Below are 115,343 nucleotides of genomic sequence, written 5' to 3'. Positions count from 1 at the left end.
TAAGTCGTATAACTTGGTACATAACCATCAGGAATCGAGAATGAACTTGAATTAGTACTTCTGTTATCTACAAATGTAATACCACCACTTATATTTACAGCTTCAGGTAAGTTAAACATATCTGCGTAGTAGGTTACCCACGTACTTGCTGTTACGTAAGGCACACCTTTTTGGCGTGTGTCGTAACTACTGCTGTTAGGATTACTTTTGTCACGTGCATCTTGATAAATACCATTTACGTTTACTTTCCATTTATCGTTCAAGTAAGCATTTAAATCAAGCTCAACACCTTTTGTTTGCTCTTTACCATCATAATAGCTTTCAGGTACATCTGAGCTTGATGTTAAAGCGTCATAAAGCGGGTTTGCGTATTCTAAATTAGTACGAGAGCTTTCAAATATAACAACAGATGCTAGTAGTTGGTCATCAAATGCTTTAAATCTAAAGCCTAGGTCGTTACTTATAGACTCTGAATCTTCTCGGTCAGCTTCGTTACCTGCCACAGAGCCTAATACACTATACGCTGTACGTCCTTTTGAATGATTTACAAATACAGATAAATCTTCAGATGGCTGATACGTTGCACCAAGGTTATACGTTAAGCCAGAATCTGATGTACTCGCTTCAGGTGTTGGCTCTGCACGGCTAGAACTGTAACGCTCATCAACACCAAAGTGCTCATAAGTTTGCTCAATTCGGTTATATGCCACACCAATACGCGTTGTAAGTTCTTCAGTTATGTAACCAACATGTTGAATGCCTAAGCCCCATGCTTGTACTTTTTTATTGTAGTCACTTGTTTTAAGCGGATCGTAATCTTCAAAGTTACCGGTTGGCCAATTTGGTTCTCTTATATCGTAAATATACGGCAAAGAACCTTGGTACGTTACATCACCATCATTGTTTGTGAGTACGTAATCTTGATCCCATATTGAGAATTGTTTAAAACGAATATCTCTATCTTCGTAGTTGGCGTTAACAAGCAATTCGTTATCTACGTCGCCTAGCATAAAGTCGTAACGTAAATCTAAGAAGTACTGCCATGATTTTTCATCTGCTTCTACTTGGCGGTATTCTTGGCGGCGTGCTGCATACGGGTAAAGTACACCGTCTTCAACTAATGGAGCACGAGGGTCGTTATTAATTATTCCATCGCGTGTTGAATAGACGTAGTTATATGCCCCTGTTTGGCGCGCAAAACTTGATGTGTAGTTACGGTACTGTAGCTGCTGGTTTAAAAACAAATCGTCAGTAATGTAATAGTTATGCGTTAATTTAAAACGCAACTCTTCACCTTCGTTAGCATCAGCCATTGGTGAAATAATACCATTTGTGCCAAAGCTATAAGGTGTTAAGCCATCAGATGCTGATAATGAATTAGCAAGTTGGTCGCGTTGTGCATCACTTAACTGTACGCCGCTTCCTGTTGGATCGTTTACTAAATCGGCACCGGTTACTTCACCCGCGCTTAAACCATTTGCAGTTTCTGCATTGTAAATACGAATAGGGTGACCAATAGAATCAACCGCTATTTCATCTTTTATATAGGCTGCAGAAAGCATGATGTTTTGTCTGTCATTAAGCACGTATTTAAGTGAGGTATAAATTTCGTCGCGATCTTCTTTTAAATCGCGAAATCCGTCACTTGACGCTGTTTTAGCCATAACACGATAAGCTAAATCATCTGTTATAGCGTTAGTGCTATCAAACGATAATGAATAGCTATCCCACTGGCCAAGCTCAGCCGATACTTTGTGTTTTTCTTCAAACTCTGGCTTTTTTTCAATTAGGTTTATTACGCCACCTGCGCTACCAATGCCATATAAACCTGTTGCAGGGCCTTTTAAAACCTCAACAGATTCAACATTTGTAAGTGAACGAGTTGGGTTAAATGTATTACCCAGGCCTGCACCACCATACATACCATCGTAGGTGTAGTTTGCATCTAAACCACGAATTACTAAGTTATCACCAATACCGTAATTATTACCTGCTTGTGTTAAGCCACTTACGTTTCTAACTAAATCTTGTAAGCTATCTACACCTTGAGATTCAATCAGTTCTCGGTCAATAATTACAACCGGTGCAGGTGTTTCCATTAAAGACATGTCTGATTTAGTAGCAAGACCAGAGCTCATCACCACGCGGTTTTGCTTTTCGTATACGCTGATGCGTTCAATATCAGCATCAACTTGTGTATTTTGGGCAAATGCCATATTTGCATTTAAACAAGCAAGAGTAATAAGAGAGTACTTAAACGTTTTCATAGAGTGATAACTATTCGCGTTATTGAATTTGCGCGAATGATAATGGTTATTGTTTTTAAAGTGAATAGAAAGTTCATTTTATTTGATTAAATAAAACTGTTCGGATAATTAATAGACAAAAGCGAGTCTAATAGGGGGGCGGTGACCCTTTTATGGCATATTCAATATGGGTGAGAGTTTTATTAAGGCTGAGTAAACTCAGCCTTAATAGCGTGTATTTACAACTGGTTTTTATAAACAACACCTGCTTTCATTACAAAAGGTACTGCCTCTAAGGTTTTAATACTTTTAAGAGGATTTGCTTTTACCGCAATTATATCAGCTGCAAATCCGGTTTTAATTTGTCCTAACTGAGTATCCATTTTTAATAACTTAGCGCTATTAATAGTTGATGCTTGAATGGCTTGTAGTTCTGTCATGCCAAATTCAACCATGCGGCTAAACTGTTTTGCATTATCTCCGTGCGGGTAAATTGCTGCATCGGTACCGAACACCATTTTAACACCCGCTTTTACAGCACGGCTAAAGCTATCACGTTGCCTTTTAGAAACTTGGCGCTCTTTATTTAGGTTTTCTTCGTCTACGCCGTTTTGCTCGCCATAAGTGAGCGTATATTCGGTATTATAAATATCCATAGAAAGCCAAGTTCCATGCTCTTTGGCAAGCGCTATGGCCTCGTCATCTAAAAAGCTGGCGTGCTCTACGCTATCAACACCCGCTTTAATGGCCGTTTTAATCCCGCTTGTGCCGTGTGCATGAGCAGCTACTGGTAAATCTCGCATATGGGCTTCATCAACAATGGCTTTCATTTCTTCAAAAGAATACTGCTGTGCACCTACTTTAGTCCCTTTAGAAAATACTCCACCTGTGGCGCAAAACTTAATAGCATTTGCCCCGTATTTAATATTTTCGCGTACTTTTATACGCGCAGCCCATGGACCGTCTGCGACGCCACTTGAAGTATATTTAAGCTCAGGAGGTAATCGGTTGTTATCACAGTGCCCGCCAGTAATGCCGAGTGATGGGCCTGCAGCCCAAATACGAGGGCCAACTATGTCACCCGCATTTATGCCGTCACGCACGGCTATGACGCTGTAACCTTCTGCACCAACATTACGTACTGTTGTAAATCCAGCTTCTAAGGTTTTTTTAGCAAAATGAGCTGCTTTAATCGCCATTCTAGGAACTGACTGGCCTAAACGTTCACTGCGCGGCACCGTAGGGTCACTCGTTAAATGCACATGCATATCCATTAAACCTGGCATAAGGGTTAAATCAGGGAGTTGAATGTGTTTATCATCTTTAGTCAGCGTTGGTTTTTTATTTTGTTCAATGTTTGTAATTACGCCATCATCAATAGTAATTAAGGGTGATTTAATGAGCTTGCCATCTTTAACATCAACCATGGCTTTAGCCGATAGGTATGTAACTGCATGGGTATTAAAAGCGGTTAAGCAAAGTAAGGCAATAGAGGTGCTGAGTAGTTGTTTTTTCATTTTATTTTTCTTTTAAATCATATTTTAATTAATAGAAATGTAACAAGTTCAGATAAAAGTGCAAATTTAATACGATGAATGCAATCTATCGTAATTTCTTTATTAAGCACGGTTTAATGCGCATAATTAAAAAACGATATTAAAAAGGATTATCATGAAATCAATTAAATTAGCATTAGTTGCCAGTGGCGTTATGTTTGCTTTAAGTGGCTGTATGAATACTGAGCTTAGTACACAGACTAATACCAGTACACAGTTAAACACAGTTAACGCATCAGCAGGTATTGTTTCAGAGCTTTCAACAGAGCAACAACTCGATGTACTTGTTGCACAGTATTACGATGAATCGCTCATATATAGCCCCATCAGCGCAACGTACAATGGTCGTAATGAGTTTAACAATCAATTCACGCCTGTGATTTCAAAAGAAAATAGAGCTAAAAAAGCCGCTTTTTATAAAAAATATCAACAGCGATTAAACTTTATAGATAAAGCACAGTTAACAGGGCAATCGCTTTTAAGTTTTGAAATATTAGAGCGTGACCTTGCACTTAAATTAGAAGGCATGCAGTTTCCTGATTATTTACTACCAATAAATCAAATGGCGGGTGCACATAACACCTTTGCAGGTTTTGGTTCAGGTCAAAGTGCTCAGCCGTTTAATACCGTTGAAGATTACACCGCTTTTATCTCGCGTAGCGAAGGTTTTGTAAAGTGGCTTGCCAGTGTAGAGCGTTCAATGGCGCAAGGCATTAAACTAGGTATTACGTTACCAAAACCACTTGCTGAAAAATTACAGCCACAATTTGCAGCTCATGTAGTTAAAAATGCCGAAGATTCATTATTTTGGGGACCAATTAAAAAATTACCAGAATCGTTTAGCGCACAGCAAAAGCAAAAAATTACAGCGCAGTATCGTCAATTGATTATGCAGCACTTAGTACCGGCTTATAAAAGCATGAGTGACTTTTTAGCTAATCAGTATATTCCTAATAGTCGAGAAAGCGTAGGTTACAGTGACTTACCAAACGGTAAAGAGTGGTACGAATACCAAATTAAGAAAAACACAACGCTTAGCTTATCTGCAGACGAAATTCATGACATTGGTTTAAGTGAAGTGTCGCGCATTTTAAGCGAAATGAAAAAAGTAAAAGAAACCGTAGGCTTTAAAGGTGAGTTATCAGAATTTTTTGATCATTTACGTGATTCAGATGAATTTTACTACGACACGCCTGAGGAGTTAATTGCGGCATATGAAAACGTTAAGAAAAAAATAGATGCGCGTTTGCCTCTACTTTTTAACATAGCACCCAAAGCACCTTACGTTGTAAAAGCAGTTGAAGCCTACAGAGCGCAGTCGGCAGCAGGTGCATCCTATGCATCTCCGGCGCCTGATGGCTCTCGTCCTGGTATTTTTTATATCAATGCTTATAACTTAAAAGCGCAGCCTAAATTTTTACTCGAAACTTTATCGATTCACGAAGCAGCCCCGGGTCATCACTTTCAAATAGCACTTCAGCAAGAAATTGAGGGCTTACCTGATTTTCGTAAATTTGGTGGTTATACCGTGTTTGCAGAAGGTTGGGCGCTTTACGCAGAAAGCTTAGGCAAAGAGCTAGGCTTATTTACCGACCCTTATATGTGGTATGGACGTTTATCGGATGAGCAATTACGCGCAATGCGTTTAGTGCTTGATACCGGTTTTCATGCAAAAGGGTGGACGCGTCAGCAAGGTATAGATTACATGCTTGCAAATTCATCTATGGCCAAGAGTGATGTAATTGCAGAGGTTGAGCGATATATTGCATGGCCAGGACAAGCGCTTTCTTACAAGTTAGGGCAATTTAAAATTCAAGAATTACGTGATTTTTCTAAAAAACAACTGGGTGATAAATTTGATATTAAAGCGTTTCACACGCAAATATTAATTGATGGCGCATTGCCAATGCCAATTCTAGAGGAAAAAATTAAGCGTTGGGTTAAATCTCAAAGCTAATTTGTAGCGCAAAGCCAGTACTTTGAAAGGGTATTGGCTTTGCGCCATTTACAGCAATACGGTAGAATGCGCGCTCTTTAGGGGGCACGAGTAAACTATGTTTGATCAACAATTAGCAAATACACAATTTTGGCTTAAAAAAAGCTTAAGCGACATGAGTCAAAACGAATGGGAAGCCATTTGTGATGGATGCGGAAAATGTTGTTTAAATACGTTTATTGATAGCGAAGATGAAGACGAATTTACCGCCACCGATCAGTTACGCGAAGGTGAGCAATTAATATTTACTAATATTGTATGTCAGTATCTTGATAACAACACCTGTGGTTGTAGCGAATATGAAAACCGCCAAACGCTTGTTCCTTCTTGTGTAAAACTCACAAAAGAAAACCTTAAAGACATCTTTTTTATGCCACAAAGCTGCAGTTACCGTCGTTTACATGAAGGTCGTGGTTTGGCTTCTTGGCATCCGTTATTAAATAATGGTGATAAAACAAAGATGCATGAGCTAGGTATTTCTGTAAAAGACAAAACAGTAAAAGATTGCGATGTAAAGCTCGACGACTTTGATTTGTACATTGCAGAATGGCCAACAAAGGACGTAGATTAATGAGTAAACAACAAGCCGTAATTGGTTTAATCAATCCTAAAAGCCCGACTAATGTTGGCGGTGTATTGCGAGCAGCTGGCTGTTATGACGCTAAACAAGTTTTTTTTACAGGCAATCGCTACTTAAATGCCAAAAAATTCCATACAGATACAAAAAATGTAGTGGAGCGTATTCCTTTAACCGAAACAGATAATTTAGAAGCAATAAAGCCACAAGGCGCAAAGGTTGTGGTTATTGAGCTTATTGAAGGTGCAACACCTTTACCTGAGTTTAAACATCCTGAAAATGCATTTTATGTATTTGGGCCCGAAGATGGTTCTGTATCAAAAGACGTCTTAAAGTGGTGCGATGAGGTTGTTTATATTCCAACTATTGGCTGTATGAATTTAGCGGCAACCTGTAATGTAGTTTTGTATGACCGCTTGGCTAAATTAGGCGGCGTTGAGAGTAGTGACGATACTATTATTAGCTCTCGTGATACAAACAATAAAATGAGGTGGCAAAAAAGCTGATTAGTTAAGGTTTATTTGTGCAAAAGTGTTAGTAGTAGCTAAACTTAAAAACACTATTAATCACAAATAGATACTAAAATGCGCTGGTTTTATTTTATATTATTGCTAACAACTAGTAATAGTTTTGCTGAAACATCGGTTGAGTATTTTCAAAACGGTACTCAACACACTTTAAATGGGCATTCCCATAAATCAGGGGTGCTCTATGAAGCTAAAAACTCCAAACAAACACTTCATCTAGCCACACTCGATTGGCCTCCCTATATTGGTAATAATGTATGTAATAAAGGCTGGGTTTATCAATTTTCAATTGCCTTGTTAAATAGTAAGGGCTACAGCGTATATATTGAATTTTTGCCTTGGGCAAGAGCGGTAAGAAATGTAGAACTAGGCAGGGCTGACATACTAATGCCTGAATACTTTATAGAAGATACAGCCCCCTCCGATTACGTTGATGGTAAAACACGTCGAGAATTACTCGGCTTATCTAATTCGTTTAAAGGTGGCGAAATTGCTTTTTTAAAAAGGAAAGGCGATACAGACCATTTCACAGGAAACTTAAAATCACTTAAAGGGCAAAAAATTGGTGTTGTTCGAGGGTATCAAAATACGCCAGAGTTTGATGCCATGATGGACAATGGCGAGTTTGAAGTTATCACCTCTGTTGATGATTTACAGCTTGTTAAGCTACTGACTGCTAAACGTGTTGATTTGGTTATAGGCGATCCTCAAGCTTTGAAATCATCTGTGGCTTACTCCTCTTTAACTAAACCTGAAAAACAGTCTTTGCTTTCTTCCATTGAGCAAGAAAGCATTCCTTTGCAATATAACTCGTTATATTTTGCCATTAGTAAGCGTGCGCATAATTGGCTTTTAGTATTAGAGGATATAAACGAAGGGCTTTATCAGTTTAATAACAGTGGCGAAATTGACCGAATTATTAGTGCGACCAACACGCAATGTGAATAACGTTACTGGAACGTTCCATAAGTGCGCTGACTAATTTATATTTAAACATGTAAAATCGTTTTCAACTTGTTAATGGAGTGAAAACGACGTGAGTGAAATAAATACAAACCAATCATTCGCGGTCAACGAACAGCCAAATAAAAATTATCTGTTTCCACTGACTGCAATGACGACCCTATTTTTTTTATGGGGTTTTATTACTGTTTTAAACGATGTACTAATACCACGCTTAAAAGGCGTATTTGATTTGAGCTTTTTTGAAGCGATGCTAGTACAGTTTTGCTTTTTTGGGGCTTACTTTATTGTTTCTATTCCTGCGGGGCTTTTAGTTAAGCAATTTGGTTACAAAAAAGGGATTTTAACTGGTTTAATTGTGGCTTCAATGGGGTGTATGTTGTTTTACCCTGCTGTTGTAGTACATGAATATTGGCTATTTTTAGGCGCTTTATTTGTACTTGCTGCAGGCGTAACAGTACTTCAGGTTTCTGCCAATCCTTATGTTGCTGCTCTTGGCAGCGAAAAAACAGCTTCTTCTCGTCTAAATTTAGCACAAGCACTTAATGCGCTTGGTACTACCGTTGGGCCTTATGTTGGTGGTTTATTATTTTTCGGTACGGCAGGTAGTTTAGCCGCATCGGCAGCAACTGCTGAATCTGTAAAAGTGCCTTATTTAATGCTTGCGGGCGCTTTATTACTTATCGCTATTGTATTTGCCTTTATAAAGCTTCCAGAAATTGAAGCCCACAAAGAGGAAAATAATACAGCAATTGAATCTCGTTCGTTATTGCAAGCACCGCACTTAACTATGGGTGTACTTGCTATATTTTGCTACGTAGGCGGGGAAGTTGCCATTGGCAGCTTTTTAGTTAACTACTTTGGTGAGGCGCACATAGCAGGGCTTGAAGAGCATACTGCGGCCGCACTTATTAGTTATTACTGGGGCGGGGCAATGGTAGGGCGTTTTATAGGCTCTGTATTATTACAAAAGATTGCACCTTCTAAAGCTATAGCGTTTAATGCATTTAGTATTATTGCGCTATTATTGATCACTATTTTTACTCAAGGTGACGTAGCTTTATACTCAGTATTGGCTATTGGTTTATTTAACTCAATTATGTTCCCGACTATATTTTCAGTTGCAATCGAGCGACTAGGATCATTGACGAGCAAAGGTTCTGGCTGGTTATGTTTAGCAATTGTTGGTGGTGCACTTGTACCATTACTGCAAGGGTTTATAGCTGATACAGTAAATATACAGCAAAGCTTTTTTGTTCCAATGTTATGTTATGTATTTATTGCATGGTATGGTTTAAATGTTGTTCGCTTAGCAAATAAGTGGAAATAACAGACTATACAAGAGTGACTGAATACGTATTCAGTCACTTATAAAGCTACATTTAATAGGAACGTTCCATAAAAAATAAATCTAGTCATTAATTATTTTAATATTAGCCAGTTACCCACCAAAGCCTCTTGTTTTACAATCCTTTATTCTTATTTTTCATCAATAACCTAACTGTAAGTCTCTTTTACTAGGACATTTAGCTAAATTTTTGCTAAAACAGTAAGGCTAATAACGATAAATAATAAAAAGGATGTATATGCTTAACTCGTTGAAATTTACTTCCAAAGTGACTATTGCAGCCTCCTTAATTTTGGTTTTGGTGCTAGGGTTATTTACTTTTAATAACTACATTGCGATGCGCAAGCAAACCGAGCAGCAGTTAAGCCTGGTATTGCAACAAAATTCCGAATCTGTTTCACAAAATATAGCGAGTTGGTTAAATGCAAAGTTGGCGATTGTTATATCAATTGCTAAAACCCATAAAGCTAATGATTCTAAAGCACTCACCCTTTCACAATTAAATACAGCAGAGCTTGCTGGAAGCTTTAAAAATACGTATATAGGTAAATCCAGCGGCACGTTTATATTAAACGATCAATCAGTCGTTTTACCTCCAGATTTTGATGCGACTTCTCGCCCTTGGTATAAATTAGTCGAAAACAAATCAAATACCGCTTTTACAACTCCTTATATTGATGTAACCACTAACGAGCTTACAATTTCAGCGGTAGTACCCATACTCCAAAATGGTCAGTTTAGCGGCGTTGCAGGTGCCGATATTGATATGCAGACTGTGACAAAAATTATCAACGATATTGACTTTTTAGGACTCGGTTATGGTTTTTTACTCGATAATAAAGGCCAAGTGTTAAGCCATCCAAATGCTCAGTTAAACTTAAAAAATACATCAGACATATTTGGCACGAATACGCCTTTACAAAGTGAGTTTACCCAGTACGAGATAAACGGAGAGTCTAAGCTTATTTCGTTTACAAAAATTAGTGGTATTGAAAACGTAGATTGGTACCTAGGTGTTGTTATAAACAAAGATAAAGCGTATGCCAGTGTCTCTAATTTTGGCCAAACCGCAGCTGTTTTTATGGTGATAGGAATTATCACTATTATAATTATGATGCAGCTTTTATTACGCTATTTAATGCAGCCAATGAATCGTTTAAACGATGCTATTAAAGATATAGCACAAGGTGAGGGCGATTTAACAAGGCGTTTAACCGTTGAAAACGACGATGAATTTGGCGATTTAAGCTATTCATTTAATATTTTCATCGAAAAAATTCAGCATTCAATAGAACAAGTAAAAGAGTCTACAAAGCAATTAGATACAGCTATTGAGAGCTTGGTATCACAAACACATTCTTCGCTGTCTATGTATGATGATCAAAGTAAACGAACCGATAGCGTTGCAGCAGCTATCAACCAGTTTTCTGCCACATCAATGGATATTTCAAGTAATGCAGAGAGTGCATCGCAGCTTGCTAAAAATGCAGATGAACATTCAACACAAAACCAAGAAGCATTAAGCCACAGTGTTGCAACTATCCACCAGCTCTCGGGTAATATGGAAAAAGCTCAGCAAACTATAAACAGTTTAAATTCGCATACAGCCAGTATTGGCCAAGTGCTTGAAGTTATTAAAGGTGTAAGCGAGCAGACTAATTTATTGGCACTTAATGCCGCAATTGAGGCCGCTAGAGCAGGAGAGGCGGGACGCGGTTTTGCCGTTGTAGCAGATGAAGTTCGCCAATTAGCGCACCGCACTCAACAGTCAACGCAAGAGATTGAAGACACGGTTAGTCAGTTGCAAAAAGGCTCAAACCTTGCGGTAGAGCTTATGAAAACAAGCCTTGAAGGCAGTGAAAAAAGCGTGCAACAAGCCGATGCTGTTGGCAATTTAATGAGCCATGTTATACAAGCGATTCAACAAATTAACGATGCAAATCACTCTGTGGCCACTGCAACAGATGAGCAAAACCAAGTTGTTAAGTTATTAGATACAGATATTCAAACAATTAATTCGCTTTGTATACAAGGCAGGGCTAACTTAAATGACACGCTTGACGAATGTACCAAACTAAAACAACAGTTTAGTGCTTTAGAAAATATGGTTCAAAAGTTTAAAGTATAAAATTAATGACTAAAAAAAATGTGAATAAACCAAATTGGCTCAGTCTAATAAATATCGACAGTGTTTATAGCTCAGACATGCAACGCAAAGCGTTTTCTTTATTTACCATGATTGGGATTTCAATTGTGGTGATCGCAGTATTAGTGTTTTTTAATTATAAGCTTTATTCGCCACTACTGACCGCTTCATTAATTATCGTTAACATTACAAATATAAGCTGTTCTATCTATTTTATAAAAACGGGTAATCTGCAAGTTGTGGCATTAATAAGTATGAGCATTGTGTGCATGATGTTTGTTGCACTTGTTTATACCGGCGGTAAAGATAATACCGCGCTATATTGGCTAATGTTTTATCCTGTCGTAACGTTTGCATCTTTAGGGGTTAGATTAGGTGCTTGGTTAGGCTGTACCTTACTGTTTTCTTGTATTGTTATTTTATACGGCCCTGACTTTGGTCAAGTTAGCTATGGCAACGTAGAAAAAACACGTTTTATAGCGTCCTTTTCTATGGTGTTTTTATTCTCATTTATTGGTGAGTATTTTGGCATAAAAGCCACATGGCTATTGCCGATATTACGCTAGAGCAAAAACAAGATGCTTATACCGACCCCCTTACTGGTATAGCAAATAGGCGTTTTATTACCTCTCATTTTTTAAAGCTTGCTCAAACACGCCCAGAGCAGTACTTACCTTTTTCAATTTTGTTAATTGATTTAGATAATTTTAAATCTTTAAACGATACGCATGGCCACGATTTTGGTGATACGGTATTGATAGAATTTACCAAACTTCTTGAGTCTCAATTTTTGGCAACTGCGTTAAAGGCCCGTTATGGCGGTGAGGAATTTGTTGTTATTTTACCGCAGCTCACTGCCTCTGCAGCCACTGTAATTGCGAACAAATTTCGAGAAGCCGTGGCAGGGCATGTTATATTTACTGATGACAAGCAGCGTATTTCAATCACCTGTAGCATTGGTATTTCCCAAGTAAATAAAGTAACTGATTATGATTATTCATTAAAGCAAGCTGATGAAGCTCTTTATAGTGCAAAGGCTTCAGGTCGTAATAGTGTCGTCTCAAACTAGTTGAAGGATTAATATGTCTCAAAGTAAGTTAATATATGTTCATGACCCAATGTGTAGTTGGTGTTGGGGTTACTCACCAACCTGGCTTAAACTAAAATTAGAGCTTGCTGGTAAAGTGGCAATTGAATATAAGGTAGGTGGCCTAGCACCCGATAGCCAAGAGCCAATGCCACAAAATATGAAAGAGATGCTTGAGGGGACTTGGCATAAAATTTCAGCGCAGCTAGGTACGCAGTTTAATTATAACTTTTGGCGCAACTGCCAGCCAAGGCGTTCAACGTATCCCGCATGCAGAGCCGCTCTTATAGCGCGTAAAGCGGGTAAAGAAGCTCCAATGGTGGCTGCTATTCAACACGCTTATTACCTAAACGCACAAAACCCGTCTGATGAAAGTACATTAATTAGTTTGGCTGAAAAAATTGGCTTAAATAAAGATGAGTTTTCGGAGCAGCTAACATCAAGCGAGCTTAATGAGGAGCTCAAAGCGGAGTTATCCTTTGTTCGCACTTTACCAATTCAAGGTTTTCCCTCACTAGTGCTTATTAAAGATAATAAAGCTTACCCTATCGAAATAAATTATACCGATTGGCACTATTCCCTTAATCAAATTAATTCAATTTTGGATTAACCACCTTCTTGCATCTTCTTAATAGGGGTATTTGGCCAGCAAGTACCCTTATTCGCGTTAAAACCTCCTCGTAAGTCTTAATTGTTACCATTGTCATAAAAGCGACTTTTTTGCGCAACATCCTTGTCATGTTTCATCTATAAACTCCTGCTCATTGAATTATTAAGTCATAAATTATTTATATAACAAAGTTTATGACCTAAAAAAACAAACTAGCAAATCCGCTAACTAACGAGTAAAGGTGTATGCGATGAAAGGCGTTAAACCATTAATCTTAGCTGGTATTGTGGCCGCAAGTGCAGCAGTACACGCAAACGATTTAGATAAGGTTATTGATAAAAGCAGTGAAATTAATAAATCAGCTGCGCAATCACAAACAAAAATAGACAAGATTGCAGATTCAATGCAAGGACGTTTACAGCAATTTAAAACCCTCAATAAAGAGATTGATGGTTTAGCTGTATACAACGCCCAGCTAACTAAACAATTAAATAATCAAATAGAAGAGATGGAATCTTTAAACCTGTCAATGGATCAGGTTTCTATTATTGAACGTCAAATTACGCCGCTAATGCTTAGAATGATTGAAGGTCTTGAGCAGTTTGTATCTTTAGATATTCCATTTTTAGCTGATGAGCGCACTAAGCGCGTTACGTCTTTAAAAGAAATGATGAATCGTGCTGATATTAACTCAAGTGAAAAATTTCGTCGTGTACTTGAAGCGTATCAAGTAGAAGTAGACTACGGGCGCACTATTGAAGCTTATACCGCACTTTTAAATGTGGATGACAAAGAGCGTGAAGTTGATTTTTTACGCATTGGCCGTTTAGAGCTTATTTACTTAACACGCGATGGCAAAAAAGCAGGTAGTTGGAATGCAGATACAAAGTCATTTGAAGCATTACCAGACTCTACAATAAGCCAAATTAATAAAGGTTTACGCATTGCGCGTAAACAACTTGCCCCAGATATGTTAACTCTGCCAGTACATGCAGCAGAATAAGAGGTTGAAAATGAAATTGTTTACTCAAATGACAAAAATAGCTCTTTTTGCTGCAAGCCTAAGCATTACTGGTGCAAGTATAGCGGCAGAGCCAATGAACTTAGATTCATTACTTAAAACGCTCGAAAATGGTAAATCAGCTCAAAGCAAGCAAAATAAACAACGTGAACAAGAGTTTGCTGCTCGCCAAAACGAGCAAGTACAAACACTTAAAAATACCCAAGCAAAGCGCAATCAAATGCTGGTGGAATCTGAGCGTCTAGAAACGCAATTTGAAGAAAACGAAGTAAAACTTGCTAACTTAACAGACACGCTTTCTAAACGCATGGGTTCGCTTAAAGAGTTGTTTGGCGTTCTTCAGCAAGTTGCAGGGGATTCTAGTAATAAATTTGCGACATCAATAGTATCTGCTCAGATTGCTGGGCGCAGTACGTTTATGGATGACCTTGCTCAAAAGATGGGCTCAACTTCAAAACTTGCTTCAATAGAAGATATTGAAAAAGTATGGTTTGAATTACAACGCGAAATGACCGAGCAAGGTAAAGTAAGTCGTTTTAACGCAAGTGTTATTGTTGAAGGCGGTACTAAAGCACAGCAAGAAGTTGTGCGAGTCGGCGCATTTAACCTTATATCAAACGGTAAGTATTTAGAGTTTAACTCCTCGACTAATTCTTTGAGTGAATTAACACGCCAACCTGTATCGCGCTTTACTGCAACAGCAGAAGAGCTACAAAGCACTAAAAGTGGCGTGGTGCAATTTGCACTTGACCCAACAGGTGGCTCTATACTTGGTTTGTTAGTACAAGCACCGGATACCCAAGAGCGTGTTCACCAAGGTGGCACAGTGGGTTATGTGATTTTAGGCGTAGGTGTTATTGCACTTCTTATATCACTTGAGCGTTTTTTCTCATTATTGATTATGGGCGGTAAAATTCGTCGCCAGCTTAAAGATACAGTTGCACGTGATGACAATCCGCTTGGACGCGTAATGAAAGTAAAAGATCAATTTCCAAGTGTTTCACACGACACACTGGAGCTTAAATTAAGTGAAGCTATTTTACGTGAAATGCCAAAAGTGACGCGTAATTTAACACTTATCAAAATCATCTCTGTTGTTGCGCCGCTGTTAGGTTTACTAGGTACGGTAACCGGCATGATCAACACATTCCAAGCAATCACCTTATTTGGTACTGGGGATCCTAAGCTTATGGCGGGTGGTATTTCTCAAGCGCTAGTAACAACGGTATTGGGCTTAGTGGTCGCCATACCAACGGTATTTTTATACACCTTACTTAATACGCGCGCTAAAAATATCTTGTTAACTATTCAAGAGCAGAGCGCCGGTATTATTGCAGAGCGAAGCGAGAAGGGAGCATAAACCATGGTGCTATTGATTGACTCAATCAATGCTATCCGTGATTTTCTCGACACTGGTGGCCAAGTTCTCTTGGTCATCGGGGTGTTAATCTTCGCGATGTGGTTATTGATACTCGAGCGATTTATTTACTTTTTTAATGGTTTTAGAATCTATAAACACGCTCTTAAAGCCAATTGGATTAACCGTGCAGAACGAGATAGCTGGAATGCAGAGCAAATACGCGAAGCGATGATATCGCGAGCTGGTATGCGCTTAAACACCAATCTTTCTTTAATTAACGTGATGGTTGCTTTGTGCCCGCTACTTGGTTTGTTAGGCACGGTGACGGGTATGATAGAAGTGTTTGATGTAATGGCAATTACCGGCACAGGGAGTGCGCGTTCAATGGCATCGGGGGTATCTAAAGCAACTATCCCGACAATGGCAGGCATGGTAGGTGCGTTATCTGGGGTATTTGCCTCAACGTACTTACAACGAAAAGCTAAGCGCGAAGTAGAACTACTACAAGACAGCATGGTTTTAGACCATTAAGCAAAATTTTGATGAGCGGCTTATATCAAGCCGCTCATCCTAGGAGAATAAAAATGAGAGCCCCGTTAGGAAACCTATTTCAAGAAGACGAAGCTGAAGAAATAAACATGACCCCAATGCTAGACGTTGTATTTATCATGCTTATTTTCTTTATTGTAACTGCCTCTTTTGTTAAAGAAGCCGGTATTGATGTAAACCGCCCAGAAGCCGCAACAGCGGTTAAAAAAGAGCGTGCTAATATTTTAGTGGCTATTTCTGATACAGGCGAGATATGGATTAATAAACGTCAAATTGATGTACGCGCAGTACAAGCCAATATCGAGCGTTTAAAAGCAGAAAATCCACAAGGTAGCGTTGTGATTCAAGCGGATAAAAAAGCCACTACCGAAATGTTAATTAAGGTGATGGATGCCTCGCGCGCGGCGGGCGCATTTGATGTATCAATTGCCGCACAAGATGCGTCTTAAGGGCTAGTTATGTTGCGATATTTAGTTGCATTAGTGATAGCCGGTGTAGTGACCTTTATGTTGTTTTTAGGCATGCAGGCACTGATCACTGGCGGTGAAGGCGCTGTGACGGATCCGGTAAAGGGTAACGTACTTGATTTTGTTCGCTTGAAAAAAGAAGAAACCGTACAAAAAAAAGAGCGTAAGCCACAAAAGCCACCAACACCAAAAGAGCCGCCACCACCAATGGAATCACCGCAAATGCAAAATAGTGATGCTACAGCAAATGCTAACAACTTTGACTTTGGTGCCAATGTAGATGCGGATGTAAATTTAGCCGGCGGGTTAGCACTTGAAACAAGCGATGGTGAATACTTACCGATTGTTAAGGTGGCCCCTGTTTATCCGCGCCGTGCGTTATCACGTGGCATAGAAGGCTACGTTATTGTTGAATTTACAGTAACTAAACAAGGCACTGTACGCGACCCACAAGTAGTAAAAGCAGAGCCTGAGTCACTTTTTGATAGAGCCGCGATGGATGCAGCCCTTAAATTTAAATATAAACCGCGCGTAGTAAACGGTGAAGCCGTTGAAGTTGCGGGTGTTCAGAACAAAATATCTTTCCAAATTAGCGGTTAATTTAGTAATTAACCACGAGTAAACGGACAGAAATGCGAGGCGATTATGAAATTACTACCTACAGCTAAACTTTTAAAGTTAACACTATTTTGTACCGCTGCGATCAGTACAAGTATTGTTGCACCAAGTGCTCTAAGCCTAGTTCCAGGGCTAAATGTAGCTACGGCACATGCAGAGCAAGAACAAAAAACGAAACGTGTACCAGCACTGCGTGAAAAGGTTTATAGCCAGCTTGCTCGTGCCCAAAAGCTTGCAGACGATGGTGATGTTAAAGGTGGACTTGAAGCGCTTGATAGCATTCAAGAGCGAGCTGCAAGCATGAACTCGTACGAAGTGGCAATGATGCATAACTTTTACGGGTTTATTTATTACAACGAAAACGACTTACCAAAAGCGATTGCCTCGTTTGAAAAAGTGGTAGCAGAGGAAGCAATTCCAGAGTCACTTCGTTTAAGCACTACATTTAGCTTGGCTCAACTGGCTATGGCTAATAGTGATTACACTAAAGTTATCTCTTTTTTAGATGATTGGGACAGTATTAACACTCAGCCTAAAACAGAAGGCTATTACTTGTTAAGAGCCCAAACATACTATCAGTTAAAAGATTATAAAAAAGGGCTTGAGTACATATCTCAAGTGATTGCTTTAAGCGACAGCGAAGGCAAAACACCTAAAGAAAACTGGTTAGTACTACAGCGTGCAATGTATTACTCGCTTAATCAAACTGACAAAGTTGTTGAAGTGCTTGAGCGCATGGTAAAGCTTTATAATAAGCCTGAGTATTGGGTGCAGTTATCGGGTATGTATGGTGAAACAGGTAGGGAAAAACAACAGTTGGCGGTAATTGAAGCCGCTTACCAGCAAGGATTTTTAACCTCTAAATCTGATTTACGCCAATTAGCGCAAGTGTATTTATACAATGGTTTAGCGTTTAAAGCTGCAAAAGTGATGAGCGATGCCATTGATAAAGATATTGCTGAAAAAACAGCAAAAAACTACGCTTTTGTTGCCGAGGCGATGATCCAAGCTAAAGAAGATGAAAAATCTATTACCTACTTTGCAAAAGCTGCTGATTTATCTGAGCACGGTAAATACGATCAACGTTTAGCCGAAGTATTTGTTAATACAGAGCAATACGAAGAAGCCGCCGATGCAGCGCGTAAGGCACTTGATAAAGGTGGCCTTGATTTTGAATCAAATGCATTTGTTGCACTGGGTATGGCGCAGTACAACATGCAAAATTTTGATGCATCAATTTTAGCGTTTGAGCAGGCAGAAAAACATAAAAAATCTCAGCGTTTAGCACAACAGTGGATCAAATATGTAAAGCGCGAAAAAGTGCATGCAGAAACACTTAGAACAGCTTTACTGTAAATTTTATAGCGCTTTACTAATTAACAAGTAACGCGTGTAAAACCAGTTCATAATCGCAATACTAAAACCGCCTCAGGGCGGTTTTTATCGTCTCTAAAAGCATCCAATTGTTTGATTTTAAATAAGTTACTTTTGTCATCTTATGGTTATTAAACTGTAACTACTTTGTCATAAGTCTCCCGTATTGTAACCGCAGCTAAACTCAAGTGACCTTAAAGCATTATTTAAGTGTTTTATGGTGACTTGAGTTTATTTGAGCACCTAAAAAATAATTAAATACTTTAACGGAGTGAACAATGAAATTATCTGACTTATTCAAAGTAAGTTTGATTGCAACTGCAGTATCTTTAGCTGGTTGTGGTGGAGACTTAGTAGTATCTGAAGGCGACACAACTATTAATGAAGGTGATACAGTAACTAACGTTATTGAAGGCGGTGACGATACAAGTGGTGAAACGTCATCACGTGATGATTCACAAAATGCTACCACTGGCTTTCCTACTGATATTGATAATGCACTAACTCAAGGTTTAGCGACTGATGTTTCTAGTGAGTTTACATCTATTACAGATAAGCCCGTTTATCGCTTAGCTGCAGATACTGTGTTCACTACTGATGTATCGTTAACAAACGACGCACACTGGATCTTAAATGGCCGTACTGCGGTTGGTAATGATCGCGCAGATAATGCCAAGCTTTATATTCAGCAAGGTACAACGATTATTGGCGAAACAGGAGATGACTTCCTAGTTGTTCGTCGCGGTTCACAAATTGAATCGGTAGGGACTGTAAGTCAGCCCATTACAATGACCTCAATTCAAGATGTTACAGCTCAAGAAACAACGATTGGTCAGTGGGGCGGTTTAGTATTATTAGGTAACGCGCCAGCAAATTCTTGCGGCGACCAAGAAGGTGAAGCAACAGCTGATGAACTTGCTAATTGTGGTGTGTCGGCTGAAGGTGATGCAGGTCAGTTTGGTGGCGATATCAGTGATGATAATTCAGGTACTTTAAAGTATGTACTTGTAAAGCAAGCCGGTAAAACGTTAGGTAATGGTGATGAGTTAAATGGTATTACGTTTGCCGGTGTTGGCTCTGCAACTACGGTTGATTATATTCAAGTACATGAAAATCTTGATGATGGTATCGAGTTCTTTGGTGGCACAGTTAATGTAAGCAATGTTGTACTTACAAATATTGGCGACGATTCGCTAGATTGGTCTTTTGGTTGGACGGGCTCAGCTACAAACGTTTATATTCAGCAAGCGGCTAACGTAGGCGATAACGCTATCGAAGCTGATAACTCTGAATTTGATTCAAGTGCAACACCACTAACTTTACCTACTATTTCAAACGTTACAATTGTGGGTGCTGAGGGCAATAACGGCATTCGTTTACGTGCGGGTACTGCTGGGGTTCTTAAAAATGTATTTGTAACGGGCCCAGCTACTTATGAAAACTGCTTACGTGTAGGCTCTGATTCAGTACCTCGTGCAGAGGATGGCACACTTACGATTACAAACTCTATAGTTGCTTGTCAAACTGCAGCGAATAACTTTGGCAGCGAAGTTATTAACGGTGGCGATGTACAATCTTGGTTTGAAGGCCAAGACGCTAACCAAACACTTACCCCAGCTGATTTAATGCTAGATGACAACGGTTATACACCTCTTGCTGGCTCGCCACTTATTGCAAATACGCAAATTGGTGCTTTTGATGGCTCAACTAATTGGATGGAAGGTTGGACTGTTGGTATCAATGGTGGCTTCCCTACTGATATTGATAATGCGCTATCACAAGGTTTAGCCTCAGACGTATCTAGCGAATTTCCAGAAATTACAGATAAGCCAGTATATCGCTTAGCTGAAGATACAACGTTTACAGCGGATGTAACACTTACAAATGACGCACATTGGATTTTAAATGGCCGTACTGCAGTAGGTAATGACCGTGCAGACGCTACAACACTTTATGTTCAAGCCGGCACGACATTAATTGGTGAATCAGGTGATGACTTTTTAGTTGTTCGTCGTGGTTCGCAAATTAACGCAAATGGTAATGCAACTGCACCTATTACAATGACATCTATTGAAGATGTAACAGGCGCTGAAACAACAATTGGTCAATGGGGCGGTTTAGTACTTTTAGGTAATGCTCCTGCTAACTCGTGTGGCGATCAAAATGGCGAAACGACTGCTGAAGAACTTGCTAACTGTGGTGTATCAGCTGAAGGTGACGCTGGTCAGTTTGGTGGCGATATTAGCGATGATAACTCAGGTGTTCTTCGTTATATTGTTGTTAAGCACGCAGGTAAAACTCTTGGTAACGGCGATGAGCTTAATGGTATTTCGTTTGCGGGTGTAGGCTCTGCAACAAAAGTAGAATATATCCAAGTTCATCAAAACCTTGATGATGGCGTTGAGTTTTTTGGTGGTACTGTAAATGTTCGTAACATAGTACTTACTGACATTGGTGATGATGCATTTGATTGGTCGTTTGGTTGGACTGGTCGTGCGCAAAATATTTATATTCAACAAAGTGCTGTTGGTGGTGATAACGCTATTGAAGCGGACAACTCAGAATTTGATTCAAATGCTACACCTTTAACAAAGCCACTAATTTCTAACGTAACAATTGTGGGTGCTGATGGCACTAACGGTGTTCGTTTACGTGCAGGTACAGCGGGCGTTCTACGTAATGTAGTAATTACAGGACCTGAAGGTTACTCAAACTGTTTACGTGTGGGTTCTGACTCTGTAGCAAATGCAGAATCTGGAGAGCTTTCTATTGAAAACTCAGTAGTGGCATGTAGTGAAGATAATAACTTTGGTAGTGAAGCAATTGGTGGTGGTAACGTTCAATCTTGGTTTGAAGGCCAAACAGGTAACCAAACGCTGACAGCTGCTGGCCTTAGTTTAGCAACCGATGGCTTTACACCTAAATCTAGCTCACCATTATTAGGTTCGGGTGTTGATTCGTCAGACCTTGATTCGTTCTTTACTAAAACAGATTATATTGGTGCGTTTGATGGCGATAATAACTGGATGGATGGTTGGACAGTCGCTATAACACCAAGTTTTCCTGATGATATTCAAAATGCCTTAGAGCAGGGTTTTGCTACTGATGTATCAGCAAGCTTTCCTGAAATAACAGACAAGCCAGTTTATCAGTTAACTTCTGATGTTGTATTCACTTCAGACGTAACATTAACTAACGATGCCCATTGGATTCTAAAAGGCCGTACAGCCGTAGGTAATGACCGCGCTGATGAAACGACTTTATATGTTCAATTTGGTACTACGCTTATTGGCGAGTCGGGTGATGACTTTTTAGTTGTTCGCCGTGGTTCTAAAATAGAGGCTGTGGGCAGTGCAACTCAGCCAATTACTATGACGTCTATTGAAGATGTTACTGGTGGCGAAACGACTATTGGTCAATGGGGCGGTTTAGTGCTTTTAGGTAATGCACCGGCTAACTCGTGTGGCGATCAAGAAGGCGAAGCTACCGCTGATGAACTTGCAAACTGTGGTGTGTCTGCTGAAGGTGACGCTGGCCAATTTGGTGGTAATGACCCAGAAGATAACTCAGGTACTTTAAAATACGTGGCAGTTAAACAAGCAGGTAAAACGCTTGGTAACGGAGATGAGTTAAACGGCATTACGCTTGCTGGTGTTGGTAGTCAAACAGAGCTTGATTACATTCACGTTCATGAAAATCTGGACGATGGTGTAGAATTTTTCGGTGGTACTGCAAACATCAGTCACCTGGTTTTAACTAATATTGGTGATGACTCACTAGATTGGTCATTTGGTTGGACGGGTAAAGCGCAATACGTACTTATCAAGCAAGCTGACTCAACAGGTGATAATGCAATTGAGGCGGATAACTCTGAGTTTGATTCAAGTGCAACTCCACTCACAATGCCTACAATTTCTAATGTTACTATTATTGGTAATGTTGGGGTTAACGGTATACGTCTACGTGCAGGCACTGCGGGTATGCTTAAGAACGTGGTTGTGACAGGCGGGGCAGATTATTCAAATTGTTTACGTGTGGGTTCAGATTCAGCTCCTCGCGCAGAGGATGGTACATTAACTGTTACTCACTCAGTTGTTGCATGTGAAACGGCAAATAACTTTGGTACGCAAGCAATTGGTACTGGTAATGTTGAGTCTTGGTTCTTAGGTCAAACAGGTAACTCTGTGCAAGCAGCCACAGACCTTGGTTTAGCAGATAATGGATATATGCCTTCGGCTGAGTCATTACTGTTAGGTAATGGTTTTGATTCTTCAAGCCTAGATAGTTACTTTGATTCAGTAGATTACATTGGTGCAATGGATGCACAAACAGACTGGACAGCAGGTTGGGTTAAGGTAGGTCTTTAATCCAAACCACATTATAGCCGAGCGAAAGCTCGGCTAATGTCTTGTTTTGTTTCGGAGTATAAAAATGAAATCTTTTAAACCCTCTTCTCTTGTTCTATGTAAACTAAATTGCGCAGTTATGGCTGCAATTATGGGGCTATCAGTAAACACAGCTATAGCAGCCGAAGCCGAAGAGCAAGAAATAGAAGAAGTAGTTGCTGTTGGCCAGCGACTAAAAGGCAGTGCAGGCGCAGTACTACAAGAGCGTCAAAATCAGGCATTTGTTGCTGATATTATGGGTGCTGATCAAATATCACGCACAGGTGATGGCGATGCAGCTTCAGCGCTTCGTCGTGTGACTGGTTTAACCTTAGTCGATGGTAAATATATTTATGTTCGTGGTTTGGGCGAGCGTTATTCAAGTACCCAACTTAATAGCATGTATGTTCCAAGCCCAGATCCCACTCGATCAGTTGTTCCACTGGATTTATTTCCATCGGATATTATTGAAAGCTTAAGTGTGCAGAAATCGTTTTCTCCTGATATGCCAGCGCACTTTGGTGGTGGTAATGTAAATATACGCACCAAATCTATTCCTTCTGATTTTTTGTTTAAAATACAGTTAGGTACTTCATATAACACCTCTAACAGTGACACCGGTTATTTTTACAGTGGTGGTGATGATGATTGGATGGGGCGCGATGACGGTACACGTGCTTTACCTTCATTAATTTCTACAGCGCTCAAAAGTGATGCAGGACTTGAAGGTGACAGCAGTACTACGCTTGAGCAGCGTCAAGCGCTCCTACAATCTCTAGATTGGCAAGTTGGGCCTACTGAGAAAGACGTTGATCCAGGCATGAACTTTTCAGTAGCACTAGGTGATAGGTTTGAGTCTGAAGTAGGTACTTTTGGCGTTCTTGCAGCTGTTTCCTATGACAATGAATGGGAAGTAGTTAAAGAACAAAGCGGTACAAATTTAGGTAGTTTGGGTTGCGAAGATAAATGTTTTGCACAAACTTATGATGGCATATCTACTGAACAAACCGTTCGTTGGAGTGGCACATTAAATTTAGGTTATGAATTTAATAATAACCATAAATTTGAACTAACGAATATAGCTCTTCATGATATGAGTGACAGAGTGCGTAATCGTGACTTTTTCGATGCTAACGAGTCAGAAGAAGGTGTTACTGAGTTACGCCGTGTTGACGTTATGTATGAAGAGCGTGAAATGTTCTCTACGCAGCTCAAAGGGACGCATAATTTTCCTGAATTAGAAAATTTATTTTTTGATTGGTATGCAGGTACAAGCCGTGCCAACAGAGATGCTCCAGGTGCATTAGATGTTGTTTTTCAAACTAACTTAAATGATGGTGTGTTTGAATCAGAGCAGTTACAAGATGTTGCTGCTACTAACGTAACACGTGATTATCAAACTTTGCATGATGACGTAGATACATATGGTTGGAATATGGGCATCCCGTTTTATGGTGATGGCTATGAGTTAGAACTTAAGGTGGGTGGCGATTTTTCTGAAAAAAAACGTGATGCAAGTAATATTCAATTTGGTATTACGCACCGTGGTATAACAGATGAATATACATTTGGCTCAAACATAGACCAAATTTTTTCTGACGAAAATTTAGCTAATAGTGAGTTTTATACAAGTATTACAGGCTCTGGTATTTTTGATGATGGTACCGCAGATGGTGATAAGTACAGCGCTGCACATAAGTTAGACGCTTATTATTTTATGGCCGACTTTTTCTACGAAAACACATGGCGTATAACCGGTGGTATTCGTTGGGAAGACTTTTCTCAAATATCAGTGCCTTTTCAGGCTCATACTAATTTCTTTGATGGAACAATTGAAGAAGTGAGCGAAGTTGCAATAAAAGAAGATAACTTTTTTCCTTCTTTAGCAATTACTTATATTATGGATGAAGAAATGCAGTTTCGCTTAAACCTAAGTGAAACGACGATTCGCCCAGATATGCGTGATGTAAGCTCAACTTATTATGTTGACCCACTAACAGAGTTTTTAGTGCGAGGCTCGCCTACACTTCAAAGCTCTAAGCTAAAAAATGCTGACTTTAGGTTTGAGTGGTACATGCCTTCAGGAAATAATCTATCAGTTGCTTTGTTTTATAAAGATATTGAAAACCCAATTGAAATGGTTGAGTTAGCGGGTGTTGGTGGAGCCGCTCCGCAATTACTAACAGCAAATGCGCAGTCGGGTGAACTAACAGGTATTGAGGTAGACTTTTTAACTGACTTTAGTTTTATTCATAATGATTTATCTGCCATATTTTTATCAGGTAACGTTACTCTATCGGATTCAAGTGTTGAGCTTGGCATAAACGATGCGGATGGGGTTGATTCATTATTTGAACAACAACTAAAAGAGGCGCTGGAAGCAGACTCTGTTTCTAACATTGTTACTAATAATAAACGTCGTTTAGTTGGTCATTCTGAATGGGTAGCAAACTTACAAATGGGTTATGACTCTGCTGATGGTTTTCATTCTACCTCAGTTGTTTATAACGTGTTTGGGCCGCGCATAATCGTACCAGGTACGCGTGGTAACGAAGACGCAGAAGAAAAGTCATTTCATTCTCTTGATTTAGTTTATTCTTACTTCCCTAACTTTAATACTAAAGTTAATTTTAAAGTTAAAAATATACTTGGCCAAGAAAAAGAAATTGAACAAGAAAACTTAACACTTTGGCGTCAAGAAGAAGGCACTGAGTTTAGTTTAAGCTTTAGCTACGAGTTTTAATTTTCTACCCAAGGAAGGGGGATATAATAAAACCTAATTACCTATTAGCCCTGTATTTAATACAGGGCTTTTTTATGACTATGAAAAATATTTAAGTTCTACTTTATTCACTAGTTTTAGCGCGCTGGTGGTGTTATTTTGACGTTAATGAAAATTAAATCTCACGCAATGAATTTAATTTTTAATGTATTAAGGCATCTTTTATGAATCAAACAGTGGAACAAACAATGAAAAAAGTAGGATTAGTCGGTTGGCGTGGCATGGTAGGCTCTGTGTTATTAGAACGTATGCAGCAGCAAAGTGATTTTGCCCATATCGACACCACCTTTTTCACCACCTCACAAGCGGGTCAACTAGGCCCAGATATAGCAGGCGACGCAAAACCATTGCTAGATGCAAGTGACATTAGCGAACTTGCTAAAATGGATATTATTGTTACTTGTCAAGGCGGTGACTACACCAATGCTGTATATCCAAAACTTCGAGAGTCGGGTTGGGATGGTTACTGGATTGATGCAGCTTCAGCACTGCGTATGAGTGAGGACAGCATAATAGTGCTAGATCCCGTAAACAAAGATGTTATTGAACAAGGCTTAGAGCAAGGCGTTAAAACGTTTGTTGGTGGTAACTGTACAGTATCGCTAATGCTACTTGCATTAGGCGGTTTATTTGAGCAAGACCTAATTGAATGGGTAAGCCCAATGACTTACCAAGCAGCCTCTGGTGCTGGTGCACGAAATATGAAAGAGCTTATTGCACAAATGGGCGCTATTCATGCAAGTGTTGCTGAGCAATTAGATAACCCAAGCTCTGCTATTTTAGAAATTGATAAAATAGTCAGTGAAACAATGGCGTCTAAAGACTTACCACAAGATCAATTTGGTGTGCCATTAGCGGGCAGTTTAATCCCGTGGATTGACGTACCTATGCCAAGCGGTCAGTCTAAAGAAGAATGGAAAGCGCAAGTAGAAGCGAATAAAATTTTAGGCTCTTCTAAGCAACCAGTACCTATTGATGGTTTATGTGTACGTATTGGCGCTATGCGTTGTCATTCACAAGCGATGACCATTAAATTACGTGAAGATATTAGCGTAGAAAAAATTGAAGAAATTTTAGCGTCTCATAATGAGTGGGTTAAGGTAATTCCAAACGAGCGTGAAATTAGTGCCACAGATTTAACACCGGTTAAAGTAACGGGCACTTTAAGCATTCCTGTTGGGCGTATTCGTAAATTAGCGATGGGACCAAAATACATTAGCGCATTTACAGTAGGCGATCAGCTTTTATGGGGCGCGGCAGAGCCACTTCGTCGTATGTTACGCATAATTGTTGATGGTGAGTAATACCAATTCGCAATAATACTTAATTAATTTGAGGGGTTAAATCTGACGTTAACTACGTTAAATATTTCTGATACAGAACAACTAAATAAAGAAATTTTTTCCATGTTATCGACACGATTTTCTTCCCTCAAAATAGATCACTTAATTAAGCGAATTGGTATAATATATAATCAGTATTAACAAAAGGGGTTGGCAATTTGCCAGCCCTTTTTAGTTTAATGGCTTATAAAACCGCTTAAGAGGCTAAAACAATACTTTTTTATGAATGTTCACTTTTGTTTATTATTGAACTTAAGTAAACTGTTTACATTGTGCAACAGCCTATTCAAGTAACATTAATGACCTCTCACACAAATAACTTTGCCAATAAGCGATTAGCATTTGTTAGCTCCTATTTTAGTTCTGCAATTGCTATAAACACGGTTGTTTCTTGTTTTCTTATTTTTAGCAGTATTAACCACAGCGCCTCGCAAGAAAAGCTTTACTGGCTTTTTACGTTATCATTTATTTCATTACTTCGAATAGCAAGCCATGTATTTGTTAACAACACCCATGCTTTTAAATATCACCTGTATTTTATAGGTTTATTATTAACGGCTTTAACATGGGCTGCTTTTCCTATTTTGTTTTATGAAAACATGCAAATGCAGGAAAAATTTGTATCATTGGTTGTTTTTAGCTCCCTCGCTGGTGGCGGTGTAAACGTTTTAGCTTCTGATATTCGTTCCTCCTTGTCGTATATAACCTGTTTACTGGTTCCTTTTAGTATTTTATTACTTTTACAGCCTATTGAAGATGAGAATGTACTAGGTGTTTTAGGGCTCGTTTTATGGTTTATTTTGTGTTTTATAACGGCTTCACGTAGTGCAAAAGATGTAAAGTCATCAATTAATAATGAACTTAAGTTAGATCAATTTATTGAAAACTTAGAAAACGAAGTGCAACTTCGTACCGAACAAATAATTTCTTTAGAGCAAAAAGACAACCTAACTAAATTGTTTAACAGGGGGAGCTTTGTTTCTAATGTTGAACTTGATTTAGCCAATCAAAATGATGATATTAAAGCTGTTTTATTTTTAGATATGGATGACTTTAAAATCATCAACGATAAATACGGTCACGATTTTGGTGATTTTGTGCTGGCCCAAACAGGTAAACGATTAGTTGAAACACAAACCCAAGGCGACTTTATTGCTTGTCGATGGGGAGGTGATGAGTTTATTTTTTATTCTCGCACTAACACCGAAGACGAACTTTTTGACTGTGTTTTTAGATTAGTTAAAACCTTAACTAAAACAGTAAGCATGGATAGCTATCAAGTAAACCCTTCTTTTAAGGTTGGGCTGTATTTTACGCGCGAAAATTTTAATCTTGCAGAGGCGATTAAATACGCTGATGTAGCTATGTATGAAGGTAAGAAAAGCCGTAATGAAATATCGGTATTTGACGAGCGAATGCATGAATCGCTTAAAAGAGAAGAAGTACTTCGCAGCTCAATTAAAGAGTGCGTAGAAAAAGGTGACTTTCACCTGTGCTATCAACCTATTGTTGATATAAGCACAAATGAAATAACCACGTTTGAAGTACTACTTCGTTGGCAGTTTAATGATGAATTTATTCCCCCTTCAGAATTTATAGATATTGCAGAGCGATATGGAAAAATTAATATACTCGGCGAATTTGTACTAGAGCAAGCCATTGCGAGCTTAAGTAAGCTAAATGCCGTCAACAGTAATATTGGATTGTCGATTAATGTGTCGGTGTTGCAACTAGAAAACCATAACTTTTTAGATTTTTTAGTTGCGCTTTTAAATAGATACGCAGTTAAACCATGCAATGTGCATTTAGAAATAACAGAAACAGTCATGATTAAAAATTTACCGTATTTGTCAAAAGTGATTACGGCCATAAAAAATACTGGAGTGCGTATTTCTATTGATGACTTTGGTACTGGGTTTTCTTCTATATCGGTTTTAAAAGAGCTATCAGTTGATTACATTAAAATAGACAAATCTTATATTGATAATATTTGTGAGTGCTCAAAAGATAAAAGTATTGTATCTGCGGTAACTAACATGTCGCATATGATTGGTTGCCAAGTAATAGCGGAGGGCGTAGAAAATCCCGCTCAGTTAACGTTGTTACAAAGCTTAGAAATTGATAAATACCAAGGTTTTATATTCAGTAAACCAGTTAGATTTGATCAAGCACTATCCTTGATATATTAAAGGTACTCGTTGTTTTTATTTAGTTAAGCATTGCTGCATAAACCCAATTTTTTGTAGCAATTTTAAATTGGTATAACCTTTGCTGTTAATACTTAAATTAGCCACTTTAACTTCACTTAGGCTATTAACGATGTATTTTAAATACGATTTACGTAGTGTTGTTACAATTTTGCGTAATTCTTACATGTTTAAAATGCTCATTTGAAAGTATTAGGTAAAGGAAATTACAATGAGCTCGGTTTCTAATGTATTTCATAGCAAATGGTTTAACTCATTTGCGGTTATTTTATTAGTCCTTATTATTGCCAGAATAGCCGCACCTTATGCGCTTCAGCAGTACGTAAATTATCAGCTAAAACATACGCAAGGTGTTACGGGGCATGTTGGTGATGTAGATTTGTTTTTATATCGCGGTGCCTACGCGATTGACGACGTTGAAATTTACGCTGTTGATGCAACTTCAGCTCCTAAGCCTTTACTGAGTATTCAAACTCTCGATTTTTCACTTGCGTGGTCAGCCCTTTTAAAAGGGAATTTAGTCACAAATATGGCTTTTACGCGTCCTGAGATAGTTATTTACGATAAAGACCCCAATGCTTCTGAGCAAAATAAACAAGTAAAAGATGAAACCACTTGGGTGGGGCTGGCTAATGACTTAGTACTGTTTTCTATTGATACCTTAATAATTGAGCAAGGCAAGTTAACCTTAGTTAACTCAACCAATAGCGGTGAAAAACCCACTTTTATATCAAATATTAATGCCAAAATTGAAAATATAACGAATGCGCAAAACCTATCAAAAACACTTGTGACTACTCTAAATGTAGAGGGGGCGTTAATGGGGGAGGCCGCATTAAAGCTTGATGGCAAACTAGACCCTTTTAGTAAACACGCTAATTTTGATTTTAACGCAGAGGTACAGCGCTTCTCAGTTAAAAATCTCGACACTGTATTTAAAGTGTATACACCGTTTGATATTGAAGCGGGGGGCATTGATGGCGCAATGGAACTTGTGGCTAAAGATAATAACTTAAATGGTTATGTAAAAGCGGGTGTTCAAAACCTGAGTGTATTTTCTTGGCGAGAAGATATAGAAAAAGATGATGACGGTATCTTTACTGCTATATTTGAAGGCAGTGTAGATTTACTGGGCTCTATACTTGAAAACGATGAGTCTAAACTGGTTGCTGCACGCATTCCTATAGAGGGGCAATTAGATAATACGGATGTTTCGACTTTTCAAGCTGTTATTTCGGTTTTAAAAAATGCTTTTTTTGATGCGTTTAAAATGAAAGTGGATAATGTTATTTCTTTTGAAGATCCAAAGAGTGATGAATCTTTAAGTTATAAAAGTAATAAAAGTAATTAATGTATTTATATTTCCCAAATTAAACGTTTAACTCAAAGTAACACCAACATCATTGATGTTGGTGTTACTTAGTTTAGATATTTCTATTTGTCTTTACTTAATAGCGCTTTAAGCTCTGCAATTTGAACTTGTAGCTCATTTACCTGACCTTGTGTTGCAGGTAGAGAATCGTTATCCGCAAGCTCTTCTCGGGCATTTCGGTGCTCCTCACTCATTACCTCAAGTATTGCACCTACCATCATGTTTAAAAACACAAATGCAGTTAAGAATATAAACGTAAGGTAATAAATCCAGCTTAATTCGTACACCGCCATTGTTTCGTACATTATGTCGGTCCAATCTTCAAACGTTGCTATTCTAAACAAGGTAAGCATTGATATTGAGACGTCTTGCCAAAGTACGGGGTTTATTTCAGCAAACATCATGCTGCCCATTGCAGCGTATATATAAAAAATAACAAACATTAATAGGGCTATATAACCCATTTGCGGAATTGCTTTAAGCAATGAGTTAACCAATAAGCGCAGCTCTGGGATCATCGAAACCAATCGTAACACTCTAAATATGCGCAACAGCCTAGCAATTAACATTGTAGAGCCAGCAGCAGGGTATAAACTGCCCAATACTATGATAGTGTCAAATATATTCCATCCCTTAGAAAAGAAGTCTTTAATGCCTTTGCTTGCAACAAAGCGGATTATTAGTTCAATTAAAAAGAATGCAGTAATGCCAACGTCCATCCAATTTAGAGCAAGCTCTACGGTAGGATGTAGTGAGTAAGTGTGTGCACCTACTGTAAGGGCAGAAACAATAATTACAGCTATAACAAATGATTGAAATATCTTGCTTTTGTCTATACGCTGAAACAACTTTTGTAACTGCGACATCATAGTAATAGATCCTTTGGATATTAAGATTTTATGGCGCTAATATACAATAGTATCGTAATAATTTAACGCTTTTTCGATATAGAAAGTGTAAGGAAATTTAATGTTTATCAATAAACTAAAAAGCAGCGCATTACTTATTATTGGATCATGTGTTTTGGCTGGCTGCAGCTCTGATGCACGTTTTCATGAATTACAATCGGCGCGCCTTGATGAGTGTAACTATAAAGCTGACAAAGAATATTACGAATGCCTAGATAAACAAGACTCTAACTACGAAGAGTTTAAAAAACAGCAACAAGCTCAGACTAAATAAGTAACCTTTATATTTATGACTAAAACTCAAAAACAGCGCGATAAGCAAATTCGCTTAGCGCTTACTAATGCATGCGAAGCAATAAAAGAAATGGTAATTGGTTTTGATTATCTAACGCATACAGTTGATTTAAATAACGAAGTAAACACGTTAAAAGTACAATGTTACTTTATTGATGAGATAGCCCGTGAAGATGCAAAACCGCAACTTGATGAGTTAACGCAGATTATACTTAGCCAGCTAGCAGCTATTAAGTTGAACGCAAAACCAGCACACATCTCATTTTTAGCCAATTAACAGCGGTTTAGTTGGTATGACATCACATGGACGTTATAATTAGATAAATTATTTTTAGGGTTTAAATTATGGCTGTTCCTTCGCGTTCGCAAATTTCACCAGGTACCACAGTAAATATTGTATTAAAAGAAGATCAACGCAGCGGCACATTAACTGAGGGTGTGGTTGAGCGCCTTTTAACAAAATCACCAAATCACCCACACGGTATTAAAGTACGTTTAGAAGATGGTCAAGTTGGCCGAGTAAAAGAGATTTTATAATGGCAACGTTAACAGAGCAGGCTTTTTGGGATTTGGTAACAACGCCTGATTTAGGGCTCGATCCGCAAAGTGTGAGCGATAACCTAAAAACTAAATTTAATGATTTAAGCGATCAGCACCTTATTGATTTTGATAAACACTTTGGCATACATATGCGTAAATGTTTTACCTGGGATTTGTTTGGTGCCGCTTTTGTGATGGCTGGATGTAACGACGATTACGGTTTTAGCGAGTTTAGATGTTGGTTAATTTCGCGCGGTAAAACAGTATTCGAAAACGCTTTAGAAAATGCTGATTCGTTAGCGCAGTGTACACCTGTTTATTACTTAAACGAGCAGCCTTACCCGTATATTGATGAGTATGATTTAATAGCCGGTTTATTATTTGAAGAACGCAGCGAAGACGAATTACCGTTTATTCCATCAGGCAGTGATGAACCTAAAGGTAAACGTTTTAAAGACAAACCTAAGTTCTTAAAGCAAAGCTACCCTTTATTATTTGCAAAGTACTGGCAATAAAATAAACAGTAATTTGTGCGCTATTTAAACAATTTAATGAGTTCAATTTCCCTACAAGTAAGCGCATTGATATAAATCGTTTTGTTGTTTAAGTACGTATTAACTAAAGTACTTAACAGCAAAATGGTTTGTAATGCAGTATCTAGGATGAATCTTTGTGGATTTAAATGTGTTCAATCTAAGGGATTTATTTGCGGCACGAGGTTTGTAACCTAATGGGCTCGGTAATTGCTCTTGCGTTATCTTACTGGCTTACACACATGTAAGAATCAGTATAGTCGAGCAAAGCTCCCTTAGCTGCTCGTGTCTTGGTTCCTGAATACGACTTCTCTCCTTTTATAGTAAATCTCTGTTATAGTTGTTAAAAGTTATAAAAGCTAAGTGATTAGGCATTTTGCTATTATTTAACACGCTGACTCACGAGGATACACCCACGAAATGAAATATTTAACACTCGCTTTATTAACTGTCGCTTTTACAAGTGCAAATGCTTTTTCTGAGCCGAGTAATAAAACACGATTTATACCGCTTTTAAAGTCAAAATTGGGAGCCTACGAAGTTGTGTCGAGCAACTCAGGGTTATGCGTTAACAGCAATTTGAGTTTGACAGATGAAAGTGATTTAAGTGCTGGTTTTAAACTTGGTGAGCAAATTGTATTTGGATCGCTCCACAATGGTACCCGAACCATTAAAAAACCAAACTTTTGCTTTATAACCAGCACGCTTAAATATAAAAGTGATGGCCTTGAAAACGGCTTAAGAATGAGCCGTTGTGAAAGCCCTGAAAACGAAAAAACAATCAGTCAAAGTATCAAATTTTTAGCTGATAACACACTCAAATATACATTGAGCGAACCCAATGTAGAGTGCACATTTAAAAAAGCAGATGAGAGTAAATAAAGCATCTAGTAAGTAGTAAGTAGCAAATCATTCGCAGTATATTTTAGGGATATCGCGCCAACGCGTAGTGTACTGCGGCGACAAAAAATCACGGTTCATGTGCCACCGGTCATTTAATTTACTACTTGCAAGGCTTAGCATTCCTTTTCCGTATCGATTGTTAATTGTGTCTAAGCATTGCATAAGTTTTGGATTATCAGGGCTTTTATTAAATAAGTCATTTTGCTGAAACTGTTCTGATATTAGCTCTACCGCACCCACACCACACTTATAAAACCGTATACCGGGTTGGTAAATCTTATTAAATACCTCAGATACAGCATTAGCCATCACGCAGGTGTCGTTAGTGGGTGAGGGGAACTTATACACAAACGATTTTTTATAATATTTATTTTCGTGCGCGCCACTGGCTGCAAAAATATAAAGCTGGTGAGTGAGCGAACGTTGCGCTCTTAATTTATTAGCCACTGTGGTTACATGGTTAATTAGCGCTGTTTTAAGTGCTGTTGGCTCACATATGCGCTCTCCAAAACTACGGGTCGAATAAATCTCCCGCTTGTCTTGTCGTACATCATCCCAGTTTAAGCATGTTATCCCGTTAAGCTCGCTTACTGTGCGTTCAACAACCACACTAAATGCACGGCGCATTGCTCTAGGGTTTTGCTGAGCAAGATCCCAGGCGGTGTGTATATTCATTATTTTAAGTTTTTTAGCTAGCCGCCGGCCTATTCCCCAGACATCTTCGCAGCTCATTCTTTGTAAAATAGCTTGGCGAGTTTGTTCGCTATTTATTACTGCAACACCATTAAAACCACTGAGCTTTTTAGCGGCATGGTTAGCGGCTTTTGCTAAAGTAGGGGTCGGGCCAAAACCTACACCTACAGGAAGCTTTGTTTCGCGCCATACTGTGCGCCTTATTGTATGACCGTATTCATGCCAGTCTTTAATTAATGATGTGTAGCCATCAAAGTGCAAAAACGATTCATCAATACTGTATATGTGCTGTGTATCGCAAAAGCGAGCGATGATATTCATCATTTTGTCGCTTAAATCAGCATAAAGCTCGTAATTGCTAGAGCGAATAACAACGTTGTTTTGTTCAAGTAAATGCTTAACTTTAAAGTACGGGCCAAATTTAGGAATATTTAAGCGCCGAGCAATAGGGCAAATAGCGCATACACAGCCATCGTTATTGGTAAGTACAACCACGGGTTTTGATCGAATAGCAGGGTCGAATACTTTTTCGGCACTGGCATAAAACGACACAGCATCAACTAAGGCATACATTTTAGTAACTCTGGGCTTTGCCTGTGCATTCTTATTGATAGCGTTACTACGCCTTCGAGCTGAAACTCGTCTGCAGAGGTGAGTTGTACAGGCTTATGTAAAGAAGACGCTGAAAGCAGCCGCGCATTGGTTTTATCAAGCAGCTTGCATACAAAAAGACCATTTAAGTTAGCAACAATAACGTCACCATTTTCTGCAGGCTCTGCACGGTCAATAACTAATAAGTCCCCTTCAAAAATTCCGACTTCTTGCATAGAGTTACCCGATGCTAGGCCAATAAAGGTAGCATTTGGGTGCTTTATTAAAAGCTCATCAAGGGTTACACCTAGCTCGGTGTACTGCGCTGCGGGCGATTCAAAACCACACACGCCTGCTTCTATATAAATGGGAATGACAAACATAACACAACCTAAAACGCATACACTGTATAAGTGTACAGTATATGCGTTTTGTGTAAGTTATGCCAAGAAATGTATAACCGATCAATCCATATTTTTGATCATTTGCTGTGCGATATCTAAAAAGTCTTTGATTTGCTGAGGGTTTAAGTTTTTACACATTTGATTATTTATTTTCTGCTCTGAGGCTAATAACTTATCAAAAAGAACTTTGCCTTGCTCTGTGAGCGACAAAATAAAGCAGCGCTTATCGTGCTCACTTGCCTGTTTATTTATTAAATTTAAGCCAATAAGATCTTTAATTAAACGTGCTATTTGCGCTTTGTCGCGCTGCGTTTTAGTAACAATATCGTTAGCCGTACAGTTATTTACGTTCGCAATAATATGTATGCAGCGTACGTGCATAGCATTAATACCAAGTTCGCCTGCGTTAATTGCTTCTCGAATTGTTACACGGTAATTTTGCATTAATTCAAACAGCGTATTTGATAAAGGTGTATTCATAGAACTCTCAATATAGTTGACAAAGTCAATTAACTTGTTATAGTTGATTTTATCAACCAATGGGGCGTTGTGCAATGCCTGCTTTTTATAGCAGGTTGGTATTAAAGTCTAAGTTTTGTAAAACGAGGTAATGCATGGGTAAACAAATTCGCAAAGCTAACATATTAAGTACGCAGCAAATCACACCACATCTACAACGCATTGTTGTAGGCTCTGATGATTTTAACGACTTAACCTCACAGCACATTGGTAACTATGTAAAAGTACTGATCCCAAAAAATGGTGAAGTAGATTTTAACTTAAAAACAGCGTGTATGCGATCTTACACAATAAGGCATGTAGATGCACAAACAGGCGCGTTAACACTTGATTTTGTTATAAATATGCACCAAGGTCCAGCAACTGACTGGGCTAAAATTGCAAAAGTAGGTGATGAGGTAGGTATTGCAGGCCCAGGCCCTAAAAAGCTAGATAATTATGGGCATTCGCATTATGTGTTGCTAGGGGATTTAACATCGGTAAATGCAATAAAGGGGTATATACAGCAATTACCTTTATTTTCAAAAATTGATGCCTTTGTACATGTACCCACCGAAAAAGACATTATTGATTTAGAAACAAGCCGCGATGTTAATTGGCTTGTTACCGACAATGCTGACGAAACGCTACTTAGCGCGCTTCAAAATTTGCACATTACAGCAGAGCCTCCCATTGTATTTATGGCATTGGAAGCTGGGCTTGTGCGTAAAGCAAAGACATTGTTAACAGAGCAATTTAATATACCACGCGGTAATATTGTTTCCTCAGGTTATTGGAAAAAAGGCGTGGATTCAGAAGGCTATAAAAAGCTGCGCCAACGTGATGCACAGCTTGCTTGAATACCTTAGAGCAAAATAACATATACCTATTTTGCTTTAATACCACTGTGTAACTTGAATTGACCTAATAGCAGACCCATTTAAGTGTTTTATGCTAATGATGTAATACATTGTTAGCATGCATTTTTAGGAGCTGCTATTTTGTTAAATTCCATTCCTTTTTCGTTATTAGAACTTGCCCCCATGATCAAAGGGGACAGCGTTACTAACACTCTTCATAAAAGTACTAAATACGCCCAACGTGCAGATGAGCTTGGCTTTAACCGTTTTTGGCTTGCTGAGCATCATAATATGCCAGGTATAATTTGTGCGGCCACTTCAATTTTGGTTGGTCACATTGCAGGTAATACCAAAAAGATACGCGTTGGGTCAGGCGGTATTATGCTGCCAAACCACTCCCCATTAGTTGTTGCTGAACAATTTGGTACATTAGAGAGCTTATATCCAGGGCGAATAGATTTAGGACTCGGGCGTGCCCCAGGTAGCGACCCTGTAACGAGTCGTGCATTAAACAACGATATGAGCCGTGCAGAAAACTTCCCAGGTGAGGTAACTGAGCTGCAAACATTGTTAGGTCCTTACAATGGTACACACCCTATACGTGCTATACCGGGTGAGAATACAAACGTTCCGATTTGGTTATTAGGCTCGAGTTTATTTAGCGCGCAACTAGCGGCGCAAAAAGGGTTACCGTACGTATTTGCAGGGCATTTTGCACCGCGCTTTGTGCACGACGCAATAGCGCTGTATAAGCGCGAATTTAAAGCATCAAGCGTACTTGATAAGCCATACGTAATGCTTGCACTGCCTTTAGTGGCAGCAGACACCGACGATGAAGCGCAATACTTGTCGACTACTTCTAAGCAACGTGTGCTCGAACTTATACGCGGTAACGAGCTGTGGCTAAAACCACCTGTTGAAAGCATGGACGGGTTATGGAGCGAACAAGAACGCGCTCATGTAGAGAACTTTTTAAGTCTAAGCGTAGTAGGCGGACATGTAAGTATTAAACACAAGTTAGAGATGATAGCTAAACAGCTAGAAGTTGATGAGTTTATATTTACCAATGATGTATTCGATAGTGAAAAACGCCACCGTGCACTCGAAATTTTAATGGAAATAAAGCACTAAAATATAGTTAGTTAAGCAAGCGTACACTCTGGGCTTGTTAACATATAGACATCATCAAAAGTTAAACTTTTTTAACTCATTTTATTAACTTTAAGTGATGTCTGTATTTGTTATTTAAATATTCAAAGTAAATTTGATTGCTATTTTTAGTACATATTTTGCTTTATATACCGTTCTGTTTTTTCAATTGAACTGATTTAAACAATCAATTTTAAGATATCACTTTTGTTTTTTATAATGTAGCTATTAAACCAGACATCATAAAATTAAAGGCAGGTACACCGTGAACTCTCTAAACACCGCAACAGCTAATTCAGTTAACAAAACAGCGCAGCCAAAAGTTGCTCTGATTGCTGAAGGTGGCGGGCAGCGAGGGATATTCACAGCTGGCGTACTTGATGCGTGGTTAGAGCAAAGCTATGACCCTTTTGATTTATTCATTGGTACTTCAGCGGGTTCGCAAAACTTAACTAGCTACTTAGCGCGTCAAAAAGGCTACGCTAAACGCCTGATTAGAGGACTTTCGCGTAATAAGCGTTTTTTTCAGCTTGGTCGCGGATTAGTGGGTAAGCATATAGTTGATTTAGATTGGTACTTTGACAAAACCACTGAAGTAAACAGAGCTATAGATTTCAAAACAGCGAAAACTAGTTTAGGTGAGCGTGAACTACTTATAACAGCTACAAATGCACGAGACAGAAAAGCTTATTACTTATCGCCTACAGGTGATAGCGGTCAATGGCGTGATTTGTTAAAGGCTTCTAGCGCACTTCCGTTTTTATACAAACAAGGTGTAAAGTTAACACCTTGGTTAAACGCAAAAGCAGCGAATGAGACACATCTTGTTGAAGAACAAGCACAGAGCGATTTTTATCTAGATGGCGGTTTAGCAGCACCACTTCCCGTGCGTGAAGCTTACAACCGAGGTGCTCGTAAAATTGTTGTAATAAGAACGGTTGACGCTAATTTTCAAGCGCAATCTGCATGGGTACAAAAGCTAAGAACATTTGCTATAGCATCAGGCTATTGTCCAAAAACATTGGACTACTTAATACAGCACGAAAAAGCGTATTTAGATGAGCTTGAGTTTATTGCAAATCCACCAAGTGATGTGGAAATAATACAAATTTTTGCAGACGAAAAACTGCATAGCAAATTATTAGGTAGTTCAAATAACGATTTACGTTTTGATCATAAATTAGGCTTAGCTGCAGGTCGGTCTTATTTAGCGCAGCAAAGCCAATTTGAGATCAGCAATACGCATAACTACTCACAAAGCGAGTATCGTTACAATTAAGCAAATTGGATACCCAAATCATGAATAATACTGCGACTTAAAGTTGCAGTATTATTCATTTAAATGCCTTTTATTTAAATGACACCCATCCTAATTTTCACGTTTATTGCCTTTATTTAAATGACACCCATCTTAATTTGTGTATTTACTAACCTTGTCTATACTTTATAAAATTTTAAAGTGAGCATGATGCCTGTGGCTACTGCACGAAAAAGACAAATAAGCCTCTCCAATACACGTTACTATCACTGTATTTCTCGGTGTGTGAGACGTGCTTACCTATGTGGAATTGATACACAAACAGGCAAAAGCTATGAGCATCGTAGAGATTGGGTAGAGGAGCGTTTATTATTTTTGGCGAAGGTATTTTGTATTGATATTTGTGCTTACGCGGTAATGAGTAACCATACACATTTAGTACTTTATATAGATGATAAAAAAGCAAATAGGCTTACAGATAGAGCTGTTTGTATAAGGTGGCATAAAGCATTTAAAGGGACGAATATATCAAAGCGTTACCTTGAAGGTGAATCGCTATCAGATATAGAAAAAATGTTACTAAAACATAGTATAGTGAAATTTAGAAATCGTTTAAAAGATATTTCTTGGTTTATGCGTTCGTTAAACGAGAATATAGCAAGGCAAGCTAATAAAGAAGACGATTGTACAGGCCGTTTTTGGGAGGGGCGCTTTAAATCTCAAGCTTTACTGGATGAGCCTGCACTATTAGCTTGCATGGCGTATGTTGACTTAAATCCTATAAGGGCAAAAGTTTCACAGAGCATTCAAACATCATCATTTACCAGTATTAAAACACGAATTGAACATGCAATAGCAGGTAATCAACCAAAGTTTTTAGCTAAATTTGTAGGAAAGCTCTCACAAAAGATAAGTAAAGGTTTACCATTTGAGTTTAAAAACTATCTAGAATTAGTAGAGCAAACAGGAAAGTGCATAAGGGCAGACAAACCAGGTTATATAAATCAAAGTACAACGCCTATATTAAAAACATTAAACATAACCGAAAAAAACTGGCTTAAACTAACAACCCGCTTTACTAAGATGTTTCATGGTGCTGTTGGTAAAGCCGAAAAAATAGAAATCTACTGCAATAATCAACATTTCAAACGACGACCCAATATCAAAAATAGCCAAGCTTTAACTGCTTAGTTTTACTATTTAATACAACTTATCAAAGTTTAGACTGAATTGTAGTGGTCAACTAATTTTGGCCACAGTTTTAGAATCTTGGTATCTAACCTCAGATGTACTAGCTCAGACTTGATCTGACAGTTACCCGTTTTTTAATCGGTGACTGTCAGTCTAAATTTGAGCTAAATTTTTCTCAGCCCAGATCAATTTTCCATCTAATAAAGTTTCTAATGGCGTTCTGCCACAGCATATTTTTCCTTGATGAGTTCGGTCATTATTGTAATAAATCATCCATTCGTCCAGATCCTTTTGCAATTCCGCTAATGAGCTATATAGCTTTTTACGGAATGTAACTTGATAGAATTCATTGAGTATCGTTTTGTGGAAGCGTTCGCAGATACCATTTGTTTGCGGTGACATAGCTTTGGTTTTTGTATGATCGATATCATTAATAGCCAGATATAACTGGTAATCATGATGTTCGACTTTGCCACAATATTCAGTGCCTCTATCGGTTAGAATACGTAGCATGGGAAGCTCGTACTGTTCGAAGTACGGCAGTACTTTGTCGTTGAGTATGTCAGCCGCAGTAATTGGCGTTTTCGTGGTGTAGAGCTTAGCGAACGCTACTTTGCTGTATGTATCAACGAAGGTTTGTTGGTAGATACGCCCAACGCCTTTGAGATTACCCACGTAAAATGTATCTTGAGAGCCTAGATAACCTGGGTGAGCCGTTTCAATTTCACCACACGCTTCGTCATCATGTTTTTTCTTTTCAAGCGCAGCTACTTGAGCGTCGGTGAGAATGATACCTTCGTTAGCAACTTTATTTTCTAGTGCCTTGAGACGCTTTTTGAAGTTCTCTAGGTCATGACGTAGCCATATTGAACGAACACCGCTGCCAGAAACGAATACGCCTTGTTTTCTGAGTTCATTACTCGTTCTGTGTTGGCCATGAGCTGGATAATCGACAGCGTATTTAATGACGGCTTGTTCAGTTGCTTCATCAACTCTATTTTTTAAGTTTGGCGCTCTACGACTTTTATCAATTAACGCATCAAGTCCACCGTCTTCGACGAGTTCTTGATATCGATAAAATGTATCACGGGATACGCCCATCACTTTGCAGGCTCTTGATACGTTGCCAAGTTCTTCTGCAAGATTAAGTAAACCCGCTTTGTGTTTAATAATTGGATTGTTAGTATGTAGCATGAGAGTTACCTCTTATATGTTTTGATTTAAAGATTCGACACCTTTTATCAAAACGGGTAACTCTCACTTTTTCAAGTTGATGTGTCAGATCTTGTCTGAACTAATACACCTCAGATTCATTTGGTGCTAAACCTGCATTATAATGATGTGGTCTAACATTGTTGTAATATCCGTTGATATAATCACTCACACTATATTTAGCTTCTTCAAAGTTTTCATATCCAACTTTTGGCATCCACTCCGTTTTAAAGCTTCTAAAAAATCGTTCCATTGGCGCATTATCCCAACAATTTTCGCGCCGACTCATACTTTGTTTGATTTTATAGCGCCATAAACGTTGGCGATACTTCAAGCTTGTATAGTGGCTTCCTTGGTCTGAGTGAAACATCAGTCCTGTCGGTTTTCCTCTGCTTTCATACGCGAGTTCAAGCGCTTTTAGCGTTAAGTTAGTATCTGGCGACAATGACATTGCCCAACCAACGACTTTGCGTGCAAATAAATCAACAACGACCGCTAAATAAGCCCAGCGATTACCTGTCCAAATATACGTCACATCACCGCACCACACCGTATCCGGCTCAACAACATCAAACTGCCTATCTAGAAAATTCGGGATTTCAAGGTGCTCATTACCACCTCAAGGTGCTCATTACCACCGCGTTTATATTGATGTTGTGGTACTTGGCAGCTCTCTAGTTTTAGTTTAACCATCAGCTTAGCGGCGCGATAACGGCTTAATTCAAAACCGTTATTCGTTGCAATTGCTGCGATTGTCCGTGCCCCAGCCGAACCGCCACTCATTGCATGTATAACTTTAACTTCCGCTTCTAACCTTACTTGCTCTGGTGTCGATGTTGTATCCCGTATGGCCCAATATTTATAGCTGCTGCGATGCACATTGAATACGCTACACAACACGCTGATTGGGTAACGCTCTCGTTGATTTAATTTCTCAATTAACGAGAATTGCTCAGGGAGTCGGACATCAAGAGAGCGGTAGCCTTTTTTAATATATCCTTTTCTAATTCAATGCGTTGGATTTGCTTTTTAAGTTCGCGGATTTCAATTTGTTCAGGCGTCATTGGTGAAGCCAATGGGGACTGGCCATTCCGTTCTTGCTTTAATTGAGTTACCCACTTACTTACAGTTGATTTACCAACCCCCATAGCTTTAGCTGCATCTTCTTGCGTGTAGCCTTGATCAACTACAAGCTGAGCTGTTTCTAATTTGATTGCAACAGAATACGTTGCGCGTTTTAATTTCGTCATTTTTTCACCCAAATTTGTATGCTTATTAGCATAACATTTCTTTCTTAATGGGTGGCCAAATTAACTATGCCACTACAAATGTACTCAGGGTTTTAATTCATCTGCGATTTAGATAAATAGAAGCTTCTAATCAATCAGTTGATGTAGCTAAGGGAATTAACCGCATATAAAGACACAATAAATAATTTTTAAGTGTTAAGTCCCTCAGTTTTAAAAAATTTAAATGGGTGTCATTCTAAATTTGTGAATACTTAAAACATTATAAATGGGTGTCATTTAAATATTCTTTTAAATATTAAAAATAACTTAAGTTGATGAAAGCAATATGCTTGTTTCACTATTTAAAATACCGTCAATTTCACGTACTTGCCTTAGCACTCCATCAAACTCACTTAAATTTGCAGCTTGAAGCTCTGCAACTAAATCCCATGCACCATTGGTGGTGTGTAATTTTATAAGCTCGGGTATTCCGCGCATTGTTTTAATTACTTGTGAGGTAGATTTACCAACGACTTCTATCATCATAATTGCGCGCACGGCTTCTGTTTCTATGTGTTCGTGAACGCGTACAGTAAACCCTAATATTGCGCCTGAGCTAACTAATCTGTCTAACCTATTTTGCACTGTCCCGCGTGATACATTTAAAGAACTGGCTAAAGCTGAAATAGAAGCGCGGCCGTCTTTTCGTAATTCAGCTATTAAAGCATTATCAAGAGAGTCATAAATATAGGGAGTCATAAATCAAACCTTTAAAAGAAGTTACTGACCAAAATACATAAATTGTATATAACTGCATAGCAAAATGATAAAAACTAGTACTATTTGTGTAATTAATTACCATATTAAATAGCACGTAGCCTCGCTAAACTTGTTTTAAATTAACTAATACATTTATTCAAGAGGTTTCAGCATGAGTCATTTTATAGCACAGCCAAAACAAGGCGTTCCATTTGTTAGCGTTCAGGCAATGGCTAAGCTTATAAATAGCTTAGGGGTCGAAAACGTTCTGCTAGATCTAACAAATAAATTAGAAACCGACTTTGCCCGTTGGACAGAGTTTGATAAGTCACCTCGCTATGCAGCACACTCACCAGAGGGTGTAATAGAGCTAATGCCAGTGAGTGATGGCCAAATGTTCAGCTGTAAATATGTAAATGGTCACCCAAAAAACACCTTTAGAGAACTTCAAACAGTCGCTGCATTTGGTATTTTAGCCGATGTAGATAGTGGCTATCCGGTTATGATAAGCGAAATGTGTTTACTAACAGCACTACGTACAGCCGCAACTTCTGCAATGGTAGCTAAATATTTAGCACCTAAAAACTCAACAACCCTTACTTTAATAGGCAATGGCGCTCAATCAGAGTTTCAGGCACTCGCTTTTAAAGCGGTACTAGGTATTACGCATATTCGTTTATACGATATAGATAAAAGCGCCTCTAAAAAAGCATTTGCTAATTTAAGTGCATGCGGGTTAAACGTGACTATTTGTAATAGTGTACAAGAGGCAGTAAAAGGGGCAGATATTATCACTACCTGTACTGCTGATAAAACTAACGCCACTATTTTAACAAATGACATGATCCCACAAGGTGTGCACATTAATGCCATAGGTGGTGATTGCCCAGGTAAAACAGAGTTAGATGCTAGATTGCTTGAGCGTGCTAACGTATTTGTTGAGTACGAGCCGCAAACTCGAATAGAGGGCGAAATTCAACAAATGAGTCCAAGCTTTACAGTAACTGAGTTTCATAACGTTATTAATAAGCAGTCGCTTGGGCGTACTAGCCAAGATGAATTAACCATTTTTGACGGCGTTGGCTTTGCGAGCGAAGACTTTACAGCACTGGTATTTATACGCGATGAGTTAATTAAAACGGGCGAGTTTGCTTTGCTTGATTTAATTACACAACAAGCGGACCCTCGTAATTTATTTTCAGTGCTTAGTGATCAACCATTAGTAAAAGAGCACGTGGCATGAGCGAAGTAAACCAAGCCCCCAGAGCTGTAGTGATGGTAAGGCCGCATCACTTTACATCTAACCCACATACAATGCTCGATAACGCATTTCAAAGTGAATGTTTAGCACAAAACCAAAGTGAACAAGCATTTAAAGAAGTGACTAATGCCGTACAAATATTAAAAAATGAAGGGGTAACAGTTCACCTTTTTGAAGATGAGCAAACACACACTCCCGATTCAGTTTTTCCTAACAATTGGTTTTCAACTCATCAAAGTGGCCAATTAATAATCTATCCAATGTTTGTAGAAAATAGAAGGTTAGAATATCGAAAAGATATTATTGATTTTTTAACGGATCACTATAAAGTGTCTTCAGTGACTGATTATTCATTTTTATCGAAAGAAAATTCATTTCTTGAAGGCACTGGTTCACTGGTTATCGATCATCAAAATAAACTCGCTTACGCGGTAGAATCAAAAAGAACTACCAAGTCGGTGGTTAATACAATATGTGAGCAATTAAAACTATCACCCATAGTGTTTAACGCATATGACGAACAGGGAACTGCGGTTTATCACACTAATGTTTTAATGTGTATTGCTACAAAATTTGTAATGATCAGTTTAAATATGGTGCCAATTGAACAACGTGCACAGTTAGCTAAACATTTTTTAAAAAGCCATCATCAAGTTATCGATTTAACGCTTGAGCAAATTAATAACTTTTGTGGCAATGCTATTGAGCTACAAGGTAAAAATGGTCGTATTTTAGCCTTATCGCAAACTGCGCTTAATGCACTTACACCTGAACAAATAACAGTTATACAAAAAACGGCTAAGCTTGTGCCATTACCAATACCAACTATTGAGTCGGCTGGTGGCTCAGTTAGGTGCATGATTGCAGGAGTTCATTTGCAAAATAAATAATGTATAGTTTTAAGGCAGCTTAGCTGCCTTATTTGCATTAAATTTTTAGTCGATGTCGCAAGCAAATGCCGTTATACCCAAAAAAGGGTATTAATATAAAAAATATAAGAAGGAATTAGCAATGTTCGATACCGTCGTCAAAAGCGTAAACAACCTTTTATGGGGAGAAGGGCAGGTACTTATTTATATACTCTTGTTTACGGGGGTATGGTTTTCAGTACGATTAAAAGCAATTCAAATACTTAAATTTAAACATATGTTTAGCCTTTTAAAAGGCAGTAGCAAATGTAAGAAAAACGATATTTCCTCATTCCAAGCGTTGTGTACAGGGCTTTGTGCACGAGTAGGTACCGGTAATTTAGCCGGTGTAGCGGTTGCAATTTCACTTGGCGGCAGCGGCGCTATATTTTGGATGTGGGTAATAGCCATATTGGGCATGGCTACAGGCTTTGCTGAAAGCGTACTTGGGCAAGTATATAAAGTGCGCGATAGTGGTGGCGAGTTTAGAGGCGGGCCTGCGTATTATATTCAACAAGGTTTGGGTAGCCGGGCATTTGCCATTGTGTTTGCCGCATGTTTATTTTTAGGTTACGGCTTTACGTTTAGTGCAATGCAAACGAACACAATTACCGATGCACTTAATTACGCGTTTGAAGTTCCTACATTTTATTCAGGTCTGGTTATTACCGTACTAGCAGGCTCAATTATACTCGGTGGCTTTAAGGCAATTGCCCGATTTGCAGAGCGTGTTGTGCCAATAATGGGCATTGTGTTTGTACTTGCCGCCGTTATTATTACGATTATAAATTTCACGCAAGTACCCGCCATGCTTAAAGATATATTTTTATCAGCGTTTGGTTTACAAGAAGCAGGCGCCGGTGCAATGGGCGCAGCCATTAAAAACGGTATACAACGTGGTTTATATTCTAACGAAGCGGGCGCAGGTAGCGTGCCGCATGCATCAGCAAGTGCCAGCCCAATACCTAATCACCCTGTAACGCAAGGTTACATACAAATGCTCGGCGTATTTTTCGATACAATCGTACTGTGTAGCTGTACCGCTGTGATCATTTTATTAGCCGATATAGACATAAGCGGTGAAATGGAAGGCATTCGTTTAACACAAAGTGCGATGACCGCTCATTTAGCACAAGGTGGTGTTTATTTTGTAGCAGCCGCTATTACCTTATTTGCTTTTACATCGGTAGTGGCAAACTACGCCTATGCAGAGAGCAACTTGCACTTATTTAAGCTCGACAACAAAGTAGGGCGCGGCATTTACACTTTGCTTTATTTATCAATGATGTTGTGGGGCGCATCGGCCACCTTAAAAGAAGTCTGGGATTTAGCCGATATTGCCTTAGGGTTAATGACAGTGGTTAACGTTATCGCTATTATACTGTTAACGCCGACTATATTGTCTGTTACGAGCGATTACCACGCACAAAGAGACAAAGGTTTAGAGCCCGAATTTAAAGTAAAAGATGTAAAAGTACAGGGCAAATGCGAAGACGGCATTTGGGACTAACTCAGCACACTTAACTATAAAAAGCGGTTTTATGGCAACATAAAACCGCTTTTTACTTTGCATAAATATTCACTTTCAGTATTGTAAAAATAACAGAAGCAACCAAAATAAAAGGCACAATTTTTTAGATGATCGAGATTCACGCAGGGAAAACAGCGGCTAAAATTATTAACGAACAGGGCTTTAAACCTGAACTTTTCACCTCATTTTTAGGCGCAAGTGGTGGGCCAAAGTGGTTTACATTATTTGGGTTGGATAAGTATATTTTTAGTGAATTTTTTAAAAACCGTACCCAACCACTTAATTTAATTGGCTCATCTGCCGGCGCTTTTCGCTCTGCATGTTTTGCACAAAGCGATCCCGTTGCTGCCATTGAGCGATTAGCAAAATCGTATTCGCAAACTAGGTACTCAAGTAATAAACCAACACCAAATGAAATAACAATAAAAGCGCGCGCATTGCTTGAAGATGTTTTTGGCGATAACGGCGTAACCGAAATTATAAATAACCCAATATTTAAAGCGCACTTTATAGTAGCAAAATCGAATGGCTTTATTGCCAGCGAAAATAAATTAATACAGTTAATGGGTTTATCAAAAAGTTATATGTTAAATCGCGTTAACCGAAAATTATTAGGTTCGCAGTATGAGCGTTTTATATTTGGCCCAGCAACAAGTGACTTATCAATTACCGACAGCTACAATTTTAAAACGCAAAACATAACGCTTACTCAAAATAATTTAAAAGATGCATTACTTGCATCGGGTTCAATACCACTTGTTATGCAAGGCATAAAAAATATTGCAGGCTCACCGCAAGGAATATATCGCGACGGCGGAATTATCGATTACCACTTTGATTTAAAAATTAATAACCCAGGGCTTATTTTATATCCGCATTTTAATAGCGAGCCAAAAGCAGGGTGGTTCGATAAAAATTTAAAACGTAAAGTGTCACCACTTAATTACGACAATGTAGTGATGATCACCCCATCAAAAGAATTTGTAGCAAGCTTACCGTACGGAAAAATTCCAGACAGAAATGACTTTACCGATCTTGATGCAGATACACGCATTAAATATTGGAATACTGTTTTTAGTGAGACGGAAAAGTTAGCCGAAGCGTTTGAAGAGATATTAATTCAAGCGAAGAAAATGACAATAATGGTATAAGAATAATATTATAGGGAAGTTAAAATATGAATTTATATTCGAAAAGACAAAAGCAATTTAGAGAAGAAATAAACGACGTTTATAGTTACGAAAATATACCAAATAAATTGTTAGTGCAAATTATTCATATTTGGAATCGAGTCTTAGGTAATCAAAATAATTATGAACAATATGGATCCCAAGTTCCTGGATGCTATAAATATATTTATGATATTTTATGTGAAGAATATGGAGTATTTGATTTATTTCCTAATATACAGCGAAGCAGTGGAATTCATTATTATCATGAATTATGTAAATATTTACTGGCATTAGATGATGAAGAAAAAATAATAGATATCATTGAATTAACTTTTACACTTATAGACACGATAACAAGAGAAAATACTTACTTAGGAAAAACTGATCCAAGTAAAGAAGCTGATGAAGCTATAGTACTTTTAAATTCAAGATTTAAGGAAAATGGAATTGGCTTCCAGTTTATTGATGGGCATATAATAAAAGTAGATTCTGAATTTTTACATACAAATACAATAAAGCCAGTTTTAAAGTTATTGAATGATAAAAATTACGGCGGTGCTCAAGATGAATTTTTAAAAGCATATGAACACTATAGACATAATGAAAATAAAGAAGCTCTAAACAACTGTTTAAAATCTTTAGAGAGTACAATGAAAACAATATGTGATAAACATAGTTGGGACTATGGGAAATCGCCGAATGCTAGCCACTTGATTAATATATGCTTCAAAAATAATTTAATACCTGAGTTTTGGCAGCAACAATTTACCTCATTAAGAAGTACACTAGAAAGTGGTGTACCAACAGGTAGGAACAAATTAAGTGGGCATGGTCAAGGAGAAGAAATAATAAAAGTTCCAGAATATATAGTTTCGTACATGCTAAATCTGACTGGAGCTGCCATTATACTCTTAATAAACTCAGAAAAAGAACTAGCTAATAGATGAATATGGTTTCATCAAACAAAATTAGTGACAACCCATAAATTACGTTATGTTAAATTGGGTGAGGTTTAATAAAGCGAGCGTGATTATACAAACCAGCTCGCTTTTAGGAGAGTAATTTGGGGGTTAATTAAGCTCTGAATCAACCCAAAACTTGGTACCTTTTAATACAGCTTGTAGTGCAAGGCCATTTTCGGTTACAGAATATACAGTCACTTGATCTGCAATCGCTTCGGCAACCAGTGCACCGCCTTTATCTTCATATTTAGCTGCCGCATCAGCGTTTCCGCCAAAAGCCCAACCATGTTCAATAAATCTATTTAGTGCAGCTTGATTATGAAAAACCATTACAACGTTAAAATCTTTTACACCTAAACCAAGCCCTAAACCGGCTTCACCCATATTCATGTAAGTCGATTTACCAGTAAGGTTATTTTTAACTACGCCGTAACCGCCACCAAAACTGGCTAAAACAACATTTACGTTCGCGTTATCAAAAACAGCGTAACCAGCCGAATTAGCAATTTGTTTTTTAACGTCAGGTTTTTCAGCGTATAATTTATCTAATGTATTTGTTTTCATACTTTGTACAAGTGAACGTTTTTCGCTCGGTGATGCACTACCTGTAGTAGCACACCCAGTTAACGAAACAGTTAAAGCAAGTACGCTTAGTATAATTAGTTTTTTCATGATTTTTTCCTTAATAAGATATAGCAACCAACAACCATAGAATAATCACGGCATTAAAATAATTAGAGCTTTACTATGTCCAATACTAGACAGTATCGGACTTTAACGTTATTCTGTAAGCCTATTATTTAATTGAATATTTATACATTATGCTTGTTGCTTTGGTTGATACGTTAAAACAATTAAGATATCAAATTGCCCATCTAGATGACGGTACTCTCAATTCAGAATACCCAGAACTTGCATCCTTTATACAGGAAGTTGGCTTGACTGTAACTGAATCAAAAGCCGATCTGACATTCTTATATCAGTTTTTATATGTTTATGGCCGCAAGTCAGAAGCTACTTATAGCCGTTTTCGAAATGAACTTGAACGCTTTTATTTATGGTCGTGGTTAATAGCAGAAAAATCAGTATTCGATTTAAAACGTGAAGATATTGAAGCTTACGTTGATTTTATGGTTGAACCTGATAAAGAATGGGCTGCAACTTCAGTGCAATGGCGTTATAAAGATGAGCAAGGAATTCGTAGATTAAATCAAAATTGGCGCCCTTTTATGCTAAAAGAATCAACTGCCAGCCAACAAACTTTATCGGCCATGTTTACTGCCTTAAATGTATTTTATAAGTTTGCCCTACTCGAAGAAAAAACATTCGCGAACTTTGTCCCTGTTGTTAAAAAAAATAGCCCGTATTTAGTTGTTCAGTCACAAATTCAAATTCCTGATACATTAAGTGATATTCAATGGGAATACGTTTTTGGTGTAACGCGTGATTTATGCGAACATAACCCTGATTTAGAGCGCAATTTGTTTACGCTTGCCTGCTTAAAAGGTCTTTATTTACGAATTTCAGAATTATCTGAGCGCCCACAATGGTCGCCGGTGATGTCTCATTTTTGGCAAGATAATGATGGATTTTGGTTTTTACGTATAATGGGTAAAGGTAATAAATTACGAGATGTAACCTTAAGTGATGATTTTGTTGAATATTTAAAACGATACAGATTATATCGAGGTCTACCTGCCCTTCCTCGGGTTGATGAATCTGAGCCGTTAGTTCATAAAATTCGCGGTCAAGGTGGTATGACCGTAAGGCAAATTAGGCGTTTAGTTCAACAAAGTTTTGATTATGCTCAGCAATCATTACTTGATGATGGTTTTAAAGATGACGCTGAACAACTTGGCGCTGCAACTGCACATTGGCTTCGTCATACTGGTGCTACACATGATGCGCAAACAAGACCGCTTAAACATTTATCAGAAGATTTAGGCCATTCTAAAATTGCGACTACCGATCAAATTTATATTCAAACAAATATTAAAGAGCGAGCAAAGTCAGGACTTAAAAGGAAAATTTAATGGAGTATTTAGTAATAGCATTTATAGGCGGACTATTTTTAATTTATTCTTTAACACTTCGCCAGTTAGAAAAAACAGAAGTAACAGGTCCAATGTTTTTTGTTGTGGGCGGAATATGTTTAGCTTTTATGCTACCCAACGAAGGACATAAAATAAAAGAAGGCGTTGATCTTTTATTACCATTTATAGAGCTTACGCTAAGTATATTTTTATTTTCAGATGCAGCTAAATCAAAGTTAAGTGTTTTAAGGCATAGTTTTCAGTATCCTAGTTTACTATTGTTTGTTGCCCTACCCTTAACATTATTACTCGGTATTGCTGTTGCTTTATTTTTCTTTGCTGAGCTTTCACTTATTCAAGCGGCGTTGCTCGCAATTATTTTAACGCCTACCGATGCAGCTTTAAGTAAAGGGCTATTAGCAAGTACACAAGTGCCTGAAAAAATACGCGAAGGAATAAATACTGAAAGTGGTTTGAACGATGGATTATGTGTGCCCATATTTTTAATATTTATATTACTCGCTAAAAATCCTGATTCAGCTATTACCGCAAAACAAACATTAAGTGTGTTTGGCCGAGAGCTTGGCCTGGCTCTATTAATAGCTATTACAAGTATCGCTGTATTTATACCGAGTTTAAACTTTGCAATGAAACGTCATTACTTTGCACAAAATACCAGTCCATTTTTATTACTCGGTTTTGCTATGGCTGTTTTTTCTGTCACTCAGTATTTTCACGGCAGTGGATTTATTGCGGTGTTTATTGCAGGTTTATTATTTGATAAATTTTCGACAGAAGAAGTTAGAACAGAATTAATTGAAGACTCAGAGCACATCGCAGATTTTACATCGCTAATGATTTGGTGCTTGTTCGGGTTTGTTTGTGCTTACTTAGTTATTCCTAAATTAAATACTGAAATTATAATTTACGCTTTATTGAGTACAACATTAATTAGAATAATTCCAGTTATGTTGTCACTGCAGTTTACGGCATTGAATATTAAAGAGCGTTTTACATTTGCGTGGTTTGGACCAAGAGGATTAGCATCAATTGTTTTTACATTGATGGTGATTGATACGCAAATAGAAAACAAATATCAAATTGCGACAATAGCAATGACGACTATTTTGTTTAGTGTATTTATTCACGGTATAAGTACAAAGCCAATTGCAGACAGTTTCGCTAAAAAATCTAAATAGCTTTTATAAAAATTAGTGAATTTTTTGCCGAGGTATCAAGGCGTTTTTCCAGCCTCAAAAACGATCATTTAATTAAGCGAATGGGTATTAATAAAAAAAGGCGTAACTTATTTTTAAGTTACGCCTTTTTTTAACTTTTATTAGCTAAGTACCTGTGCGAGTAATTCAATTGGGTGTTTTGGTTTAAATTTCTCAAAACGTTTAACTTGGCTACGACAAGAAAAGCCCGTAGATAAAAGTTGCTCTGGTTTATTTTTATCTACAATTGGTTTCCAACTCATTTCGTAAAGTGCACGTGAGTTATCCTGATTTTGTGCTTCATGGCCATAAGTTCCCGCCATTCCACAGCAACCTGTATTTGTTGTTTTTAATGTTAAACCAATATCACTGAAAATTGCTTGCCAAACATTTGCCGCTTTTGGCAGTGCAGTTGTTTCAGTACAGTGACTCAATAATGTAAATTCGGTATCTGTATTTTGCTTTGCGCTTAGTGATTTAAACGATTGTGTTTCGAGCCACTCATGAGCAAGTTGCACATTAAATACACCGCGGTTATTTTCTAAAATTGTATTATATTCATCGCGGTAACACATAACGAGTGAAGCATCTAAACCGACTAGGGGGGCATTAATATCATTTAATTTATTTAAAAACTCAGCTGCATTTTTAGCTGTAATTTTAAATTCATGCAAAAAACCTTTTACGTGTTGCGGTTTACCATTTGGTTTAAAAGGTAATAGCATTGGTTTTTTGCCAAGTTGGGTTATTAAAGTAATAAAACTTTCTACTAGTTCGGCTTCGTAAAAGCTCGTAAATGGGTCTTGTACTATTAATACATATTCACTTTGTTGCTCTGCATTTAATTTATTTAATAAATCAAAATCAAATTTTTGTGTTTTAGTAATACGCTTTGAAAGTGCAGGAATACTTAACTGTGGTGTATCAACATAGCCAACTGTTTTTTTAATAACATTGCTTACTAATGATGTTTTAACAATTGGGTTTATAACTTTTGCAAACTTTGCCATTAATGGCGCGCTGCTTTCTATGTTACCAACAAGGTAATCTTTTAGCGGACGCGCATAATAACTATGATAATAATTTAAAAAGCGCGAACGAAAAGTAGGAACATCTACTTTAATAGGGCAAGCAGTTGTACATGCTTTACATGCTAAACATTCATCCATTGACGCTTTTACTTCGTGAGAAAAGTCGTAAATACCTTTTCGTTTTTCGCGGCTGTGAACGAAACGTTCCCACCAGGTGATTACTTCACCTTTGTTAAGCTGCTTTTCTACTTCGAGTAAATCTACATTTTTTGACTCTTGTAATCGAAGCCATTCGCGCATTAAACTTGCGCGACCTTTTGGTGAATTACGACGATCGCCAGTTACTTTATACGATGGACACATAGGTGAATTTTCATCGTAATTAAAGCATATGCCATTACCATTACAGGTCATTGCATTGTTAAAACTGGTTTTAACTTCTATTGATATTTGCTTATCGAAGTGCGATCTCTTTTGTCCATCAACACTAACTAGTGAGTCTTCACTATCGATAGGAGTGCATATTTTACCGGGGTTAATACGGTTGTTAGGATCGAAAGCTGTTTTTATTTTACGAAGTTGCGTATATAAATGCTCACCAAAAAATTCAGGACTATATTCACTTCGGTAACCTTTACCGTGTTCGCCCCACATTAAACCACCGTACTTAGCGGTTAGTTTTACTACCTGATCTGAAATAGTTCTAAGTAGTTTTTCTTGTTCTGGGTCGCACATATCAAGTGCTGGGCGTACGTGTAAAACGCCTGCATCAACATGGCCAAACATACCATATTGTAAATTATGGCTGTCGAGTAATGCTCTAAATTCAACAATATAATCTGCTAAATTTTCAGGGGGTACTGCAGTGTCTTCTGCAAAGGCGAGTGGTTTTTGACTGCCTTTTACATTACCTAATAAACCCACTGATTTTTTACGCATTGCGTAAATTTTTAGTATATCGCTTTTATCACTGGTTAACTGATAACCAATAACGCCATTAGTTTGATTTGCTACGCATTCATCTAGAAGCTTACAAAGCGTGTCTACTTTGTCTTTTATATCATCATTTGATACTGCATTAAACTCGACCATGTTAAGGCCTTGCATATCTTTATTTGGTACGTCGGTTATTAAGTCCGATACTAAATTCCAAATGATGTCTTCACGCGCTAAGTTTAAAACTTTGCTATCTACGGTTTCTACCGATGTTGCGCGTGCATCAACTAAAAACGGTGAATGACGAAGTGCTGAGTCAAAACTATCGTACTTGATATTTATAAGGGTTTTAAATTCAGCAATCGGTGTTAGGTTTAATTTAGCTTCAGTTACTATACCTAATGAGCCTTCTGAACCCGTTATTAGTCGGCTCATGTCAAAAGTAAGTAAGTCATCACTTAGCACATGTTCTAGGTCGTAGCCGGTTAAAAACCTATTTAACCGTGGAAACTTAGCTAAAATAGCTGCGCGTTCATTAACTGAAATATCTAAAACTGTTTTATATAAACTACCAATTAGAGAGTCTTGCTCGGCTATAATTTTTGCTTTGTCGATGTCTATTGGTGAGGTGCACATAGGTGTACCATCGACTAAATAAGTTGTAAGCCCTAAAACATGATCGCTTGTTTTTCCGTAAACTAACGAACCTTGCCCCGATGCGTCAGTACTTATCATGCCACCAATAGTTGCCCTGTTACTGGTAGATAAATCGGGCGAGAAGAAAAAACCATAAGGTTTTAAAAAGTCATTAAGTTGATCTTTTATTACGCCGGTTTGAACGCGTACCCAGCCTTCTTCTACATTTATTTCGAGGATTTCGCGCATATAGCGAGACAAATCTACAACAATACCTGGTGTTAACGATTGACCGTTAGTACCTGTTCCGCCACCACGAGGGCCAAAAGTTAATGATAAAAATGGGTCGCGAGATGCAGTTTGCAGTGCGAGTTGAATATCTTTTTCATTTTTTGGAAAAATAACACCTTGGGGTATTTCCTGATACACACTGTTATCGGTTGAAGCAGTAATACGCGTTGCATAACTTGCATCGGTATCTCCACTAAAACCTTGGCTTGCAATGGTATTTAGGTAATTTGCGACAAGTTCTGTCGCGGCATCTTGCTGTGTAATTGTTGCTATCATGACGGCGATATTTTAGGGCATTTGACTAATTATATCATGGTGATGGCGAATAGAAATTGAAGATTTTACAGTTTGTAACACTCTTTTAGTCGATTTTAATGCAGCTTAAATTATACTCAAGTTAACGAGTAATGAGGTGTGTTATATGAAAAAATTACTATTACAGATCAGTGGCGTGTTATTTATTTTGCTAGGATTATTTTTTGCGATCGTCCCTGGCCCATCGCTTATATTTTTTATGGCGGGTTTATTGTGTTTTTCGTTTTACTATCCTAAAGCGCGACATTACTTATCACTTTGTCAAAAGGCGCTAACTAAATCATGTGCTTATTTAGATAAAAAATTAGCCCGTTAACTTACTTTTAATTGGGTATAAAAAAAATGCCAGCAATACATTGCTGGCATTTTTTATAGCTTACCTATTTATTACTTTGCTAATTTTTTAGCTAGGTATAACCATGTTTCTATTACTGTGTCTGGATTTAGTGAAACAGAGTCAATGCCCTGCTCTACTAACCATGCTGCAAAGTCTTCGTGATCTGAAGGACCTTGACCACAAATACCTACGTACTTGCCTTTTTCTTTAGCTGTTTTAATTGCCATAGAAAGTAGTTTTTTAATTGCTGGGTTACGCTCATCAAATAAATGTGCGATTAAACCTGAATCACGATCAAGACCAAGCGTTAACTGTGTTAAATCGTTAGAGCCGATAGAAAAACCATCAAACATTTCTAAAAATTCATCAGCAAGTAATGCATTTGAAGGCAGCTCACACATCATGATTACTTTAAGACCATTTTCACCACGTTTAAGGCCATGCTCTTCTAGTAATTCAATTACGCGTTTACCTTCTTCAAGGGTACGTACGAATGGGATCATGATTTCAATGTTTGCCATATCCATGTCGTTTCTTACGCGTTTTATAGCTTCACATTCTAGTGCAAAACAATCGCGGAAGTCTTCAGAGATATAACGTGCGGCGCCACGAAAACCAATCATTGGGTTTTCTTCTTCTGGCTCGTATTGCTGGCCACCAACTAGGTTTGCGTATTCGTTTGATTTAAAATCAGACATACGCACAATTACACGCTCCGGTGCAAAAGCACAACCAAGCGTTGAAATACCTTCAACCAGTTTTGTTATGTAAAACTCTACTGGTGATTCGTAACCGGCAATCATGTCAGTAATTTCTGCTTTTAATGCATCGGTTTGCGCATCAAAATTTAATAACGCTTTAGGGTGAACGCCAATCATACGGTTGATAATAAATTCAACTCGCGCAAGGCCAACACCTGCATGCGGTAAGCGTGCAAAGTCAAAGGCACGATCGGGGTTACCCACGTTCATCATAACTTTCATTGGTAGTTCTGGCATTTTATCAACGCGTGACGTTAGTATTTCAAAATCTAAAATACCTTCGTAAATAAAGCCGGTATCGCCTTCGGCGCACGATACTGTTACTTCTTGGCCCGCTTTAATTAAATCAGTTGCATTACCACAACCAACAACTGCCGGAATACCAAGTTCGCGTGCAATGATTGCAGCGTGACACGTACGGCCACCACGATTTGTAACAATCGCTGCTGCACGTTTCATGATTGGTTCCCAATCAGGGTCGGTCATATCGGTAACTAAAATATCGCCTACTTGTACCTGGTCCATTTCTTTGATTGAATCAAGAACACGTACAACACCGCTACCAATTTTGTGACCAATTGCACGGCCTTCAACAAGTACATTACTTGTGCCATTTAATTGAAAACGTTCCATTACGTTTGAGTCTTCGTTTGAGCGGACAGTTTCTGGACGTGCTTGAACTATATATAGTTTGCCGTCGTTTCCGTCTTTTGCCCATTCGATGTCCATAGGACGACCGTAATGTTTTTCAATGATTACAGCTTGTTTGGCAAGATCTTGCACTTCTTCATCTGTAATCGAAAATTTATTAGAAAGCTCAGGGTCAACATCAACGATGTCTACTTGCTTACCATGTGCTTTATCTTCTGAGTAAATCATTTGTATTGCTTTAGAGCCAATATTACGACGTACTACTGAAGGTTTGTTTTTAAGGAGTGTTGGTTTATGAACATAAAATTCATCAGGGTTAACCGCGCCCTGTACAACCATTTCACCTAAGCCGTAGCTTGATGTAATAAATACAACGTCTTCAAAACCAGACTCTGTATCAATACTAAACATTACGCCAGATGCTGACTTATCTGAACGTACCATGCGCTGTATACCTGCTGATAACGCTACACCACGGTGATCGTAACCTTGGTGAACACGATATGAGATTGCGCGGTCATTAAATAATGAAGCAAATACGTGTTTAATAGCGACCATTACTGAATCGATACCGACCACGTTAAGGAAAGTTTCTTGTTGGCCTGCGAATGATGCATCTGGCATATCTTCAGCGGTAGCTGATGAACGTACTGCAAATGAAACATCTGCTGCAGTATCGCCATGGAGTTGGCTATATGCGTCGCGAATGGCTTGATCTAGGTTTGGTTGGAATGGTGTGTCGATTATCCATTGGCGGATATCGGCACCGACTTTAGCGAGTGTATTTACATCATCAACATCAAGTGTATCTAAGATGTCATGAATTTTGGCGGTGAGTCCTGATTGATCTAGAAACTCATTAAAAGCATCTGCGGTAGTTGCAAAACCACCCGGTACTTGTACACCTGCGTTTGCGAGGTTTGAAATCATTTCGCCAAGTGACGCGTTTTTACCGCCAACTCGAGGAACATCTTGCATACCAAGCTCTTGATACCAGAGAACGTATTCTTGCACGGATCTTTCTCCAAAAAAAACAAATTGTAGGTCTAACTGTGAGAGTTAAGAAAGAAAACCTTTTATAAAGGTCGTCATCATTCTACACTGGCAACAGTCCTCACGTAAACCGTGGGAAACCCATTTTAGGGATTTAAACGCAATAAAAAGGTTAATTATGAGAACTGCTTTTTATATATCAGATGGAACAGCAATTACTTCAGAGGTGTTTGGGCATGCGACTTTGTCGTTGTTTCCTATCGATTTTAATCATAAAACAATTCCATTTGTAGAAACTGAAGAAAAAGCGCACGAAATTAAAGCTTTAATTAATGCAACCGCTGCAAAAACAGGTGAAATGCCTTTCGTGTTTTTTACTTTTGTGAATCACAATTTAAGTGAAATTATAAAATCGGCTAATGCAGTTACGTATGATTTTTTAACTACGTATAGCGAAAAAATAGAAAAAGAACTCAATGTAGCCCCTGTTCCAAAAATGCATCGTACGCATTCTATCCACGAAAAAAGTTATGATTTTAGAATTGATGCGGTTAACTATGCTCTTATGAATGATGATGGCGGAAATATTAAAAACTTTTCCGAAGCAGACATCATTTTAATTGGCGTTAGCAGAAGTGGTAAAACACCGACAAGCTTATACTTAGCACTGCAGTACGGCATTAAAGCAGCTAACTATCCTATTACAGAAGAAGATTTAGATAATGAAGGTTTGCCTAAGTGTTTAGTCCCTTATAAACATAAGTTATTTGGACTGACGATTGACCCTGAGAGGCTTGCGGCTATAAGGCATCGACGTATGGCTAACTCTAAGTATGCTTCAATTAAACAGTGCCGTATTGAGGTGCGCGAAGTGGAAATGTTGTATAAGCGTCATAAAATAGCTTACTTTAATTCTACGCATCATTCTGTTGAAGAAATTTCTGCAAAAATACTGATAGAGACAGACTTGGAGCGACGTAAGTACTAACTTAGTCATCAAATTTGAAATAAAAAAAACCGCAACTAAGCGGTTTTTTAGTATCAACAAATATTATTTACGTGCGTCTTTTAGTAAATCAGCGACTAAAAAGCCTAACTCTAATACTTGGTCGGCGTTAAGGCGTGGATCACACTGTGTTTTGTAACGCTGTGCTAAGTCATCGTCAGATAAACCGTAAGCACCGCCTGTACATTCTGTTACGTGCTGACCTGTCATTTCTAGGTGAACACCACCTGCGTATGAACCTTCAGCTTTGTGTACAGCGAAGAATTGACTGATCTCGCGCATGATATTATCGAAGTTACGCGTTTTGTAACCTGAAGTCGCTTTTTCAGTATTACCGTGCATTGGATCAGAACTCCAAATTACTTTTCGGCCTTCTTGTTGAACTCTTCTTACTAGTGCTGGGAGTTTTTCTGGCAGTACGTCTGCACCCATACGTGTAATTAGCGTTAAACGACCAGGAATGTTATCTGGGTTTAATGCGTCAATTAAACGAATTAAATCGTCTGGGTCCATACCTGGGCCAACTTTAACACCAATTGGGTTTTTAATGCCTTTAAAGAACTCAATATGTGCGTGGTCTAGTTGGCGTGTACGTTCACCAATCCAAACAAAGTGAGCAGAACAATCGTACCAATCACCTGATAAATGGTCGCGACGTGTTAGTGCCTCTTCGTAACCAAGTAGTAAAGCTTCGTGAGAAGTGTATAAATCGGTTTCTTTTAAACTTGGCGCAATTGTAGAGTTAATTCCGCACACTTCCATAAACTCTAGTGCGTCTTGAATTTTATCTGCAAGTTGTTGGTATTTTTCTTTAAGTGGATTTGCAGCAACAAAGCCCATGTTCCAGCGGTTAACCTGATGAAGATCGGCTAGGCCACCTTGTGCAAATGCACGTAATAAGTTTAACGTAGCGGCACTATGATGGTATGCAGTCATTAAACGTTGTGGGTCTGGAATGCGCGCTTCTTCTGTAAACTCAATATTATTAATGATGTCGCCACGGTAAGATGGTAAAGACACGCCATTAATTGTTTCTAAGTCTGCTGAACGAGGTTTAGCGTATTGACCAGCCATACGCGCTATTTTAACTACAGGGCATTTACCGCCATAAGTTAATACAACAGCCATTTGTAAAATTGTTTTGAATGTATCGCGAATATTAGCGGCATTAAAATCGCTAAACGACTCGGCACAGTCACCACCTTGAAGTAAAAATGCACGACCTTCGCACACGTCTTCAAGTTGTTTGAAAAGGCTTCTTGTTTCTTCTGCAAAAACTAGAGGCGGAGCCGTTTTTAATTGGCCTTCAACTGATTTAAGTATTTCTTGATCTGGGTACTGTGGCTGCTGCAGTATTGGCAGCTCTCTCCAGCTATTTGGGTTCCACGATGACATAATTTTTCCTCATTCCTACATTACCTGATAAGAAGAAATTAACGTATGCAGACCCCTATGTTCAAGGACTAAATTCACTATTTTCCAATTATTTAGTTATGAGTTAAGTATAAAAGTAATTTTACTTAACTCAGGTGGTTATATAACAATCACTTTAGTTTTATTTCAAATAAACTAAAGTGATTTAAAACATACAATTAGAGTTAATTAGTTTCAATTTTAACACATTGAGAATAAATAAGGCACAAGGGTATATTATATGTATTTTACTTAAGAACACATCATACTTAAATTGCATTAAATGTAATCTTAACTTTACGTGCAAAATTAATTATTAACTAACAGGGGCTATGTGCAGGTCTAAATATATGATAAGGGATTTTGTGTTGCTCATTTATATGCACTTTAAACCTAGTAGAATAACGCTGTTGATTATTCTCATGCCAGAATATACTTACAACTGACACAAGGTTAATCTGCTGATTCACCACGCATCTTCCCACCCTGCCGCCAGCGTTATTTAGCAACTTGTGATAACTAAAAACTTAACTGCCAGTGATGCCTTAAATGGCTCTCATGTAAAAAGCATGTACGACATGCTGAGCTTTTGGATGATAAACCCATAGTTAAACACGTTATAATATTAATCACTAATTAGAGAAACAACAAAAACCAACACTATTATTTAGAACTTAACCTCACCAAGTTCATTTTACATCCCCATTTATTACACTACATGGGCAATTAAGCTCTAAGCGGGCTAGCTCTTTAATCAATAAAACAGTACTAAATTACAGGAATAGGTAGATCCATTCACTCCAATAAAGAACACATCATACTTATTTTTTTTACATGTTATCTGAACACCGAGCGTAACTTTATTAAACATTTACTCAATGCAAAGTGCATGCAATAATATAGCATTGGTAAGATGTGTTCTTTGAGGTGTGCCGTGGTTACTAAAGTTCAAATTAGGAGTCAGTTTGATTTAATGAACGAATTAACTTTAAGGTTAATTGAGGAATTAAACGAATGTGAGTTTTCCAGAGCAGAGTACTATCAGTTACCTGATGTAAGTAATTTAGATGAAAATAAGGTTCCTGAGTCCATACCTGTCTCTAAAATAACTGGAGCGCCGGCTCAAAAGGCAATTTTAAACTCCTTTTCTGACATTTATAAAAAATCGGGCTTAAGCAGTCGCGTGTTAAAAAGGCACCCTGGTTTACTTGTTATTAAAAATGCAGATAAACAAGCTTTAAATAATCGTATAGCACAAGTTAACAAAGCTAAAGCTAGTTTCAAAGAGTGTATATTGGCAATTGATAACAACGATGCCCGATTTGAGGCTGTTCATAATGCAATACCAAATTTAATAACACTTGCTGCTTATCGTAAGATTCACAGTGAGAGCGAATCACCATTTTCCGTTAGGTTTACTTGGATGCACAAGCACGCAACTAAAACATTGACTAAAAAAATGGCCCTCGAAATGCTCGACAAATCGGCCAGTTATCGAAATCCAAGAATGATAGATCAACAAAAATGGCAATCACTTGTAGCTCAAGAACAATTACGAGTTGCTAGTTTAGGTGAAAAGGAAAAATTAAGAATTCGTCGCCCTACTCGCGTAAGCCCTCAAGTTAATGTGAGATACACAGCACAAAACCGCTATCATGTGAGCGCCGCATTACCATTTATTCTGATTAATCCAGAACCAGACGTTAAACTAGGTATCTTACCTGATTATAAAAAACCCGAAGCTCATCCTCGAAAACGTGAGTATGATTTTTTAGTTGATAGGCTATATTTAGAACAAGTTGACCGATAGCTATTATGTTAAAAAGGCCACAATATGTGGCCTTTTTAGTAAATATGTACAGTATTTAAAATAACGTTTATTATTTTTCTACTATCTCTTCTATTTTATCTTCATCAATTAACACTGCATTTTCAACAATACGTTTACCGCCTTGAATCTCAATGCGTTTGTTGTGTTTGTTCAATGTAAGTATTTCATCGCAAAACTGATCAGAGGGGTGCATTTCGTATGTGTAATCAATAATGTTACCAGTTTTGTCATCTTTGACGTTTGTAATGCTGTATTCTGATATAGCACCTTTTTCAATCAAATCTTTCATTGTGGTGGTCATATCACGACGAAGCGCTTTTAATTTATTTTCCGTAATATCATCAGTTGAATAAATAGATCCGTATTTTTCCATAATAGAAAGTAATCTAAAATGATACGTTTTACCTGGAGCTGCATAACGCCAAAGGTGATACAAACGAAGCATCATCCAACGCGACAATCCCCGTTTTAATTCTTGTGCACTATTAAAGTAATACCCTTTGTATTCAAGGTTATCAATCATGTTATGAACAAACGCATTTAAGCAGGCCACACACTTTACATTACCACCTTGACCTTTTTTGCCACTAAAGTGAAGTGACGATAAAAAGTTCATATTTGACTCGTAAAACGAATCATCTATATCGGAGTTTTTAGTATCGGTTGCTGAATATTTAAATGAAAGTTTAGAACCTTGCAATGCTTCAAGTGACTCTTTAATAGCAGGATATGGCATTGACTGCCCTACCGCTTTGAGCTCTTGCGCTAATTCGTTCATAGAAAAAACAACTGCGTATTGAATACCGGACTTAAAATTAATTTTAACTATTTTGCCTTTAGAAGCTAAACGAATAAGTGCTCGTTCTACTTTTTCTTCTCTGTCCGATGGCCAAACAAGATACTCAATATCTTCGCCATCTTTACGAGTACTGACAACAGCAGGGGTAATTTTTATCTCACCATCGTATAAAATACCATCTACTTTCTCTGATATTTTACGCGTAATGATTGTTTTTTTAGGCGCTTCTTCAAGTGGCAATTTTTTATAGCCAGAGCGAACAAAACGGCCCCACAAATCATAATGATTAAACGTGTTTGAATATGCACGTAAACCATGAGCTGCATTTTCAATAGAAATTCGCACGTCTTTGTTGTCTGTAAATAGTGCTAAACTTTCGTTATCAATTGCACTTTCCACCCCGTGGATTTGGCCCCTGAGTGTATCGGGCAAATTATCTACCGAGATGTTGACCTTTCGGCTCATTGTTCTTATTTCCATTTTTATTGCGACATCTAATAACAACACATTAAACAACAAAAGTTAAATGTTTAAGTTAGTATAAAAGTGATCTGACTTTAAATAAAACGTTTAGATCACTATTATACTAAGTAATGTATATAACTTGCGATTTCAGATCATATTTTTACTAACTGGGTCATCACAAATCTGTTTTTTACTAACTCAGCTGTTATTTTGTCCATCACAATGGCTTTATTTTAAAATTTAGCACGACAAATATATAATAAAATTAATATCCCTGTGGATAAAGGCTTATCGAGTTAGCATAGATCTGATCTGTACCAAGTACAGATCAGATCTATACTAATTAAACGAACCTATTGACGCTAAGGTTAGTGCATAACTTTATAATTTACTTAGTAAAAAATTGATCTCAAGGGCTTTTTTTGTTCATAACCTTATGCGCAACCTGTGCATAACTTGATTTAAAAAAGAAGGCTTAGTAAAAAGGTGATCTGCAGGTAGATAAAGATCTGATCTTAACCAAGTATAACGCTGATCTGCTTTTTTTTATATTGTTTATATTAATCATAATGTTATGTGTTAATTTAAGGCCCTTAACCTTTACTACCTTATATATTTAACCACCTTTAAACTTCTTTATTTATACTAAGCAATATTAAAGGTGTAAAAGTATTTTTAAATGTCTTCTTTTTAAAATGCATGTCGTCTTAAATAGTTGTTTACAGCAATTTGAATGGACATTATACTAACTGCCTAACTTTGAGGAAGAAAGTATGTCTATCAATAATAACGCGTTAAGTACCTACCGGCTTTTAAAAGCAACTGCCGAAGTAGCTGAAAAATCATTAGAAGGTCGTATTCAGCACTATCGTGCTCATCTTAAATCAGAAGAAAAAGAATTAAGAACTTATACGCAAAAAGCAGCTGCCGATTTATTAGGTTGTAATAATCGTACTTTAAAAAGACGTCATGACAATGGTGACTTTGATGATTTAAACATAAAACGCGGTGCCAATGGTCATTATGCTTACACATTAGTAAACATTTTTGCTATGGCTGATATTATGGATATTAAACCAGATCATCGTACTGGTGATGACAAACTGCAAGTTATTGTCATTAATTCTCTCAAAGGTGGCTGTGGCAAAACAACCAGCATGGTCAATATTGCAGCAGCCCTGGCAACTACAAATATTAAGCGCTATCGCATTGGTATAATTGATTTAGATCCTCAAGGTTCTTCTTCAAGCTTTTTTCCTTCAAGCGAGCATGACCCAATTACTGTTGGTGATTTAATGCGTGATTGTATAGATTTAGATGAGGGCGAAACATGGCCTGAATTTGTTTCAAACTCATTTTTATCAACGCACATCCCAAATATTCGTGTACTACCATCAGGTATGGACGATTTTTATTTTGAGCACGAAACTGCAACATTACTCAAAGACACCTCAAATTATGAGCAAACTCGTCATTACCATAAGTTACTTGAAAAAGTAATTGAGCCTGTTAAAGACGAGTTTGATATTATATTAATAGATACAGCTCCAACTCTTAACTTTATGTTTTATAATGCATTAATGGCTTCTACTGCGATGCTTATCCCTGTTCATCCAGAAGCTGTAGACTTTGATGCTAATAATAAATATTTAAAACGACTAGGTGAGATTTACCATACCGTTGCGGCACTTGGCCATGAGGGATGGGACTTTATGCAGTTTTTAGTGACTAACTATGTAAAAGGTAATCACTCACAGCGCGATATTGTTAAAGATGTTCGTAGTGCATTTGGTCGCCAAGTTATGAGTTACCCAATCAACCACAGCTCGGCGATCACTGCTAGCTCTTCGTCTTTCAATACTATTTTTGATCAAAAAGCGTCAGACAGCTTAGCAAGCCGTGAATCACTAATGCGCGCTCAAGAAAATATTAAAGATGTGGTCGATGAGCTAGAAATGCTTATTCGTTCAAATTGGCAGTCAACTCAATCAACACTCAATACCCCTAAGTAAGGATGTTAAATAAAAATGGCTAAAAAACGTAAAAATGACACCCGCTTAGATCCATTTGCAACAGCTGTAGGAAGTAGTAGCCTTGACGCATTACTTGAACAAGCAAATGCTGGTGATGTAATTCGCATGCCAGCACCGAGCGATCCTGAGCGCCAAATTACACTTGTTTGCAAAGTGATCGCACACGCTGACATTGAATCTACAACAGGTGTGTACGGTAAAAATCGCCGTGTACAAGCACTTCTTAACGAAAAGTCAGTATCGGATATTCTACCTGCCATTGCAGAGGATGGCCGTAATCAGCACCCTGCGTTACTTTGGGATCAGGGTGATAAAAGCTTAGTTTTAGCGGGTTCTCGTCGTCGTATGGCCTGTATTTTAGGTAACGCCGATTATTTAGTACTTAGTTCAAGTGACTTTACTGAGCAAGACGCTAAAATTTTAGCTGTATCTTCAGATCAATATATCGCTCCAAGTTTATGGGAGCTAGGACAAGCTTACCAGCAAACTAAAAATGAGCTTATTGAACAAGGTAAAAAAGGATCTTACAGAGAGATTGCTGCAATTGAAGGTGTATCACACACCGCCATTGCTGATGCTGTTAAAGCGTATGAACAAATACCTGCTGAAGTTATTGCACTCTACCCTACTGCGAATCACGTGGGTCGCGAAGTGGCTAAAAAGCTCATGAGCGCAAAGGAGAGAGACCAAGAGGCGTTTAATCAGCTTGTTAGTGACCTAGCTAGCGATGAAGAGCTAAACGCCATTACAAGTGACGACAAGCGTGCAATGGCAATCACCAAATGCCTAACTGCTGAGCCTCAAGTTGCTGTTAAGCGTGAAGCTGTACTTGAAAATAAGTTTGTATCAGTACAACGCAATTTAAAAAGTGGTGATGTGTCTATCAAAATTGACAATAAAGTGATGACAGACAAACGCTTAGAACAATTAACTAAGCTATTAAGTGCTTTTAATTAGTTAGTTAAATAATGATCTGTCAGACATGTCTACTTAGTTAAATACTGATCTGACAGATTGTTTTGTTAGTAAAAATCTGATCTTTACTAGCCTAATCCTACCTTAAATAATCATATTTCCTCTTCAAGATCACTTTTTTACTAACTAATCGCCCCCTTTTAGCTATTTGCTCTTGGTTTATTATCATTGTTAGTAAAATTGTGATCTATAACGTGCCGTTTAATTTTTATATTTGTATGTAATGCCTAATATTTTGTGAAATTTTATACTCATTTTTACCTATAAACCGATTTTTTACTAACCTATCAGCTCCAACCAGTTTATATCTTGTTAATAGTGCTTTAGCTCAGAGCACATAAGGCATATACTGGCAGAATTATTTTTAAAATTTAATGCTTAGAGTGACATGTCTGCTAACTTATCAAAAAATGATTTAATGGCTATTTTTGAAGAAATTAAAAATGAGCAGGCTACCCAGTTTCCTCTTTCTGAACGCTTTATTAAAAAACTTTTCCGCGAAAATGTCTTAGATAAAGGCAAAGAGTACTACAAGAAAGGTCAAATCACCTGGCTAGAGCATACCCCTAATTTTTCTGTTGTAGACTCTACCGTGCAAGTGGATAACGGATCATCGTTTAACCAACGTATTGAGATCAGTAAAGTACCAACTGGTTATTCTGTTGATACACACTGTACGTGTAATGCAAAAACCAAATGCCGACATTTAGCTGCTATTTTGTTTAAGCTCAAAATAGAGCACTCTGGTGAATACGGTGAAGATTACTTCATTAATGATTGGTTTAGTGAATTAAGCGCTCTTAAAAGTGGTGATCAACATACACCGTCGCAAGTATTGTTATTTGTATTAGATATTGAAAATAACAAAGTATTTTTAACACCTAAAATAGCTAATTTTGAGACTAAAAAGAATTACACGTTAGGCCGAAACCTCACTGAGCAACAGTTAAATAGTTTCGTAACGCCAAATGATTTACTCGAAAGTGATTTTAGATTATTTAGTTGGATACGTTCACAAAATGCAGTAGGAAGTATTGAGCTAAAAGGCCAATGGGGCTTTAGTGCCCTACAACAATTGATAGCTACTGAACGCTTGTTTTTTCAGCGCTCTCGCGTACCAATTAAAGCGCAATCTGGCCAAGCATTGAGTTTTAGTTGGGAGCAAGATAAAGATCTATCACAATTAGTTATTAAGCTTGAGCAAACCCAAAACTGGGCTTTATTAAAAACAACACCACCTACTTACCTCGATTTAGATCATTTAAAAGCGGGTCGTCTTCGTACACCATTGAGTGCAGACGAAATAGCGCATTTACAAACTATGCCTGCTTTGCATGACGCTAATTTTGACAGAATATATAAACAGCTTGCCGATAACTTTGGCGCAGGTGTTATACCGCACCCTACTAACTTGCAGCCAACGTTACCTAAGCTATCTAGTAACGCTGTTTTAAAAGTAACAATGGGCGAGCAAGGTTTATCGCTTTCGCTGTTATTTAAGTATAAAAATAAAAACTATTTAGCTGGTTCTGCCCCAGCAAGTACTATAAATAGCGCATTTGAAAACACCGTAACTAACGAGCTAATCAATCTAGGGTTTGAATTTTGTAAAGGGGGTTTACAAAGTGAGCTTGTATTTACAAAGCAATCTCCTATCCATTTGCATTGGCTAATATACGAAGTATTCCCTGGCTTTAAGCAGCGTGGTTGGCAAGTCAGTGTAAGTAAAGTAACAAGCCCTAATCCACAGTGTGAAGTGAGTTTACATGTACACCGTGCAGCAGGGCATCAAATGCACTGTAAAGTATTGTTGTGTGACGCAAAAGCAGCGCTGTTGTTTACTAATGCTGACTCGCTTTATCAGTCATTGAATCGCCAAAGTGAACTGTTTTATTACTACCCGCTTGGTCGTCAATTTGGGGTTATTAATAAGTCTGCCATTAACTTATTAAACGAATTTAAAGAACGCTTTGAATTTGTAAAAACACGTGACGAATTTAATATTCCGCTTTCGTATTTACCTGAACTAGTAAAGCACACAGCTATTAACGTAGAGCTTCACGACGATTCACTTGAGCTATATTTACAAGAGTTAAATAATACCGATAAGGCAATGCCTAAGGTTTCATTACATGGCTTAAATGACTCAGTAACACTTCGTGAGTATCAACAGCAAGGCGTTGATTGGCTTAGCTTTTTAAAACGTCATCAATTAGGTGGTATTTTAGCTGACGACATGGGGTTGGGTAAAACACTCCAAGTTATTGCATTTTTAGCGAGTACATTTAACCGCCCTCAAGCAGGCCCTACACTTATAGTGTGCCCAACTAGCTTAGTGAGTAATTGGAAAAACGAAATTACTAAGTTTGCTAAAAGTTTAAAAGTAACCACTATTTTTGGATCAAACCGTAACGATCCTTTACAACACTTAGCACAAGCACAATGCATTCTTACTACATACCCGCTTTTAAAGCGTGATATTGCATATTACTCGCCATTATATTTTGAAAATATAATCCTCGATGAAGCACAATACATTAAAAACGATACCGCACAGGTCTCACGATTAGTTAAACGCTTAAATGCCGACTTTAAACTTTGTTTAAGTGGTACTCCAATCGAGAATAATTTACTTGAGCTTAAATCGTTACTCGATTTTGCTATGCCATCGTTACTTGGGTCTCAAGCGCACTTTAAGCAGCACTTTCAAACGCCTATTGAGCGTGAAGCTGATATGCAGAGGGCTGAGCAGTTAAAAGCGTTAATTATGCCCTTTATAATGCGCCGCACTAAAGCACAAGTAGCGCAAGAGTTACCTGAAAAAACAGAGCTTACAAAAGAGTTTGAGTTTGAGCCTAAGCAAAAAGAAATGTACCAAGGCATTACACGTTCATTAGAAGAGAAGCTAATAGACTTATTTGCCGAACAAGGCGCACAAAAAAGTAAGCTTGCATTTTTAGAGGCGCTTTTAAAGTTAAGGCAAATTTGTTGCCACCCTAAATTAATAGAACCAGATACTCAAGCAGGCTCTGCTAAGCTTGAATGGTTAACAACACACTTACCGCTTATGCTAAGCCTGGGTCGTAAGATTATTATATTTAGTCAGTTTACATCGGCTCTCGATTTAATAGCCCAACGCCTTGAAGAAATAAACATTAACTTTAGTATGCTTACAGGGCAAACGCGTCAACGAGATAAAGTAATCGACGAGTTTACCAGTGGTAAAACATCCGTGTTTTTAATTAGCTTAAAAGCCGGTGGAACAGGCCTTAACTTAACACAAGCAGATACCGTTATTCATTTTGATCCATGGTGGAATCCCGCAGTAGAAAAGCAAGCGACTGATAGAGCCTACCGTATTGGTCAAACTAATCCTGTATTTGTTTATAAGCTCATAATGAGTAACTCAATAGAGCAAAAAGTATTTAAAATGCAGCAAGACAAGCAAGCCCTTGTTGATGCATTATTTACTGATAAATCAATGAGCTTTACAAAGTTTGATGAGCAGCAAATGTTGTCTTTAATTAAAAACTAAAAAAGATCTAAAAAGTTTTGATCTTTTTATGAACTTAATTAAAAAGCGGACGTCTATCATTATGCTTGTTGATTAATTGCAGTTAACACAAGCATCATGTTGATTTCCCATTTAGTTACTAATTTTAGTAATGATTGAGCCAGCCCATTTTGAGTTGGCTTTTTTTATGTCTAAAATTTAGCGTGCAGCACTTATTTTAAAAGTTTTTATTTTTTTATGAACTTAATTCAAAAAGACGCGTCTACTATTATGCTTGTTGATTAATTGCAGTTAATACAAGTTTTCATGTTGATTCCCTATTTAGTTACTAATTTTAGTAATGATTGAGCCAGCCCATTTTGAGTTGGCTTTTTTTATGTCTAAAATTTAGCGTTCAGCACTTATTTTAAAAGTTTTTTATTTTTTTTGAACTTAATTAAAAAAGACGCGTCTACTATTATGCTTGTTGATTAATTGCAGTTAATACAAGTTTTCATGTTGATTCCCCCTATTTAGTTACTAATTTTAGTAATGATTGAGCCAGTTCATTTTGAACTGGCTTTTTTTATGCCCATAATTTGATTTGTTTAAATCAACCCAAATAAAAACAATTGATCTTCCGCAAATTAATTTGAATTAATTATTTTGTTATCCGGTCTACTCTAATGCCTGTTGTTATATAGCCTCACCTAATAATATTAGTTATTTTGGTAATTATGTATTTAAGTTGCAGCTTGCTCGGGCACATGTTGATTATCCCTTTGATTACTTAACTTAGTAATATTTGACCAGCTTATTTTAAGCTGGTTTTTTTATGTCTGTAATTTCTTAACTCCCCTACTTCTGTTGTTGGTTATTGGTTATGATGGCATGTCTCTAAATTTTATAAGTTTATTTTATGCTCACTCAAGTACTCACTAATATTGATTGGCTAAGCGCTGGTGCTGGTGTTGCTTTAGGCGCCCTATTTTACGGCGCTGTATCAACACGGCTTCGCAAAAAGCTACATCTACAAATAAGCGAACAGCAGCAACAGCTTTCCCTGTTACAAAACCAATTTGATAATAAAGAGCTGCAATACAGCGCCTTGCTAGAAGATCACGAACTGCTAGAACATACCCACCAAGAGCAGCGCGATGAAGCGCAGCATTTTAAAACGCGTTTTAGCGAACAAGAAAAACAAAGCATTCAATACAATCATTTTTGGCGTAAAGCCGAAGGCGAGCTGACAGCGCTTCGTGAACAATATAATCAGCGCGATGTTGAATATAATAATATGCGCACTACCCTTGAGCAAAAACAGCAAAACTTTAGCGAGCAACTCGCGCAAATTGAGCAAAGTAAAAATACGCTCAAAAAAGAGTTTGAAAACCTAGCCAATAAAATTCTAGAAGAAAAATCACAAAGCTTTAAAACCTTAAATCAAGAAAGCATTGAGCAATTATTAAAACCAGTTCAAGGCGAGCTAAAAGGCTTTAGAGAAAAAATGGAATCAATGCACGTTGAAGACATAAAACAACGGACTGCGCTTAAAACCGAGCTACTGCATTTGCAAGCTAAAAGCCAAGCTATAACAGATCAAGCCGACAAGCTCAGTAACGCCCTACAAGGGCAAAAGAAAACCCAAGGTAATTGGGGCGAGCTTATGCTCGAAAACGTATTAGATAGTGCTGGCTTACGTGCAGGCGTTGATTATAAGCGCGAAGTGTCGTTTAACACTGAAGATGGCCGCTTGCGCCCTGATGTAGTTGTGTACTTACCACAAGGTCGCCACTTAGTTATTGATGCTAAAACTTCATTAAATGCCTATACACGCTACGTGAACGCTGAAAATGAGCTAGATGCTAATCAAGCAATTAAAGAGCATGTAAACGCCGTTACAGCGCGTATTAACGAACTTGCGAGTAAATCGTACGACCGTTTGCCTGGTATTAACTCGCCAGAAGTGGTGGTTATGTTTGTACCAATAGAATCAGCTTTCGTAGAAGCACTCAAATATCAAAGCGATATTTACCAACAAGCAATCGAAAAAAATATACTGGTAGCTACACCCACTACCCTGCTTACTAGTTTAAATATTGTTAAACAGCTTTGGCGTTTTGAAGAGCAAACCAAATATTCAAAAGAGCTGGCAAGTCGAGCGGAGCGTTTTTATAACAAGCTCAATGGTTTTTTATTGAGTATGGAAGGCGTAGGTAAGCAGCTTGATAAAGCGAAAGAAAGTTATGATAAAGCATTTTCGCAGCTATACCGTGGTAAAGGTAATTTAATTAAACAAGCATCAGAGTTTAAAGAGCTAGGTGTGTCGGTACAAAAAGAGCTACCTAGTGAGAGCGTAGAACGTGCTCAATTAGAATTAGATTAGGGTCTGTTGATCTTTCAAGGTTAAATTTGCAGCAGTCTGTTTGGTATTTAGGCAAGGCAGAGCCTATGTAGTGTGGTTATTCCCCATAAATGGGCGATAACGTAGCATTAATGCCAAACAGGCGCTGCCCAAAGGGTTCTTTCTAGGGGCTATTTACTCTTTGTTGCTCGGTTTTTACTTAGCCCACTAGGTTACAAACCTCGCGCCGCGATTAAATAGCCCCTAGTTTGAACAAATTTTAATCCGCAAAGATCAACAGACCCTAACCCTGATTTATTTTTATTTAGTTTATGTAAGTTAAACCTTAAGGATATTTATGAATAATAAGATTGTAGGAATTGTTTTAATCGTTATAGGTATCGCTTTAATTATGTGGGGATACGACGTGTATGATGCGGCGGCTTCGCAGCTTAGCCGTGCATTTAGTGGCGACACACCAATAGAAGCATGGGCGGGTATTATTGGCGGTGCTATCTGTGTGTTAATTGGTATTAAAAAGCTCAAGTAACCTGAACTTGAATAATAGATCTATTTAAGCAGCTATTTTCAGCGCTAACTACGTTGAATTTAGTTGTAATAGGCTGCACTGCACAGTGTTACTTGGCAAGATAAAACTCTTACAGGGCTTGCCAGTAATTGCATTGTGAAAGAGACAAATAGGCCGTGTATTGCAAGGCAAACCTTCAATAATAAACGCTTCAGTAATATTTACCCCAATTATTTCAACTACGCTCGGTTAAATTAGCTAAGTGTTGCCGCAATCGCTTTGCTAGTGAGATTATTTGTGCATCTTTAATTTATTACGATTTTGTCTACTTATTTGTACACATCTAATAAATGTAACCATTTTGTGTTGTATAAATGAGTATTAAAGCGTGCACCAATTTGGAAGTATGCTTTTTTATCAAGCTATTAAAATGCACTGTTTTGTACATTTAAAAGGACTATACGAGTAAAGAAAATAATCAGTTTTAAATGTTAATTCAAACGTCTGTTCAGCGTTTGTTAATTTAACTATCTTATTGATAGTATTGATATTTATTGTCTTCTTGTTGCTTGAATTTGGTTGTTATTTATACTAGCTTATAACGTAGATATTTAACCTACTCAAGGAGAATAGTCACATGGTATCTCGCAGAAATTTTATTAAAGCAGGGGCTGCTTTAAGTTTAGGCTCTATTTTTAGTGCTTCAGCTTTGGCTGAGCAATTAAAGGTAAAAATGTCTAACGGCAGTGTTATGCAAACTAAAGGATCAATAGATAAAAGCGCTGCTCTACCCACAAACGATGTTACTAACGCTAAGCATTACCGGCCGGAATCAAGAATGGGCTTGGGTGGCCTTGCCGCTGGGAATGGCTTTAATACTATATCAAGCGATACAGAAATTTTAACAATGCTAAATGCAGCATGGGATTCTGGTATTCGTCATTTTGATACGTCACCTTTTTACGGTTTGAGTTTAAGCGAAAGGCGCTTCGGTGATTTACTTCGAAACAAAAAGCGTGAAGATTATGTTTTATCCTCAAAAGTAGGCCGCCTTCTTACCCCTTCAGCAGAGCCTTTAGAAAATAGTTGGCATTGGGCTGATCACTCACCGTTTCATTATAAGTATGATTATTCAGCATCAGGCACGCGCCGTTCAATAGAAGATACTTTGCATCGTATTGGAGTAGCTTCACTCGATATTGTCTATATTCACGATTTATCACCACAAAATAGTGACATGGGGGATGACTGGCTTAAGTATTTTGATCAAGCGGCTAAAGGTGCTATTCCTGAGCTGACTAAAATGCGTGATGAAGGAATAATTAAAGGCTGGGGTTTTGGAGTAAATACACCTCATGCTGTTTATAAAGCGCTTGATATGTCAGACCCAGATATTTGCTTACTAGCGCTGCAGTATTCAATTTTAGATCACAAGCAGGCACTTGATAAAACCTTTCCTATGCTAGATAAACGAGGTATTTCAGCAGTCATTGGTGCGCCGCTTAATGGTGGTTTTTTAGCCGGTCGTAACCGCTTTAATTATTCTCCTAAAATTCCAGGGCCTATGCAGCAAAAGTTTAATGCAATAAGCGACATTGCATCTAAACATGGGATTGATATTAAAACAGCTGCACTGCAATTCGCAGAGGCGCCTTCAACGGTATCCTCAATTATTCCTGGGGCACGCACGGAGGAGCAAATTAAAGCTAATGTAGCCTCAATGAAAGTTACCATACCAAGCGAATTTTGGAGTGAGTTGAAATCTAAACAGCTTATTGCCCAAAACGCCCCCATACCTGCATAACAAAATAGGTGTGCCATTTGCTTGGCACACTTATTCATAGCTAATATATGGTTTATTTTTAAGCAACGCTTCTCGCGTGAGCAAGCTATACATCTTGTGTCTCGATAAATTATAGACACAAGGCGCAGAGCTAATAGGCAGGAAAAATCTACCGATTACACTACCTCAAGCAGTAAAATATTTTATATAACAGCTCGTAACCTTATAAACCAAATGAACATCTCAGTGAGTATGTTAAAAGAGGATTGTTTAGTTGTGGTTGGCCAAAAGCATTATTACGTGCCTATTACATATTACGCATATCGGTATCATGCTGCGTTTCACCCTGGCGGCCAGAGCGTCTGGAATAAATTAAAAGAGCTAAATGTATAACGCAAAAAGTTACTGTAAACCCCCATTACAGTTAGCCGGTAAACTGTAAAAGAGTAAATTAGCCCTACTTAATAAATTAAGTAGGGCTAATTAGGGCGTGTTGATCTTTGTGGATTGAAATTTGTTCAATCTAGGGGCGATTAAATCGCGGCGCGAGGTTTGTAACCTAGTGGGCTAAGTAAAAACCGAGCAACAAAGAGTTAATCGTCCCTAGAAAGAACCCTTTGGGCAGCGCATGTTTGGTATTTATGCTGCGTTATCGCCTATTCATGGGGAATAACCACACTACATAGGCTCCGCCTTGCCTAAAAACCAAACATACTGCTGCAAATTCACCCACCAAAGATCAACACGCCCTAGTCTGGTTTAATTAAAAACCAAATTTACCGTTGCTGTTCTGCCATTGTGCTTTTGCAGGAATAGTTTCAATAGTGTCCCAGTGTTCTACAATTTTGCCATTTTCTACACGGAATAAATCATAAAACGATACATGCTTATTCATAAATGTACCTTCGTTTACTGCTAAAACAAAGTTACCTTGGCCTAAAATAATATGGTTTTTGCTTACTATCATTGACATGTTTAACTTAGCGAGTTCACCAAGCGCTTTACCTAAGCCGCTTAAATCGTCTGCAATTGCAGAGTTGTGCTGAATATACGCGCCTTTTTCACTGCTAATAAAGTCATTGATTTTAGCCATGTTGCCGTTAATTAAAATGGTATTTACAAAGCCTTTAACTAGCGCTTTATTCGCTTTTGTTTTACTCAAATCGGTAATCGCTGTTGCGCCATCTAACTGCGTACGGCCACTTGGATTTACAGGTGTAATGGCTTGTAAGTTATCCCAGTGTTCTATAATTTTACCGTTTTCAAACTTAAAAATATCAAAGCCAACTTTCGGACCAAAAAAGTTATATTCAGTATGTGTAACTGTGTAGTTACCATCAGAAAAAGCGCGTTTCACTTGCGCTTTTGCGCTGCCTTTAGGTAATTGCTGGAGTACTTCACCAAAACCTGCAAGGCCATCTTTAACGGCTAAATTATGCTGTGTGTATTGAGTTGGGTTTATATGGCTAATGGCTTTGGCATCGCCTGTTTCTATGCTTGAAATAACTGCAACCGCTTTATCGGTATTACTAAGTGTAGTTTGTTCAGATGTGGTTTTTTGTACACTTGCACATGCAGTTAAGCTAATAACTGCAGTCGCTAACACACTGCGAGTAAGTAGTGATAATGGTTTCATTGTAATGCCCTTAATTATTGGTATGCAGGCATTTTATGTAATATTTATAATGTGCAGTAGAGTGTAAGTTGGCGCTAAAATGGTAAAAATCGAACCCCGCCAATCTAAGCTAAGTCGGCTATAAAATAGTGGCACTATGGCGTACTTGAAACTGACTCGGTGTAGCTCCTGTTTGTTTTTTAAAATATTTTACAAAGTTGCTAGCATCTTCAAAACCAAAATCGTAAGCGAGTTTTTGTGTTGTTACATTGCTTATTATTAAGCGGCGTTTTATTTCTATTAAGGTAAACGCGTCAATCATTTGCTTTGCTGTAAGGCCGGTACTTAATTTACAAATACTATTAAGGGTTTTGTAGGTTGTATGCAGCTTGTTTGCATACCAGTTAGCATCGCGAATCGTTAGAAAATGGCTCTGTAGCAACTTATAAAAAGTACCCAGTTTAATGCTTTGCTCTGGGTTGATATTATCATGACGCAGTTCTGGGCGTAGCCTATGCAATCCTAAAGCCAGCGCGCTAAATAAATACATAACAATGAGTGGGTCTGATTGCGGGTGTGCAATTTCTATTTCCATTTCGTTTATGGCATTTATTACCCGCGCTTGGCTATGTTTATTTAGCTTAAGTAATGGCGTATGTTGTTGGTTTAAATGGGTTGGTGTGTAATTTGGTAAGCGCATATTGGTATGCACGCGGTCTAAAAATGTTTGCGTAAACAATACAACATACCCTGTTGGTTGCTTACTAAAGTCGAATGCGTGCACTTGGTCGGGTTGCAAAAAAATAAGTGTGTTTGGCTCAAATGAATATTGTGTAAAATCAACCATGTGCTTTCCATTGCCCTGTTCTATATAAATAATCATATAAAACGAGACTCGATGCGGCATTTGCGGGTCGTGAGAAATTATATCTCGCTCGTACAAATTACTAAGAGGCAATATTTCAAGCTCAGCTTGCGCTGACTTATCATGGTTAAAACCAATGTTAGGAATATCCATTCGGGCTTATTTTTATGTGTTTTATAAAGTGTATGTGAGTTAGCTTTAGCTTATCAAGCACATTGCGATTTATTAACCCACTTTTTGTATGGCTGATGCTTATCGTACAGTACATTAAAGATATACGTGTAAATGAGTATAAATACTAAAAAGCCTGCTTCTAATGCAGCAGCAGCCAGCCATGTAATATTTAAATACCAAGCGAGCACTGGCAGCGTTATTACCACCATACCCAGCTCAAAGCCACATGCATGAGTAACACGAGTTAGTAAGCTGCGATCTTTTCGGTTATGTCCTGCTATTTTATCAAACACTATGTTGTAAATGTAGTTCCACAACATGGCAAAAATTGATAAACCAATGCCTACTATTGCCATTTTTCCTGTTGCAAACCCACCAAAATAAACTGATGCAGGTACAACAAAAAATAATGCAATCATCTCAAATATTAGGGCCTGAAAAATACGTTCTGCTGTGTTCATATACAAATAACTTCTTAAGTTGATGACGATGGCTGTATTTTCATTCATTATAAAGATATGTGTTAGTTACTTAGTATCGGGAAAAGCGATATGTTTAGTATTGAACAACTTCAGGCATTTGTGGCTACCGTTGAAGCTGGATCGTTTTCAGCTGCTGCGCGCGGTTTAAGTAAAGCGCAGTCGGTAATAAGCCAGCATATTATTAATTTAGAAATAGACTGTAATGCGACATTATTTGAGCGCACAGGGCGCTATCCACAATTAACCGAAGCCGGTAAACAGTTACTACCCCAGGCTAAGGCCGTGCTTAATCAACACCAGCGATTAACAAACTCTGCATTAACACTAAACGAAAAAACACCAACCGAAATCACTATAGCACTTGACGAAGGGATCCCGTTTAAAACTATCGCGAGTATTATTAGCAAGCTGCAAAGTAAGTATCCTTACGTATCGCTTGAGTTTTTAAGTGCATCCAGCCATGACATAATTGACATGCTAAACAGCGAAAAGCTTATAACGGGTATTATTTTTAGTGAATTAAATATACCGAGTTACTTAGACTATGAATGTATTGGAACGGTAAAATTTGATTTATATGTTGCTAAGTCGCACCCTTTAGCGGGGATCAGATGTGAGAATATGGATGGTCTTCGGCTACATAGACAACTTCTTCTTCGTTCGCGCAATACACAAACAAGCAGCTTTCAGCTAAAAATTAGCCCAGAGATTTGGTATGCCGATAATTACTTTGTATTACTCGAGCTGGCAATACAAGGTAACGGGTGGTGCTTATTACCAAACCATGTAGCTGTAGATGCAGTACAAAGTGGTGAGCTGGTTAAACTTCCTCTTGAGTTTGAAGAAATGGGTTGGTTGGCTAATGTTGATGTATTACAGCATCAGCGGCATAGTAATCAAAAAGTGTTTAAAGCGCTTCGAAGTGTATTACGAGGGCTGTTATAAAATTTCTATTGTGGAATATTATTTCCATAATGATTGGGTTTTTTACCTCTTTTTTAACTGTGTCAATAAAGCCAAAATAGCGTCATTAACACAGCGTATTAAACGACGAGAGGCAAAACACATGAAAGCAATTGGATATCAACAAAACTTACCTGTTTCAAACGAGCTATCACTTCAAGACATTGAACTTGAAATGCCAACAGCACACGGCCACGATATTTTAGTGGAAGTAAAAGCAGTATCTGTTAATCCGGCTGATTTTAAAATTCGTGAATCAATGCCAGCGCCAGAAGGCGAATACAAAGTACTTGGCTTTGATGCTACAGGCGTTGTTAAATCTGTTGGCGAAAATGTGTCTTTATTTAAACCTGGCGACAAAGTTTGGTATGCCGGCGATGTAACGCGTTCAGGTAGTAATACACAGTTTCAATTAGTTGATGAGCGTATTGTAGGTAAAATGCCAACGACGTTATCTAACTTTGAAGCCGCAGCGCTTCCTCTTACTAGCCTTACCGCATGGGAGTTGTTGTTTGATAGATTAAACGTAGCTGAAGATGATGATTCTAAAAGTATTTTAGTGATTGGTGCTGCCGGCGGTGTAGGCTCAATTATGGTGCAATTGTTAAAGCAGCGCACTAAGCTTAAAATTATTGCTACAGCGTCTCGCGCCGAAACCACGTCGTGGTTAGAGGATTTAGGTGCCGATACTATTATTAATCACCGTAATTTATTAAGTGAAGAGTTTGCAGCTAAAAATTTAGGTGAAGTAGATTATGTCGTTAGTTTAAATAACACTGCTCAACACTTGCCTGAAATAGTTAAAGTGATTAAGCCACAAGGTAAGTTTGCACTGATTGACGACCCTGAAACACTTGATATTGTGCCATTCAAAACCAAATGTGTATCGGTACATTGGGAGCTTATGTTTACTCGTTCATTATTTAAAACAGACGATATGCAAGAGCAACACGTTATTTTAAATAACGTAGCGACGATGATTGACGAAGGCCTGATTAAAACAACATTTGGTGAGCATTTAGGCACTATTAACGCCGTTAATTTACGTAAAGCGCATCAGCATCTTGAAACGCAAACGGCTAAAGGTAAAGTTGTTTTAGAGGGCTTTTAAATAACCACTTTATAAGTATATTTTGAGTACACAAAAAAGCCCCTAACGGGGCTTTTTTATATCTGCTATTTGTATAACTGTTTGTAATTAGGCATATGTTCAACCCAAAATGGCGGTGTACCAATATACTCTTGCACGGTTTTAATAAACTCACTTACCAATGGGGTTTGTTTACGATGAGGGTAAAGCGCGTAAATACCTGTGCCCATAGTTGATAGTTTATAATTAGTTAAAAGCGGCACAAGGCCCATTTTATCAATAGGTTCTTCTAGATTAAATAAATCGAGCATTACATACCCAAGCCCTGCTTTTACTGCATCGACCATAGCGCGTACATCACTCACTTTGTAATTGCCTTTCATTTTATGTATTTTTTGCTCATCACCATGAGGCTCAGTGCTTAACTTAATTTGGTCGAGACTTACATCGCCATTGCCATAAATAATAGCGGGTAAAGCTAATAAATCTTCTGGCGTGCTTGGCATTCCGTGCTTTTTTATAAAATCATGTGATGCAACAAGCGCAAAGTGCATATTAGCAATTTTTCTAGCCATTAAATTAGAGTCGTTTAGTTTGCCTATTCTAAAGGCTAAATCGTAATGATCGGCAATAATATCGTTACGCTTATCGTCAAGCATCAAGGTTATTTTTACCTCAGGATACTTTTGCATAAATATATTAATAGCGGGCTGAATATACTGCTGACCAAAAAACATACCGGAGGTAATGCGCAAAATACCTTTTGGCTTTGCCTGATACGAGTCGGCTATGCTATGGATATCAGAAAGTGTATCGATAAGAATATGCGCTTGCGTTAAAATTTCCTCTCCTGCTGAGGTGAGCGAAAACGAGCGCGTAGAACGATTTAACAATTGCACACCTAAACTGGTTTCGAGTTTTTTAATTTGTTTAGACAGCGACGAATTATCCATATCATGCAGTGCTGCGGCTTTGGCAAATGAGCCTTTTTGCACTACATCTACAAATAACGTTAATTGATTAGTTATCGACATATCACTCTCCTAAATCCCAGTAAGGTGTATCGCCATAATAGCCACTTGCAAAATCAACAAACGCACGTACTTTACTGGGTAAAAACTGTCTGTTTGCATACACCATGTAAAGCCCCATTGGCTCGGGTTCATGGTCTTTTAAAATGCGCACTACTTTACCTTGAGCCAGTGCTTCCCCTGCTATAAATGTTGGCTGCATAGCAATACCACCACCCGCAATGGCTGTATTTAGTAGCAAATCACCATTGTTAGCCACAAAGTTACTTTCAAGCTTTAGCTCGCTTTTTAGCTCATTAACCCCAAATAATCGCTTTGTGGGCTCGCTGTGGGAATAGCGTAAATAATTATGTGATTGTAAATCTAGCAGTGTTTGTGGCGTGCCATGGCGTTTTAAATAGTCGGGTGACGCAAACACCGCTAGGTGTATAGGTGCAATTTTTTTAGCTATGAGCGTTGAGTTTTTTAATACGCCAATGCGTAGAGCAATATCAATACCCTGCTCTACTATATCTACATATTGGTCGGTGAGCCGTAAATCTAACTTTAAATTTGGATACTGCTTTTGAAAATCAACCAGCAAACCTGCTAAATGCTTAGTACCAAATGACATAGGTGCACTAATACTAAGCACACCCGAGACATTCTCGCTTAAGTTATTTAGTGAGTTTTCCATGTCTTCAATATCAATAATCACTTGCTGACAACGCTGATAATATTGATTTCCAGCTTCTGTAACACTTACTTTTCGCGTTGTACGGTGTAATAAACGCGTGCGTAGATTATCTTCCAGCGCAGAAATATATTTGCTGACTAACTGCGGCGAAATATCGAGTTTATCGGCCGCTTTTGAAAACGATCCTTCTTGCACAACGGCTAAAAAGGTCTTCATGGTGGTGAGTTTATCCATTTTTAACAATAGTTTATTGATAATGTATAAATAAATACCATATTTATCGTCAAAATAAAAACTAATATAGTGATTAATAACACATCTATTTGTTTAAGGTTTTAGCATGACTCAGCCCGCTTTATTTATATCTCACGGTTCGCCAATGATGGCTGTTCAGCAATCGGCTACGTCAGATTTTCTTGCATCATTAGGTCAAACGCTTAGTAAACCACGTGCTATTGTGGTTTTTTCTGCCCACTTTGATGAAGCGCACGATATAGTTATTACATCAGGAGATGCGCCGCATACTATTCACGACTTTTATAACTTCCCCAAGCCCCTGTATGAAATTCAATACCCAGCACCAGGAGACCCTAAGCTTGCTAATACTATTAGTGAGTACTTTTACAAAGCGGGTATTAAAACGGTGCAAAGTGCAGATCAAGGATGGGATCATGGTGTGTGGATCCCGCTGCGCTTAATGTACCCCGCAGCTAATATTCCCATTGTTCAGGTGTCTATTAACACGCGTTTGGGCGCTCAGGCGATGTATAAGTACGGGCAGTTACTTGCACCACTGCGCAGCGATAACGTATTAATTATTGGCTCCGGCGGGATTAGTCACAATCTACGTGAAATATTTAAAAGCCCTTCTACACTTAATCGTGTTCAAATGGTTAATGAGTTTACCCATTGGGTTGAGCAAAAATTAATAGCGCAAAACACCCAAGCGTTACTTAACTATTTAAATGAAGCACCCTATGCTTTATTTAATCACCCTACCCAGGAGCACTTTTTACCTCTTTTTGCAGCGCTTGGAAGTAGTGACGGTAAAGCCAAAAAAATACATGAAGGTATAGAAATGGATATTTTAGCACTCGATGCTTATAAGTTTTATTAATTTGAGCGTTCGTTCAAATTAAGTTAAGCTGTAAGCAAGTACTCTAAAACCAACTTAATTTATTTTATTGCGGAGCAAACATGGCAACTACACTTGCATTTGACGTATACGGTACGCTAATAAACACTCACGGCGTACTGTCCTTACTCGACGACATGATTGGCGATAACGCCCAAGCATTTTCAAATACATGGCGCGAAAAGCAATTAGAGTATTCATTTAGACGTGGATTAATGCAAAATTATATTCCTTTCTCGCTATGTACAAAACACGCACTCGATTACGCCTGCTTAGCGCACAAAACCGAGCTAAGTGAAGATCAAAAAGGGCAACTGCTAGAGCTTTATAAAACGCTTCCTGCGTTCGACGATGTAAAAGCAGGCCTTGAGCAATTAAAAGCGAAGGATTACCGTTTGTTTGCATTTTCAAACGGCGCTGCCGACGCAGTTCATACCTTATTAGAAACTGCTGGCATTAGTGAGCTTTTTGAAGGGGTAGTAAGTGCCGACGACGTTAAAACCTTTAAACCAAACCCAGGGGTTTATAGCCACTTTTTACGCGAAACTAATTCAACAGGCGCAAACACGTGGCTTGTATCAAGTAATCCGTTTGATGTAACCGGTGCTATATCGCACGGTATGCGCGCGGCGTGGATTCAACGATCTAAAGAATCTATTTTCGATCCGTGGGAAATACAGCCAAATACAATCGCAACCGACTTACTTGATTTAAAAGCAAAATTAGAAAGCGTTAACTAATTTTCTGTTCCCCCTTTTGCCTATGGTATTAAGTGCCGTGGGTGTAAAGGGGGTTTACGTTTTAACTATTTACTCCCGCCTTTATTAGCTCAATTACTGTATTCATACGTTTTGCCAACGGCCTATTTCGGTGATGGCACACATAAATAGATTCACTAACCGGACATTCTAAATGATGTGTTTTTATAAGTTGTGGCTTATTGAATGCACCTACAGCATGAGCAGGTAAAACCGTAAAACCTAGCCCTAAACTTACCGGCTCCAGTATTAAACTTATCTGGTTAGAAAATCCCGTACGTCTTATTTGGTCAACATGTTCAAACTCACTGTAGTTTTCGCTTAGTAGTAGCTGCGCATGATGGTTTGCATCAGGATGAGCAATAAACCCTAGTTCACACAGGGTTTGCCAATTAGGCATGTTTATACCTGCCGGCGTTACAAGTAGTAGTGGTTCTTGGCTTATTTTATGGCTGGTTAGTTCGCTAAATGTTGGAGCTTGAGTTAAAAACCCGATGTCGGCACTGTGATTTGCTACAGCTTGTTCAACACTTACATTGGGCGCAAAGCGGTAATCAATAACTAGTTCTTTATGCTCAGATTGCAGTGCTAATAATTGATTATAAAATTTTAAACCACAACTGCCCGGAGATTGAATCTTTACCGCTCCGCTGTACGGCGAATCATCTTTTAATTGTTGTTCTAAAAACTGCCAATCTTTAAGAAGTAGGCTGCCCTGCTGATATAAGTTTTGGCCCTGAGGGGTAAGCGAAAACTGCTTACCATGGCGCTCAAGTAAAGCGCAGTTAACTTGTTGCTCTAGCTTTTTAATGTGCTGACTTACGCCAGATTGGGTCATAAAAAGGCGTTCGGCGGTTTGAGTAAAATGATTTACCTCAACCAACGTGCAAAACGTGTTTAACCATGTAGGGTTTATCATTACAAAACGTACTCAAAATGATGATTAATGATAATTTTACTTAATAGCTGCTGATTCGTAAACTAACTCCATCAACTAGTCACAAGATAAGTCACAAGTTAAAGAGGAAGCATTATGAGTCATACATATCCACGTAGTTTTTCGCACATTGGTATTTCGGTTCCGGACGTTGAAAAAGCAGTTGAGTTTTACACTAAGGTGATGGGCTGGTACACCATAATGGAACCCACTTTAATTACCGAAGACAAAAGCCCAATTGGCGAAATGTGCACAGAAGTATTTGGCGAAAAGTGGGAAAAATTTAAAATTGCGCACCTATCTACAGGGGATCGTATTGGCGTCGAAATTTTCGAATTTAAAAACCAAGAAAACCCAAAAGACAATTTTGAATATTGGAAAACAGGCATCTTCCATTTTTGTGTTCAAGACCCTGATGTAGAAGGTTTAGCCGAGCGTATTGTAGAAGCAGGTGGTAAAAAACGTATGGAAGCCCCTCGTTATTACTACCCCGGCGAAAAGCCATACCGCATGATCTACATGGAAGACCCGTTTGGTAACATCCTTGAGATTTACAGCCACAGCTACGAGCTTATTTACAGCGCAGGCGCTTACTAAATAGCACTTAGCTAAAAACAAAGACCGCAGTATTTATTACTGCGGCCTTTTTGTTTCAGTTATAGAGTTTTTAAATACACTTCACCGTCTTCTTATTCTCTATAACTTGTTTTTGCTTAGCTTGTGCAGCATGTTTTGCCCTGAGTTGAAAATATTATCAACCTCCAGAAAAACACTACCAATCGAACTGTGTCCTAGTGAATTTATGAACGACATAATGTATTTGTCAGGAACTTTTGCTCTTATCCACAAACAGGCTACATGTCAGTACCGCTGAGATTAAAAAACAAAACATTACGCTTAATGTAAATAATATAAAGTTTTCATTTTTTGATATAGCTGCTCCTTTAAGGAGTATTTCACCCCTATTAAGTGCATCTACTCCTACATAGATCATCAACGGAATTACAAAAAATGCATTGCTGAGCTTAATAAGTAAGTCCTTTGATGAAAGACTTACTAATTGAGATGCATTATGCTCTTCCTCGTCTCTATTTAATAGTTCGGCTTTTAATAGCTCAAAGCGTTCAGGGTACAAAGCCCTATCAATAGACGTGATAGCTTCTTGCAATTCAGTAATAGAATATTCTGAATAATTTGGTTCCATCTATTAAACCTTCTCCAGTGCCTAACGCTTACATAAGCGGAAAAATATAGTTGACCAAAATGGTTTTAGGAACAAAAAACAGCCAACTATAATTTTTTCATTTGATATTTACGTTAGGTTTTTTAGTTAACTGCATATAAAACAAGTATATAGCTAATGGGCCAAAGTAAGAATATGGAAGCTACTAGTTTAAAGTGTCCATTTTTATATGAATGTGCTTGTGCTGAAAACCAACTTAATAAAGCTCCAATTACACACAAAATCTTAAGAATGTTACCAAACCAGTGTTCATTAAGGAAACTCATAAAACTGGTGTTTTGACTTGCAAATATAAATAACAAAAGAGCTGAGGTACCAAATAAGAGACAGCTTCTCGATTCTGAAAATTTTAGTAAGAATAGGCTAAAACCATCTTCCATGTTTTCACTAAAAAGTGGATGCTTCATAGAACTCCATTTAACATCTAACAATTTTACAGGCCGCGAATCGAGCATACTTCTACCGATGTCACGCTCATGTTTCTACTTTATACAGTTTTAACAAATTACCTAAGACATTGCTATCAAAAGCTATTTAATATTTACAAGCAAAGTTCAGGCATATAAATGCGCGTTTCGCTCATTTCCTTGATTATGTAAGTAAGCAGCAGTTTGGCTGGCTTAATAGGTATTACAAGTATATGATATTGATAATTATTTGCATTAAAGGGTTTTGAAGGTGTGTATGAAAAAGTCTATGTTAACTCTGGCGTTAGTTACGGGTTTGAGTGGTTGTAGCACAACAGTCACGGTGCCTGATAAAAGCTCATCATTATATTACTCAGCGCTTTATAATGCACAAGCAAAGCCTGTTAGCTCTGTATTATTAGAGCCCAAGCTATTAAATGCCGATGTGGTTTTAGTAGGTGAATGGCATACGCACCCGGGTGTGCATTTATTTCAGGCTGAGTTATTTGAGCAATTAAGCAAAAGTAATAAACGCACTGCCCTGTCGCTTGAACAATTTAGCCGCGCCGATCAGCTTACTTTAAACCAGTATGTTAAAGGTGAAATTGGTGAGCAATACTTAATTGACAACACCCAAGCGTGGCCTAACTACAAAAGTGATTACCGTGCGCTGGTAGAGCTGGCAAAAACGAACAATAGCGATGTAATCGCTGCAAATGCCCCTAAAAATATAGTCAGCTGTATTGGCAGGCAAGGCATAAGTTACCTAAATACACTTGATGAAACACAGCAGAGCTATATTGCCAGCACTATTGATACCTCCCCCAGTGACTACAAGCAACGTTTTATGACCTCAATGCATCACGGCTCGCCAAGTCAAAATGAAAACTATTATGCTGCGCAAGTTACCTGGGATGAAACCATGGCAGAATCTATTGTTAACTATTTAAATAATCATAAAGATGCGCAGGTAATGCATATAGCGGGCAATTTTCATGTGAAAAATGGCGAAGGTATAGCGCGCGTTATTAAGCGTTTAGCGCCAGAGCTAAATGTTGTGTGGATATCGCCGGTAACAAGTGTGCAAGCTAATCAAAATGGATATCAGTTGCAGGTTAACCCTTTGCCTCCTCGTTATGTGCAAAAACAGCATCAACAAGCGGGTTTTAAAGCGTTAGGCAAGCGAAGTGAGCGAGGCGAGCAAACAGCTTGCTTATAAAATAACGACATAGTTAGTGAATCTCTTAACCAGGGCTCAGGTTAACTATGTCGTCATGTATTTAGTTTAGTTATTTCGGGCTTGATTGGTTAGCTCAACCAGCGCTTTACGTACCTCTAACTGGCTGTGGCACTGGGTTTTAAAGTTAATAAAGTAGTTACGCTTTTGGCTTTGTATATAAAAGCCAGTGGGTAATAAGCCGCTCATTATTGGGGGGTTATCAGCTACGCCGTAGTGCTGCATTAATATGAGCGACATAGCATCTTGGTGATCTTCATTCATATGGTTAATCATGCTTTGCTGTTGGCTTTCGTCCCAGGCTTTTGCCTCGTTTTGCCACTCGGTTTGTTCAAGCCAAAATATTTTGCCAAACCCGCCAATGTAACGCACTCGCACTACGTCTAATTGCCATAATTGAAAGTCGTGCGCGTTGCGATAGCTAGCGGCTTCGGGATATAGGGCAATATAGTTATTAAGTAAAGTGTGTGCTTGCTCACTTGGCACAACAGAGCCATCGCCTACAAGCGTTACCCGCCCGTGCTCGTTTTGATCGCCGTAGTCGGCGGCATCATATACAGTTAGGCTCATACGAGAGTCGTGCTTTAGATTTTTAGTGTGCTGGGCTATATCGCTAATAAAAAAGTAAACACGGCCTTGTTCGTCGCACATATAGGGGGTTACTGAGCCAAACGGGTAACCGCGTAAATTATTAGAAATGGTCGACATGACACCAGCATTGGTTTTGTAAACCAATGTGCGTGCATCGTTTAACGCTTGCTCTCTCATAAAAACTCCTGACGTTGAGAAAAAACCATGGGTGCATCGTTATAAGGATGAGGGTTTACGTGCAGTTTCATGGCGTACATTTGTTGTAAGTTTTGTTCAGTTAATACGGTGTTTATAGGCCCACTTTGCAGCACTTTTTTGTTGTGCAGTAAAATAGCATCGGTTGCATAAAGGCTGGCCAAGTTTAGATCGTGTATTGCAATAATGGCGCTGTTACCCTGCTCTACAAATGCTTTAACGCAGCTGAGCAAAGCATGTTGATGGCGCATATCAAGTGCTGATGTAGGCTCGTCGAGCAGCATTAGTTTTGGCTCGGCCGATTGTGTAAAGGCGTTTAGTTGTGCCAAAGTGCGCGCCATATGCACACGTTGTTGCTCTCCGCCCGAAAGCGCACTTACGCGGCGAGTTAAATAATGGCTTAAATCCATAATAGCGGCGTATTTATTTACTTTTTCGCTTTGCATTTTTAATGACTCTACATATGGATAGCGGCCCATTGCAATAAGCTCAAATACAGTAAAATCAAACCCTACGTGGTTTGCTTGCATCATCACTGCGCGCTGTGTCGCTAGGCGTTTTTTAGCATGAGCGGCCAGCGGCTTGTTATTAAAAAGTACACTGCCTGTAAAGGAATGCATACCTGCTAAGGTATGCAGCAAGGTAGATTTACCTGCGCCATTTTCACCAAGTAGTGCTACAAGTTGCCCTTGTTTAGCGCTGCCATTAATAGCGTTTAAAACGCTGTGATTATCAAAGCCAACGCTTAGATTGTTAAACGTGATCATGACCAACCTCGCTTATTTTTCACTATTAAATAAATAAACAATGGCGCACCCAATAATGCAGTAATAATGCCAATGGGTAGCTCGGATGGCATGATCACAATGCGTGCTAGCCAGTCAGAAAGTAGCAATACCACTACGCCAATTAGCATACAAAGCGGCAGCATATTACGTAAATGCGGCCCCACCATTAAGCGGGCAATATGCGGGACTACCAAGCCAACAAACCCTATTAAGCCGGTAAGTGCCACAACCGCCCCTACTCCTAGTGCAACAAGTATAATTACATATAGTTTGAGCTTGTTGGTGTCTACCCCTAGGTACTGAGCTTGTGACTCGCCAATAAGGAGCAAGTTCATGGGATTTTTTAATCGCCATAGCCCAACTAGGCTAATAAGCAGTAATGGCAAAGCTTGAATAATCGTGCTCCAGCTTGCTCCGCCTAATGAGCCCATGGTCCAGTAATTTATTAATCGTAATGCACTGTCATCGGCAAAAAAGCTCAGTAGCCCAATAACCGCAAATGCTAATGCGTTAATAGCAACCCCGACTAATATAAGTGTGGTGATATTAATTTGCCCTTGCTGCTTAGCAATAAAATATACCAGCGAGGTAACACCAAGCGCCCCTAAAAACGACGCATAAGGTAAATACAACTGCGCGTTAAAATTAAACTGCGCGCTAAGTGCTATAAACGCCACAGCAACCATAGCCGCACCCGCACTAATGCCAATAATAGATGGATCGGCCAATGGGTTGCGGCACAGCGCTTGCGTTGACGCGCCTGTTTGGGCAAGCACCAACCCTACAAGCACTGCAAGCACAAAGCGTGGCAAACGTATTTGCATTACGACATTTATTTGCAGCGCATCAAACTGATTAAAGCGCTCGGGTGCAAGCCAAGCAATGGCTAAACGCCAATCCCACCCTGCTGGCCCATACCCTATGCTAAGTAGCGCCAAAGCAAAAATACACACAGAGGCTAATAGCATCCATTTATGGGTTTGGCTAAGTGTTACAGGCTTAAAGCGGCTCAATGTTAGGGTGTTCATAAGTGGGCTTTGTACTCGTTAAGCTCATTAATTGCTGTGGCAATACGTGGCGACATGCCAAGCGAAAGTAGGCTATCCATTACAAGTAAGTTACAGGTTTGCGCCGCTTTTAATAAGCGTAGGTTCGGTTGCTCACAAAAAGCCTGCTTACCGCCAAGGCTGTGTACAACATGGGCTGGGGCTACTAAAAAGTCGGGCTGATTTATAGCAAGTACTTCGGTGTTAATTGCTTTAAAGCCTGAATGCGTAGCGCCTATATTGGTAATGCCTGCATAGCTAAATAATAAATTAGGGACGGTTTCTTGCCCGGCGGCAATAAGCCCGCGCTCATTAGCTGAGAGTAAAAATAGCGCGCTTTGTGTTTGCGCTTTTGCTTTTTCAGGTAACGATTTTGTAATGTGTGTAATAAGTGTTTGTGCTTTTTGCTTGGCGTTTAAGTCGGTACCAAGGCGTTTTATAAGCTCAAGTAGCTCGTTAACTGAGGTCGGCTTTTTATAATGAATTAGCTTAACCCCTGTTGCCTCAATTTGCTTAAGTGCTTGGCTTCGCCCTGCGCCTTCAAGCGCTAACAAGGTGGTTGGACGCATTGAAAGTACGCCTTCTGCAGCTAAATCGCGATAATAGCCCACTTGCGGTAATTGCGTGGCTTGGTGCGGGTACATGCTCGATTGATCAACAGCTACAAGGGTATTTTGTTTGCCTAGCGCATAAATTATTTCAGTAAGGGTGCCGCCAGCGCTAATAACGCGCTCTTGTGCAAGTGCAGATTGGGCCATTAAAGCAAACAATATAAATAGGTATTTCATTACACACTCCGGTTTTATTTTTTGGCTATTATAACCAGTTAAATCTAAATGAAAATGATTATCATAATTAATTGATCTTATTTTGACTTAGTTGTAACATCTCCGCCATAAATAATAACTATTATCATTTGGAGTTAAAATGAATCCCTCTGCGTTTAGATTTACTGCTATAGCAACCTTACTACTCGGCTCGGGCACTGCCATTGCCGAAAACATAATTGACGAACATATTGTTGTAAGTGGCTCGCGCTTTGAGCAAAAGCTTAAAGATGTAACAGGCTCAGTCACTGTTATTACCGAGCAAGACATAGAGCGTCAGCTAGCTGTAGATTTACAAACCATGTTTAAGTACGACCCAAGCATTGCAACGACAGGCAGTGGCGCAGGCGCGCAAACACTTACAGTACGTGGTGTTGGTGGTAACCGGGTTGTATTTATAAAAGATGGCCGACGCACCAACGATGGTTATGCAGGTGGAGGGGGCTATTTAGTTGGCCGTAATTATTTTGACGTAGCAGGTGTAAAACAAGTAGAAGTAGCCAAAGGTGCTGCATCGTCATTATATGGCTCTGATGCACTTGGTGGCATTGTAGTTATAACCACTAAAGATCCAAGTGATTATTTAAAAAATAACAGCAGCTTTGTAAAAATGGCGCTTGGGTATCAAGGTCAAAGTAATCAAGTTGCCGCCGATGTTACTGCTGCAAAAGACTTAGGCGACTTTGCAGTAAGCGCCGTGTATAGCCACCGCGATAGCGAAGAAGTACAAAACTATGACGAAAATTTACCCGGTTATGATGCTAAGTCGGACGCTTTATTAGTTAAATTTGAGCAACAGCTTGATGAAAAACGCACAGTTAAATACACCCTTGATTACTTTAACCAAACAACTGAGCAAGTAATAACCCCCGCGGTTCAAGAAACCGAAGAAGATGACACGAGTTGGTCACTGGCGCTAGATTACCATTCAGAAGTAACTACAGCTGCGTTTGATAAATGGTACGGGCAAGTGTCTTATAGTAGTTACGAGCAACAAAGCGATCAAATTAGTGGCGCAAGCACCTACACCGATTATAACGACTATCGTTTTGAGCAAAATATTTTAGGTTTTAAAGCGGTATTTAATAAAGAGTTTAACGCAGAGAGTGCCGATCATGAAGTGGTATACGGGATTGATATAGACTTATACGACACCACCCGCCCACGTTTTAAAACCCGTATTTTAGCCGATGGCACTGTTGATTTTACAGACCAAAAACAAAAAGCATTCCCGGGGGCTGATACCTCTTTAATTGGCGCTTATGTACAAGACAGTATTTCGTTTAATAATAGCGCGTGGTCGGTTATTGCGGGTGTGCGATATGATTACTACACCCTAGAGGCTAAAAATGATGAGCTATACGCCGATGCGCAGCTTGGTGATATTACCGAATCTGCTTTTTCCCCTAAGCTAGGTGCTATATACCAAGTGGATGATAACTTGTCGTTGTACGGGCAATACGTGCGAGGCTTTAAAATACCACCACACGACCAAGCCTATCAAAGCCACGGCGTTGAACCGTTTTATCAAATATTACCAAACGCCGATTTAGACCCTGAAAGCAGTGATTCGTTTGAGCTTGGGCTAAGATACGCCAGCAGCGATATTAGCGTAAATTTAAGCGCTTTTTATGCAGCATACGATGACTTTATAGAAACCGCCGTAGTGGGTGTTGAGCCAACGTACATTCCTGGCGTAAACAAAACGCTGTATCAGTACCAAAATATTAGCGAAACACAAATAAGCGGTGTTGAAGCAGGAATTGCCATGTATGTAGCTGAAAATATACTACTAGAGGCAAACGTGGCTTACGTTGATGGTGAAAATAAAGAAACCGATCAGCCACTAACCAGCATTAGTCCGTTAAATGGCTCAGTATTGTTAAGTACAGAACAGGGTAATATTAACTGGACCGCCGCGTTGCGTTTGGCTAAATCGCAATCGGATGTAGTACTTGATACAAACGGTAATAAAACTACGCAAGGGCATGGCTACGGCGTTGTTGATTTATACGCAAACTACGAATGGCAAGCATTGCAGCTAAATGTAGGTGTACTTAACTTGCTCGATAAAGAATATGTGCCTTTTGAGCTAATTGCAGGTCAATCGCAAAGTGCTGATTTTAGCCAATACACCCAACCTGGGCGTAACTTTTCAGCCAAAATAAGCTATGAGTTTTAATTAGCTCCTAGAAAATTAAATAGCAACAAACGGTGCATGAAGCTGCAGCGTTTGTTGAGTTTATTTTTTGATATTTATAAATGACACCCATATTAATTTTTTAGTAAAGCGAGTTGCCTAGATTCTAATTGGAAGTGCATTAATAGAGGTTGTACAAAGTGGCTAGACGTTGGCATATTTACCAAACTTTGTGATTGATGATTTAGGGCTTAAAAAATTTACTGTAAAGGGGGTTAACAGTCACTACAGCGAAGAGGTAGTAATGATTTACAAACCATCAAAAGCTGATGGCTGGCTTAATAAACTCATGCACACTTTGTAAAGGATTTATCAATTTAAGTTCAATGCAAAATATTACTTAGCTAAGCAGTGGTTAGCTAATATCAGCAACAATGCACTGATTACGGCCATGTTCTTTTGCATGGTAAAGTGCTTTGTCAGCACATTTGTAAACTTGGTCTATGTCGTTACTGTGCTCAGGACTAAAAACATCAAACTAAGTGTATAAAAAAGGCCAGATGCAAACGCTACTGGCCTTTCATTAAAACCGTCATGTGCTTAGAGTTGACGGATGTTATTTAAACTTATTTACTAACGTTTTTGCGACGTCTATTAAACCATACTAATGGAGTAAGTAATAAAGCTATAAAGCCAAAACTACCACCACCGCTAGATTTTGATTCTGTTACAGGCACAGTTGCTACCGCTTCATTTTTTACCATTACAGTACTTTGTTGAGTCACAGTTGTTACACCATCACTTACGGCAACTTCAAAAACAAGCTCTTCATCTGCAGTAATAGCTGCAGGTGTGAAGCTCAAAGTTGCAGTGTCAGTACCTGTGAGCGTAGCAGCACTACCGCTAACCTGAGTCCAAGCATAAGTTAGTGTTTGACCATTGCGATCTGACGCTGTTGCTGTAATTGTTCCTGTAGCAGATTCAGTAATTTCCGCTGATGAACTTTCGACTAAAACAAGTGGGGCTGCGTTATCACATGCTAGCGAATCACCCGCTACAAGCTCAGAAAATACAGGAGATAAAACGTTAGACATAGTTAGGTTATCAATCCACCAACCTAAATCACTTACTGCGCCATCTGATGAAATTCTAAAGCGTACTTTTACTAAGTTGCCGTTTAGGGCATCACCAAAGTTTATAGTTTCATAATTACCATACGCGCCACTATCTTGTACGTTATTACCAGTAAAAGTTTCACGTTCTTGAAGTTCTTGCGAATCGTTTTCGATTAGAACAGCGTCGTAGCCAACATCAAATGTGCCGCCAATTTCAGTAGCATCAACCCAGTCACCGCCATTAACACTAACTTCTACAACACCACCATCCCAGTTTTGCTCAATACTATAGAAATGCCAAAACGAGATTTCAAAGTCGCCTGAGTAACCAACTTCGAATGGCTTACTCTCTATTGCTACATCTGATTGGAAGCCATTATTTACAAGGCGCATTGCCTGTGTGCCTAGCTCAAACCCACCTTGTTCAAAGAAGGCAATATTACCACTATTATCCATAACCTGAGTGCCAACAGCTAAATCACCGCCAAACATTACGTTTTCTTTTAAATCTAATAGTGATGAACTTGCTACTTCCATATCATCTGAAACTACAGCTCCAACAGGCATTTCTGATTTAAAGCCCATATTTACTTCAAACGTGAGTGTTTGATCAAGTGCTTCAACGATATCATCGTCCGTTTCAATTTCAGGGAATGTGACTTCAATTTCTAGTGTTTCAGCTGTACCCGCTTCGTTCAAAGTAACTTTAATATCGTTACTAGTTATTGCTTCGTACGGTTGAACTTCACCAAAAGTAAGTAAACCATCATTTTCAAATGTTACATCATGATCGCTTATAACAGTCAGTTGTGCTGTTGTACCACTAAGTACTTCACTACCACGGTTAGTAATTGTTACGCTAACCGTACTCGTTTCGCCTTTATCTAAAATATTGTCGTTAGTACAAAAACCAAGCTCTGTACCATTGTACATGTTGTTTAAGTCAGCACTTGCAAATGCATAGCTAGAAAGCTGTGTTTTATCCGATTCAACTACACCAGTAAGGTCTTCACTGAAACGATCTGGCGATACTGCGCCAAGACCCATACCACGTTTAGCAAATGCACCTACCATTAATTTGTAATCAGCAGGGTCTACTGCATAGGCAGCAGCTAAAATAGCATCACGTGCTTCAGTGTAGGTTGGTGCTATAGGTGTTAATTTGTAACCTGCAACTAAGTAATCTGCCATTCGAGTTTGTGCTTCATTAAAGCCATGCTCGTTGATAAGCGCTACGTAGTTTTCCCATAATACAGTTGCCCAAATTTCGCCGGCAGCATGAGGAGAAGCCACGCTTGTTGGTGATATACCAATATCAGCACCAGCATTTTCAGTAATATGGCGGAACGACAATGCATTTACATCTGTATCAGTTGAATAAGGAAGACGACGAATACCGAAGTAGAAGTCTTCTACAAATGTGCCGCTACCATATGCTTTTTGGAACTTATCGTTACCTGTAATATTTATATCGCTTTCTTTAGCGATAAACATTAATGAGTGGAAATCGCCCCAGCCTTCGCCCATTGCGCGGCCTTGGAAGTTAATAAGGCCTGATGAATTACCTACTAAGCGGTTACTAATGTAGTGACCCCATTCATGAGCAATAATACCATTATCAAACGTACCATCTTTTAATGTTGCTTTGGTAAACATGTCTACAGTAACAACTTCACCAGCATCAATTAGGTCATACATTGCATGACCATCAGCGTAATTTAAACCCATATTTGGAATGGTTACAGTATCGTCTTCACCGCCCATTGGTGCCGGTTCTGCCGTATCTGGGTCATTATTAACAACGATAGTTGCTATTGCACCTGCATCTTGTGCATTTTTTACTTTAATCGTAAAAGCACATGAGCCACGATCTACAATTGCAATTTTCCCTGCTAGTTCAGCAGCATTTATAGCAGGCTCACAACCATCGTTCACACTTGTTGAATCTACTGTATTTCCATCATCTAAACGAACAACTTCTGCAGCCACGTCACTGAACTGATATTTACCAAAACCAGATTCTTTTGTTGAAGCTAAAAGGCCTAAAGAGTCATGTGAAGTTACTGTAATACCAAAATCTACACCAACAGTGGCATCTTTACTGTTGTACAAGTACATTTGCATACGTGGGCTAGCACCATCAGCTGGTGTAGACATATTTGCATTATTACGACCTGAGTTATCTTGAGCCTGTGCTTCAATCGGGTCACCTTCTACGCCGCCACGACCAAAGTTAGATACCTGCGCTACATTTGATGTTTCATCAAAACCATGATCATAGAAAAAATCATGTAAAAAGTTATTCATATAAAACAAGTTAACAATAGCTGCTTTACGGTTTGCGTAGCTATTTGCAACTTCATCTACTTGATAAGGGTAGTCAAATGTGAAGTCTGCAGTTGTTTCAGCGGTAAAGTCACCTTCACTAAAGTCTTGAGGTGCAATCACATCGGCGTAAGCAAATACGTTATTACCTGATGTTGTCGTTGCATCATCTGCTAACCATGGGTCCATTGTGCTTAGTTTGCTGTAGTAAGATAGAGATACCATTGGCGCGTCTAAAATCTCAGTCTCGTCTACTTGTCCTGGGCCATCTGCAGGAATTACGTCACCGTGCGGGCTTTCCATTGGGTAGCCATCTTGGTTAGCGTAAACACGGTAATTAAAGTCAGCTGCATGAGATTTCAAATCTTTCGCAAAATATACTTTGCTATTATTCGAATCTACTACGTAACTAAAGTAGTCACTTTCTAAAGAGCCAACTTCTGCTACTTCTACTTCAATGTAATAAGCAGATTTAAGCTCGCCTGCCACTTCAAAAAACACTTCTTTTGCACGTGGTGTACCTAAAACAATCTTAGAGTCATCTAATGATTTAGCCTCATATTTTGCATAGCCACCCTCATTACCAATTTTACGAAGTGAGACATCAATATTAGCTAATTCACTAAATGCTTTTTTTATACTTTGCTCAGAGTTTACAAAACCCGTTAATGCAGCAAGTTTATTTTTAGATGACGATGTATCAGCAAAATAACCCGAGCTTGCTACTAAGTTGTACTCTTTATCCATTAACAAGTTGTATTCGCGGTTAAAAACTTCAACACCGTTTACTTGTTGTTTATATTTAGCACTAATAGAACCACGTTTTTGTTCTGATAAATCAACCATAACAGCAGAAGATGCTGTTGCTTTACGATTACTAATACCTGTTAAAGCCTCAATATAAAAGTCAGCAGCATATTGATTACGGTTATCAGCAGCGATTAAAGCCATGTCAGGCTTACGCTGACCTATTGCTTGCCATAAAAACGTTGCTTTACCCATTTGTGCATCGTAAATTGATTTTTGACCCGAGACAGTGGCGCGTTCGGCTAAGGTTTTCTGCTGAACAGCAGCTAAAGAAGTACCCTGAGTAACTGCATTTGTTGCACTTACATCATAAAATCGAGCTTGTTCAGCGGCCGTTAGCTCACCTGTTGCTAATGTAGATGCTACAACCATGGCAATAGTTGTTAATTTAAATTGAGACATGTATCCACCTGTTTGTATTTATTATGTTTAAACACTTAATGTTTTTAAATTGATTATTTTATGTAAACGCCTGGTTAAGTTGTTAATATACAGACTTGAATAAAGCTGAATAGCTTTAAATTTAAAGAAAAGTAAACAAAGGTAAACGAATGCAAAAAATAATTTTTACAAGTGCAGTGTCAATAATCGCAGCTTTATTACTATCTGCATGTAATAACAGTGAAAAAACAGAGGTTAACAACTCTCAGGCGCTACCTAAAACAGCAGAAATCATTATAAAAGAACCATCTAATAACCAGAAAAGTGACACTATTTTCCCTAAAAAAGAAAGTAGTCAAGGTGTTATTAAAAATGCATCTAAAAGCATAAATTCATCGGGTGATAAACTTATCTTTAACTCTGAGCAGTTATTTAAAGGCGACGTTATTTATAATCAGAACTTAAAACAAAAAGGTGTAGTAACAGGTACTCTTACCATTACATTAAATACCGATTCTGTGCCTGATGAGTTAAAAAATAATTATGAATTAATCAAGTCAACAGCTCACAATTACACATTACTTGTTGAAAAGGATGTTGATATTGCAGGATTGTCTAGTGCTCTAAACAGCTATAAATCAGTGACCAATGTGGAAATTGCAATTAACTATTCACCTATCGAAACACACTTTTAATCAGAAACAATGCACTGATTACGGCCATGTTCTTTTGCATGGTAAAGTGCTTTGTCAGCACATTTGTAAACTTGGTCTATGTCGTTACTGTGCTCAGGCCAAGTTGCAATCCCAATTGAAATTGTTATAAAGCCGATAGTTTCCATATTTGTAGACTCAACAGTTTTACGTAGTCGCTCTGCTATTTTGAGCGCACTTTGGCTGTTTTCATTAGGCAAGACAAGTACAAATTCTTCACCACCTATACGTGCTACGATATCGTCTTTTCGAGATAATTTTTTGATAATATCAGTAAGCGATTTAAGAGCTTCATCTCCTTTATCATGGCCAAAGGTATCGTTCACTCGCTTAAAGAAATCGATGTCTATCTCTAAAATAGCAAATGGAGTTTGCTTAAACATCAATTGGTTTAATAAACCGTTTAAACTCCTACGGTTATGAGTATCAGTTAGGGGATCTGTTTGCGCATCATGACGAAGCTGACCTATCTGCATTTGCAAAGTATTAACTCCATTGAGCATTGCAATTTTTAGTCTTTGGCTTTCAAAGTACCAAGATTTAACACTTTTTAGCTCTTCAATACTTGTTGGATCGTCAAGTGTATTTGCTTTGTCTGCTAGTTGTTTTAAAGGCCTGGAAATAAAGTGAGCAAAAAAACCGATTAAAAGAAACGTAATAACAGCCATCGGTAATGTACGTTTTATTACTTCAGTTATGAGTAAATCAAGTGACGAAAGCGTTGCTCTTACAGGGCGCTGAGCGACAATTACCCATTTTGCTTTAGGTACGGAGGAAAAGCCTGCTAGCATTTCTATCTCTTGGCTATTTTTAACAATAGAAGTACCGCTTTGGCCTGTAATCATATTATTAGTGATTGAATTATTTGTGACGACTGTCCCTATTAGAGCCTGATCTGGGTGATAGAGAATTCGCCTACTGGCATCGACCACATAAATATATGTTCCACCCTCATAATAATGCTGCTCTAATAAGCTATTTAAAATATTACGCTCCTTTAGATAAAGAGAGCCACCAATATAACCAAGGTAATCTCCAGTTTGATCAAACAAAGGATGAGAAATAAAAATAATAAAGTTCCCAGCAGCCGACATATAAGGCGCGCTGATTAATGGTCTTTTTTCTTGTAGCGCTTGTACAGCGCCAGGTGAGTGGATTGATTCACCAATAAGTTGCGGAAATTTAGGAGAGGTTGCGACAACAACACTATGCTTATTAATTACAACCGAGTTAAAGCTATTCGTTTGTAAGTGTAAGCGGGTCGCTTCTTGGTTTAATAAATCTTCACCATCAACTCTTTGCTCTATTTTTTTAGCTGAATAGGCCAGTTGTTGCATTGCGGATTCTAAAAAATTATCTGTTGCTGATGCCAGTTTATTGGCATAAGCATAGTTACTTTTTAGCGTGTAAGCTGTTAACTGCTCTTTTTGTACTTGGTAGGTAGAATAAAAGCTACTTACTAAAGTACTAATAGAAGCCGTAATCGCTAAAAGCAAAATAAGAAATCGAAGATTTAAGGCCGTTAATAATTTTTTTCGCAAACGTATGCCATCCTAAGTACAGGTATTCAGTACCCGAACCTATAATTGTATATAAAGCCCGCAATTATACCCTCTTGAAAATTTATTATCTAATATTAACAAAGCCACAAAAAATATAACTAAATATAACTTTTCGCTAATAGCAAAATTATAAATTTTCTTTAACTTTTACAATACGTTATTGGTTCCTCTGCAAAAAATCCTTCTTTTGCAGTTACCTCAAAAAGTAGTTAAGCTGCTTATACTTATCTACTTTTTAGCTTTGGAGTGTGTTTTGCTAAATAAGTGTATTGTATCGTCTATCGTTTTTTTATCTGGGTGCTTAATGCCATTACAATCCTCGCTTGCTAAACCCGTGCTTTCTCTTGAACAACAACTTGGGCAAAAGCTAATACTCGACTTTCGTTACTTCTGCCAGCAAGGAGTAAGTAATAAATGCCGAACTCCAATGACCGAGTTACCTAATGAGCTCGCTACCGCTATTGCAAAATACGATATTGGTGGGGTTATCTTATTTTCTGAAAACACTCAATCGATAGAGCAAACAATTACGCTTAATAGCCAATTGCAAACAGCTGCAAGTAAATCCAGTAGTAAGCTGCCGCTATTTATATCAATAGATCAAGAAGGCGGACGTGTAGCGCGTTTACCACGCGATGTTGCCACCTCATTTACCGGTAATATGTCGATTGGCGCAACCTACAAAAAACACGGTACAAGCTTTGCGACAAAAACAGCAACAGTTATAGCTAAAGAACTAAACTCGCTGGGTATAAATGTAAACTACGCGCCCACGGTTGATGTAAACATGAATCCTGACAACCCAGTTATTAACGTACGCTCGTTTGGTGAAAACCCAGCATTAGTGAGTAAATTGGGCGCCGCACAGGTTGCAGGATTTGAAAGCAATGGAGTGATTACCTCGTTAAAGCACTTTCCGGGTCACGGCGATACAAACGTAGATAGCCATACGGGTTTGCCTAAAGTAAACCATGCAAAAGAAGTTATTTACGAGCAAGACCTAGCACCGTTTAAACACATTATCGCCAAGCAAAACCCAGGAATGATAATGACGGCACATATTCAATACCCAGCGCTTGATAGCACAACGTTTATAAGTGTTAATGGCAAAACTATGATAAAACCGGCAACAATGTCGCGCGCAATCATTACTGACATTTTACGTGGCGAGCTTAATTACCAAGGAGTTGTAGTAACTGATGCGCTCGATATGGCTGGTATTAGTAACTTCTTCACACCAACTCAAGCGGTAATAAATACATTTGCCGCTGGAGCTGACATTGCCCTAATGCCTATTGAAATTAGAACACCAGATGATTTAAATAAGCTCGATGGCCTTATTAAAGATCTTGTTGCAGCGGTTAAATCAAATCAACTTGATGAGCAAGAAATAGCACAATCGGCACAGCGTATAATTACGCTTAAAAATAAATTTAGGTTAAGCACTAATTTTGACCCTATTACCGCGCTCATAAATGCAAAGCAAATAATTGGCAGTGCAGCACATCGTGAAATAGAAGCGCAGCTTGCTGTAGAGGCAATAACGCAGGTTAAAAATAATAACAGTACTTTGCCGCTTAATTTAAAAGCAGGAAGTAATGTTCATATTATTATGCCCGACACGCGTAAATGTATGGCAATGCAGCAAGCGATTGAAGCTACCAGCCAGCAAAAACTTAACTATAGCTGTAGTAGTTTACAAGGGTTTAATCCGGCACATGCAAAAGCACAAATACAGGCTGCTGATGTAGTTCTCGCCGGTAATGCAACGCCTAATCAAAGTGCGGTCGAAATTGGCGGTATGGATGATTTAAAAGATGATTCAAATTTTGCACTTAATAATGCGGAGCAGCCAAAAGCACTTGAGTCATTATTAAAAGTGGCAAAAGAAGAAAACAAAAGCACTGTATTTATAAGCCTAAGAGCACCTTACGACATTGCTAAATTTGGCGATTATGCAAATGCTGTACTTGCATCGTATGCATATAATATTGATGTAGATAAAAACGATATTGTATCTGGCCCTGCTTTTACCGCACTTGCAAAAGTGTTACTAGGAGAAGCACCGGCTAACGGCGTATTACCTGTCACAATAAAACCGCAAAAGGCGCACTAATATGAAACTCAATTGTGATTTAGGCGAAAGCTTTGGCGCGTGGAAAATGGGGCTAGACGATGACGTTATGCCACATATTGATATGGCTAACATTGCGTGTGGGTTTCATGCAGGTGACGCCGATGTAATGGCAAGCACGCTCACTCTTGCCAAGCAACATAACGTACAAATTGGTGCTCACCCAAGCTACCCAGATAAGCAGGGCTTTGGTAGGCGCTCAATGGTTCTTAGCGAAAAAGAGCTTACAAATTGCCTGCATTATCAAATAGCCGCTATCGAGGGTATGGCAAAAGTACAAGGTTTAACACTTAGCTATGTAAAACCCCATGGCGCACTGTATAACGACATGATGGCAAATGATAAAATATTACAAACCGTTATAAATGCAATTGCCAGCTACCCAATAGATTTAAAGCTAATGATTTTAGCGACTAAAAATGCCAATAAGCACATTCAAATAGCTAAAAGCTCAGGAGTTGATCTAATACTCGAGGCATTCGCCGATAGGCAGTACACCGACGACGGGCATTTAGTGTCACGAACACTTGAGGGTAGCGTTCACAACAAAGCTGCATTACTAAAACAAGTAACTCAGCTTTTATCCGATGGCAGCGTGACAACACGAACTGGAAAAAAACTAACGCTCAACGCCGATAGCTTATGCGTACATGGCGACAACGCTGATGGCATAGCGCTTATAAAAGACATAAAAGCCCTGTGTAACTCAGCTAACTAAATACTTTTACACAACCACAAATAGAAGCTGTAAACCCCCTTTACAGCTTTAACTCATAGATTTAAATAAGAGCTTCATCGCATCCCACTGTTAATTTAATAATCCCTAACATATAACTACTTAGCAAATTAAAAAAAGTAACAACAGGGATAAAAATGAAAAAGCTTATAACACTTAGCCTCATTTTAGGCTGTAGCAATTTAGCCTACGCTGAAACAAATACACTACAACTGCAAGACGTGTTTAATTTAGAATATGCTAATCAAATAGATATAACCGAAGACGGTAAAACTGTTTATTTTGTGCGTAACCGCATGGATATAAAAACAGATCGCAAAGTGGGTAATATTTGGTCTGTTGATTACAAAACCAAACAAATGCAGCCGCTAACATCTGGCGTACATATGGATTATTCGCCAGTACTCTCTCCTGATGGTCAACGCCTTGCGTTTATATCAACCCGCGATGGCAGCAGCCAAATATATATTAAATGGCTTAAAACAGGTGCTATGGCAAAAATTAGTAACTTAACGAGTAGTCCACGTTCGATTACATGGAGCCCTGATTCTAACCAATTAATATTTAGCATGTTTGTTCCAAGCGCTAATTCAGCGCCAGTGAGCTTACCAGGTAAACCAAAAGGCGCAACCTGGGCAGAGCCCGCCAAATTTATTGATGATGTGTATTACCGTTCAGATGGTGGCGGGTACACACAAAAAGGTTTTAGTCAGCTATTTACCATAGATGCTAACGGTGGTAATGCTAAACAACTCACTGATGATGAATTTGATAACGCGGGCGATGTAAGTTTTAGTAAAGACGGTAAATCACTTTATTTTTCTGCGAACAGGCACACAAACAACCAGCTAAAACCCACAAATAGTGAAATTTATAAACTCGAGTTAGCCACACAAAATATAACTGAAATTACTCATCGAAATGGTCCTGATGAGCAGCCTAAAGTATCGCCCGATGGTCGTTACTTAGCGTACACTGGTTACGATGATAAACGCACTAACTACGAAAACGCTCAGCTTTATATTCGTGATTTAAAAACAGGTAACACAACTAGCTTAACGCCAAACTTTGATCGTAGCGTAGGTCAAATAAAATGGAGTGCCAATTCAAAAGGTGTGTACTTTAGTTACGCTGATAAAGGCCAAACCGCCCTCGCCTATCAACCACGCAGTGGCAAGCGTAAAATAATAACAACCCAAATTGGCAGTGTTGCCTTTGGTCGCCCTTATTCTGGTGGCGACTTTGATGTAAGCGAAGATGGCGAGGTAGCCTTTACCCTTGCCGATACCCAGCGCCCTGCTGATATAGCAACAATTAAACGCGGTAAAGCGCAGCGTTTAACTACCCTTAATGCAGATGCATTGGGCAACAAAGCTTTGGCTAAAGTGGAAGAAATTTGGGTTAAATCAAGCCACGATGAGCTTCCTATTCAGGGGTGGATTGCCTACCCGCCAGAATTTGATAGCAGCAAAAAATACCCGCTAATACTAGAAATTCACGGCGGCCCTGTCGCTAATTATGGCCCGCATTTTAGCGCTGAAATTCAACTTTTTGCAGCCAAAGGCAATGTCGTTTTATACATGAACCCACGTGGTAGTGATTCATACGGTAAAGAGTTTGCACAAACTATTCATCATAATTACCCAAGTAACGATTTTGACGACTTAATGACGGGCGTTGATGCGCTAATAGGGAAAGGCTTTATTGACGAGTCTAAATTGTTTGTAACCGGTGGTTCTGGCGGTGGCGTGCTAACAGCTTGGATTGTAGGTCATACCGATCGCTTTGCTGCGGCTGTAGTTGCTAAGCCTGTTATTAATTGGATCAGCTTTGTACTAACTGCCGATTTTTACCCGTTCTTTGCTGATTACTGGTTTCCGGGTAAACCATGGGATCACATTGAGCATTACATGAAACGCTCGCCTATTAGCTATGTTGGAAACGTCAAAACTCCTACTATGTTGCTCACTGGGGAATCTGACTACCGTACACCAATTTCAGAAACTGAACAGTTTTATCAAGCATTAAAACTACAAGGCGTTGATACTGCAATGGTGCGAATTCCTGATGCATCGCATGGTATTACAGCTCGCCCATCAAACTTAATGACCAAAGTTGCTTATATTCAATGGTGGTTTGATAAACACACTAAATAACCTAAAATTAGTATAACATTTATAGCTCAAATAAAAGCCACTTTAAATAAGTGGCTTTTGTATTTATCGCCGTAGTATTCAAACTGTAAACCCCCTTTACACTTCTGTGACAGTTAGATATCGGACTTAGCTAAAACTTCAGTTAGTAAAATTTCGGTTTATAGCATTTTTTGTAACTTGAGTTGGTAAAAAATCGGTTTGAGTCACTGTTTATAGCCTCTCAGTTAGTAAAATTTTGTTTTATCGCACGGAGAAGTTAGTAAAAAATCGGTTTATAAATTCGCTAAGTTTGTCTATTAAAGCAAAAATCAGTCACTTACCTGCCTTTTAAAGTTGTTGTAAACGCTTTTTACAGCAAAATCACCCCAAATATGCCCTTTTATGAAAGGTTAGTTAAACTCTGATCTGTAAATTCACTCAGGTAGTTAAATAGTGATCCAACATGATTTGGTTAACCTGAACTCTGGATAATAAATCTATCTCGAGCAGCTATTTTCAGTCCTAACTGCGTTGAATTTACTTGCAATAGGCTAGCTATTGACGCGTAAATTCGCCTTGTTTTGACTGAAAATCTCTGGCTAGAGAAAAAATTCAAATATCACCATGATTCAATACGTTAGTAAATCTCTTAACCAGAGCTCAGGTTAGTTAAAATCTGATCTAAATAAAAATTAAAACAATAAAAAAGGGCCTATTGGCCCTTGAGTAACACTATCTAGTTAGGAATTAAAACTGGTTCATGGTGTTGTCTTCACCACCGGCTTTTAGCGCGTTATCACCAGAGAAGTATTCTTTGTGTGTATCGCCCATGTTAGACCCTGCTAGGTCTTGGTGTTTAACAGAAGCTTGCTCACGGCGAATTTCTTGGCGTTGTACATCACGCACGTAAGCCAGCATACCCATATCGCCAAAGTAACCTTCTGATAAAATATCAGTGCTTAGCGCAGCTGTATGGTACGTAGGCAGAGTAATTAAGTGATGGAAAATACCTGCTTCACGTGCGCCATCGCGCTGGAAGTTTTGCACTAGTAAATCGGCTGCTTGTGCAAGCTCTGTTGCATCCATTTCTGGTGCCATAAGGCCTTTATTATCGCCAAGGCTTGGGTAAGCACTAAGGTCACGGCCTGCTTCTTCCCACTCTTGATACACTTGCTCACGAAACTTAAGCGTCCAGTTAAACGAAGGCGAGTTGTTGTATACCAGTTTTGCATTTGGCACGTGTTCTTTTACACGATTCACCAGTTCTGCAATTTGTTTAACATGTGGTTTTTCTGTTTCAATCCACAGTAAATCAGCGCCCGACTGCAAGCTAGTAATACAATCTAATACTACGCGGTCTTTTTCAGTGCCTTCGCGGAACTGGTATAAACCGTTATCTAGGCGAGTTGGTTTACATAACTGGCCATTAATTTTCATTGCCGTATCGCCTTCATTTAAATCATCAACACCGTTAATTGGCGTAGTTTCTAAAAATGCATTGTATTGGCTTGCTAAGTCACCAGGTGTTTGCGACACAGGTACTTTTTGAGTAAGGCTGGCGCCTAATGAATCTGTACGTGCCACAATAATGCCGTTATCAATACCTAGCTCTAAAAAGGCGTAACGTACTGCGTTAATTTTTGCTAAAAAGTCTTCGTGTGGAACGGTCACTTTACCCGCTTGGTGACCACATTGTTTGGCGTCAGATACTTGGTTTTCTATTTGAATGGCACATGCACCGGCTTCAATCATTTTTTTAGCCAGTAAGTAAGTTGCTTCTTCGTTACCAAAACCGGCATCAATATCAGCAATAATTGGCACAACATGGGTTTCAAAGTTGTCTATTTTATCAATAACAGCTTGAACATCGCCGCCGTTCGCTTTTGCTTCATCTAGGTCGTTAAACAAGTGATCGAGTTCACGTGCATCTGCTTGCTTTAAAAACGTGTAAATTTCTTCAATTAGCGCAGGTACAGATGTTTTTTCATGCATGCTCTGATCTGGCAGCGGACCAAATGCAGAGCGAAGCGCTGCAACCATCCAGCCACTTAAGTATACATAGCTGCGTTTAGTTGTTTTTTGATGGCGCTTAATAGCCATCATCATTTGTTGGGCAGTAAAGCCATGCCAACACCCTAAAGATTGCGTGTATTGGCTCGTGTCGGCGTCATATGCAGCCATATCTTCACGCATTACGTCTGCTGTGTATTGCGCAATTTCAATCCCTGTACGAAAACGGTTTTGTAAACGCATGCGGCTTGCGTATTCAGGGTTAATAGCTTTCCATGCGCTGCCTTGTGTTTGGCAAAGAGTAGAGAGTGTGTCGGTTTCGCGTTGATATGTTGTCATAATAAAATCCTTCGAACGAGTGTGTAAATTATTTTAATGTTGTGAGAGTGGCTAGGAGTGTGTTCCGTAGCGCTTAATTCAACATTAGGCTCCTTTTCTAGATTTAGTAAATTTATAGTTGTTATTGTGGCTATACATTTTGTGAATGGCTAAAAAGCACTCAACATTGCCTTTTTGAGTTATTGTTGCCTTACGCATAAGCACACAACAACATCGCGACCGTTTAAAGGAAGGCAACTATGTCCCACACTCTCACACATTCAGGACTCAGCGTAGACACACAACTCGCTGATTTTGTTAAAAATCAATTGCTACCAGGCACTCACTTAAGTGAGCATCAATTTTGGCAAAGTTTTGCACATATCGTTCAAACACTTACCCCTATTAATAAGGCACTGCTTGAAAAGCGAGAATTGCTTCAACAGCAAATAGACGACTACCATCTTGCTAATAAAACCTGGGATAGCGCTAAATACCAAGCCTTTTTGCAAGATATTGGTTACTTAGTAAAAGAGCCTGCCAACTTTGAAATTGAAACCCAAAATGTAGAGCCCGAAGTGGCCCTTACAGCAGGCCCTCAGTTGGTTGTGCCTGTAAGTAATGCACGCTTTGCACTTAATGCCGCTAACGCTCGCTGGGGCTCGTTATACGACGCCTTATACGGTACTGATGTGTTAAGTGAAGATGATGGGGCTGAAAAAGGTAATACCTACAACCCTGTTCGTGGTTTTAAGGTAATGGCCTACGCTCGCCAGTTTTTAGATAAAGCATTGCCGCTGACCAATGGCTCGCATATAGAAAGCACGAATTACTCAGTAGTAGATGGCGCACTTTTAATAACCTTGCGTGACAGCTCTCAAACCACATTAGCTAACCCATCTCAGCTTATTGGCTATCAAGGAGAAGCACAAAACCCAACTGTAGTGTTATTAAAAAACAATGATTTACACATAGAGCTACATATCGATCACCACCACATTATTGGCCAAGCTGATAAGGCTGGTTTAAAAGATGTAGTGCTAGAGGCCGCGCTTACCACCATTATGGATTGTGAAGATTCAGTAGCTGCGGTAGATGCAGAAGATAAAGTACAAGTTTATAAAAATTGGCTTGGGTTGATGCAAGGTAACTTAGTTGAATCGTTTAAAAAAGGCGATAAAACTGTTGAGCGTACCCTGCAAAGTGATAAAACATACACCGCACTTGATGGCGGCACCGTTACTTTAAAAGGCCGTAGCATGATGTTTGTAAGAAACGTTGGCCATTTAATGACGAACCCTGCTATTACTGATATGTTTAATCAACCGGTGTTTGAAGGCATTATGGATGCGATGTTTACTGCTACTGCTGCCCTGCACGACCTAAATAAAAAAACAGGTATCAAAAACTCAAGCGCGCAAAGTATTAATATAGTTAAACCAAAAATGCATGGCCCTGAAGAGGTAGCATTTACTAACACTTTATTTAGCTTAGTAGAGGAAGCGCTAAGCTTACCTAAAAACACGCTTAAAATGGGGATTATGGATGAAGAACGCCGCACTTCTGTAAATCTTAAAGCGTGTATTTATGCAGCTAAAGAGCGTGTTGTATTTATAAATACTGGATTTTTAGACCGTACCGGCGATGAAATTCATACCTCTATGCAAGCGGGCGTTGTGCTTCCAAAAGCACAAATTAAGCAGCAACCATGGATACAAGCTTATGAGGATCGCAACGTCGATATTGGCCTTGCTTGTGGCTTAAGTCATAAAGCACAAATAGGTAAAGGCATGTGGCCAATGCCAGATAAAATGGCATTAATGATGGAGCAAAAACAAGCTCACCCTGAATCAGGCGCTAATACAGCATGGGTGCCCTCCCCTACAGCCGCTACCCTGCATGCAATGCATTATCACGATATAAACGTATTTACTGAGCAGCAAAGTATAGCTAAACGCACTATTGCGAGCCTTAATGACCTGCTTACACCGCCGCTAATGGCAGACCCTAAAACGCTTTCAAAAGAAGATATTCAAAGTGAGCTAGAAAATAACGCACAAGGCATTTTAGGTTACGTTGTACGTTGGATTGATCAAGGCGTAGGTTGCTCAAAAGTACCTGACATTAACCATATTGGCCTAATGGAAGACAGAGCCACACTGCGTATTTCAAGTCAGCATATGGCTAATTGGTTGCTAAATGGCGTTTGCACTGAGGCGCAAATAAAATCAACCATGGCTAAAATGGCCAAAGTGGTTGATGGCCAAAACGAGCATGACACTGCGTATACACCTATGGCAACAAGCGAAGAAACCCTTAATAACAGCATTGCGTTTCAAGCCGCTACTGCACTGGTTTTAGAGGGCGTAACGCAACCTAGTGGTTACACTGAACCACTACTACATAGCTACCGTATAAAATATAAAGCACAAAAGTCGAATACGCTTTAACTGCTTAATCAAAGTTAAAATTAATTACTAAACCAGCTTTTAAGCTGGTTTTTTATCGCCTAAAATTAGAATAACAGCATTTTTAAGGCATTTTAAAGGTATATAGATAATACACATGAATATCTAACATTTATTCAAACGTAAAAAAGCGTGTTTTGCATACACAAAACACGCTTTTTAAAGCTTTTAACCGTTTACGTTTAATTTTTTACAATGGCATTGTGATAAATATTTTGTACATCGTCACAATCTTCAAGCATATTTATAAACTTATCAAAGTTAGCAATAACTTCTTCGTCTTCAATTTCAATATTAACTTGAGGAATAAACGTAATTTCGTCTACTTCAAAGTTAATGCCTTCAAATGCGTCTTCAAGGGCAGTTTTAGCTTTAAAGTATTCTGTTGGCGGTGCAAATACCGATATTTTACCGTCCTCCGCTTCAACATCGCTTACATCAACATCAGCCATCATTAATGCTTCTAATACGACTTCATCGTCATCGCCTGCAAAGCCAAGTACCGCATAATGATCAAACATATGCGCTACACAGCCAGGAGTACCAATTTTTGAGTCTGTTTTAGTAAATGGTAAACGTACATCTTTGATAGTACGGTTTGGATTATCAGTTAAACAGTCAACAATAACCATGCAGTTACCAGGGCCATAGCCTTCATAACGGGCAACAGAGTAATCTTCTCCTGCGCCACCGGCTGCTTTTTCAATTGCTTTTTCGATAACGTGTGCGGGTACTTGGTCTTTTTTAGCTTTTTCGATTAGACGACGAAGTGTTTGGTTTACTTCGGGATCGGGATCACCACTTTTTGCTGCAACGTAAATCTCTTTGCCGTACTTTGAGTTTACTTTTGTTTTTGCATTGGCTGTTTTGATCATAGAACTTTGACGAACTACAAATGCTCTGCCCATTTTGTGCCCCTAATGAATACGTTACGTTTTGCGGTATTTTACCAATTCAAAACGTATTGGGCTAGCTCCGCAATGGGCAAAACTTGATTAATAAAAACTTTTATAACTACATACTCATTTCAGAATATATTAAATGACATGCTATTTAACATAACTCTATTTTTTCAGAATAACTCTCAACTAATGTCACTAAGTCAGCAAAGTCATGTAAAACATAATCGGCCTGATCGGCGTAAGCTGGCGTTAACTCTGGAGCGTATAAACATGCACGCATATTTGCATTATGCGCAGCTTGAATATCGTAAAGGTAATCGCCTACATAAAGTAAGTTTCTGGCATTAATGTTCCAAAGTGTAGCAATAGCATTTAAAGCGCTGGGATCTGGTTTTGCAGGTGCATCGCTTCTTGTTAAAACTGTGCTAATAGGAAGTGGGTTATTTTGTAATTTAATTGCAGCCGCTTTATCAAAATTGCGAGTAACAATTGCCATCGGTATATTTTTAGACTTTAAAGCATTAATAGCTTCACTCACGCCGGGTAAAATACTGGCATGTTGTGCATCTATTAATTCGTGTTGGTGAACTATATTCATTGCCTCTTCACGCATATACGGTGAGGGCAACTGAGCAATGTAATCAAGCAAGTCTTGCTCGCAAGGGCAACCTATTTGGGCTTTAATTAATGTAAAATCTAGTTCGGATGAAACTAATGTTCCATCTAAATCAAAAATTACTCCAAAAATAGCCTCAACCTGAGTAGTCATATCATTCCCTGAATTTAGTTATTACTAAATAAAATTTAAACATAAAATTCTCTACTGCTTATGCCCAAGCCAGTTATAGCTAAAGGGATAAATGAAACTAACTATATTTAAATTATTTATTTGCACTGCTATCAATCTATTGATAATACAGTAAATATAATTGGTAGTTGTAGCATGCGCAAAAAATGGTAAATATACAAATTGAACTACCATTTTTTACGTAAATTTACATATACCAGATCAAAAATGAACGCAGTTTAAACGTATAAAGAAAACGCGCACATTAACTGCAGTGCGCGTTGGTTGGGGAAGTTTTAACTGTTAATTTTGCTCAAAGCGGGCTTCGAGCCAAGTATCATCTTGTGCAAAGTTTAAAGTTTTAATCTTACCTTTGCCCTCAACGTTTACCATATTTACCTGAGATGGCCATAAATCACGAAGCGCGCCATTGCTCATTTTAATTCCTTCAATGTTTTCAGGAATTGGTGCTTCTTGGTAAACCCAAAAAAACTTACCATCTACTTGCGCCCCTACAAAGCTAAGTGGTAAAGGCTCACCACTTAATGTTTGTAGAGCAACATGCGATTCAACATATTTAGCAAAACGTTGCTGATCGGCTTTATTACTAATAATATCGATTTTGCCTTCAAATAATGTTCCTACGGCATGTTCGGTATCATGTAAATAAAAGCGATGCATTAACTCAACATTATGCGTTCGTTTATTAAAAAGCACGGTTGTAACTGACGATTTTAGTTGATGCGCCATACTCGGCGCAGCAACTAAAAGGCAAACAATAATAAGCAAAAAGCGCATTATTGCGGCTCCTCACCGTTATCTTTTTCGTCTTTCTTCTCATCAGTTTTAAGCTCAGTTTTAATATCTTGCATGATATCGCGACTTACTTTAGCTTTACTCTTTTCCTTTTTAAACACTTCAATACGTGAAGGAATAATACGACGAGGGTAGTTATTATTTTCAATATCTACATCCGCAGTTTCCCAATTAGGATCTACAGTAACTGATACAAGCGGTTTGTTTTTATCGGTAACAATTAGCTTTTGAACATTTTTATAATTACGACGCCAAATTTCAGCAGGAATATAACGCTCTTCGGTTGTGCCATCTTCATATGTTAGCTCAAGTAATATAGGCATTACCAAACCACCAAGGTTTGAAAATTCCATAACGTAGTAGTTTTTATCTTCTTCTAAAGCACGTTCAAGCGTTTTACGCTCCCACGGCTCTAAGCCTTTTAAAAACTTATTGTACGAGTTACGTTCTTTATTGGTTACAGTAAAACGGTCGTTTTCGTCATAAAAATCGGTAACATCAGGGTTTTGCTCAACCCATGTTTTTTTACCTTCGGCGCGGTTACGCTCAACAAATAATGACGTAGGCTTATCTGCTTCAATATCACGTAAACGGCTGTAATCAATATCAGGGTTTTTAGTGTCTAAACGTAGTTGATATACTTTATCTAAAGAGATATCAACATGGTCTGTGGTGTAAAACCAGCCACGCCAAAACCAATCTAAATCAACACCAGAGGCTTCTTCCATTGTGCGGAAAAAATCAGCTGGGGTAGGGCGCTTGTATTTCCAGCGCTGAGCATACTCTTTAAATGCAAAGTCGAATAAGTCACGGCCTAAAATTACTTCACGTAAAATATTAAGGGCTGCGGCAGGTTTAGTATAAGCATTAGGGCCTAAACGTAATACACTGTCTGACTGAGTCATAATTGGTACTTGGACTTCTGACTTCATGTAGCTCACTATATCGCGAGGCTCAACACCCCAAGGAATAGTAGGATCCCATTCACGACCAGCAACACCATCTAAAAAGCTGTTTAGGCCTTCATCCATCCACGTCCATTGGCGCTCATCTGAGTTCACAATCATCGGAAAGTAAATATGACCAACTTCATGAATAACTACGCCAAGTAAAAAGCGCTTTTCAGCCTGAGAATAAGTACGAGTACCGTCATCTTGTAACTTAGTACGCGGACCGTTAAAGGTGATCATTGGGTATTCCATACCACCAACGGGGCCATTAACCGACTGTGCAGTTGGGTACGGGTAATCAAACGAATACTTAGAGTACACTTCCATTGTGTGTACTACCGCTTCAGTTGAGTACTTTTTCCATAAGTCACCACCTTCTTTAGGGAAGAACGACATTGCCATAACTAAAGGCTGAACGTCACCACCTTGCTGATAACCTTTTGCATCCCACATAAACTTACGAGACGACGCCCAAGCAAAGTCACGAACATTCTGTGCTTTAAAGTGCCACGTTTTAGTTTTGTCGGTGCCTTCTTTTTCGTTTTCTAGCGCTTCTTCTGCGTTAACAATAAACACAGGACGCTTAGATGTTTCAGCTTGCTTTAAACGTTTGCGCTGAGTACTTGTAAGTACTTTGCTCGCGTTATCAAGCTTACCTGTTGCCGATACAATGTGATCTGCCGGAACAGTAATCTCAACATCGTAATCACCAAACTCAAGCGTAAACTCACCAGAGCCTAAAAATGGCTTGTTTGTCCATGCTTCGTAATCGGTATAAGCCGCTAAGCGAGGGAACCACTGAGCAATTAAGAATATGTCGTTGCCATCTTCTTCAAAGTGCTCGTAACCAGAACGTGCACCTACAGCATCTTCTTCAACAATGTTGAAGGCAAAGTTCATGCTAAATTCTACTTCTTTACCTGGTTTTAATGGCTCGTTTAAATCAATACGCATTAAAGTATCAACTACAGTTACGCGTAGCTCTTTACCATCGTCATCCTTTACGCCACTGATTGTATAACCCAGTTCGTTGTCGCTCATAAATTGCTGACGGCGTAAGTCACCTAAACTTAATTTAGCAGGCTTTTGAGCTGGTAGACTTTCTAAAGTGCTTTTAAACGTTTTAGTTGTTTCGGCAATAGAATCACTTTTAAAAATATTTTGATCTAACTGTAACCATAAATATTTAAGTGTATGCGGAGAGTTATTTTTATATTCAATGCTTTGGCTACCGGTAATACGGTGCTTTTTTTCATCTAGCTTTACATCAATATCGTAGTTTACACGTTGCTGCCAGTATTTTTCACCTGGTTCGCCAGCGGCACTACGATAAACGTTAGGTGTAGGAAGCGCTTCGTCTAATTGACGAAATTTATCAACAAAAGTACCTTTTGTTTGCTCAACCGAAGACGCCATAACCGCACTAGATATTGCCAAAGGCAATACAAAAGCACTTAGCGTAAGACCTATTTTTTTCATTGTTAGTCCTAATATAATTTTGTGAGCATACTTTGACAAATATACCAGTTAGCTTCAATAAATTAGCGACCAAGTACCGTATTTTTAGGGTGATGTTCACTTAGTTTGTTAGATTGAAAAGTACAATTATTTTGTAACAAAATACGAATAAATAAAAACTGTAAAGGGGGTTTACAAAAATGGGATTTAATAATGGTTTTGAGCTATTAAATACAAGTTTTAGAGCTTGGAAAAAGCACATTA

Annotated in this window: 87 protein-coding genes and 3 pseudogenes (1 of these 90 running past the window's edge); 56 read left to right on the top strand and 34 right to left on the bottom strand. The window is 38.5% G+C overall.

All coding sequences use genetic code 11. From position 1 onward, the window contains the following. On the bottom strand, positions 1-2,267 hold the 5' portion of the coding sequence (locus tag JG479_RS17005) for a TonB-dependent receptor (RefSeq protein WP_138490081.1). It extends 154 nt beyond the left edge of the window; 2,267 of the gene's 2,421 nt are visible here — the first part of the coding sequence; its start codon is at positions 2,265-2,267; the stop codon falls past the left edge of the window. 218 nt (positions 2,268-2,485) lie between these two features. After that, positions 2,486-3,763, bottom strand: coding sequence for a Xaa-Pro dipeptidase (locus JG479_RS17000; protein WP_039487723.1), 1,278 nt, complete (start codon positions 3,761-3,763; stop codon positions 2,486-2,488). 154 nt (positions 3,764-3,917) lie between these two features. Here JG479_RS17000 and JG479_RS16995 point away from each other — a divergent pair, with 154 nt between their 5' ends. The 19 genes and pseudogenes from JG479_RS16995 (at position 3,918) to JG479_RS16905 (ending at position 30,513) form a co-directional block, all read left to right on the top strand. Further along, complete coding sequence (locus JG479_RS16995) at positions 3,918-5,759, top strand: DUF885 domain-containing protein (RefSeq protein ID WP_200220558.1); 1,842 nt, start codon at positions 3,918-3,920, stop codon at positions 5,757-5,759. A 97-nt stretch (positions 5,760-5,856) separates the two neighbouring features. Further along, on the top strand, positions 5,857-6,369 hold the full coding sequence (locus JG479_RS16990) for a YcgN family cysteine cluster protein (protein WP_004334734.1): 513 nt from the start codon (positions 5,857-5,859) through the stop codon (positions 6,367-6,369). Then, positions 6,369-6,881 carry an RNA methyltransferase gene (locus JG479_RS16985; RefSeq protein WP_182196279.1) on the top strand — a complete coding sequence of 171 codons (513 nt, stop codon included), beginning with the start codon at positions 6,369-6,371 and terminating at the stop codon, positions 6,879-6,881. Before JG479_RS16990 ends, JG479_RS16985 begins: the two co-directional genes overlap by 1 nt. Before the next feature lie 78 nt (positions 6,882-6,959). Then, positions 6,960-7,850 (top strand): substrate-binding periplasmic protein, encoded by an 891-nt coding sequence (locus JG479_RS16980; protein ID WP_149603708.1) that lies wholly within the window; start codon positions 6,960-6,962, stop codon positions 7,848-7,850. A gap of 88 nt (positions 7,851-7,938) precedes the next feature. Then, positions 7,939-9,195: a sugar MFS transporter gene (locus JG479_RS16975; protein ID WP_138490084.1), complete on the top strand. Its 1,257-nt coding sequence runs from the start codon at positions 7,939-7,941 to the stop codon at positions 9,193-9,195. Positions 9,196-9,451: 256 nt separating this feature from the next. Further along, positions 9,452-11,341, top strand: a complete 1,890-nt coding sequence (locus tag JG479_RS16970) for a methyl-accepting chemotaxis protein (protein WP_200220557.1) — start codon at positions 9,452-9,454, stop codon at positions 11,339-11,341. A 5-nt stretch (positions 11,342-11,346) separates the two neighbouring features. After that, a pseudogene (locus JG479_RS16965) lies at positions 11,347-12,428 on the top strand (GGDEF domain-containing protein). Between the two features lie 13 nt (positions 12,429-12,441). Further along, positions 12,442-13,056 (top strand): DsbA family protein, encoded by a 615-nt coding sequence (locus JG479_RS16960; RefSeq protein ID WP_200220556.1) that lies wholly within the window; start codon positions 12,442-12,444, stop codon positions 13,054-13,056. A 250-nt stretch (positions 13,057-13,306) separates the two neighbouring features. Beyond that, the gene (locus JG479_RS16955; RefSeq protein ID WP_004334751.1) at positions 13,307-14,059 is read left to right on the top strand and encodes a DUF3450 domain-containing protein; all 753 of its coding nucleotides are present in this window, start codon (positions 13,307-13,309) and stop codon (positions 14,057-14,059) included. A 10-nt stretch (positions 14,060-14,069) separates the two neighbouring features. After that, positions 14,070-15,437 (top strand): MotA/TolQ/ExbB proton channel family protein, encoded by a 1,368-nt coding sequence (locus JG479_RS16950; protein ID WP_200220555.1) that lies wholly within the window; start codon positions 14,070-14,072, stop codon positions 15,435-15,437. A gap of 3 nt (positions 15,438-15,440) precedes the next feature. Next, positions 15,441-15,968 (top strand): MotA/TolQ/ExbB proton channel family protein, encoded by a 528-nt coding sequence (locus JG479_RS16945; RefSeq protein WP_200220554.1) that lies wholly within the window; start codon positions 15,441-15,443, stop codon positions 15,966-15,968. Positions 15,969-16,021: 53 nt separating this feature from the next. Continuing rightward, positions 16,022-16,435 (top strand): ExbD/TolR family protein, encoded by a 414-nt coding sequence (locus JG479_RS16940; RefSeq protein WP_004334764.1) that lies wholly within the window; start codon positions 16,022-16,024, stop codon positions 16,433-16,435. Positions 16,436-16,447: 12 nt separating this feature from the next. Further along, on the top strand, positions 16,448-17,053 hold the full coding sequence (locus JG479_RS16935; protein WP_200220734.1) for an energy transducer TonB: 606 nt from the start codon (positions 16,448-16,450) through the stop codon (positions 17,051-17,053). Positions 17,054-17,098: 45 nt separating this feature from the next. Next, the gene (locus tag JG479_RS16930; RefSeq protein ID WP_200220553.1) at positions 17,099-18,427 is read left to right on the top strand and encodes a tetratricopeptide repeat protein; all 1,329 of its coding nucleotides are present in this window, start codon (positions 17,099-17,101) and stop codon (positions 18,425-18,427) included. Positions 18,428-18,723: 296 nt separating this feature from the next. Continuing rightward, on the top strand, positions 18,724-22,812 hold the full coding sequence (locus tag JG479_RS16925) for a hypothetical protein (protein ID WP_200220552.1): 4,089 nt from the start codon (positions 18,724-18,726) through the stop codon (positions 22,810-22,812). 64 nt (positions 22,813-22,876) lie between these two features. Continuing rightward, positions 22,877-25,573, top strand: coding sequence for a TonB-dependent receptor domain-containing protein (locus JG479_RS16920; RefSeq protein ID WP_138490090.1), 2,697 nt, complete (start codon positions 22,877-22,879; stop codon positions 25,571-25,573). A gap of 203 nt (positions 25,574-25,776) precedes the next feature. After that, positions 25,777-26,916, top strand: a complete 1,140-nt coding sequence (gene asd, locus JG479_RS16915) for an aspartate-semialdehyde dehydrogenase (protein ID WP_004334779.1) — start codon at positions 25,777-25,779, stop codon at positions 26,914-26,916. Between the two features lie 338 nt (positions 26,917-27,254). Further along, positions 27,255-29,144: a putative bifunctional diguanylate cyclase/phosphodiesterase gene (locus JG479_RS16910; RefSeq protein WP_234047911.1), complete on the top strand. Its 1,890-nt coding sequence runs from the start codon at positions 27,255-27,257 to the stop codon at positions 29,142-29,144. 229 nt (positions 29,145-29,373) lie between these two features. Further along, complete coding sequence (locus JG479_RS16905) at positions 29,374-30,513, top strand: DUF748 domain-containing protein (RefSeq protein ID WP_200220550.1); 1,140 nt, start codon at positions 29,374-29,376, stop codon at positions 30,511-30,513. 83 nt (positions 30,514-30,596) lie between these two features. Here the strand turns inward: JG479_RS16905 and JG479_RS16900 are convergent, their stop codons facing one another. Further along, positions 30,597-31,403: an ion transporter gene (locus JG479_RS16900; protein WP_004334787.1), complete on the bottom strand. Its 807-nt coding sequence runs from the start codon at positions 31,401-31,403 to the stop codon at positions 30,597-30,599. 100 nt (positions 31,404-31,503) lie between these two features. On the opposite strand from JG479_RS16900, the gene JG479_RS16895 reads away from it, so the two are divergent. The 5 genes from JG479_RS16895 to JG479_RS16875 all read left to right on the top strand — a co-directional run bounded on the left by JG479_RS16895 (position 31,504) and on the right by JG479_RS16875 (position 33,691). Continuing rightward, positions 31,504-31,716 (top strand): hypothetical protein, encoded by a 213-nt coding sequence (locus tag JG479_RS16895; RefSeq protein ID WP_004334789.1) that lies wholly within the window; start codon positions 31,504-31,506, stop codon positions 31,714-31,716. A 15-nt stretch (positions 31,717-31,731) separates the two neighbouring features. Further along, complete coding sequence (locus JG479_RS16890; protein ID WP_039487752.1) at positions 31,732-32,013, top strand: hypothetical protein; 282 nt, start codon at positions 31,732-31,734, stop codon at positions 32,011-32,013. A 68-nt stretch (positions 32,014-32,081) separates the two neighbouring features. Next, on the top strand, positions 32,082-32,273 hold the full coding sequence (locus JG479_RS16885; RefSeq protein WP_004334795.1) for a YwbE family protein: 192 nt from the start codon (positions 32,082-32,084) through the stop codon (positions 32,271-32,273). Then, complete coding sequence (locus JG479_RS16880) at positions 32,273-32,791, top strand: DUF4240 domain-containing protein (RefSeq protein ID WP_200220549.1); 519 nt, start codon at positions 32,273-32,275, stop codon at positions 32,789-32,791. The genes JG479_RS16885 and JG479_RS16880 overlap by 1 nt, the downstream gene beginning before the upstream one ends. 438 nt (positions 32,792-33,229) lie before the next feature. Next, positions 33,230-33,691: a hypothetical protein gene (locus tag JG479_RS16875; RefSeq protein ID WP_200220548.1), complete on the top strand. Its 462-nt coding sequence runs from the start codon at positions 33,230-33,232 to the stop codon at positions 33,689-33,691. A 27-nt stretch (positions 33,692-33,718) separates the two neighbouring features. Here JG479_RS16875 and JG479_RS16870 read toward each other — a convergent pair whose 3' ends face one another. The 3 genes from JG479_RS16870 to JG479_RS16860 form a co-directional block, all read right to left on the bottom strand. Then, positions 33,719-34,978 carry a Y-family DNA polymerase gene (locus tag JG479_RS16870; RefSeq protein WP_182681936.1) on the bottom strand — a complete coding sequence of 420 codons (1,260 nt, stop codon included), beginning with the start codon at positions 34,976-34,978 and terminating at the stop codon, positions 33,719-33,721. Beyond that, positions 34,966-35,379 carry a S24 family peptidase gene (locus JG479_RS16865; protein ID WP_004334808.1) on the bottom strand — a complete coding sequence of 138 codons (414 nt, stop codon included), beginning with the start codon at positions 35,377-35,379 and terminating at the stop codon, positions 34,966-34,968. Before JG479_RS16865 ends, JG479_RS16870 begins: the two co-directional genes overlap by 13 nt. 81 nt (positions 35,380-35,460) lie before the next feature. Then, positions 35,461-35,880 (bottom strand): MarR family winged helix-turn-helix transcriptional regulator, encoded by a 420-nt coding sequence (locus tag JG479_RS16860; protein ID WP_004334811.1) that lies wholly within the window; start codon positions 35,878-35,880, stop codon positions 35,461-35,463. A gap of 134 nt (positions 35,881-36,014) precedes the next feature. On the opposite strand from JG479_RS16860, the gene JG479_RS16855 reads away from it, so the two are divergent. The 4 genes from JG479_RS16855 (at position 36,015) to JG479_RS16840 (ending at position 40,356) form a co-directional block, all read left to right on the top strand. Next, positions 36,015-36,758 (top strand): siderophore-interacting protein, encoded by a 744-nt coding sequence (locus JG479_RS16855; protein WP_149603721.1) that lies wholly within the window; start codon positions 36,015-36,017, stop codon positions 36,756-36,758. Positions 36,759-36,899: 141 nt separating this feature from the next. Further along, positions 36,900-37,889 (top strand): LLM class flavin-dependent oxidoreductase, encoded by a 990-nt coding sequence (locus JG479_RS16850; protein WP_149603722.1) that lies wholly within the window; start codon positions 36,900-36,902, stop codon positions 37,887-37,889. Positions 37,890-38,172: 283 nt separating this feature from the next. Beyond that, a complete protein-coding gene (locus JG479_RS16845) occupies positions 38,173-39,186 on the top strand; it encodes a patatin-like phospholipase family protein (RefSeq protein WP_024609084.1) in 1,014 nt (337 codons plus the stop codon). A 195-nt stretch (positions 39,187-39,381) separates the two neighbouring features. Then, positions 39,382-40,356, top strand: a complete 975-nt coding sequence (locus tag JG479_RS16840; RefSeq protein WP_149603723.1) for a transposase — start codon at positions 39,382-39,384, stop codon at positions 40,354-40,356. A 153-nt stretch (positions 40,357-40,509) separates the two neighbouring features. Here the strand turns inward: JG479_RS16840 and JG479_RS16835 are convergent, their stop codons facing one another. The 3 genes and pseudogenes from JG479_RS16835 to JG479_RS16825 form a co-directional block, all read right to left on the bottom strand. Further along, entirely contained in the window at positions 40,510-41,550 is a 1,041-nt protein-coding gene (locus JG479_RS16835; protein WP_138488686.1) for an IS481 family transposase, read from the bottom strand. 100 nt (positions 41,551-41,650) lie between these two features. Next, positions 41,651-42,818, bottom strand: a pseudogene (locus JG479_RS16830) (IS3 family transposase). A 306-nt stretch (positions 42,819-43,124) separates the two neighbouring features. Next, positions 43,125-43,556: an Lrp/AsnC family transcriptional regulator gene (locus JG479_RS16825; protein WP_033030858.1), complete on the bottom strand. Its 432-nt coding sequence runs from the start codon at positions 43,554-43,556 to the stop codon at positions 43,125-43,127. A 172-nt stretch (positions 43,557-43,728) separates the two neighbouring features. On the opposite strand from JG479_RS16825, the gene JG479_RS16820 reads away from it, so the two are divergent. From JG479_RS16820 to JG479_RS16800, 5 genes are all read left to right on the top strand, one after another. After that, positions 43,729-44,799 (top strand): ornithine cyclodeaminase, encoded by a 1,071-nt coding sequence (locus JG479_RS16820; RefSeq protein WP_039488935.1) that lies wholly within the window; start codon positions 43,729-43,731, stop codon positions 44,797-44,799. Next, positions 44,796-45,707: a citrulline utilization hydrolase CtlX gene (gene ctlX, locus JG479_RS16815; protein ID WP_200220547.1), complete on the top strand. Its 912-nt coding sequence runs from the start codon at positions 44,796-44,798 to the stop codon at positions 45,705-45,707. Before JG479_RS16820 ends, ctlX begins: the two co-directional genes overlap by 4 nt. Positions 45,708-45,828: 121 nt before the next feature. Further along, the gene (locus tag JG479_RS16810; protein ID WP_024609079.1) at positions 45,829-47,235 is read left to right on the top strand and encodes an alanine/glycine:cation symporter family protein; all 1,407 of its coding nucleotides are present in this window, start codon (positions 45,829-45,831) and stop codon (positions 47,233-47,235) included. Between the two features lie 128 nt (positions 47,236-47,363). After that, positions 47,364-48,407: a patatin-like phospholipase family protein gene (locus tag JG479_RS16805; protein ID WP_200220546.1), complete on the top strand. Its 1,044-nt coding sequence runs from the start codon at positions 47,364-47,366 to the stop codon at positions 48,405-48,407. 26 nt (positions 48,408-48,433) lie between these two features. After that, positions 48,434-49,375 (top strand): STM4504/CBY_0614 family protein, encoded by a 942-nt coding sequence (locus JG479_RS16800; RefSeq protein ID WP_182736501.1) that lies wholly within the window; start codon positions 48,434-48,436, stop codon positions 49,373-49,375. A gap of 123 nt (positions 49,376-49,498) precedes the next feature. Here the strand turns inward: JG479_RS16800 and JG479_RS16795 are convergent, their stop codons facing one another. Then, entirely contained in the window at positions 49,499-50,062 is a 564-nt protein-coding gene (locus tag JG479_RS16795; protein ID WP_007377560.1) for a YSC84-related protein, read from the bottom strand. 149 nt (positions 50,063-50,211) lie between these two features. On the opposite strand from JG479_RS16795, the gene JG479_RS16790 reads away from it, so the two are divergent. Both JG479_RS16790 and JG479_RS16785 read left to right on the top strand, forming a co-directional pair. Continuing rightward, positions 50,212-51,423: a tyrosine-type recombinase/integrase gene (locus JG479_RS16790; RefSeq protein ID WP_007377559.1), complete on the top strand. Its 1,212-nt coding sequence runs from the start codon at positions 50,212-50,214 to the stop codon at positions 51,421-51,423. Further along, positions 51,423-52,622 carry a cation:proton antiporter gene (locus JG479_RS16785; RefSeq protein ID WP_200220545.1) on the top strand — a complete coding sequence of 400 codons (1,200 nt, stop codon included), beginning with the start codon at positions 51,423-51,425 and terminating at the stop codon, positions 52,620-52,622. Before JG479_RS16790 ends, JG479_RS16785 begins: the two co-directional genes overlap by 1 nt. Before the next feature lie 140 nt (positions 52,623-52,762). On the opposite strand, the gene ydiJ is transcribed toward JG479_RS16785, so the two are convergent. Then, the gene (ydiJ, locus tag JG479_RS16780) at positions 52,763-55,810 is read right to left on the bottom strand and encodes a D-2-hydroxyglutarate dehydrogenase YdiJ (protein ID WP_200220544.1); all 3,048 of its coding nucleotides are present in this window, start codon (positions 55,808-55,810) and stop codon (positions 52,763-52,765) included. 145 nt (positions 55,811-55,955) lie between these two features. On the opposite strand from ydiJ, the gene JG479_RS16775 reads away from it, so the two are divergent. Then, positions 55,956-56,165 (top strand): PGPGW domain-containing protein, encoded by a 210-nt coding sequence (locus JG479_RS16775; protein ID WP_039488918.1) that lies wholly within the window; start codon positions 55,956-55,958, stop codon positions 56,163-56,165. Positions 56,166-56,236: 71 nt separating this feature from the next. On the opposite strand, the gene ppsA is transcribed toward JG479_RS16775, so the two are convergent. Beyond that, entirely contained in the window at positions 56,237-58,612 is a 2,376-nt protein-coding gene (gene ppsA / locus JG479_RS16770; protein WP_007378803.1) for a phosphoenolpyruvate synthase, read from the bottom strand. 157 nt (positions 58,613-58,769) lie between these two features. Between ppsA and ppsR the strand changes: the two genes are divergently transcribed. Further along, positions 58,770-59,579: a posphoenolpyruvate synthetase regulatory kinase/phosphorylase PpsR gene (gene ppsR / locus JG479_RS16765; protein WP_200220543.1), complete on the top strand. Its 810-nt coding sequence runs from the start codon at positions 58,770-58,772 to the stop codon at positions 59,577-59,579. 63 nt (positions 59,580-59,642) lie between these two features. Here ppsR and JG479_RS16760 read toward each other — a convergent pair whose 3' ends face one another. Further along, a complete protein-coding gene (locus tag JG479_RS16760; protein ID WP_024596521.1) occupies positions 59,643-60,992 on the bottom strand; it encodes a class II 3-deoxy-7-phosphoheptulonate synthase in 1,350 nt (449 codons plus the stop codon). A gap of 952 nt (positions 60,993-61,944) precedes the next feature. Here JG479_RS16760 and JG479_RS16755 point away from each other — a divergent pair. Beyond that, positions 61,945-62,820 (top strand): DNA replication terminus site-binding protein, encoded by an 876-nt coding sequence (locus JG479_RS16755; protein WP_182672985.1) that lies wholly within the window; start codon positions 61,945-61,947, stop codon positions 62,818-62,820. 70 nt (positions 62,821-62,890) lie between these two features. Here JG479_RS16755 and JG479_RS16750 read toward each other — a convergent pair whose 3' ends face one another. Beyond that, complete coding sequence (locus tag JG479_RS16750) at positions 62,891-64,105, bottom strand: hypothetical protein (RefSeq protein ID WP_024596523.1); 1,215 nt, start codon at positions 64,103-64,105, stop codon at positions 62,891-62,893. Between the two features lie 773 nt (positions 64,106-64,878). Here JG479_RS16750 and JG479_RS16745 point away from each other — a divergent pair. The 6 genes from JG479_RS16745 (at position 64,879) to JG479_RS16720 (ending at position 75,283) form a co-directional block, all read left to right on the top strand. Continuing rightward, a complete protein-coding gene (locus JG479_RS16745; RefSeq protein ID WP_039488911.1) occupies positions 64,879-66,117 on the top strand; it encodes an AAA family ATPase in 1,239 nt (412 codons plus the stop codon). 15 nt (positions 66,118-66,132) lie between these two features. Continuing rightward, complete coding sequence (locus JG479_RS16740) at positions 66,133-67,095, top strand: transcriptional regulator (RefSeq protein WP_193226978.1); 963 nt, start codon at positions 66,133-66,135, stop codon at positions 67,093-67,095. 406 nt (positions 67,096-67,501) lie between these two features. Continuing rightward, complete coding sequence (locus JG479_RS16735; RefSeq protein WP_197121143.1) at positions 67,502-70,648, top strand: DEAD/DEAH box helicase; 3,147 nt, start codon at positions 67,502-67,504, stop codon at positions 70,646-70,648. 877 nt (positions 70,649-71,525) lie between these two features. Continuing rightward, on the top strand, positions 71,526-72,992 hold the full coding sequence (rmuC, locus tag JG479_RS16730; RefSeq protein WP_039488906.1) for a DNA recombination protein RmuC: 1,467 nt from the start codon (positions 71,526-71,528) through the stop codon (positions 72,990-72,992). Between the two features lie 316 nt (positions 72,993-73,308). Further along, on the top strand, positions 73,309-73,500 hold the full coding sequence (locus JG479_RS16725; RefSeq protein ID WP_024596528.1) for a DUF3185 family protein: 192 nt from the start codon (positions 73,309-73,311) through the stop codon (positions 73,498-73,500). A gap of 616 nt (positions 73,501-74,116) precedes the next feature. Continuing rightward, a complete protein-coding gene (locus JG479_RS16720; protein ID WP_002959264.1) occupies positions 74,117-75,283 on the top strand; it encodes an aldo/keto reductase in 1,167 nt (388 codons plus the stop codon). A gap of 742 nt (positions 75,284-76,025) precedes the next feature. On the opposite strand, the gene JG479_RS16715 is transcribed toward JG479_RS16720, so the two are convergent. The 3 genes from JG479_RS16715 to JG479_RS16705 all read right to left on the bottom strand — a co-directional run bounded on the left by JG479_RS16715 (position 76,026) and on the right by JG479_RS16705 (position 78,377). Next, positions 76,026-76,898, bottom strand: coding sequence for a nuclear transport factor 2 family protein (locus tag JG479_RS16715; RefSeq protein WP_200220542.1), 873 nt, complete (start codon positions 76,896-76,898; stop codon positions 76,026-76,028). 118 nt (positions 76,899-77,016) lie between these two features. Continuing rightward, complete coding sequence (locus tag JG479_RS16710; RefSeq protein WP_039488901.1) at positions 77,017-77,895, bottom strand: AraC family transcriptional regulator; 879 nt, start codon at positions 77,893-77,895, stop codon at positions 77,017-77,019. A 53-nt stretch (positions 77,896-77,948) separates the two neighbouring features. Next, positions 77,949-78,377 (bottom strand): PACE efflux transporter, encoded by a 429-nt coding sequence (locus JG479_RS16705; RefSeq protein ID WP_033020790.1) that lies wholly within the window; start codon positions 78,375-78,377, stop codon positions 77,949-77,951. Positions 78,378-78,467: 90 nt separating this feature from the next. Between JG479_RS16705 and JG479_RS16700 the strand changes: the two genes are divergently transcribed. Next, entirely contained in the window at positions 78,468-79,343 is an 876-nt protein-coding gene (locus tag JG479_RS16700; RefSeq protein ID WP_200220541.1) for a LysR family transcriptional regulator, read from the top strand. 121 nt (positions 79,344-79,464) lie between these two features. Further along, a complete protein-coding gene (locus JG479_RS16695) occupies positions 79,465-80,472 on the top strand; it encodes a zinc-binding alcohol dehydrogenase family protein (protein ID WP_200220540.1) in 1,008 nt (335 codons plus the stop codon). 65 nt (positions 80,473-80,537) lie between these two features. Here JG479_RS16695 and JG479_RS16690 read toward each other — a convergent pair whose 3' ends face one another. Together JG479_RS16690 and JG479_RS16685 are read right to left on the bottom strand one after the other, a co-directional pair. Continuing rightward, complete coding sequence (locus JG479_RS16690) at positions 80,538-81,485, bottom strand: LysR family transcriptional regulator (RefSeq protein WP_002959254.1); 948 nt, start codon at positions 81,483-81,485, stop codon at positions 80,538-80,540. Position 81,486: 1 nt separating this feature from the next. Beyond that, positions 81,487-82,392, bottom strand: a complete 906-nt coding sequence (locus JG479_RS16685) for a LysR family transcriptional regulator (protein WP_193226983.1) — start codon at positions 82,390-82,392, stop codon at positions 81,487-81,489. A gap of 106 nt (positions 82,393-82,498) precedes the next feature. Here JG479_RS16685 and JG479_RS16680 point away from each other — a divergent pair, with 106 nt between their 5' ends. Together JG479_RS16680 and JG479_RS16675 are read left to right on the top strand one after the other, a co-directional pair. Next, positions 82,499-83,275, top strand: a complete 777-nt coding sequence (locus JG479_RS16680) for a DODA-type extradiol aromatic ring-opening family dioxygenase (RefSeq protein ID WP_200220539.1) — start codon at positions 82,499-82,501, stop codon at positions 83,273-83,275. Positions 83,276-83,355: 80 nt separating this feature from the next. After that, entirely contained in the window at positions 83,356-84,033 is a 678-nt protein-coding gene (locus tag JG479_RS16675) for a haloacid dehalogenase type II (protein WP_002959247.1), read from the top strand. Between the two features lie 61 nt (positions 84,034-84,094). On the opposite strand, the gene JG479_RS16670 is transcribed toward JG479_RS16675, so the two are convergent. Further along, on the bottom strand, positions 84,095-84,970 hold the full coding sequence (locus tag JG479_RS16670; RefSeq protein ID WP_200220538.1) for a LysR family transcriptional regulator: 876 nt from the start codon (positions 84,968-84,970) through the stop codon (positions 84,095-84,097). A 114-nt stretch (positions 84,971-85,084) separates the two neighbouring features. Between JG479_RS16670 and JG479_RS16665 the strand changes: the two genes are divergently transcribed. Next, a complete protein-coding gene (locus JG479_RS16665; RefSeq protein ID WP_002959229.1) occupies positions 85,085-85,585 on the top strand; it encodes a lactoylglutathione lyase family protein in 501 nt (166 codons plus the stop codon). Positions 85,586-85,811: 226 nt separating this feature from the next. On the opposite strand, the gene JG479_RS16660 is transcribed toward JG479_RS16665, so the two are convergent. Together JG479_RS16660 and JG479_RS16655 are read right to left on the bottom strand one after the other, a co-directional pair. Beyond that, positions 85,812-86,192, bottom strand: a complete 381-nt coding sequence (locus JG479_RS16660; RefSeq protein WP_033020786.1) for a hypothetical protein — start codon at positions 86,190-86,192, stop codon at positions 85,812-85,814. A gap of 122 nt (positions 86,193-86,314) precedes the next feature. Then, a complete protein-coding gene (locus JG479_RS16655) occupies positions 86,315-86,638 on the bottom strand; it encodes a hypothetical protein (RefSeq protein ID WP_131632820.1) in 324 nt (107 codons plus the stop codon). Between the two features lie 277 nt (positions 86,639-86,915). Between JG479_RS16655 and JG479_RS16650 the strand changes: the two genes are divergently transcribed. Beyond that, a complete protein-coding gene (locus JG479_RS16650) occupies positions 86,916-87,857 on the top strand; it encodes a ChaN family lipoprotein (RefSeq protein WP_200220537.1) in 942 nt (313 codons plus the stop codon). 66 nt (positions 87,858-87,923) lie between these two features. Here the strand turns inward: JG479_RS16650 and JG479_RS16645 are convergent, their stop codons facing one another. The 4 genes from JG479_RS16645 to JG479_RS16630 are packed head-to-tail and all read right to left on the bottom strand — an operon-like array spanning position 87,924 to position 91,283. Then, positions 87,924-88,643, bottom strand: coding sequence for a HugZ family pyridoxamine 5'-phosphate oxidase (locus JG479_RS16645; RefSeq protein WP_200220536.1), 720 nt, complete (start codon positions 88,641-88,643; stop codon positions 87,924-87,926). Further along, a complete protein-coding gene (locus tag JG479_RS16640; RefSeq protein WP_200220535.1) occupies positions 88,640-89,428 on the bottom strand; it encodes a heme ABC transporter ATP-binding protein in 789 nt (262 codons plus the stop codon). Before JG479_RS16640 ends, JG479_RS16645 begins: the two co-directional genes overlap by 4 nt. Then, complete coding sequence (locus tag JG479_RS16635) at positions 89,425-90,477, bottom strand: FecCD family ABC transporter permease (RefSeq protein ID WP_002959220.1); 1,053 nt, start codon at positions 90,475-90,477, stop codon at positions 89,425-89,427. The genes JG479_RS16640 and JG479_RS16635 overlap by 4 nt, the downstream gene beginning before the upstream one ends. Next, positions 90,474-91,283 carry a heme/hemin ABC transporter substrate-binding protein gene (locus JG479_RS16630; protein ID WP_200220534.1) on the bottom strand — a complete coding sequence of 270 codons (810 nt, stop codon included), beginning with the start codon at positions 91,281-91,283 and terminating at the stop codon, positions 90,474-90,476. Before JG479_RS16630 ends, JG479_RS16635 begins: the two co-directional genes overlap by 4 nt. A 139-nt stretch (positions 91,284-91,422) precedes the next feature. On the opposite strand from JG479_RS16630, the gene JG479_RS16625 reads away from it, so the two are divergent. Then, on the top strand, positions 91,423-93,504 hold the full coding sequence (locus tag JG479_RS16625) for a TonB-dependent hemoglobin/transferrin/lactoferrin family receptor (RefSeq protein WP_200220533.1): 2,082 nt from the start codon (positions 91,423-91,425) through the stop codon (positions 93,502-93,504). Between the two features lie 373 nt (positions 93,505-93,877). Here JG479_RS16625 and JG479_RS20290 read toward each other — a convergent pair. Next, positions 93,878-93,976, bottom strand: a pseudogene (locus tag JG479_RS20290) (hypothetical protein); the annotation flags it as partial. A 112-nt stretch (positions 93,977-94,088) separates the two neighbouring features. Next, positions 94,089-98,111, bottom strand: a complete 4,023-nt coding sequence (locus JG479_RS16615; RefSeq protein WP_200220532.1) for a rhombosortase-dependent M36 family metallopeptidase — start codon at positions 98,109-98,111, stop codon at positions 94,089-94,091. 149 nt (positions 98,112-98,260) lie between these two features. Between JG479_RS16615 and JG479_RS16610 the strand changes: the two genes are divergently transcribed. Further along, a complete protein-coding gene (locus JG479_RS16610; protein WP_200220531.1) occupies positions 98,261-98,785 on the top strand; it encodes a hypothetical protein in 525 nt (174 codons plus the stop codon). Here the strand turns inward: JG479_RS16610 and JG479_RS16605 are convergent. Continuing rightward, a complete protein-coding gene (locus JG479_RS16605) occupies positions 98,782-100,344 on the bottom strand; it encodes a sensor domain-containing diguanylate cyclase (RefSeq protein ID WP_442793215.1) in 1,563 nt (520 codons plus the stop codon). The two genes, JG479_RS16610 and JG479_RS16605, sit on opposite strands and share 4 nt — an antisense overlap. Before the next feature lie 325 nt (positions 100,345-100,669). On the opposite strand from JG479_RS16605, the gene JG479_RS16600 reads away from it, so the two are divergent. The 3 genes from JG479_RS16600 (at position 100,670) to JG479_RS16590 (ending at position 105,391) form a co-directional block, all read left to right on the top strand. After that, a complete protein-coding gene (locus JG479_RS16600) occupies positions 100,670-102,481 on the top strand; it encodes a glycoside hydrolase family 3 protein (protein ID WP_200220530.1) in 1,812 nt (603 codons plus the stop codon). A gap of 1 nt (position 102,482) precedes the next feature. Beyond that, positions 102,483-103,217: a 5-oxoprolinase subunit PxpA gene (locus JG479_RS16595; protein ID WP_149603746.1), complete on the top strand. Its 735-nt coding sequence runs from the start codon at positions 102,483-102,485 to the stop codon at positions 103,215-103,217. Between the two features lie 155 nt (positions 103,218-103,372). Then, the gene (locus JG479_RS16590; protein WP_200220529.1) at positions 103,373-105,391 is read left to right on the top strand and encodes a S9 family peptidase; all 2,019 of its coding nucleotides are present in this window, start codon (positions 103,373-103,375) and stop codon (positions 105,389-105,391) included. 726 nt (positions 105,392-106,117) lie between these two features. On the opposite strand, the gene JG479_RS16585 is transcribed toward JG479_RS16590, so the two are convergent. After that, positions 106,118-107,719, bottom strand: coding sequence for an isocitrate lyase (locus tag JG479_RS16585; RefSeq protein ID WP_002959200.1), 1,602 nt, complete (start codon positions 107,717-107,719; stop codon positions 106,118-106,120). A gap of 239 nt (positions 107,720-107,958) precedes the next feature. On the opposite strand from JG479_RS16585, the gene JG479_RS16580 reads away from it, so the two are divergent. Further along, positions 107,959-110,148 carry a malate synthase G gene (locus JG479_RS16580; protein ID WP_200220528.1) on the top strand — a complete coding sequence of 730 codons (2,190 nt, stop codon included), beginning with the start codon at positions 107,959-107,961 and terminating at the stop codon, positions 110,146-110,148. A 200-nt stretch (positions 110,149-110,348) separates the two neighbouring features. Here JG479_RS16580 and JG479_RS16575 read toward each other — a convergent pair whose 3' ends face one another. The 4 genes from JG479_RS16575 to JG479_RS16560 form a co-directional block, all read right to left on the bottom strand. Beyond that, entirely contained in the window at positions 110,349-111,074 is a 726-nt protein-coding gene (locus tag JG479_RS16575; protein ID WP_002959197.1) for a YebC/PmpR family DNA-binding transcriptional regulator, read from the bottom strand. Between the two features lie 145 nt (positions 111,075-111,219). Next, positions 111,220-111,837 carry an HAD family hydrolase gene (locus tag JG479_RS16570; protein WP_002959195.1) on the bottom strand — a complete coding sequence of 206 codons (618 nt, stop codon included), beginning with the start codon at positions 111,835-111,837 and terminating at the stop codon, positions 111,220-111,222. 321 nt (positions 111,838-112,158) lie between these two features. Then, positions 112,159-112,653, bottom strand: coding sequence for a DUF6702 family protein (locus tag JG479_RS16565; protein WP_138490128.1), 495 nt, complete (start codon positions 112,651-112,653; stop codon positions 112,159-112,161). Further along, the gene (locus tag JG479_RS16560) at positions 112,653-115,100 is read right to left on the bottom strand and encodes a M1 family metallopeptidase (protein WP_200220527.1); all 2,448 of its coding nucleotides are present in this window, start codon (positions 115,098-115,100) and stop codon (positions 112,653-112,655) included. Before JG479_RS16560 ends, JG479_RS16565 begins: the two co-directional genes overlap by 1 nt. Between the last annotated feature and the right edge of the window lie 243 nt (positions 115,101-115,343).

The sequence above is a fragment of the Pseudoalteromonas sp. LC2018020214 genome, from assembly GCF_016598755.1.
In the GTDB taxonomy this organism is placed as follows: domain Bacteria; phylum Pseudomonadota; class Gammaproteobacteria; order Enterobacterales; family Alteromonadaceae; genus Pseudoalteromonas; species Pseudoalteromonas distincta.
This window is presented reverse-complemented; position numbering and strand designations above follow the sequence as displayed.

Excerpts from the sequence above, each read along its gene's own strand:
- JG479_RS16835 (WP_138488686.1), bottom strand. The coding sequence starts at position 41,550 with ATGCTACATACTAACAATCCAATTATTAAACACAAAGCGGGTTTACTT.
- JG479_RS16630 (WP_200220534.1), bottom strand. The coding sequence starts at position 91,283 with ATGAAATACCTATTTATATTGTTTGCTTTAATGGCCCAATCTGCACTT.
- JG479_RS16925 (WP_200220552.1), top strand. The coding sequence starts at position 18,724 with ATGAAATTATCTGACTTATTCAAAGTAAGTTTGATTGCAACTGCAGTA.
- JG479_RS16980 (WP_149603708.1), top strand. The coding sequence starts at position 6,960 with ATGCGCTGGTTTTATTTTATATTATTGCTAACAACTAGTAATAGTTTT.
- JG479_RS16560 (WP_200220527.1), bottom strand. The coding sequence starts at position 115,100 with ATGAAAAAAATAGGTCTTACGCTAAGTGCTTTTGTATTGCCTTTGGCA.
- JG479_RS16670 (WP_200220538.1), bottom strand. The coding sequence starts at position 84,970 with ATGATAAACCCTACATGGTTAAACACGTTTTGCACGTTGGTTGAGGTA.
- JG479_RS16785 (WP_200220545.1), top strand. The coding sequence starts at position 51,423 with ATGGAGTATTTAGTAATAGCATTTATAGGCGGACTATTTTTAATTTAT.
- ydiJ (WP_200220544.1), bottom strand. The coding sequence starts at position 55,810 with ATGATAGCAACAATTACACAGCAAGATGCCGCGACAGAACTTGTCGCA.
- JG479_RS16895 (WP_004334789.1), top strand. The coding sequence starts at position 31,504 with ATGTTTATCAATAAACTAAAAAGCAGCGCATTACTTATTATTGGATCA.
- JG479_RS16940 (WP_004334764.1), top strand. The coding sequence starts at position 16,022 with ATGAGAGCCCCGTTAGGAAACCTATTTCAAGAAGACGAAGCTGAAGAA.
- JG479_RS16750 (WP_024596523.1), bottom strand. The coding sequence starts at position 64,105 with ATGAGCCGAAAGGTCAACATCTCGGTAGATAATTTGCCCGATACACTC.
- JG479_RS16950 (WP_200220555.1), top strand. The coding sequence starts at position 14,070 with ATGAAATTGTTTACTCAAATGACAAAAATAGCTCTTTTTGCTGCAAGC.
- JG479_RS16635 (WP_002959220.1), bottom strand. The coding sequence starts at position 90,477 with ATGAACACCCTAACATTGAGCCGCTTTAAGCCTGTAACACTTAGCCAA.
- JG479_RS16820 (WP_039488935.1), top strand. The coding sequence starts at position 43,729 with ATGAGTCATTTTATAGCACAGCCAAAACAAGGCGTTCCATTTGTTAGC.
- JG479_RS16930 (WP_200220553.1), top strand. The coding sequence starts at position 17,099 with ATGAAATTACTACCTACAGCTAAACTTTTAAAGTTAACACTATTTTGT.
- JG479_RS16610 (WP_200220531.1), top strand. The coding sequence starts at position 98,261 with ATGCAAAAAATAATTTTTACAAGTGCAGTGTCAATAATCGCAGCTTTA.
- JG479_RS16665 (WP_002959229.1), top strand. The coding sequence starts at position 85,085 with ATGAGTCATACATATCCACGTAGTTTTTCGCACATTGGTATTTCGGTT.
- ppsR (WP_200220543.1), top strand. The coding sequence starts at position 58,770 with ATGAGAACTGCTTTTTATATATCAGATGGAACAGCAATTACTTCAGAG.
- JG479_RS16695 (WP_200220540.1), top strand. The coding sequence starts at position 79,465 with ATGAAAGCAATTGGATATCAACAAAACTTACCTGTTTCAAACGAGCTA.
- JG479_RS16920 (WP_138490090.1), top strand. The coding sequence starts at position 22,877 with ATGAAATCTTTTAAACCCTCTTCTCTTGTTCTATGTAAACTAAATTGC.
- JG479_RS16825 (WP_033030858.1), bottom strand. The coding sequence starts at position 43,556 with ATGACTCCCTATATTTATGACTCTCTTGATAATGCTTTAATAGCTGAA.
- JG479_RS16880 (WP_200220549.1), top strand. The coding sequence starts at position 32,273 with ATGGCAACGTTAACAGAGCAGGCTTTTTGGGATTTGGTAACAACGCCT.
- JG479_RS16910 (WP_234047911.1), top strand. The coding sequence starts at position 27,255 with ATGACCTCTCACACAAATAACTTTGCCAATAAGCGATTAGCATTTGTT.
- JG479_RS16855 (WP_149603721.1), top strand. The coding sequence starts at position 36,015 with ATGGGTAAACAAATTCGCAAAGCTAACATATTAAGTACGCAGCAAATC.
- rmuC (WP_039488906.1), top strand. The coding sequence starts at position 71,526 with ATGCTCACTCAAGTACTCACTAATATTGATTGGCTAAGCGCTGGTGCT.
- JG479_RS16655 (WP_131632820.1), bottom strand. The coding sequence starts at position 86,638 with ATGAAGCATCCACTTTTTAGTGAAAACATGGAAGATGGTTTTAGCCTA.
- JG479_RS16885 (WP_004334795.1), top strand. The coding sequence starts at position 32,082 with ATGGCTGTTCCTTCGCGTTCGCAAATTTCACCAGGTACCACAGTAAAT.
- JG479_RS16760 (WP_024596521.1), bottom strand. The coding sequence starts at position 60,992 with ATGTCATCGTGGAACCCAAATAGCTGGAGAGAGCTGCCAATACTGCAG.
- JG479_RS17000 (WP_039487723.1), bottom strand. The coding sequence starts at position 3,763 with ATGAAAAAACAACTACTCAGCACCTCTATTGCCTTACTTTGCTTAACC.
- JG479_RS16860 (WP_004334811.1), bottom strand. The coding sequence starts at position 35,880 with ATGAATACACCTTTATCAAATACGCTGTTTGAATTAATGCAAAATTAC.
- JG479_RS16640 (WP_200220535.1), bottom strand. The coding sequence starts at position 89,428 with ATGATCACGTTTAACAATCTAAGCGTTGGCTTTGATAATCACAGCGTT.
- JG479_RS16575 (WP_002959197.1), bottom strand. The coding sequence starts at position 111,074 with ATGGGCAGAGCATTTGTAGTTCGTCAAAGTTCTATGATCAAAACAGCC.
- JG479_RS16650 (WP_200220537.1), top strand. The coding sequence starts at position 86,916 with ATGAAAAAGTCTATGTTAACTCTGGCGTTAGTTACGGGTTTGAGTGGT.
- JG479_RS16890 (WP_039487752.1), top strand. The coding sequence starts at position 31,732 with ATGACTAAAACTCAAAAACAGCGCGATAAGCAAATTCGCTTAGCGCTT.
- JG479_RS16985 (WP_182196279.1), top strand. The coding sequence starts at position 6,369 with ATGAGTAAACAACAAGCCGTAATTGGTTTAATCAATCCTAAAAGCCCG.
- JG479_RS16680 (WP_200220539.1), top strand. The coding sequence starts at position 82,499 with ATGACTCAGCCCGCTTTATTTATATCTCACGGTTCGCCAATGATGGCT.
- JG479_RS16775 (WP_039488918.1), top strand. The coding sequence starts at position 55,956 with ATGAAAAAATTACTATTACAGATCAGTGGCGTGTTATTTATTTTGCTA.
- JG479_RS16615 (WP_200220532.1), bottom strand. The coding sequence starts at position 98,111 with ATGTCTCAATTTAAATTAACAACTATTGCCATGGTTGTAGCATCTACA.
- JG479_RS16580 (WP_200220528.1), top strand. The coding sequence starts at position 107,959 with ATGTCCCACACTCTCACACATTCAGGACTCAGCGTAGACACACAACTC.
- JG479_RS16590 (WP_200220529.1), top strand. The coding sequence starts at position 103,373 with ATGAAAAAGCTTATAACACTTAGCCTCATTTTAGGCTGTAGCAATTTA.
- JG479_RS16720 (WP_002959264.1), top strand. The coding sequence starts at position 74,117 with ATGGTATCTCGCAGAAATTTTATTAAAGCAGGGGCTGCTTTAAGTTTA.
- JG479_RS16990 (WP_004334734.1), top strand. The coding sequence starts at position 5,857 with ATGTTTGATCAACAATTAGCAAATACACAATTTTGGCTTAAAAAAAGC.
- JG479_RS16735 (WP_197121143.1), top strand. The coding sequence starts at position 67,502 with ATGTCTGCTAACTTATCAAAAAATGATTTAATGGCTATTTTTGAAGAA.
- JG479_RS16870 (WP_182681936.1), bottom strand. The coding sequence starts at position 34,978 with ATGTATGCCTTAGTTGATGCTGTGTCGTTTTATGCCAGTGCCGAAAAA.
- JG479_RS16900 (WP_004334787.1), bottom strand. The coding sequence starts at position 31,403 with ATGATGTCGCAGTTACAAAAGTTGTTTCAGCGTATAGACAAAAGCAAG.
- JG479_RS16865 (WP_004334808.1), bottom strand. The coding sequence starts at position 35,379 with ATGTTTGTCATTCCCATTTATATAGAAGCAGGCGTGTGTGGTTTTGAA.
- JG479_RS16995 (WP_200220558.1), top strand. The coding sequence starts at position 3,918 with ATGAAATCAATTAAATTAGCATTAGTTGCCAGTGGCGTTATGTTTGCT.
- ctlX (WP_200220547.1), top strand. The coding sequence starts at position 44,796 with ATGAGCGAAGTAAACCAAGCCCCCAGAGCTGTAGTGATGGTAAGGCCG.
- JG479_RS16690 (WP_002959254.1), bottom strand. The coding sequence starts at position 81,485 with ATGTCGATAACTAATCAATTAACGTTATTTGTAGATGTAGTGCAAAAA.
- JG479_RS16645 (WP_200220536.1), bottom strand. The coding sequence starts at position 88,643 with ATGAGAGAGCAAGCGTTAAACGATGCACGCACATTGGTTTACAAAACC.
- JG479_RS16945 (WP_200220554.1), top strand. The coding sequence starts at position 15,441 with ATGGTGCTATTGATTGACTCAATCAATGCTATCCGTGATTTTCTCGAC.
- JG479_RS16740 (WP_193226978.1), top strand. The coding sequence starts at position 66,133 with ATGGCTAAAAAACGTAAAAATGACACCCGCTTAGATCCATTTGCAACA.
- JG479_RS16705 (WP_033020790.1), bottom strand. The coding sequence starts at position 78,377 with ATGAACACAGCAGAACGTATTTTTCAGGCCCTAATATTTGAGATGATT.
- JG479_RS16570 (WP_002959195.1), bottom strand. The coding sequence starts at position 111,837 with ATGACTACTCAGGTTGAGGCTATTTTTGGAGTAATTTTTGATTTAGAT.
- JG479_RS16595 (WP_149603746.1), top strand. The coding sequence starts at position 102,483 with ATGAAACTCAATTGTGATTTAGGCGAAAGCTTTGGCGCGTGGAAAATG.
- JG479_RS16685 (WP_193226983.1), bottom strand. The coding sequence starts at position 82,392 with ATGGATAAACTCACCACCATGAAGACCTTTTTAGCCGTTGTGCAAGAA.
- JG479_RS16700 (WP_200220541.1), top strand. The coding sequence starts at position 78,468 with ATGTTTAGTATTGAACAACTTCAGGCATTTGTGGCTACCGTTGAAGCT.
- JG479_RS16960 (WP_200220556.1), top strand. The coding sequence starts at position 12,442 with ATGTCTCAAAGTAAGTTAATATATGTTCATGACCCAATGTGTAGTTGG.
- JG479_RS16710 (WP_039488901.1), bottom strand. The coding sequence starts at position 77,895 with ATGGATATTCCTAACATTGGTTTTAACCATGATAAGTCAGCGCAAGCT.
- JG479_RS16970 (WP_200220557.1), top strand. The coding sequence starts at position 9,452 with ATGCTTAACTCGTTGAAATTTACTTCCAAAGTGACTATTGCAGCCTCC.
- JG479_RS16800 (WP_182736501.1), top strand. The coding sequence starts at position 48,434 with ATGAATTTATATTCGAAAAGACAAAAGCAATTTAGAGAAGAAATAAAC.
- JG479_RS16810 (WP_024609079.1), top strand. The coding sequence starts at position 45,829 with ATGTTCGATACCGTCGTCAAAAGCGTAAACAACCTTTTATGGGGAGAA.
- JG479_RS16715 (WP_200220542.1), bottom strand. The coding sequence starts at position 76,898 with ATGAAACCATTATCACTACTTACTCGCAGTGTGTTAGCGACTGCAGTT.
- JG479_RS16660 (WP_033020786.1), bottom strand. The coding sequence starts at position 86,192 with ATGGAACCAAATTATTCAGAATATTCTATTACTGAATTGCAAGAAGCT.
- JG479_RS16565 (WP_138490128.1), bottom strand. The coding sequence starts at position 112,653 with ATGCGCTTTTTGCTTATTATTGTTTGCCTTTTAGTTGCTGCGCCGAGT.
- JG479_RS16790 (WP_007377559.1), top strand. The coding sequence starts at position 50,212 with ATGCTTGTTGCTTTGGTTGATACGTTAAAACAATTAAGATATCAAATT.
- JG479_RS16625 (WP_200220533.1), top strand. The coding sequence starts at position 91,423 with ATGAATCCCTCTGCGTTTAGATTTACTGCTATAGCAACCTTACTACTC.
- JG479_RS16795 (WP_007377560.1), bottom strand. The coding sequence starts at position 50,062 with ATGAAAAAACTAATTATACTAAGCGTACTTGCTTTAACTGTTTCGTTA.
- asd (WP_004334779.1), top strand. The coding sequence starts at position 25,777 with ATGAATCAAACAGTGGAACAAACAATGAAAAAAGTAGGATTAGTCGGT.
- JG479_RS16675 (WP_002959247.1), top strand. The coding sequence starts at position 83,356 with ATGGCAACTACACTTGCATTTGACGTATACGGTACGCTAATAAACACT.
- JG479_RS16955 (WP_004334751.1), top strand. The coding sequence starts at position 13,307 with ATGAAAGGCGTTAAACCATTAATCTTAGCTGGTATTGTGGCCGCAAGT.
- JG479_RS16725 (WP_024596528.1), top strand. The coding sequence starts at position 73,309 with ATGAATAATAAGATTGTAGGAATTGTTTTAATCGTTATAGGTATCGCT.
- JG479_RS16875 (WP_200220548.1), top strand. The coding sequence starts at position 33,230 with ATGAAATATTTAACACTCGCTTTATTAACTGTCGCTTTTACAAGTGCA.
- JG479_RS16745 (WP_039488911.1), top strand. The coding sequence starts at position 64,879 with ATGTCTATCAATAATAACGCGTTAAGTACCTACCGGCTTTTAAAAGCA.
- JG479_RS16905 (WP_200220550.1), top strand. The coding sequence starts at position 29,374 with ATGAGCTCGGTTTCTAATGTATTTCATAGCAAATGGTTTAACTCATTT.
- JG479_RS16585 (WP_002959200.1), bottom strand. The coding sequence starts at position 107,719 with ATGACAACATATCAACGCGAAACCGACACACTCTCTACTCTTTGCCAA.
- JG479_RS16805 (WP_200220546.1), top strand. The coding sequence starts at position 47,364 with ATGATCGAGATTCACGCAGGGAAAACAGCGGCTAAAATTATTAACGAA.
- JG479_RS16600 (WP_200220530.1), top strand. The coding sequence starts at position 100,670 with ATGCCATTACAATCCTCGCTTGCTAAACCCGTGCTTTCTCTTGAACAA.